The 115,343-nt window shown below is 41.5% G+C and carries 94 protein-coding genes, 2 tRNA genes and 1 pseudogene (2 of these 97 only partly in view); 29 read left to right on the top strand and 68 right to left on the bottom strand.

Annotated features, from left to right (window positions below):
- From K1F36_RS04180 to K1F36_RS04095, 18 genes are all read right to left on the bottom strand, one after another.
- A protein-coding gene (locus K1F36_RS04180) for a murein hydrolase activator EnvC family protein (protein ID WP_220112671.1) crosses the window boundary here: on the bottom strand, positions 1 to 1,064 show its 5' portion. The gene continues 163 nt to the left of window position 1, outside the view; 1,064 of the gene's 1,227 nt are visible here — the first part of the coding sequence; its start codon is at positions 1,062 to 1,064; its stop codon lies beyond the left edge, outside the window.
- Between the two features lies 1 nt (position 1,065).
- On the bottom strand, positions 1,066 to 1,845 hold the full coding sequence (gene lolB1 / locus K1F36_RS04175) for a lipoprotein insertase outer membrane protein LolB1 (RefSeq protein ID WP_220112670.1): 780 nt from the start codon (positions 1,843 to 1,845) through the stop codon (positions 1,066 to 1,068).
- Positions 1,845 to 2,762, bottom strand: a complete 918-nt coding sequence (locus K1F36_RS04170) for a tetratricopeptide repeat protein (protein WP_220112669.1) — start codon at positions 2,760 to 2,762, stop codon at positions 1,845 to 1,847. Before K1F36_RS04170 ends, lolB1 begins: the two co-directional genes overlap by 1 nt.
- 42 nt (positions 2,763 to 2,804) lie before the next feature.
- Complete coding sequence (locus K1F36_RS04165; protein ID WP_220112668.1) at positions 2,805 to 3,821, bottom strand: sugar phosphate nucleotidyltransferase; 1,017 nt, start codon at positions 3,819 to 3,821, stop codon at positions 2,805 to 2,807.
- An 82-nt stretch (positions 3,822 to 3,903) separates the two neighbouring features.
- Positions 3,904 to 4,338 (bottom strand): dUTP diphosphatase, encoded by a 435-nt coding sequence (gene dut / locus K1F36_RS04160; RefSeq protein ID WP_220112667.1) that lies wholly within the window; start codon positions 4,336 to 4,338, stop codon positions 3,904 to 3,906.
- A complete protein-coding gene (locus K1F36_RS04155) occupies positions 4,328 to 5,791 on the bottom strand; it encodes a lipopolysaccharide biosynthesis protein (protein WP_220112666.1) in 1,464 nt (487 codons plus the stop codon). The genes dut and K1F36_RS04155 overlap by 11 nt, the downstream gene beginning before the upstream one ends.
- A 190-nt stretch (positions 5,792 to 5,981) precedes the next feature.
- Positions 5,982 to 6,842: an ATP synthase F1 subunit gamma gene (atpG, locus tag K1F36_RS04150; protein WP_220112665.1), complete on the bottom strand. Its 861-nt coding sequence runs from the start codon at positions 6,840 to 6,842 to the stop codon at positions 5,982 to 5,984.
- Between the two features lie 99 nt (positions 6,843 to 6,941).
- The gene (gene atpA, locus K1F36_RS04145) at positions 6,942 to 8,522 is read right to left on the bottom strand and encodes a F0F1 ATP synthase subunit alpha (protein ID WP_220112664.1); all 1,581 of its coding nucleotides are present in this window, start codon (positions 8,520 to 8,522) and stop codon (positions 6,942 to 6,944) included.
- A gap of 2 nt (positions 8,523 to 8,524) precedes the next feature.
- Positions 8,525 to 9,064: an ATP synthase F1 subunit delta gene (gene atpH / locus K1F36_RS04140; protein WP_207031246.1), complete on the bottom strand. Its 540-nt coding sequence runs from the start codon at positions 9,062 to 9,064 to the stop codon at positions 8,525 to 8,527.
- Between the two features lie 5 nt (positions 9,065 to 9,069).
- Positions 9,070 to 9,570, bottom strand: a complete 501-nt coding sequence (locus tag K1F36_RS04135) for a F0F1 ATP synthase subunit B (protein ID WP_207031245.1) — start codon at positions 9,568 to 9,570, stop codon at positions 9,070 to 9,072.
- Between the two features lie 96 nt (positions 9,571 to 9,666).
- A complete protein-coding gene (gene atpE / locus K1F36_RS04130; protein WP_053970734.1) occupies positions 9,667 to 9,858 on the bottom strand; it encodes an ATP synthase F0 subunit C in 192 nt (63 codons plus the stop codon).
- Positions 9,859 to 9,895: 37 nt separating this feature from the next.
- On the bottom strand, positions 9,896 to 11,035 hold the full coding sequence (atpB, locus tag K1F36_RS04125; RefSeq protein ID WP_207031243.1) for a F0F1 ATP synthase subunit A: 1,140 nt from the start codon (positions 11,033 to 11,035) through the stop codon (positions 9,896 to 9,898).
- A 118-nt stretch (positions 11,036 to 11,153) separates the two neighbouring features.
- Positions 11,154 to 11,543, bottom strand: coding sequence for a hypothetical protein (locus K1F36_RS04120; protein WP_220112663.1), 390 nt, complete (start codon positions 11,541 to 11,543; stop codon positions 11,154 to 11,156).
- A complete protein-coding gene (locus K1F36_RS04115) occupies positions 11,540 to 11,770 on the bottom strand; it encodes an AtpZ/AtpI family protein (protein WP_207031240.1) in 231 nt (76 codons plus the stop codon). The genes K1F36_RS04120 and K1F36_RS04115 overlap by 4 nt, the downstream gene beginning before the upstream one ends.
- Entirely contained in the window at positions 11,748 to 12,173 is a 426-nt protein-coding gene (locus K1F36_RS04110; RefSeq protein ID WP_220112662.1) for a bactofilin family protein, read from the bottom strand. The genes K1F36_RS04115 and K1F36_RS04110 overlap by 23 nt, the downstream gene beginning before the upstream one ends.
- Positions 12,174 to 12,194: 21 nt before the next feature.
- Positions 12,195 to 14,726, bottom strand: coding sequence for a type IX secretion system periplasmic lipoprotein PorW/SprE (gene porW / locus K1F36_RS04105; RefSeq protein ID WP_470295094.1), 2,532 nt, complete (start codon positions 14,724 to 14,726; stop codon positions 12,195 to 12,197).
- 99 nt (positions 14,727 to 14,825) lie between these two features.
- The gene (locus K1F36_RS04100; protein ID WP_220112661.1) at positions 14,826 to 15,521 is read right to left on the bottom strand and encodes an ABC transporter ATP-binding protein; all 696 of its coding nucleotides are present in this window, start codon (positions 15,519 to 15,521) and stop codon (positions 14,826 to 14,828) included.
- Between the two features lie 21 nt (positions 15,522 to 15,542).
- Positions 15,543 to 17,012, bottom strand: a complete 1,470-nt coding sequence (locus K1F36_RS04095; protein ID WP_220112660.1) for a DUF5687 family protein — start codon at positions 17,010 to 17,012, stop codon at positions 15,543 to 15,545.
- Positions 17,013 to 17,133: 121 nt separating this feature from the next.
- Between K1F36_RS04095 and K1F36_RS04090 the strand changes: the two are divergent.
- Positions 17,134 to 18,182, top strand: a pseudogene (locus tag K1F36_RS04090) (2Fe-2S iron-sulfur cluster-binding protein).
- A 15-nt stretch (positions 18,183 to 18,197) separates the two neighbouring features.
- Here K1F36_RS04090 and K1F36_RS04085 read toward each other — a convergent pair.
- The gene (locus K1F36_RS04085; protein ID WP_220112659.1) at positions 18,198 to 18,971 is read right to left on the bottom strand and encodes a patatin-like phospholipase family protein; all 774 of its coding nucleotides are present in this window, start codon (positions 18,969 to 18,971) and stop codon (positions 18,198 to 18,200) included.
- Between the two features lie 156 nt (positions 18,972 to 19,127).
- Here K1F36_RS04085 and K1F36_RS04080 point away from each other — a divergent pair, with 156 nt between their 5' ends.
- The 3 genes from K1F36_RS04080 (at position 19,128) to arsS (ending at position 21,389) form a co-directional block, all read left to right on the top strand.
- Positions 19,128 to 19,685 (top strand): fasciclin domain-containing protein, encoded by a 558-nt coding sequence (locus K1F36_RS04080; RefSeq protein ID WP_207031231.1) that lies wholly within the window; start codon positions 19,128 to 19,130, stop codon positions 19,683 to 19,685.
- Between the two features lie 192 nt (positions 19,686 to 19,877).
- Positions 19,878 to 20,213, top strand: coding sequence for an arsenosugar biosynthesis-associated peroxidase-like protein (locus K1F36_RS04075; RefSeq protein WP_220112658.1), 336 nt, complete (start codon positions 19,878 to 19,880; stop codon positions 20,211 to 20,213).
- An 87-nt stretch (positions 20,214 to 20,300) separates the two neighbouring features.
- Positions 20,301 to 21,389 (top strand): arsenosugar biosynthesis radical SAM (seleno)protein ArsS, encoded by a 1,089-nt coding sequence (arsS, locus tag K1F36_RS04070; protein ID WP_220112657.1) that lies wholly within the window; start codon positions 20,301 to 20,303, stop codon positions 21,387 to 21,389.
- Here arsS and K1F36_RS04065 read toward each other — a convergent pair.
- The 4 genes from K1F36_RS04065 to K1F36_RS04050 all read right to left on the bottom strand — a co-directional run bounded on the left by K1F36_RS04065 (position 21,386) and on the right by K1F36_RS04050 (position 25,033).
- A complete protein-coding gene (locus K1F36_RS04065; protein ID WP_220112656.1) occupies positions 21,386 to 22,324 on the bottom strand; it encodes a hypothetical protein in 939 nt (312 codons plus the stop codon). The two genes, arsS and K1F36_RS04065, sit on opposite strands and share 4 nt — an antisense overlap.
- A 101-nt stretch (positions 22,325 to 22,425) precedes the next feature.
- Positions 22,426 to 23,475 carry a glycosyltransferase family 9 protein gene (locus tag K1F36_RS04060; protein WP_313790060.1) on the bottom strand — a complete coding sequence of 350 codons (1,050 nt, stop codon included), beginning with the start codon at positions 23,473 to 23,475 and terminating at the stop codon, positions 22,426 to 22,428.
- A complete protein-coding gene (locus K1F36_RS04055) occupies positions 23,459 to 24,064 on the bottom strand; it encodes a DUF4254 domain-containing protein (protein WP_220112655.1) in 606 nt (201 codons plus the stop codon). Before K1F36_RS04055 ends, K1F36_RS04060 begins: the two co-directional genes overlap by 17 nt.
- Before the next feature lie 39 nt (positions 24,065 to 24,103).
- On the bottom strand, positions 24,104 to 25,033 hold the full coding sequence (locus K1F36_RS04050) for a DUF6427 family protein (protein ID WP_220112654.1): 930 nt from the start codon (positions 25,031 to 25,033) through the stop codon (positions 24,104 to 24,106).
- A 39-nt stretch (positions 25,034 to 25,072) separates the two neighbouring features.
- On the opposite strand from K1F36_RS04050, the gene K1F36_RS04045 reads away from it, so the two are divergent.
- Complete coding sequence (locus K1F36_RS04045) at positions 25,073 to 25,294, top strand: DUF6341 family protein (RefSeq protein WP_108245594.1); 222 nt, start codon at positions 25,073 to 25,075, stop codon at positions 25,292 to 25,294.
- Here the strand turns inward: K1F36_RS04045 and purD are convergent.
- The 23 genes from purD to K1F36_RS03930 all read right to left on the bottom strand — a co-directional run bounded on the left by purD (position 25,283) and on the right by K1F36_RS03930 (position 53,585).
- Entirely contained in the window at positions 25,283 to 26,560 is a 1,278-nt protein-coding gene (gene purD, locus K1F36_RS04040) for a phosphoribosylamine--glycine ligase (RefSeq protein WP_220112653.1), read from the bottom strand. The genes K1F36_RS04045 and purD overlap by 12 nt on opposite strands.
- A 216-nt stretch (positions 26,561 to 26,776) precedes the next feature.
- Positions 26,777 to 27,748 (bottom strand): UDP-glucuronic acid decarboxylase family protein, encoded by a 972-nt coding sequence (locus tag K1F36_RS04035; protein ID WP_220112652.1) that lies wholly within the window; start codon positions 27,746 to 27,748, stop codon positions 26,777 to 26,779.
- A 6-nt stretch (positions 27,749 to 27,754) separates the two neighbouring features.
- A complete protein-coding gene (locus K1F36_RS04030) occupies positions 27,755 to 29,107 on the bottom strand; it encodes an undecaprenyl-phosphate glucose phosphotransferase (protein WP_220112651.1) in 1,353 nt (450 codons plus the stop codon).
- A gap of 46 nt (positions 29,108 to 29,153) precedes the next feature.
- Positions 29,154 to 30,464 carry an MOP flippase family protein gene (locus K1F36_RS04025; RefSeq protein ID WP_220112650.1) on the bottom strand — a complete coding sequence of 437 codons (1,311 nt, stop codon included), beginning with the start codon at positions 30,462 to 30,464 and terminating at the stop codon, positions 29,154 to 29,156.
- Between the two features lie 55 nt (positions 30,465 to 30,519).
- Entirely contained in the window at positions 30,520 to 31,647 is a 1,128-nt protein-coding gene (rffA, locus tag K1F36_RS04020) for a dTDP-4-amino-4,6-dideoxygalactose transaminase (protein ID WP_220112649.1), read from the bottom strand.
- Complete coding sequence (locus tag K1F36_RS04015) at positions 31,634 to 32,278, bottom strand: acetyltransferase (protein WP_220112648.1); 645 nt, start codon at positions 32,276 to 32,278, stop codon at positions 31,634 to 31,636. Before K1F36_RS04015 ends, rffA begins: the two co-directional genes overlap by 14 nt.
- 32 nt (positions 32,279 to 32,310) lie before the next feature.
- Complete coding sequence (locus K1F36_RS04010) at positions 32,311 to 33,426, bottom strand: ATP-grasp domain-containing protein (RefSeq protein WP_258538930.1); 1,116 nt, start codon at positions 33,424 to 33,426, stop codon at positions 32,311 to 32,313.
- Positions 33,426 to 35,312: a DCC1-like thiol-disulfide oxidoreductase family protein gene (locus tag K1F36_RS04005; protein ID WP_220112647.1), complete on the bottom strand. Its 1,887-nt coding sequence runs from the start codon at positions 35,310 to 35,312 to the stop codon at positions 33,426 to 33,428. The genes K1F36_RS04010 and K1F36_RS04005 overlap by 1 nt, the downstream gene beginning before the upstream one ends.
- Positions 35,313 to 35,370: 58 nt before the next feature.
- Complete coding sequence (locus K1F36_RS04000) at positions 35,371 to 36,465, bottom strand: DUF1972 domain-containing protein (protein ID WP_220112646.1); 1,095 nt, start codon at positions 36,463 to 36,465, stop codon at positions 35,371 to 35,373.
- A complete protein-coding gene (locus K1F36_RS03995; protein ID WP_220112645.1) occupies positions 36,440 to 37,726 on the bottom strand; it encodes an O-antigen ligase family protein in 1,287 nt (428 codons plus the stop codon). The genes K1F36_RS04000 and K1F36_RS03995 overlap by 26 nt, the downstream gene beginning before the upstream one ends.
- Positions 37,719 to 38,888 carry a glycosyltransferase gene (locus tag K1F36_RS03990; RefSeq protein WP_220112644.1) on the bottom strand — a complete coding sequence of 390 codons (1,170 nt, stop codon included), beginning with the start codon at positions 38,886 to 38,888 and terminating at the stop codon, positions 37,719 to 37,721. Before K1F36_RS03990 ends, K1F36_RS03995 begins: the two co-directional genes overlap by 8 nt.
- A gap of 10 nt (positions 38,889 to 38,898) precedes the next feature.
- Positions 38,899 to 40,581 carry an alginate O-acetyltransferase AlgX-related protein gene (locus K1F36_RS03985; RefSeq protein WP_220112643.1) on the bottom strand — a complete coding sequence of 561 codons (1,683 nt, stop codon included), beginning with the start codon at positions 40,579 to 40,581 and terminating at the stop codon, positions 38,899 to 38,901.
- 2 nt (positions 40,582 to 40,583) lie between these two features.
- Positions 40,584 to 41,687, bottom strand: coding sequence for an MBOAT family O-acyltransferase (locus tag K1F36_RS03980; RefSeq protein WP_258538929.1), 1,104 nt, complete (start codon positions 41,685 to 41,687; stop codon positions 40,584 to 40,586).
- 345 nt (positions 41,688 to 42,032) lie between these two features.
- Positions 42,033 to 43,094 (bottom strand): hypothetical protein, encoded by a 1,062-nt coding sequence (locus tag K1F36_RS03975; RefSeq protein ID WP_220112641.1) that lies wholly within the window; start codon positions 43,092 to 43,094, stop codon positions 42,033 to 42,035.
- 173 nt (positions 43,095 to 43,267) lie between these two features.
- Complete coding sequence (locus K1F36_RS03970; protein WP_220112640.1) at positions 43,268 to 44,437, bottom strand: TDP-N-acetylfucosamine:lipid II N-acetylfucosaminyltransferase family protein; 1,170 nt, start codon at positions 44,435 to 44,437, stop codon at positions 43,268 to 43,270.
- Between the two features lie 713 nt (positions 44,438 to 45,150).
- On the bottom strand, positions 45,151 to 45,699 hold the full coding sequence (rfbC, locus tag K1F36_RS03965) for a dTDP-4-dehydrorhamnose 3,5-epimerase (protein WP_220112639.1): 549 nt from the start codon (positions 45,697 to 45,699) through the stop codon (positions 45,151 to 45,153).
- Entirely contained in the window at positions 45,699 to 46,568 is an 870-nt protein-coding gene (rfbA, locus tag K1F36_RS03960; RefSeq protein ID WP_220112638.1) for a glucose-1-phosphate thymidylyltransferase RfbA, read from the bottom strand. The genes rfbC and rfbA overlap by 1 nt, the downstream gene beginning before the upstream one ends.
- Before the next feature lie 13 nt (positions 46,569 to 46,581).
- Positions 46,582 to 47,640 (bottom strand): dTDP-glucose 4,6-dehydratase, encoded by a 1,059-nt coding sequence (rfbB, locus tag K1F36_RS03955; protein WP_220112637.1) that lies wholly within the window; start codon positions 47,638 to 47,640, stop codon positions 46,582 to 46,584.
- Positions 47,641 to 47,686: 46 nt separating this feature from the next.
- Entirely contained in the window at positions 47,687 to 48,466 is a 780-nt protein-coding gene (gene rfbD / locus K1F36_RS03950; RefSeq protein WP_220112636.1) for a dTDP-4-dehydrorhamnose reductase, read from the bottom strand.
- A 12-nt stretch (positions 48,467 to 48,478) separates the two neighbouring features.
- Positions 48,479 to 49,474, bottom strand: coding sequence for a hypothetical protein (locus K1F36_RS03945; RefSeq protein WP_220112635.1), 996 nt, complete (start codon positions 49,472 to 49,474; stop codon positions 48,479 to 48,481).
- A 2-nt stretch (positions 49,475 to 49,476) separates the two neighbouring features.
- Positions 49,477 to 51,165: a DUF6909 family protein gene (locus tag K1F36_RS03940; RefSeq protein WP_220112634.1), complete on the bottom strand. Its 1,689-nt coding sequence runs from the start codon at positions 51,163 to 51,165 to the stop codon at positions 49,477 to 49,479.
- A 50-nt stretch (positions 51,166 to 51,215) separates the two neighbouring features.
- Positions 51,216 to 52,715, bottom strand: coding sequence for a GH3 family acyl-acid amido synthetase (locus K1F36_RS03935; RefSeq protein WP_220112633.1), 1,500 nt, complete (start codon positions 52,713 to 52,715; stop codon positions 51,216 to 51,218).
- Positions 52,716 to 53,585, bottom strand: coding sequence for a M23 family metallopeptidase (locus tag K1F36_RS03930; RefSeq protein WP_207031188.1), 870 nt, complete (start codon positions 53,583 to 53,585; stop codon positions 52,716 to 52,718).
- A 166-nt stretch (positions 53,586 to 53,751) separates the two neighbouring features.
- Between K1F36_RS03930 and tatA the strand changes: the two genes are divergently transcribed.
- The 3 genes from tatA (at position 53,752) to K1F36_RS03915 (ending at position 56,634) form a co-directional block, all read left to right on the top strand.
- Positions 53,752 to 53,949: a twin-arginine translocase TatA/TatE family subunit gene (tatA, locus tag K1F36_RS03925; RefSeq protein WP_166249756.1), complete on the top strand. Its 198-nt coding sequence runs from the start codon at positions 53,752 to 53,754 to the stop codon at positions 53,947 to 53,949.
- A 195-nt stretch (positions 53,950 to 54,144) separates the two neighbouring features.
- The gene (locus K1F36_RS03920) at positions 54,145 to 56,223 is read left to right on the top strand and encodes an OmpA family protein (protein WP_220112632.1); all 2,079 of its coding nucleotides are present in this window, start codon (positions 54,145 to 54,147) and stop codon (positions 56,221 to 56,223) included.
- A gap of 240 nt (positions 56,224 to 56,463) precedes the next feature.
- A complete protein-coding gene (locus K1F36_RS03915) occupies positions 56,464 to 56,634 on the top strand; it encodes a DUF6747 family protein (protein WP_176619067.1) in 171 nt (56 codons plus the stop codon).
- Positions 56,635 to 56,709: 75 nt separating this feature from the next.
- On the opposite strand, the gene K1F36_RS03910 is transcribed toward K1F36_RS03915, so the two are convergent.
- From K1F36_RS03910 to K1F36_RS03900, 3 genes are all read right to left on the bottom strand, one after another.
- Positions 56,710 to 57,714 (bottom strand): DUF4837 family protein, encoded by a 1,005-nt coding sequence (locus K1F36_RS03910; RefSeq protein ID WP_207031184.1) that lies wholly within the window; start codon positions 57,712 to 57,714, stop codon positions 56,710 to 56,712.
- Positions 57,715 to 57,726: 12 nt separating this feature from the next.
- Positions 57,727 to 59,328 carry a lytic transglycosylase domain-containing protein gene (locus tag K1F36_RS03905; protein WP_220112631.1) on the bottom strand — a complete coding sequence of 534 codons (1,602 nt, stop codon included), beginning with the start codon at positions 59,326 to 59,328 and terminating at the stop codon, positions 57,727 to 57,729.
- A gap of 118 nt (positions 59,329 to 59,446) precedes the next feature.
- Entirely contained in the window at positions 59,447 to 60,637 is a 1,191-nt protein-coding gene (locus K1F36_RS03900; RefSeq protein WP_220112630.1) for a phosphoglycerate kinase, read from the bottom strand.
- A 182-nt stretch (positions 60,638 to 60,819) separates the two neighbouring features.
- Between K1F36_RS03900 and K1F36_RS03895 the strand changes: the two genes are divergently transcribed.
- From K1F36_RS03895 to K1F36_RS03865, 7 genes are read left to right on the top strand one after another with little or no spacing between them, the layout of a single operon-like run.
- On the top strand, positions 60,820 to 61,971 hold the full coding sequence (locus K1F36_RS03895) for a DNA polymerase III subunit (protein ID WP_220112629.1): 1,152 nt from the start codon (positions 60,820 to 60,822) through the stop codon (positions 61,969 to 61,971).
- 12 nt (positions 61,972 to 61,983) lie between these two features.
- On the top strand, positions 61,984 to 62,379 hold the full coding sequence (locus tag K1F36_RS03890) for a DoxX family protein (RefSeq protein WP_220112628.1): 396 nt from the start codon (positions 61,984 to 61,986) through the stop codon (positions 62,377 to 62,379).
- A gap of 12 nt (positions 62,380 to 62,391) precedes the next feature.
- A complete protein-coding gene (locus K1F36_RS03885; RefSeq protein ID WP_258538928.1) occupies positions 62,392 to 62,847 on the top strand; it encodes a hypothetical protein in 456 nt (151 codons plus the stop codon).
- Between the two features lie 2 nt (positions 62,848 to 62,849).
- A complete protein-coding gene (locus K1F36_RS03880) occupies positions 62,850 to 63,032 on the top strand; it encodes a hypothetical protein (RefSeq protein WP_220112627.1) in 183 nt (60 codons plus the stop codon).
- Positions 63,029 to 63,604 (top strand): DUF7010 family protein, encoded by a 576-nt coding sequence (locus tag K1F36_RS03875; RefSeq protein WP_220112626.1) that lies wholly within the window; start codon positions 63,029 to 63,031, stop codon positions 63,602 to 63,604. The genes K1F36_RS03880 and K1F36_RS03875 overlap by 4 nt, the downstream gene beginning before the upstream one ends.
- Before the next feature lie 12 nt (positions 63,605 to 63,616).
- A complete protein-coding gene (locus tag K1F36_RS03870) occupies positions 63,617 to 64,183 on the top strand; it encodes a Crp/Fnr family transcriptional regulator (protein WP_220112625.1) in 567 nt (188 codons plus the stop codon).
- 51 nt (positions 64,184 to 64,234) lie between these two features.
- Positions 64,235 to 64,684, top strand: coding sequence for a DoxX family protein (locus tag K1F36_RS03865; RefSeq protein WP_220112624.1), 450 nt, complete (start codon positions 64,235 to 64,237; stop codon positions 64,682 to 64,684).
- A gap of 58 nt (positions 64,685 to 64,742) precedes the next feature.
- On the opposite strand, the gene K1F36_RS03860 is transcribed toward K1F36_RS03865, so the two are convergent.
- The 6 genes from K1F36_RS03860 to K1F36_RS03835 all read right to left on the bottom strand — a co-directional run bounded on the left by K1F36_RS03860 (position 64,743) and on the right by K1F36_RS03835 (position 72,635).
- Entirely contained in the window at positions 64,743 to 65,249 is a 507-nt protein-coding gene (locus tag K1F36_RS03860; protein WP_220112623.1) for an OmpH/Skp family outer membrane protein, read from the bottom strand.
- A gap of 240 nt (positions 65,250 to 65,489) precedes the next feature.
- Complete coding sequence (locus K1F36_RS03855) at positions 65,490 to 66,320, bottom strand: class I SAM-dependent methyltransferase (protein WP_220112622.1); 831 nt, start codon at positions 66,318 to 66,320, stop codon at positions 65,490 to 65,492.
- Entirely contained in the window at positions 66,298 to 66,843 is a 546-nt protein-coding gene (locus K1F36_RS03850; protein ID WP_220112621.1) for a hypothetical protein, read from the bottom strand. Before K1F36_RS03850 ends, K1F36_RS03855 begins: the two co-directional genes overlap by 23 nt.
- A 98-nt stretch (positions 66,844 to 66,941) precedes the next feature.
- Complete coding sequence (gene mnmG / locus K1F36_RS03845) at positions 66,942 to 68,810, bottom strand: tRNA uridine-5-carboxymethylaminomethyl(34) synthesis enzyme MnmG (RefSeq protein WP_220112620.1); 1,869 nt, start codon at positions 68,808 to 68,810, stop codon at positions 66,942 to 66,944.
- Positions 68,811 to 68,812: 2 nt separating this feature from the next.
- The gene (ybeY, locus tag K1F36_RS03840; protein ID WP_220112619.1) at positions 68,813 to 69,232 is read right to left on the bottom strand and encodes an rRNA maturation RNase YbeY; all 420 of its coding nucleotides are present in this window, start codon (positions 69,230 to 69,232) and stop codon (positions 68,813 to 68,815) included.
- Positions 69,225 to 72,635, bottom strand: coding sequence for a hypothetical protein (locus K1F36_RS03835; protein ID WP_220112618.1), 3,411 nt, complete (start codon positions 72,633 to 72,635; stop codon positions 69,225 to 69,227). Before K1F36_RS03835 ends, ybeY begins: the two co-directional genes overlap by 8 nt.
- Positions 72,636 to 72,799: 164 nt before the next feature.
- Here K1F36_RS03835 and gltX point away from each other — a divergent pair, with 164 nt between their 5' ends.
- The gene (gene gltX, locus K1F36_RS03830; RefSeq protein ID WP_220112617.1) at positions 72,800 to 74,296 is read left to right on the top strand and encodes a glutamate--tRNA ligase; all 1,497 of its coding nucleotides are present in this window, start codon (positions 72,800 to 72,802) and stop codon (positions 74,294 to 74,296) included.
- Between the two features lie 93 nt (positions 74,297 to 74,389).
- Positions 74,390 to 75,325 carry an SPFH domain-containing protein gene (locus K1F36_RS03825; protein WP_220112616.1) on the top strand — a complete coding sequence of 312 codons (936 nt, stop codon included), beginning with the start codon at positions 74,390 to 74,392 and terminating at the stop codon, positions 75,323 to 75,325.
- Positions 75,326 to 75,393: 68 nt separating this feature from the next.
- Here the strand turns inward: K1F36_RS03825 and K1F36_RS03820 are convergent, their stop codons facing one another.
- The 4 genes from K1F36_RS03820 to K1F36_RS03805 all read right to left on the bottom strand — a co-directional run bounded on the left by K1F36_RS03820 (position 75,394) and on the right by K1F36_RS03805 (position 78,271).
- Positions 75,394 to 75,609, bottom strand: coding sequence for a DUF6327 family protein (locus K1F36_RS03820; RefSeq protein ID WP_207031166.1), 216 nt, complete (start codon positions 75,607 to 75,609; stop codon positions 75,394 to 75,396).
- On the bottom strand, positions 75,606 to 75,956 hold the full coding sequence (locus K1F36_RS03815; protein WP_220112615.1) for an LPXTG cell wall anchor domain-containing protein: 351 nt from the start codon (positions 75,954 to 75,956) through the stop codon (positions 75,606 to 75,608). Before K1F36_RS03815 ends, K1F36_RS03820 begins: the two co-directional genes overlap by 4 nt.
- A 3-nt stretch (positions 75,957 to 75,959) precedes the next feature.
- Positions 75,960 to 76,289, bottom strand: a complete 330-nt coding sequence (locus tag K1F36_RS03810; protein ID WP_220112614.1) for a YtxH domain-containing protein — start codon at positions 76,287 to 76,289, stop codon at positions 75,960 to 75,962.
- Between the two features lie 296 nt (positions 76,290 to 76,585).
- On the bottom strand, positions 76,586 to 78,271 hold the full coding sequence (locus K1F36_RS03805) for a glutamine--tRNA ligase/YqeY domain fusion protein (protein WP_220112613.1): 1,686 nt from the start codon (positions 78,269 to 78,271) through the stop codon (positions 76,586 to 76,588).
- A gap of 267 nt (positions 78,272 to 78,538) precedes the next feature.
- Here K1F36_RS03805 and K1F36_RS03800 point away from each other — a divergent pair, with 267 nt between their 5' ends.
- From K1F36_RS03800 to K1F36_RS03770, 7 genes are all read left to right on the top strand, one after another.
- The gene (locus K1F36_RS03800) at positions 78,539 to 80,797 is read left to right on the top strand and encodes a T9SS type B sorting domain-containing protein (protein WP_220112612.1); all 2,259 of its coding nucleotides are present in this window, start codon (positions 78,539 to 78,541) and stop codon (positions 80,795 to 80,797) included.
- Between the two features lie 6 nt (positions 80,798 to 80,803).
- Entirely contained in the window at positions 80,804 to 82,876 is a 2,073-nt protein-coding gene (locus K1F36_RS03795) for a PorP/SprF family type IX secretion system membrane protein (protein WP_220112611.1), read from the top strand.
- 15 nt (positions 82,877 to 82,891) lie between these two features.
- Positions 82,892 to 97,171, top strand: a complete 14,280-nt coding sequence (locus K1F36_RS03790; RefSeq protein WP_258538926.1) for a T9SS type B sorting domain-containing protein — start codon at positions 82,892 to 82,894, stop codon at positions 97,169 to 97,171.
- A gap of 22 nt (positions 97,172 to 97,193) precedes the next feature.
- Positions 97,194 to 98,153 carry a PorP/SprF family type IX secretion system membrane protein gene (locus tag K1F36_RS03785; RefSeq protein WP_220112610.1) on the top strand — a complete coding sequence of 320 codons (960 nt, stop codon included), beginning with the start codon at positions 97,194 to 97,196 and terminating at the stop codon, positions 98,151 to 98,153.
- 47 nt (positions 98,154 to 98,200) lie between these two features.
- Positions 98,201 to 98,557 (top strand): dihydroneopterin aldolase, encoded by a 357-nt coding sequence (gene folB, locus K1F36_RS03780; RefSeq protein WP_220112609.1) that lies wholly within the window; start codon positions 98,201 to 98,203, stop codon positions 98,555 to 98,557.
- Positions 98,558 to 98,621: 64 nt separating this feature from the next.
- Positions 98,622 to 98,693: transfer RNA gene (locus K1F36_RS03775), tRNA-Cys, on the top strand.
- A 76-nt stretch (positions 98,694 to 98,769) separates the two neighbouring features.
- Positions 98,770 to 98,840 (top strand) — tRNA-Cys (locus K1F36_RS03770).
- A gap of 35 nt (positions 98,841 to 98,875) precedes the next feature.
- On the opposite strand, the gene K1F36_RS03765 is transcribed toward K1F36_RS03770, so the two are convergent.
- The 3 genes from K1F36_RS03765 to rnr are packed head-to-tail and all read right to left on the bottom strand — an operon-like array spanning position 98,876 to position 102,457.
- The gene (locus tag K1F36_RS03765; RefSeq protein ID WP_220112608.1) at positions 98,876 to 99,538 is read right to left on the bottom strand and encodes a LysE family translocator; all 663 of its coding nucleotides are present in this window, start codon (positions 99,536 to 99,538) and stop codon (positions 98,876 to 98,878) included.
- Between the two features lie 2 nt (positions 99,539 to 99,540).
- Positions 99,541 to 100,221: a head GIN domain-containing protein gene (locus K1F36_RS03760; RefSeq protein WP_176619089.1), complete on the bottom strand. Its 681-nt coding sequence runs from the start codon at positions 100,219 to 100,221 to the stop codon at positions 99,541 to 99,543.
- Positions 100,222 to 100,273: 52 nt separating this feature from the next.
- On the bottom strand, positions 100,274 to 102,457 hold the full coding sequence (gene rnr / locus K1F36_RS03755; protein WP_220112607.1) for a ribonuclease R: 2,184 nt from the start codon (positions 102,455 to 102,457) through the stop codon (positions 100,274 to 100,276).
- Positions 102,458 to 103,051: 594 nt separating this feature from the next.
- Here rnr and rpiB point away from each other — a divergent pair.
- From rpiB to K1F36_RS03740, 3 genes are read left to right on the top strand one after another with little or no spacing between them, the layout of a single operon-like run.
- On the top strand, positions 103,052 to 103,483 hold the full coding sequence (rpiB, locus tag K1F36_RS03750; RefSeq protein WP_207031153.1) for a ribose 5-phosphate isomerase B: 432 nt from the start codon (positions 103,052 to 103,054) through the stop codon (positions 103,481 to 103,483).
- 5 nt (positions 103,484 to 103,488) lie between these two features.
- Positions 103,489 to 104,418, top strand: coding sequence for a cation diffusion facilitator family transporter (locus tag K1F36_RS03745; protein ID WP_220112606.1), 930 nt, complete (start codon positions 103,489 to 103,491; stop codon positions 104,416 to 104,418).
- Entirely contained in the window at positions 104,418 to 104,858 is a 441-nt protein-coding gene (locus K1F36_RS03740) for a GNAT family N-acetyltransferase (protein ID WP_220112605.1), read from the top strand. The genes K1F36_RS03745 and K1F36_RS03740 overlap by 1 nt, the downstream gene beginning before the upstream one ends.
- 143 nt (positions 104,859 to 105,001) lie before the next feature.
- On the opposite strand, the gene dcm is transcribed toward K1F36_RS03740, so the two are convergent.
- From dcm to K1F36_RS03710, 6 genes are all read right to left on the bottom strand, one after another.
- Positions 105,002 to 106,249 (bottom strand): DNA (cytosine-5-)-methyltransferase, encoded by a 1,248-nt coding sequence (gene dcm / locus K1F36_RS03735; RefSeq protein WP_220112604.1) that lies wholly within the window; start codon positions 106,247 to 106,249, stop codon positions 105,002 to 105,004.
- 267 nt (positions 106,250 to 106,516) lie between these two features.
- A complete protein-coding gene (locus K1F36_RS03730) occupies positions 106,517 to 108,142 on the bottom strand; it encodes a S41 family peptidase (RefSeq protein ID WP_220112603.1) in 1,626 nt (541 codons plus the stop codon).
- Positions 108,126 to 108,569: a ribonuclease P protein component gene (gene rnpA / locus K1F36_RS03725; RefSeq protein WP_220112602.1), complete on the bottom strand. Its 444-nt coding sequence runs from the start codon at positions 108,567 to 108,569 to the stop codon at positions 108,126 to 108,128. The genes K1F36_RS03730 and rnpA overlap by 17 nt, the downstream gene beginning before the upstream one ends.
- Before the next feature lie 112 nt (positions 108,570 to 108,681).
- Positions 108,682 to 110,532: a M1 family metallopeptidase gene (locus K1F36_RS03720; protein WP_220112601.1), complete on the bottom strand. Its 1,851-nt coding sequence runs from the start codon at positions 110,530 to 110,532 to the stop codon at positions 108,682 to 108,684.
- Positions 110,533 to 110,535: 3 nt separating this feature from the next.
- Complete coding sequence (locus K1F36_RS03715; protein ID WP_220112600.1) at positions 110,536 to 112,185, bottom strand: S8 family peptidase; 1,650 nt, start codon at positions 112,183 to 112,185, stop codon at positions 110,536 to 110,538.
- Between the two features lie 26 nt (positions 112,186 to 112,211).
- Positions 112,212 to 113,078: an MBL fold metallo-hydrolase gene (locus K1F36_RS03710; protein WP_220112599.1), complete on the bottom strand. Its 867-nt coding sequence runs from the start codon at positions 113,076 to 113,078 to the stop codon at positions 112,212 to 112,214.
- A gap of 209 nt (positions 113,079 to 113,287) precedes the next feature.
- Here K1F36_RS03710 and K1F36_RS03705 point away from each other — a divergent pair, with 209 nt between their 5' ends.
- Together K1F36_RS03705 and K1F36_RS03700 are read left to right on the top strand one after the other, a co-directional pair.
- Positions 113,288 to 115,141 (top strand): cation:proton antiporter, encoded by a 1,854-nt coding sequence (locus K1F36_RS03705; protein ID WP_220112598.1) that lies wholly within the window; start codon positions 113,288 to 113,290, stop codon positions 115,139 to 115,141.
- Positions 115,142 to 115,262: 121 nt separating this feature from the next.
- Positions 115,263 to 115,343: the 5' end (the start) of an SLC13 family permease gene (locus K1F36_RS03700; protein ID WP_220112597.1), read on the top strand. It continues 1,698 nt past the right edge of the window; 81 of the gene's 1,779 nt are visible here — the first part of the coding sequence; its start codon is at positions 115,263 to 115,265; the stop codon falls past the right edge of the window.

Here is a 115,343-nt window from a genome sequence, read left to right as displayed (position 1 = left end):
TAGTATGTACTGATGTAGTTTCCATGTTTTATTTGTACCCCCTTGTTCCCGCCAGGGACGGATAAAATTGCGATGACTTCACCCTCGAAAATGGCCCTTGCTATACTGCCTTTATCGGTGGTAATGGTAACTCCGTTGTTTCTGTGCTTGATTCCCGGATACAATTTATCGGCATACACACCATACCCTTGGCTTTTTATGCCTTTTTCCACCGGCCAAATGAGCCTTCCCTTGTTGGATGAAAAGTTATCCGCCAATAGTTTCGCTTCTGGTGTGAGTGCGAAGGTGGCACTGCTTGCAGAGTTTCCGGAGCCTTTATTGGAACTTGCGATTGCGCTTTTGATCATTCTTTCAATCTCACGATCAATTTTACGGGCCTCCTTTTGCTTTTCTGCTATGGCAGATGTGTATTTGGCTTCGTTTTGTTTTATACTTGTTAAAAGGCTTCTTTGTGACTCAATTTCCTTGGACAGTTCCGCCTTCGCTTTCTGATTCTCCGCAATAAGTTGGTCCTTTTCCTTTCGTTGGCGTACCAAATCCTGATTCAATTGTGTAAGCTCCTGCGTTTTTTCAACTATTCCTTCACCCTGCTTCTTACGATGCTTTGCATATTGTTGCATGTATTGGAGTCTCTTGAACGCTTGATAAAAGTTTTCTGAGGACAATAGGAACATCAAGCGGTTGTTCTGCGATTTGTTCTGATACGTTTTTTGAATAAGCTCTGCATAATCCTCTTTCAAAATCTTTAAATCTTCACGGAGCTTACTGATATTTCTAATGTTGACATTGATTTGCCTATTGAGCAAATTAGACTGTTGGTTGGTGACGCGGATCAATTCTTGACGGACGTTTATTTTGTTGTCCAATGCTTCCATCTGATCCAAAACAGTTCCCTTTTCCTTACGCTCGGCAAAGAGCAATCTGTTGATTTCCTTAATTTCTTCCTGAAGACGCTCCCGCTTGGACTCCAAAGCCTTTTGCTCACTGGTTTGCGCAAATGATTTTGCTGAGATAAAAAATATAACTATCAAACAGTAAACACAATATGAAAATTTACCTTTCATATTACTTTAATGTAATTTTATCGTATCCATTGGGCACTTTATATGGAAATGTCATGGATTTATTCAATTCCAAGTTACGAAAACTCAAATCTATCGTTGTAACCTCTCCTTTTTCCTCCGCAACTATTTTAATATCCTCGGGAAATATCTTTCCAGAAATATCCTGATAGGTATAATTTGCCATTAACTGTCTTGAGCTTGCTGGTTGGGATATTTGTTGAGTAGCTATTTTGAAGTTCTTGGGCTCTAATTGAAACAGTATCTTAAAGAATTGCTGCGCCTCTTTTGGTTTTAATTGATAGTTCCCGTTGTACACTTCCGAGTTGAACTTCTCCTTTCGTAAATCGATAACGGCATTCCCAAGAAGTAGGTTCTGTACTTTTTCGAAATTCAATTCGGTTCCAAGCATTTCGCTCAAATAGCTAAAGTCCCCATCAAAATATTCGTTCTGCAATTTATTGTAAAAGGACACTTTGTTCGGGGTAATGTGCGCCTTGACCACACCCAGTGGAGCGCTCATCCATATCACCTTGTCCTTTTCCATACGTAAACTCACATTCACTCCCTGGGAATCATCACCATTGGTATAATCAATCTTGACCCGTCCCCTAAGTGTTTTGAACTTGGGATCATTGGCATAATGGCCATTGATGATATTCTTCGCCGATAACTTTGGATTGATCTCTCCTCCTGTTATGGACTTGGTACTTTTACAAGCCCCAAGGGTAAGAAGAATCGCCATTATCATGCCGATTTTAGATATGTTCTTATATAGGTTCATTATAATCCTGAATTGATTTTGTTCAAATATTCGTTTGCTTTTTGGGTGTTTCCGATTTTGGAATATGCATCCGCAAGCTGTCTGTAGATTCTGTTCTTTAAACTATCATCCTCCAACAGGTAGTCAAGTCCGCTTTCCAAAACCTCTACTCCCTTGTTCGGATTGCCCGTGTTGTTCAGGCCCGTTCCGTAGGCGTAATAAAAATAGGGTTGCAGCGGATAGGCATCCAACGCCTCTTGGGAATCGCTCAACAGCTTTTTAAACTCGGATGCTGCAATCAATTGCTCCATTCCGGCCTTTAGCTTTGCTAACGGATCGTTCAAGTCCGTTCCGCTTTCAACGACCGGTGCTATTTCAGGTTTTCTATCTTGCTGAAGCGAGTCGTTTATTTTGCGATTTAGTTCCGATTTCAATTGCGAATTCTCTATATCGTCCAGTACCTTGGAAGCTTCCCCGTACTTTTTCATTTTAAAGAGGGAGACGGCCATGTTCTGCTGAAGCTTTTTGTTCCCGTATGGTATTTTTTGTTTTATGGTCTCAATGGGGCTTCCCTGTTTCTCCAAAATGGTCATCAAATTGTCCAAATACCAATAGTCGGTGGGTTCCGATAACAGGGCCTCTATTGCATATTCTTGGGCCTGCACATATTTTTTGTCCAGCATATATGCTTTGGCCAGTTCATAGTCTACTACACTGTTGTTAGGCTCCAGTTGCTTGCATTTTAGGAACAAGTCCACTGCCCTATCGTAGTTCTGGATACCTTTTTGTTTTAATGCTTCAAAGAAGTTTTCTTGAAACTCATCGGTATATTCTTCGAGGTAGACATCGGCACTTTCCTGTTCTTCTTGGGCATAGGTATCGTAATGCACCAAAAATGATGCTCCCATTACCATCCAAACAAGAAGTGCCTTTTTCATAACATCCTAAGTCCCCATCAAACTAAAAAATCTATTCTAAAGTTATTCCAAAACGGAATAATCTCCAATACTAATGGTCTCAAAATTACCATTGTACACTACATGGTTGCCGATCATGGCATTGTCCAGATTGGCATTGGTGATTTTACTGTTGCTCTGGATCAAACTATTCTTGATTGTGGAATTCTCCAGAACGGTATTTGCACCAACGGACACATATGGCCCAACGGTCGTATTTTTAAGGACTACATTTTCACCGATGAAACAGGGCTCTATGATGTTTGCATTCTCTTGGACAACGCTATCAGCAATCATTTTTTCGCCTTCTTTCTCCAAAAAGTCGAGCATGCGCTGGTTGGTCTCTACGGTCACATTCTTGTTCCCACAGTCCATCCATTCGTCCACTTTACCTGGAACAAATTTCATGCCCTTCTCCATCATGCGTTTGATACCGTCGTTGATTTGATATTCGCCTCCATGGGTAATATCGTGATCTAGAACGTGCTGTAGTTCATTTTTTAGTACTCCAACATTCTTAAAGTAATAAATGCCGATTACTGCAAGGTCCGATATATACTCCTGTGGCTTCTCTACCAACTCAATTATTTCGTTGCCCTCGTTCAACTGGACCACGCCATAGGTCTCCGGATGTTCTACCTGCTTTACCCAGATAACACTATCGGCGGATTTGTCCAGATCAAAATCGGCACGGATCAAGGTATCGGCATACGCGATCACCGCAGGGCCGCTCAAGGACTCTTTGGCGCTCATAATGGCGTGCCCTGTTCCCAGTGGTTTATCTTGTCTGTAAATGGATCCTTTGGCCCCTAGTTCATCTGCCAGTTCCATAAGGCTCTCCACTACATCATCACCAAAAAAGGCCGGGTCGCCCAGAATGAAGGCGACTTCCTCGATGGGTTCCCCCAACACTTTGGCAATATCGGCCACCAGTCGGTGTACGATAGGCTTTCCAGCAACGGGAATCAACGGTTTTGGAACTGTTAAGGTGTGTGGTCTTAAACGGGATCCTCTTCCCGCCATGGGTACGATTATTTTCATATAAATGCCCGCGGAGGCGGGTATCTTTTAAAGTTATACTCTATTTAAAAGGTCTCGACTGCGCTCGACCTGACATTCGTTTTTATTTGGTGCCAGTACTCCCAAAGCCGCCTTCGCCCCGATCGGTATCCGAAAGGGTCCCTACTTCTTCCCACTCGGCGCGTTCGTGCTTGGCGATGACCATTTGGGCGATGCGCTCGCCATTTTCCACGGTAAAATCCTCTTTGGATAGATTGACCAAAATGACCCCTACGTTTCCACGATAATCGGCATCGATGGTCCCGGGCGCGTTGAGTACCGTGATTCCCTTTTTTGCCGCCAATCCGCTTCGCGGTCGCACTTGAGCTTCGTAGCCAACAGGAAGCTCTATGAACAACCCCGTGGGAACAATGGCCCTTTCCAAGGGCTTTAATGTTATGGGTGATTCCAAATCCGCCCTTAAATCCATCCCCGCCGAGGCAAGGGTCTCGTAATGTGGCAGCTTATGGCCCGATTTATTGATAATTTTAATCTTCACGTTTTATAAATATGCTTCTCAGTTTATCTCCTTCCATTTTATATACTAACCCCAAAAATAACAAAAGTAGTATGCTGCCGGCTATTAAATTTCTATTAAAAACATAGAACGAAAGTATTGAGAATACAAGAGAAACCGAAAGATAGAATACGATTTTACGCATGTTGTAGGGTATGGGGTAGTACTTTCTTCCAAAATAATAGGACAAGGCCATCATGCTGCCATAGGCAGCTAATGTAGCCCAGGCCGAAGCCATATAGCCTGCTTTGGGAATAAAAACAAAGTTTATGGCCAGTGTAAGCGCCGCTCCTACGGACGAGATATAGGCCCCGAACCTGGTCCTATCCGTCACCTTGTACCAAACGGACAGGTTATGGTAGATTCCCAAGCAAAAACTTGCCAGAAGTATAATAGGAACCACATCCATGGCATCCCAAAATGCTGCATCCCTTACCAATAGTCTCTTCAAGGGGTCTATGAAGACCATCACCCCTAAAAATATAAGGCTTCCCATGATTACAAAGTAATTGGTGATTTGGGCATACGCCTTTTTTGGATTTTCGGTGTTGGCATGACTGAAAAAGAACGGTTCTACACCCAAACGGAAAGCAGTTCCGAACAGCGTCATGAATACCGCCAATTTGTAACAGGCCGAATATTTTCCGATTTCTGCCTTGGCTATATCCTGGGGCAATAATCGGTCCAACAGAATACGATCGAAGACTTCGTTCACGGTAAATGCCATACCTGCCATCATTATGGGCAGGGAATATTTGAGCATTTCCTTCCACAACTGTTTATCGAATCTATATTTGCTATCAAAATAGATGCCGCTCACCCACAAAAAGGCTACCCCACTGGAAATGACATTGGCGATAAAGACATATTCAATTTGAAAATCGGGTCTGTATATTTTAGACCATAATGATGGTCCATTTTCTGCCATTTCTGGTAAGAGAATCAGGAAAAAAATGTTGAGAAACAAGTTGATGGCAACGCTTACGACCTTTACTATGGAATACCTCAAGGGCCTTTCATTCGCTCGGAGCCAAGCGAATGGCACTATGGCCAACGCATCCAACACCAAAATTAGGATAATATAGATGATCAGGGACTCTTGAACATCGATTACCGACGCAAAGGTTTCCTTGAACATCAACGCGACCGCAAAAAAGATGGAAGAGGATACCAATAAGGAAATCAACGAGGTGGAAATCACAAGCTCTTTGTTCTGATGCTTGTTGAAAAATCGGAAAAATGCTGTTTCCATACCGTAGGCCAGCACTACGTTAAAAATAGCAAACCATGAAAATATGACGGAAATCTCGCCATAGGTTTCCGGGTCCATTACCGATGTATATAAGGGCACCAACAAAAAAGATAGCACCCGTGGCAACACTGTTGCCATACCGTAGATGAACGTTTGTTTAAAAAGCCTCTTAAGTGGATTCAATAGCTGTTGCTTCTTTAAAGACCTTGATTAGGTGGCTACAAGTTACGTAAAAGCCGTTACTAGCTAAACCTTATTATCCTAAGAAAAACAAAAAGGCCACCGAATCGGTGGCCTTTCATTATGTAAAATATTGTACTTCTAATTGTTCAACGCCTCTGCTATTGGACATTTAGCCTCACTTTGGTTCGGCTTAATTGTTCAACGCCTCCGCTCCACCAACAATTTCGAGGATTTCGTTGGTAATCGCTGCTTGACGTGCCTTGTTGTAGGTCAATTTTAGTTCGTCCCTAAGTTCGGCAGCATTATCGGTCGCTTTGTGCATCGCCGTCATACGGGCACCATGCTCACTGGCAAAAGAATCCCTGATGGCCTTGAACAATTGCGTCTTCAAGGATTTAGGTATCAGTTCTTTTACGATTTCCACTTTGGATGGCTCAAAAATGTAATCCGCTGCAATGGCTTGATCACCTTCTGCACCAACAATGGGCAAGAACTGTTCTGTCATCACTATTTGTGTAGCGGCATTCTTGAACTTGTTGTACACCAATTCAATTTTGTCATAATCACCTTTGGTGAACAAACGCATCAAAAGCTCGGCAATCTCGGCAACATTCTCAAAGGTCAGATCATCATATACCTTGCTTTGGTCGCCCAAAATGGTATGCCTTTTTCTAAGGATGTCATGACCTTTTTTACCAATGGTGTAGAAGTCAACATGTTTTCCTGGGTAGGTGTTGGACACCAAATTGTTGCTCTGCTTGATGATGTTGGAGTTGAATCCACCACAAAGTCCCCTGTTGGAAGTAATGGCAACCACCAAAACTTTTTTCACTGGCCTTTTGTCGGCGTACTCACTTCCTCCGTCCCCTTCCAAACTGGCACTAAGCCCTTGCAAGAGCTCGGTAAGTTTATCGGAATACGGACGCATCGCCGTGATAGCATCCTGAGCCTTCTTCAACTTGGCAGCAGACACCATTTTCATGGCACTTGTAATCTGCATCGTTGATGAGATGGATGATATCCTGTTACGTATTTCCTTTAGATTCGCCATATTCTATTTTGTCATTCCGCACTTATGCGGAATCTTTTTTGTTATGGATTCCTGCAGTACCCTTCGACTTCGCTCAGGGTTCTTCAGAAATGACAATTGTTATGCCTTGTACTTGCTTGAAAGGTCTTTACAAACAGCAGTCAATGTATCGGTTACCTCGTCGGTCAATTTACCGGCTTTAAGGGTGTCCAACACATCTCTGTGCTTGGCGTTCAAGAACTCCAAGTAATCTTTTTCAAATTCTTTTACCTTGTCAACCGGTACATTCCTTAACAGGTTCTTTGAACCTGCAAAGATAATAGCTACTTGATCTTCAACGGTAAATGGGTCGTTCTGACCTTGTTTCAAGATCTCCACGTTTCTACGTCCTTTTTCGATAACGTTCAGTGTAGCGGCATCCAAATCGGAACCGAACTTGGCAAAGGCTTCCAATTCACGGAACTGCGCCTGGTCAAGCTTTAAGGTACCTGCCACTTTCTTCATGGATTTGATCTGTGCATTACCTCCCACACGTGATACGGAGATACCCACGTTGATCGCAGGACGAACCCCTTGGTTGAACAAGTCCTGCTCCAAGAATATCTGACCATCGGTAATGGAGATTACATTGGTAGGGATATATGCGGAAACGTCACCTGCCTGCGTCTCGATAATTGGAAGTGCTGTCAACGATCCACCTCCTTTTACGATAGGCTTCAAGGATTCCGGAAGATCGTTCATGGTCTTCGCAATTTCGTCATCCGCAATCACTTTTGCAGCGCGCTCCAATAACCTGGAGTGCAAGAAGAAAACGTCACCAGGGTATGCTTCACGTCCTGGGGGCCTTCTCAAAAGAAGGGATACCTCACGATATGCTACTGCCTGCTTTGACAAGTCATCATAGATGATCAATGCCGGACGCCCTGTATCCCTAAAGTACTCGCCGATTGCCGCGCCGGCAAAGGGAGCATATACCTGCATTGGAGCAGGGTCGGAAGCGTTAGCGGCGACTATAGTGGTATAGGCCAAAGCACCTTTCTCTTCCAAAGTCTTGGCAATGGCGGCAACCGTTGATGCTTTCTGACCTATGGCAACATAGATACAATACACCGGTTCACCCGCATCATAAAATTCTTTTTGGTTCAGGATGGTATCGATACAAACGGTTGTTTTACCTGTTTGCTTATCCCCGATCACCAACTCCCTTTGTCCACGTCCAACGGGAATCATGGCGTCGATTGCCTTGATACCTGTTTGCAACGGCTCGTTCACGGGCTGTCTAAAAATTACACCTGGAGCTTTACGTTCCAAAGGCATTTCGTAAGTCTCGCCAGCAATCGGGCCTTTACCATCGATGGGTTTTCCCAAGGTATCGATTACACGGCCAACAATTCCTTCACCAACGTTAATGGATGCAATACGCTCTGTTCTTTTTACCGTAGTGCCTTCCGTAATCTCTTTGGTCGGCCCGAGCAGTACCACACCTACGTTGTCCTCTTCGAGGTTCAAGACGATTCCCTGCATTCCACCATCAAACTCCACCAACTCGCCGTATTGTACATTGGCAAGTCCATATACACGGGCAATTCCATCACCAACCTGTAATACGGTGCCTACTTCATCCAAAGAAGCGGATGCCTCGAAACCTGATAACTGTTTTTTCAAAATTGCTGATACCTCAGCGGCTTTTACTCCTGCCATTTTTATAGACTATTTGTAAATTCTCTTTTTAATCCGTTCAATTTGTTTGCGATGCTGGCATCGTATTGGGTGTCGCCCACCCTAAGTACAAATCCCCCGATGATGCTCTCATCGATTTTGCTCTCAAGTGTTACCTTGTTTCCTGTTGCCTTGTTGACCGTATCCAAGATTTTCTTCTCCAAATCGGATGTCAATGGAACGGCGGTGGTTACATAAGCTACCTCTTCGCCCTTCAATTTTTCATGAAGGATGATGTATTTATAGGCCACTTCTTGTAACATGGCAATTCGTTTGTTACTTATTAAGGTTTGAAGAAGCCCCTTTGTAATTTCGTTGGCTCCTTTGAAGATCTCCAACAAACTGTTCTTCTTCACTTCCGACTTTATGATCGGGCTCTCCAACAAATGTTGAAGCTCCACGTTCTCGGAAATGGTCGCAGCTATCTCCCGCATGTCTTTTTCAACGGCATCGGCCGCTTTGCTTTCGACTGCGAAATCCAAGGTTGCTTTTGCGTAGCGTATGGCTGCCCTGTTTTGGTTCATGTTCCTTAGTTCAGTTTAATATCGCCCAACATGTCCTCGACCAACTTTTGTTGCTTACCTTTTTCGGACAGTTCTTCCTTGATTACTTTTTCGGCAATTTCCAAAGATAAGCTCGCTACCTGCGCTTTGATATCGGCTACGGCTGCTTTCTTTTCGCTCTCTATGGTTGCCTGGGCCTGCTTGATCATCTTATTCCCCTCTACCTGAGCCTGCTCTTTGGCCTCGGAGATAATGCTTGCTTTTATATCCCTTGCCTCTTTAAGCAATGCATCCCTTTCGGCTCTCGCTTCTTGCAACAGTCTTTCGCTGTCGGCTGTTACGTTCTGCATTTCTTTCTTTGCAGCTTCTGCAGCTTCAAGTGCGCCTTTAATGCCTTCTTCACGTTTTTCAACTGCTCCAAGGATGGGTTTCCATGCATACTTTCTAAGCAAGAACAAAAGAGCGACAAAAAGCAACAATTGCCAGAAAAACAACCCGAAGGAAAACTGTTCGATTAACTTTTCCATTTATCTTAAAATATGAATTCTTTAAACTCTATCACTTTAAAATCAATGAAGGGCCATAGCCAACCGCTATGGCCTTCATCAATGTTTTAACGGTTATTAAGCTGCAAAAAGAGCTGCGAAACCGATACCTTCAATAAGGGCTGCCGCAATCAACATTGCTGTTTGGATCTTACCAGAAGCTTCTGGTTGACGTGCAATGGCTTCCATTGCCTGTCCACCGATTCTACCGATACCCAATCCTGCTCCGATTACGATCAAACCAGCACCTACGATGTTTGGAATTGTCATGATATATGAATTTAAATATTAAACGTTCTACTATTAATTAATGATGGTCTTCTTCCACCGCCATACCAAAATATAGGGCGGACAACATAGTAAAAATATATGCCTGCAATGCCGCCACCAACAGTTCCAACAAAGAAAGTGCGAATGCCAACAAGAAGGACAATGGGCTTCCTATCCAGTTCTTAAATATGAACATCAGCCCGATAATACTCATTAATACCACGTGACCTGCGGTGATGTTGGCATACAAACGGATCATCAATGAAAATGGCTTGATGAACGTCCCCAACAATTCGATGGGCGCCAATATAATCTTCATGGGAACCGGTACGCCGGGCATCCAAAAGATGTGCTTCCAGTAGTTCTTGTTCCCCGTAAAAGTTGTGATAAGGTAAGTGATCATCGCCAAGGCAAAAGTAACGGCAATATTGTTGGTTACGTTTACCCCAAGTGGGGTAAGCCCCAATAGGTTGATGACCCACACAAAGAAGAATACGGTAAGCAAATAACTCATGTATTTTTTGTACTTGTGCTCCCCAATATTTGGAATGGCAATCTCATCACGAACAAAAAGTACCAAAGGCTCCAAAAACCTTCCGACACCTCTTGGCATGGTGCTCTTCTGATATCTTTTCGCCATGGAACGGAAAACCAAGAACATCAAAAGCGCAACGGCCATGATAAAAACAACATTTTTGGTAATGGAGAAATCCAGTGGCTTTTCGTTGGTCGGATGGGCATCATCCACTACCAAATCCTCGCCAAAAGCATCCTCGGTATGGGTTTCGTCTCCGTGATGACCACCAAAATTAATGGTTCCCTCGGCATCGGTCTTGTATATTTTGTTGTGATAAAGTGCGTAGTGATTTCCATCCACTTCAGCTACGGCCTCCCCATGCTCAAACTGTGAAGAAGAAAAAACCTTGAGTCCATTGTCCCAAAGAATCACAGGAAGCGGGAATCCGATGTATTTGTGCTCTCCTTCATCCGTAGTGTAGGAATACAGATTGAAGTCATACGAATCCAACAAGTGATGATCGATATATTCCTTGATTTGGGTCTTTAAATCATGCGCACCGGTTTCAACTTCTTCTCCCTCATGATTTTGGGCCGATACAAATCCCGCAATTAAAAAAATTACGGCAACTAGTTTTTTACTGAAAAAAGAATATCGCATATGATCCAACTATGGGTCCTCAAAAATTGGTGCAAAAATACATTGCTCCTTCAAAAGAAAAAAGCTTTTTCGGGTATTATTTTTTTCTTTGTTTTTTTTGAAGAAAATCCACCCTTTGTTACACAGTATTAAGCAGTTTCACCAAAAAGTAGGTTTCCAGAACGAGCGCAAATCCATAGGGTACAAAGAACACAAGGAACTCCAAACGCTCCAGAGTGCCGTCCAAAATATAGGAGGGGTATAGAAAAATGAAAAAAAGTGCAAACTTTAGAAGACTCCCCCCTAAAAAAAAGAAGCCGAGCAAGTCCCTGTATTTGTTCCTGAAAATGTAAATGGCGAAAAAAACGATCAAAGCCATTATCAGGTTGAGCACATAGCTCTTTATAATATGTAGTGAGTGCGGGTCATGGCCCTTGCCCTCCAAAATCCATGACTGTGCAAAGAACAAGGCTATTAATCCCACTAACAAAAGGAAAACAAATCGAATAGGGTAAGTCCTTAACTTCAATCGTTGATTTTTTTGACCTGTTGAATTACCAAATATATGGAAATACCAACCGCAAGTACCGTGCAGATGGGCAAGAATACCCTTTCCGTCCGAAAATGACCATCCAGCCATTTACCGCCCCATACGCCCAAATAAATGACAACGCCCATTTGAATGGCGGAACCAGACAAACGGGCGGCTGTATTGATTGTCTTTTTATACTTTTTAGGAGGCTTTTGCTGGCTCATTCTTTGTGGTTGACTGCATTTTGGTTGCGGATGCAGATGCAGCACCCTTGCCCATGGTACAGGCGGCATTAAAGGTTGCCCCGGGTTCCACGGCCAATTTTGCTACGCTTACGGTACCTTCGATATATGCAGAAGATTTTAGGGAAAGAAGGTCCTTTACATGGAGCTCACCATTGAATTTGCCTTCGATATCAGCATTCACGCACTCTACCTTTCCGTTGATATAGCCATCCTTTCCGATAACGACCTTACCGGACGTGGTCACATTGCCCTCCAGTTTGCCATCTATTCTAAAGTCGGCTTCCGAAGTAATATCGCCTTTTATTTTAGTGTTCTTTTCAATTCTGTTGGGCTGCCCGCCAAATTCATTCATAGGTCGTGGTTTTTTGTTGTCAGAAAACATAGTGTTCTAGGGTTTTGGGGATTAAAATTGTGCTTTGTACGATTCCAAATTCTTATGGACCTGTATGATTTTATAATTGTCGGATAAAACTACAAAATTCTCATCTTTAATGAGGTAGTCCTTATTGTTTTTTATAAGCTCAGCAAAGCCCAGGGCGAAATCTTGGGATGGAAACCCATGTACCACCACAAACTCATCTTCCAAATTATAGATGTCCTTGGATATAATGTTCTTGTAATTTAGTTCGTCCACCACCTCGACCAAACGGTTTTTGAGCTTGGTCGCATTTTCATCATTCTTGATCTTGAACGGAAAAACCACTTTCCAGTTTCCTGCTCCTGTGGAACCTGTTTCTGGGGAAAACTCCTTGGTCTCCAATTTGGGAAGTTGCTCCTCTACCATCTGTTCGGCCTTTTTGCCCTCGGGATTGTTGGGATAGGTGAGTGCTACATAGTTCAAAGCTTCCTTAAAGGGTTCAAAACCTTGCAAACGGCCAATGGCGTTCGCTTTTAGCATCTCGAACTTGGGCACAATGGGATCTCCCGTAAATTGGTTGATATATTCTTCCGATTGGGTAATAACTTCCAAAAATTGCTGCTGTTCATACTTTTTGAACAAGGCCGCATACCTCGCATCAGGACTATCCGTATTTCCGTCAAGTACAGCCTGTGGGTTCAACAAAATTTCTGCGTAACGTGTATCCGGGTGATCGGTGATGATGTTCTGTTTCATGTCCACGGCCAATGGGCTTCCGGATTCCTCATAAATCTTGTACAGATTATATTTTGATGGCAAAATCAAGCGCTCTTCGGGATTGGAGGACAGTACGCGCTCCAATTTGGCAGCGGCCAGCATATTGTCCTTGAACTTCTCTTTATAAATCAGACCCAATTGATAATTGGCGAAGTTGCGTTCACCCTTCAAACTATCGATAACGGCCACATCGGTGGGCACTTGTTCCAAATAATAGTCGACTGAATATTTTTGGTCCTCGGTCAACACTTCTTCGTTGGCAGCAATCTCCTCTCCCGTTGCTTCGGAAACCAAGGTTTTGGATTTGTTGCTCCAGCGCCAATCGTCCTCTAAATTCCTTGTGCCCCAACGGGTCTTAAAATCGTTTCTGCCGTGGCCCAGACTGGTAATGTTATAGAAATAGAACTTTCCCTGATTCTCTTTACCGCCCTTACTGTTGGCAAACGTAGCAAAACCGGCATTGGTACGTTCCAGTTGTTTCACCGCCTCCGCTTCTTCAATGCGTTTCATCTCGGCAATATAATCCTCAAAATAAGCGGTTCGTTCTGCAACGGGCATTTGGTACAATGTAATCACACTATCGGCGTGCTGAACGATATCCTCATATTTGATTACATCCTCTAGGTTGTCCAGTTTTTTACTGATGCTGCGATGCTTTCTTGTGTTTTCGTTCAGGTTGGTCAAAGTACTATCGTAGTAGGAACCGGCCAATCGATATTCGTCCTTATCAAAATAATAGTCTGCCAAACTTTGATAGTTCAAGGCGAACAACTTGCGTTCTCCTTGGGTCGCCTGAATCGATTTGTTATAATAAACCAAGGCCAAACTATCCTCTTCGTAGGCCAAATGATAATCGGCCACTTGACGGTAGATCTTGTCCAGAAATGGTCGGTTCTCCCTATTCTCTTCTAAATCGGTGAGATATTCCAGCATTTCTTCCCGGTTCCCCTCCGTAAGTTCGGTGTTCTGAATTTTCTTTAGGTGCGCATTGATCATATACACCCGTGGCGATTTACGATTGAGCTCAATGACCTTGTTGTAGGCGTAGTTGGCACTATCCTGATGCCCCAATTGGTCGTACAACTGCCCAATGATGAACAGGTATCTTCCTTTTTCGGGATTCTTTTTGGTGTACGCCTGGGATATTTTTAATTTTTGAATGGCGGTATCGGGCGCGTTCAAGTTGATATAGCACTGGGCGAGAACCGCATTGGCATCGGCATATTCCTGGTCCTTCAGCTTTTCGTATTTGAAAAGCCGCTTCAAGTTTTTAATGGCCACTTCGGGGTTGTCCAACCGCATGTTGGTTTTTTCCCTCCAAATGGTGGCTTCGTTCAATTTGTCGCTCTTGCTGTACTTTCTAAGGATGTAGTTGAAAGATTCCAGCGCGGGAATATAGCGTTGGTCAAAATATCTGGACTTCCCCAACAAAAAGAATGCTTCATCGATCTGTGGATTGCGCTCCTCGTCCTTGATGTCCATGCTGTGCTTTTGGATGGCCTTGGTGGCCTTTTCCTCTGCAATAAGAAAGTTGGGATTGTTGTCCTCGGAGTCCAGTTTTATCTCATCGGTCACCTTGAGTCGCTCCACGGGAAGGATTTCCCAATAGTCGTCCCGATAATTGGCATTGATTTCTTCCAGCCCTTTTTGAAAGGCCAGGTTACCGTTGTACAAGGTATTGAACTCGGTATTGATGGCGTGCCAATTTCGGTTGATGAACTTGTCCTTTTGGGTGGAACAGGCATTGAATGCAAGTCCTCCCAAAACCATGGCGCCTAAAAATGTATGATGAAGCTTCAAAATTATCGATAATCTTGTGTAACCTTAAACTCAAAAATGAGCGGATTATTATAAGGCTTATCGATAAAATGCAAGAATTTTAATGTCAATTTTCAAACATTAACCTGCAAAGAAGGCTTCGAGTTCCTTCATGGTTTCCGCAGAGGTATGGATATCCTTCACAATTTCGCCCTTGTTGAGCACCACGATCCGTTCGCAGACTTCGGTTACGTGGATCAAATCGTGACTGGATACCAGTACCGTCACGCCTTCTTTGGCGGCCAAATCCTTAATGATTCCCTTTAATCGGATTTGGGTGGTCGGGTCCAAATTGGCAAAAGGCTCGTCCAAGATCACCACTTCGGGGTTGCCGATAAAGCTGGCCACAATGCCCACTTTCTTCTGGTTTCCTTTGGAAAGGTCCCGCAAATACTTTTTCTGGCCCAAGATCTCATCGTGAAAGAAATCCTCAAAATTGGACAACAGGGCATCCACATCGGCCTTGTTCCTGCCGCGCAGCTCCCCGATAAAGTAGAAGTACTCTTCGGGAGTGAGGTACCCGATCAAGAAGGTCTCATCGATAAAGGCAGAGGTAAAGGGCTTCCAATCCTCGCTCTGGTCCACTTGCACATCTTTATTGATGATATGGCCGGATGAGGGCTGGATCAAATCGAGCAACAAACTGAAAAGCGTTGTTTTCCCCGCTCCATTGTTCCCGACCAGGCCAAAGCTCTGTCCTTTGGGAATCTCCAAGTGGTCAATGTTCAAAACGGTGTTCTCGCCGTAGGTCTTGGTCAAATTATGAACTGTGATCATGTTTTTTATATTAATGGTGTGTTATTTCTGTTTGTATGCCAGTAAAGTTTTGTACTTCTCTTTTTTATAAATGCCCTCGATCATGGTGAACACTTTGTTCTTGAAAACGAATCCGAGCAGTCCAAAAACGGCCACAAAAATGTATCCGGCCATCGGGTTGATCAAAAAGTGGCCAATGGCGTAAATACCAATGGGCAATACCAATTTTGGTAAAGTGAGCAGAAGCGTTTTTGCGTTAAAAGCCTGCTTGTCTCCAAATGCCTTTTTGTTAGATGTAAGATCTATCGGCGTTTTGACGTAAGCTCCGCCCCAAAGCACCAGATAGCTGTTGATTCCAATGTTGTAAATGGCCCCTACCAAAACGGCAGCATAGGCTTCCCATCCAAAATAGATATAGAAAGTGGCCAAAATGGTGGATATAATGGTCGCAATGATCACCAAATACCATTTTGAGGAGAGGTATTCGCGGTATTTAATGTTTTGGCTCATCATCAAGGGGTAATAACTACTGTCCCAACTGGGCACATACTGCCCAAAACTGAACAGGAAGCCGCCGGTAACGAATATCCCTGCAAAAATCTTCCAGAAAGGACCATCGTAAACTTCCAAAGCTCCGGTAAAAAACAGGAGGCCGTAAAATATGAAGAAGGCGCCTGCAATTACGGCAGAACGTGATCTTTTGTTTCGTTTTATCAGTTTGATGTCGTTCTTCAGGAAGGTTCCCAAATTCCCAAAGCGGTCCAACCATTCCAGGTTCTCGGTCTTGGCCTCGGTCTGTTTCTTGGCCAAACCGCCATCCAGATACATATGTTTTTTAAAATAGGCAAAGGCCCCATAGTACAATCCTACCAAAATCAACCAAGGGATAATCGCCGTCCAAGGGATGTCGTAGAAAAAATCGAAAATTGGACCGGTATAGATGGTAATATCAAACCATTGGTAATACTGTGATGCCCCCGCAACAATGAACAATGCCGCAATGACATAAAAAACCACATTCTGGTTGTTCACCATTACATTGATAAAGTTGTTGCAGTAAATTATGGCCATTAATGCCAGATGCCAACCTACGACTTGCAAAGGTGGATATCCCTCCACAAGTAAAACTATACTAAACGGAATAAAGAAGAAGGCATGTGCAAGGTTAAAGAAGGATATTACCGTTTTTCCCAATGAAAAATTGACCACTTTGCTCTTGTTAATGGGCAAATAGAGCAATGGTTTAATGTTGGTGACGGGCATTTTTTGCAGCATGTACCTAAACACTAGGTCAAAGGCCAAATAATAGATCATAAACTGATTGACAACACGAAGCGGATCCCCGATTTCCATTTCCTTGATCAGGAAAAAGGCACCGACACCCATTCCCAGGAAAACCACAACAAAGTATAGGGCCCCCAAGGCCATCAATATCTTAAACCAGATCTCGGTCTTAAAAGTGGCTGACCTAAAAAAAGACTTCCATTGGAGTCCAATAAAATGTTTGAGCATGGTTGGCGTTTTTTTTTGTTGGTGTCTAATTTATCGGATTTGTTACAGAAGAGACATGCTTTTTATAAAAATAGGCGTGCAAAACGTCTGTAATGCTTAATTTTGCAGCAAAATTCGATACATGAGTCATTTTCATGCCCTAAAAATAGCTGCGGTGGACCGATTGACGCCAAATGCCGTGGCCCTTACCTTTGACATACCGGGAAACTTAAAAGAGGATTACAGCTTTAAAGCTGGTCAATACATTACCTTAAAATTCACTTTGGATGGAAAGGAACTTCGCAGGGCCTATTCCATTTCATCACCCCCTTCGTCCGGCAAATTGACCGTGGGCATCAAAAAAATGGATGGAGGGACTTTTTCCGTCTATGCCAACGAACAATTAAAGGCAGGCGACTCTATAGAGGTGATGTTTCCTGAGGGACGATTTATTTTTGATGAGACCTCGCCAAAAAAATAGCGGCCTTTGCGGCCGGTAGTGGCATTACTCCTATTATGAGCATTGCCCAAACAGTTTTGGAGAGCAACCCAGAAAGCAATTTTGTCTTGGTCTTCGGAAATCAATCTCCCGAAGAGACCATGTATTTTAAGACCATACAATCCATTAAGGAACGTTATGGAGACCGCTTTTTTGTACAGTATGTGTACAGCAGGTCCACCGAGGAAGATGCCCTTTTTGGACGGATAGAGCGTTCGACCGTGAATTTTGTGCTCAAAAACAAGTTCAAGGGAACCGAGTTTGATGGTTTTTACCTTTGTGGCCCAGAAGAAATGATCGAGCAGGTAACGGATACCTTACAAGACAATGGTGTTCCCAAGAAAAAAATCCACTTTGAACTGTTTACCACCGATGATGATGGCGATGACGAGCTTGCCGAAGAACTGGAAGGCAAAACAAGAGTGGAAGTTCTTTTGGACGATGAGACCTTTACCTTTGTAATGGACAAAAAGGAACGGGTGTTGGATGCGGTCCTAAAAGAAGATATAGATGCTCCGTACTCTTGCCAAGGCGGTGTTTGCAGTAGCTGCATTGCCCGACTTACCGAAGGGAAGGTGGAAATGGTAAGGAACCAGATCCTGACCGACAGCGAAATTGAAGAAGGGTTTATCCTCACCTGTCAATCGCATCCTACCACCCCAAGTATAAAGGTGGATTATGACGATGTATAGATTGAAATGACCGAACTAGGTCTTGGTCAACAATTTTTCCAAGGCCCTGCTTCCATGTTCGTACCCTATATTGAAAGCGTTTTCGATACCTTTTTTATCAAGAACGCCTATGGACTCCAATTCGCTAGGCTCGATAAAGAGATCACATTCCATCATCTTCTCATGATTCGATGCATGGATCATTAAACTGGTGACCCTTGCTGTCAACTGAAAGGAATTTCTCAAATCCTTTTTTTCCAAGGGAACGGTTATGGACACGTTGCTCCCAATGGTATAGTCCGCAATATGATGTACATATTCCTTTGGAAAATTGTTCATGATTCCCCCATCGGCATACAGTACATCATCAATGGTTACGGGGCTAAAAACGGGCGGTAAGGCGGCTGATGCCAATAAAGGTTTGATGAGTTCCCCCTCATAAAACACCTTCTCGCTACCTTTCAATAAATCTGTTGCGACCACAAAAAGAGGGCGTTTTAAACTTTTGAAGTTGTTCTCGGGAAAAAAATGCTTAAAAATGCTAAAATACCGCTCCGTGTCGATAAACCCGGGTTTGTTGATGGCAAAAAAGCTATACTGGAACAATGGGGTCTCTTTAAAGAACTTGAGCATATCCTCCACCGAATTGTCGTTGGCATATAGGGCACCGACCAATGCACCGATACTTGTGCCTGCGACCACCTTGGCCTCAATCTGATGTTCGCGCATGGCCTTTATAAGTCCTATATGTGCCATGCCACGGACACCTCCCCCGGAAAGTACCAAGCCTATGGATTTATCTTCAAGCATTTCTTAAAAGTAATACCGTGTAAAGGTAACATAATGATAGTTTTCCAAGGTTACTACAACATTGTATTTCGATTAAAAGACCTCGCTACAATCAAAAAACCAAACCCATTTAGTCAAAACTCCGTAAGTGATTATATAAACTAAAAATTTAATCTCATGAAATCTATTAAAACATTAACGTTACTAATTGCTTGTGCTGGATTTATGACCATCACTACAGGTTTTTCACAAACTAAAATGGTAGGGGGAGCCCCCATGTATCCAAGCAAGGATATTGTTTCCAATGCCGTAAACTCCAAAGACCATACTACTTTGGTCGCTGCCGTAAAAGCTGCTGGATTGGTAGAAACTCTGCAAGGTGAAGGCCCATTTACCGTATTTGCCCCGACCAACAGTGCATTCGAAAAATTGCCCGATGGAACGGTAGCTACATTGCTCAAGCCAGAAAACAAGGCAAAATTGCAGGGTGTACTTACCTATCATGTAGTGGCTGGAAAGTACAACGCCAAAGACTTGAAAAAATGGATTAAGAAAGGTGACGGCATGGCCGAGCTTACCACAGTGAACGGAGATACCTTGACCGCCATGATGGACAAAGGTATGATCATGATCAAGGACGGTGCCGGAAACGTGTCCACTGTAACGATCGCCGACGTGAACCAATCCAATGGGGTTATCCATGTGGTGGATACTGTTGTGTTACCTTCAAAATAAACATTTCCTTCATAATTTGAATTAGTAGAAGAGCGACAATTGTCGCTCTTTTCTTTTTAGATATCTGATAATCAGATTTCCTGTATCACGAGATATTTATTTTTCAGGATCTGTAATCTTGCACAAATACTTTCGACCTAAATGAATAGTGATAATTGTTGTATGTTTAGGTAAAACATTAAATAGAAGAACATGGCCAATTCATATTACGACCCGGCGGACCTTAGAAAATTTGGCAACATCACAGAATGGAGCGAGGAACTGGGCAAAAAGTTTTTTGACTACTACGGAAAGGTTTTTGAGGATGGTGCCCTCAGTGCCCGCGAAAAATCCTTGATTGCCCTGGCCGTGGCTCATGTGGTAAAGTGCCCATACTGTATAGATGCCTATACCAAAGATGGTCTGCAACGTGGCATTACCAAGGAAGAGATGATGGAGGCCGTACACGCCGGTGCAGCTATAGAAAGTGGTGCAACATTGGTACATGGTGTTCAAATGATGAACAAGTACGATAAACTTTCCATGTAACATTGGAACGCTTCGCTTGAAGGAGTTGGACTGAAAAATATTTCAAGTGGAACATCAAGGTTTCCTCTAGGATTATAAAAAGTAGAAATGACGCAAAGCATACTCACGGACATAAAAAAAGCAGCTAAAAAATCGTTGAAAGCGCAGGAAGACGAGCTTGCCAATACCCAAAAACAATTGGAAATATTGAGCGGCGACCTTTTTGCCGGGGGAGAACTTCCGTTTTTTAAGGATAAAATTGCAGAAACAGGTCAATTCCCGTTAAAGCCCAAAAAGTTGGAGGTGCTCCAGATCAACGTGGGATATATGTGCAATCAAGTCTGTGCGCACTGCCATGTGGATGCCGGACCGGACCGTAAGGAAATCATGACGCGGGAAACCATGGAGCAATGTCTGGAGGTCATCCGCAACACCGGGGCACATACTTTGGACCTTACCGGTGGAGCTCCGGAGATGAACCCTGATTTTAGGTGGTTTGTGGAGGAAGCGTCCAAAGCGGGCATCCAGGATTTTATCGTACGCTCCAATTTGACCATCATTTTGGCCAATAAAAAGTACCACGACCTTCCTGAGTTCTTTAAAAAACACAACGTCCATGTGGTATCGTCCATGCCGCACTATACCCGGGGCAAAACCGACAAGCAGCGGGGCGATGGTGTTTTTGACAAATCCATCAAAGCTTTGCAGATGCTCAACCAAGTAGGTTACGGCATGCCAAACAGCGATCTGCGCTTGGATTTGGTCTACAATCCTTCAGGGGCCTTTTTACCTACGGACCAAAGCGCGATGGAACGAGATTTCAAAAAGGCCTTAAAAGAAGATTTTGATATCGATTTCCACAATCTTTTTGCCATCACCAATCTGCCCATTTCACGATTTTTGGACTACCTCATCGCATCCGATAATTACGAGGATTATATGTATTCCTTGGTTGAGGCCTATAATCCGGCCGCAGTTGAAAACGTAATGTGCACCAATACCATCTCGGTGAGTTGGGACGGTTGGTTGTACGACTGCGATTTCAATCAAATGCTGGACCTAAAAGTGGCAAGCAAGGTAAAGCACATCAAGGATTATAATGATGATGTACTGAGCAATCGGGAGATTATCATTTCACAACATTGCTACGGTTGTACCGCAGGGGCCGGTAGTAGTTGCCAGGGAACAGTGGCCTAATCCACTACGGAAGGGAACACGCCCCTTGTGCCCATATCCACAACGTTTTCGCCCAACAAGGGCTCATATTTACGGTTGCCGTTACCATCTTCCCATTCAAAACTTTGGTTGATGGATATGACCACTTCAATATTAATGTCTTCGGATGCATTTGCGGGAATCACCAAAGCCGTTGGAAATTGTCCTGTCACAACACATGAGCCCTCCGGAACCGGAGAGGTATCATCAATTGGGTTGGGCACCGTGGTTTGCGGCGCATTGCCTTGCGTTAATTGCGTTAGGACAAACCCGTTAATATTCCCTTGGGTTTCCAGGCCAAAATACCCTTGGGCCTTATTCCCATTGACATCTACTGTAAGTTTGTCCAAGGTATAATTACCGATATAAGTGTTGTAACCCAAAAAAGACCCAACAGTGGCATCCACATCAATATTATCGTCAACGCCATCCGGCCAGTCGGGAATTTCTGTTTCGGCTCCCTCAAGGTTGTATACGATTTTGTATTTCTGGTACCCAATAGAAGCCCTAAAATATTCATACGTGCCGGCAGCTACGTAACTCAATGGAATGCTAAAGGTGTTGATTTCTTCATTCAAAAACACTTCGCTGTCAAAATCAATGGCTGTGGCTCCCCCGCTTCCCGTAGTGGCGGTCGAAGTGATGGTGGCACCCTCATCATAGGGAGTGAACTTGTCCGGATACAGACCCATAAAATGCAACCCCAGAACATCAAAATCAGGGTTTTGTGCTGCATTTCCTTCGGGAACCGATACAGGATTGCCCAAATTGTCCAATCGCTCGGCTTCGTCATCCATTATAAATGTAATGTTCAACCGCGGTACTTCTTCCGTCGGAATCCCAGTTGATTCATCAACGGAACAGGAAAGTATAGAAATTCCCATAAGCGCGGAAAATAACAAGTTTGTTCTTTTCATAGTTTGTTTTTTATGTGACTTGTGTTAACGTCCATGAAAGGACATGGAAAGTTAAGATAATTGTTTGTATGAAAAAGATACGACTATCGCTTATTGGTTGCTCAATTGTCCAAGATGCCCGTCAATCTATCCAATACTTGCTCTGGTTTGATGGTTTCCATGGCGTTCTCATACCCTTGGGGCAGCTTGTTGCCATAAACCGAGGTCGGAATCAAAGGGTAGATGCCACGGTCGGCCATGAGCGCATTTTCCAGGGGCTGCCCAAATGGATAGAACCCGGCAAACGGATGGGTAACCCCCCAGAGAGTAACTACGGGAATGCCGTAGTTGGCCGCCATGTGGGCATTGCCACTATCCATGGACAACATTACATCCAAGTTGGAAATGAGTTCCAACTCTTCGGATAATTTGAGCTTGCCTGCCATACAAAACACATTTTCACTGGTTTGGGCCATACCTTCCAAGACTTCAATTTCTTTGATCCCTCCGCCAAAAAGCAAAATTTTATACTTATCGGTATCATCCAGTTTTTTGATGATTTCCTTGGTAGATTCCAATGGATACATTTTGCCTTCATGAGCTGCAAAGGGGGCAATCCCTACCCATTTTTTCACATCCTGTCCTACCAATCCCAACACTTTTTTGGAAAGTTGAATACGCTCTAATGGCTTGGCATTTGATAAATCAACCGGGAATCCCAATTGTCCAAAAACATCAGCATAGCGCTGGTGGGTTGTCCTTAGCTGCTCAAAAACTTTGTTTTTAGATCGCGTTAGTGCTTTTTTTTCCTTCCTTCCTTTATCAATTTGGGCAAACGGAACCCGTTCCAGAGAAAAATACTTTTTAAGTATCCTGCTTCGCAACACATTGTGTAGGTCGGCAACGGCATCAAACTGTAAGGGCTTTAATTCTTTATAGAGGCGCCAAAGCCCCATCAAACCTTTGTGTCTATTTTTAACATCGGCCTCTTTGACCTGCACATGCTCCAAGCCATCAAATATGGGCATGAAGTTCTTTTTGGTGAGGATGGTCAACCGAATTTCAGGGTATTTATCAATGATCGCGCGGAGCACGGGAACGGTCATTGCCACATCGCCCATGGCTGACAAACGAATGACCAGAATATGGGTATGTTTACCCTTTTTGACCACGCAACACCGGGTTTAGTTCGTCGTCGTTGTACATCTTCATCTGTTTGTAGACTTTCATGTACTTGTCTCCAGCTTCTATATCGGCCAACAACTGGTCAATGGCGGTGGAAAGGTCTTTCCTCTGTTCCAAAAGCACCGCTAGTTTCTCACTGCATTTTTTAATGTGTTCTGGTGATGCATCGGTACGGTTCACCTCTTCTTGCATGTGATATATTTTCAAAGCCAAGATCGACAATCTATCTATAGCCCATGCGGGACTTTCGGTATTAATGGTAGCACCCTCTTTTACTTGTACTGATTGGTATTTATTCAAAAAGTAACCATCAATATACTCTACCAAATCCGTACGGTCCTGATTACTTGCGTCTATTTTTCGTTTAAGGTCCAAGGCGGCCACAGGGTCTATATTGGGATCCCTGATAATATCCTCGTAATGCCATTGCACGGTATCTATCCAGTTTTTTCTATAAAGCAGATGCTCTACTTTATCCTTTGGATATGGGTTGGTAAACTCTTGGTACACATCGTCCTTGATATGGTAAGTATCTATACTTTCCTGAAATATCTTGAAGGCAAAATCGCTGAACATAGCTTAAAATTTGTTCAAAGATATTGCTTTATGCCATATTTAGTTGAGATGAACGGCAAAAAGCGAACAGGCCAATACCACAAAGCCTACCATTAAAGCTTCCTGAAGCCTTCTTTTTTTCATGGCTTCAAAATAATTGGTAAAAAATACGGCGGCAGGAAAAAAGGTAAGCAAAACGGGCGATGCATCGGCAGGAGTAAAGAGAATAATACCGGTGCCCAAAACAAAGATTAAAAACACGATCCGAAGCAACAGTAATTTACCCCCGCTCACGTTTCTCAGCCTGATGAACACGGCAATGGAAACGAGTATGGTCAAAATCAGATAGATCAATGTCTTTATGTTCAATACCTGAAAGAACGATTTGCTGGTAAAAAGGCCCAAGGAAAATTGATAATGGTCCTCAAAAAAGTTCAATGACCCTTTGAGTTTCAAAACGGTGAACGTAAGTATAAAAATTGTACCTACCCCCAACAATGGAACCAACCAATTTTTGAACGTTTTACGGTCGTAGACCCCGATCACAAAAAAAACGAGGAGCATAAAGGCAAGGGCCCAATCGTAGAACAAACTTGCAATGGCAATCAATAGGGAGGCATCAAAAATTTTGTGTTTGACATTTTTTGTGGACTTGATGGATAATATCCGCCAAAAGGCCAAGAGCAAAAAGAAATTGGCAAACAATACGTTTTGAATCACCAATTCATCGGAAAACGTAACAATCAGAAGTACAAAAAAGAGCATCGCATAGGAGTTGGACTCCGTTGCCTTTTCCGTTCTTACAATTTGATTGGTGATGAAAACCGAGATCAACAAAACCGCAAACAGCATCATTTCCAGGGGGATAACCTGATTGAGTTTTTGGTCGCCCAGTTGAAAAAAAACATTGGTAAAATAGAATAGGAACAGGAAACTGGCGAGAACTATATTGTTTATGGGTTTAGTTTTTCCGAAAAAGCTTGAAATCATCCTATCTTTTGCTACTTTTGTAAAGTAAATATAGCCAAGATGAGCAAGTTTTTTTACGGTATAGAGGACTTATTTGTAAACTACCTTTTCGCACCATTGGATTTTTTCCGCTTTATGCACAGCTGGTGGGGTTCCAACTCCATTAACTGGATTTTTATGATCATCGGTTTTGTGGCGATGGTGTATTGGATGGGCCAGTTGAAGATTTTCAACGAGAACGGTGAAGAGGACAAGAGCATAAGCTCCCACTCATACATCTAGATCGAATCCTAAATCTTTTCGGTAATACATTCCATCAAAATGAAGTTTTTCCATATTTTGATAGGATGTTTTTAGTGCTTCCTTAAAGTCTTTTCCAAAGGAAGTAACCGCTATTACGCGCCCTCCGTTGGTCACTACTTTTCCTTCTGATAGTTTTGTTCCTGCATGGAAAACTAGGGAATCCTGAATGTTCTCCGCCCCTGTGATTTCTTTTCCTTTTTCGTAGGCTTCGGGATACCCTCCGGAAACAGCCATCACCGTTGTTGCCGTTCTTTGGTCAATTTGAAGGTCAATTTGATCAAGCGTGCCGTTGGCCATTGCAACCAAGACATCAACAAGGTCATTTTTAAGCCTAGGAATCACAACTTCGGTCTCGGGATCTCCCATACGAACGTTGTACTCGATTACTTTGGGCTCATCGCCGACTTTGATCAATCCAATAAAGATAAAGCCCACATAAGGCAAATCATCCTTTTTAAGGCCGTCTACGGTCGGTTTTACGATTTTGCGCTCTATCTTGTCCATTAAGACCGAATCGGCAAAAGGAACCGGGGAAATGGCCCCCATGCCGCCTGTGTTGAGTCCGGTGTCTCCCTCACCTATCCTTTTGTAATCTTTTGCGGTGGGAAGGATTTTGTAATTGGTTCCGTCCGTCAAAACAAAACAGCTCAGTTCGATACCGTCCAAGAACTCTTCGATGACCACCGTGGCACTTGCGTTCCCGAATTTGGAATCGACCAGCATGGATTTAAGCTCATCCTTGGCCTCTTGCAAATCTTGAAGGATTAAAACCCCTTTTCCAGCTGCAAGTCCATCTGCTTTTAGTACGTAAGGTGGTTTTAGGGTTTCCAAAAAGGCATACCCCTTTTCCAATGTCTCACTGGTAAAACTTTCGTAAGTTGCCGTTGGAATATTGTGCCGCATCATAAATTCCTTAGCAAATTCCTTGCTGCCTTCCAATTCTGCCGCAGCTTTTTCCGGCCCGATAACAGGAACGGAGTTCAGTTCATCATCATTCAAGAAAAAATCATGTACCCCGTTGACCAGAGGGTCTTCCGGTCCTACCACTACCAATTCGATGCTTTCTTTGAGCACCAATTGTTTGATGGCTTCAAAATCGTTCACCCCCACCTCAACATTTGTGGCAATTTGAGCAGTTCCCGCATTACCGGGTGCTACAAATAATTTGGATGTTTTAGGACTTTGAGAGATTTTAAGGGAGATGGCGTGTTCGCGACCGCCAGAGCCCAGTACCAAGATATTCATGATTTGATGTTTTGGCAAAAATAACTCAATTCAAATTTAATTTAAGGGTTATTTGCAAATGATCTGGGCTTACTTTTCGACACGAATTGCACAAATTCCCACTAAGCCGTTACGGAGCGTAGTTGTCATTTCGAGCGAATGCGAGAAATCTAAAATAAGTCAGATTTCTCAATCGTCACTTCGCTCCTCTTTTCGAAATGACATTTGACGAATGATTTATGGTAAAAACTCTCTGTGGGCCTCCCATAACTTTTCATCCGAAAGTGATTTGAAATACTCGAACACTTTTTTGAGTCCTTCGGAACGATGCACCTTGGGCTCCCAATCCAAGATTTCCTTGGCCCGGGAAATATCGGGCTGACGTTGCATCGGGTCGTCTTGCGGCAATGGTTTGAACACGATTTTTTGGTCGGTTCCCGTTAGTTTGATAATCTCTTCGGCAAACTCCAAAATAGTGGTTTCATCCGGGTTCCCGATGTTGATGGGTTCCACATAATCGCTCATCAACAAGCGATAAATACCCTCGATTTGGTCATCGATATAGGTAAAGGAACGGGATTGCGAGCCATCTCCAAAAACGGTCAAATCCTCTCCACGAAGGGCCTGGCCCATAAAAGCGGGAACAACACGGCCATCGTTGAGCCGCATACGAGATCCATATGTGTTAAAAATCCGTACGATACGCGTGTCCAGACCATGGTGCCGGTGATAGGCCATGGTTATGGATTCCATAAAGCGTTTGGCCTCATCATATACTCCTCGCGGCCCAATGGGACTCACATTTCCATAATATTCCTCATTCTGGGGATGTACCAACGGGTCACCATACACCTCGGATGTGGAGGCGACTAAAATGCGTGCTCCGTGATCTCTGGCCAATCCCAAAAGATTGAGTGTTCCCAAGGAACCAACTTTGAGAGTTTCGATGGGAATCTTTAAATAGTCGATTGGACTTGCAGGAGATGCAAAATGAAGGATATAATCCATCTTGCCCGGAACATGGACAAACTTGGTAACATCGTGATGGAAAAACTCAAACCGCTTTAGGTGGAACAGGTGCTCTATGTTCTTGATATCCCCTGTAATTAGGTTATCCATGCCAATAACATGGTGGCCTTCGGCAATGAATCGGTCACAAAGGTGTGATCCTAAAAACCCGGCTGCTCCTGTGATGAGTGTTTTTTTCATAAGCAACTAATAAGCCTTCGCCTCTCCTTTAAATGCATTGAGTACGGTTTGTACTATGATTTTTATATCAAGAAACAAAGACCAGTTTTCGATATAGAAAATATCGAACTTAATCCGATTTTGTATATCGGTTTCAGTTTCTATTTCTCCTCTATAGCCCCTCACTTGAGCCAAACCGGTAATTCCCGGTTTTACAAAGTGGCGGACCATATACTTGTCCACACTTGTTGCATATTCGTTGGTATGCTTAACCATATGTGGGCGTGGACCCACTACGGACATTGTTCCGAACAAGACATTATAAAATTGAGGCAGCTCATCTATACTGGTCTTTCTTATAAACTTCCCGATTTTGGTGATACGCATGTCATTCTTGGTTGCTTGGATGTTATCTGCATTGACATTTGGCGCCATTGACCGGAACTTATAGCAATAGAACTCCCTATTGTCAATACCATTCCGTGTCTGTCTGAAAAAGACAGGTCCTTTTGATTCCAAAGTAATCAATATTGCTAGAATAGGTGTGAGCCACGACAGCAATCCCAGAATTATTATAAGAGAAAAAAGAATGTCGAAACTTCTTTTGATGAAAGCATTGATCGGGTTTTCCAAGGGTATATCACGAAGTGATAGAACAGGAATATAATCGTAGTACTCAAACTTTAATTTTTTGGCGAAAATATTCTTGTTGTCCGGAATAAACTTTAATGTTTTTAAGTTATTATCTGCAAAACTGATGAACATGGCTATCTCCTCGTTTTTAAGTTCCGAAACGGAGCAATAGATTTCATCAATATTATTGTCTTGGACATATTCAAAGCAATGTTCAATATCAAAACCTACTGATTTAGTGGAAAACTGCTTTTGAAAATTATACCCAAACTCCCTTCTTTCCTGAAAAACTTTTCTCAGTTGATCTGTTTTTTTATTTTTTCCAATGATTACCACATTCCTTAAATTTCCTTTTACTTTCTCTCTATACTCCATAAGCAAGAGGTAGCTCAAAAGCTTTATGATTGAAATTGAGGCAAAAACTAAAACAAAGTATTCTCCCAAAGCCAGTCTGCTTATGACGGGCTGTTTAAAGAAACCGATAAACGCGTACAATATCAAAAAGAAAAAAACGAATTGTACAAATATCAACCTGAAAATGTAGGTCACCTTTGCAAATCTATAAATCGTATAAAAATTGTTTTTTGTAGATATAACTATCCATGCTAACGTTATGTATAAATGGATTAGTATTGGTGTTTGAAAATTTATTGGGAGAATATATAGAAACAGATTCAATACCACCAAATCAATAGTGTAGGAAATGGGGGTTATTAGGTTTGAATATCTGTGCTGTTTGAAAAACATGCGTTAACCAATCTTATTAGGTTTCACAATTATTAAACTTGATCAATTACTTCCGAATGTATGTTTTAAATATTTTAACAAAATCAAGTCTAGGTATAAGGCTTAAAATATATTCTTTAAAAGACGCTTTAGTAAGTCTATAAACCAAGAAGCGCCAACTAGGTACTAAAAGAAGTATCATAGCAAAAATCATCGAAGTTGGCACTATCTCAATTGAAAATTGGGAGCCAATTAAAATACATACGGGCATTACCAATAATGAAATCAAATTCCAATAAAATTCCAAGTCAGTTCGCCCAGTAGCTATTACTAAACTTCCTATTGGATTTCCAATAGCCCTGAAAATCATATAAACAGAAAGCAGTCGAACCAACAAAACCACATCACCATAACCCGTACCATACAACACCTCCACAATAAATGGAGCAAAAATTATTATCCCCAAATATACTGGAATATTTACTGTCATTACATAATTCAAGAATTTAAGATAATTCTTTCTAAGGTCAGACAAACTGTGCTGCATCTGGGCCAAAACAGGGCTAGCCACCTTTGTGAAAATTGGGTTTAGTATTTGTGTTGGTCTATAAACTAATTGTTTTGCCAAACTATATCCACCAAGTATTTCCTGGCCAAAAACCTTTCCGATAATTAGTATATCCAGATCCCGATTAAAATAGTTTATTACCTGACCTCCAACTTGATAAATTCCGATTTTTAAAAAAGGCTTGGTTTCTCGGTATTTAAAATGAGATAGAAGGCCATACTTTCTATAACCATGAATAAAATAAAGTAAATTCTGGGTAAAATATTGAAGTAGTGCAGAATAAACCAAAGATAATATACCATAATTATTCATGGCTAAAACTACTGCAAGCAAAACAGAAATTATGGCTGCGATAATCTCATAAATACTAATTCTTCTAAAATGCAAAACCTTAGCCTCCATGGTTTTAAAAATTCGTCCTATGGCAGATGCAATTATGTTCAACCCCAAGAGGGGAATCAAAATGGATAGCCTAGGTTCCTCGTAAAAATCTGCAATAAAAGGACTCACAAAAAATAATAGAGCATATAAGAGCAAACTAAATCCGATATTAAACCAATAAAGGCTTGCATACTCTTTTTTTGCAATGTTCTGTTTGTGTAAGATGGCGGAAGTGAGGCCCATATCTGTAAAAAGGTCGGTGAAACCAAGAACAAACATAATAAGGGCCATTAAGCCAAAATCTGACTTTTCCAAAAAACGAGTCAGTATGGATATTTTCAACAATGCTGTCAAGGCTACAACAATAGTTCCAACTGTTGTCCATTTGATTCCAGAAACAATCTCTAACCTTTTGTTGTTTTTATCCACTTAAGTCTATTGATTACTTTTACGCTCCTTAATCTATCCAAGTATTAACACTTCCCTACTGACCAAAAAATTTATTGATTACTTTACAAATATTTTTAACACTCTCTTCTTCAAGTTCATAAAAAAGAGGAAGCCTAACAAGGCAATTAGAATAATGGTCAGACCAAGGAAGGTGTTCTGGTAGATGCTTCTTGAGGTAATATTTACTGGTATGTAGAGAAAGATAATGAAACACTGCATGTATTCCATTATTTCTTAGGTGTTGGATAAAATCATCTCTCTGATCCAAATTTTTGGTTATAATATAAAACATGTGCGCATTATTAGTTGCATAGTCTGGGATTTGAGGAGTCTGTAATAGTTTTTTTTCATCAAGCTCTTTTAGGCCCTGATTATACAAATTCCAAAGCTTGATGCGTTTCTCCTGTATCGGCTGTAAATGCTCTAACTGCGCATACAAAAATGCCGATATCAATTCTGAAGGCAAAAATGATGACCCAGTATCCACCCATCCATACTTATCTACTTCACCCTTAAAAAAGGCAGATCTATTTGTTCCCTTTTCCCATATAATTTCAGCCCTTTCCTCAAAAGTGGAATCATTAATAGATAAAAGCCCCCCTTCTCCGGAGATGATATTTTTTGTTTCATGAAAAGAGAAAGTGCCTAAATGACCTATGCCTCCCAGCGGTTTACCCCTGTAATATGAGTCAATAGCTTGAGCCGCATCTTCAACCACATAAATTCCATGTTTGTTTGCGATACTCATTATTTTGTCCATATCACAAGCAACTCCCGCATAATGAACAACAACAATAGCCTTTGTTTTTGGTGTTACTAAGTTTTCAACCAAACTCTCATCAATCCCTGGATGGTCTTTTCTACTATCAGCGAAAACGATTTTCGCACCTTGTCTTACAAAGGCCAAGGCTGAAGAAACAAACGTATACGATGGCACTATAATCTCATCTCCTTCCGAAATGTTCAGCAGAATAGCAGCCATTTCTAGGGCATCGGTACATGATGTGGTCAGCAACGTTTTCTTGAAGTCAAATTTTTCTTCAAAAAACATTTGTGCTTTCTGGGTATACTTCCCGTTTCCGGAAAGCTTTCCCGAATGTACCGAGTCGTAAATATAATGTGTTTCTTTTCCCGTTAAATAGGGCTTATTAAATGGAATCATTTGCTCTTATATATCTTACAGGGTTTCCAACATACAAGCCACTTTCAACGATATCTTTTATAACTACGGCCCCGGCCCCTATTTGTGTGTTTTTAATAATTTCAACATTGTCAATTATTGTACAATTAATACCCAATATGGTACATTCCCCAACCTTAACAAAGCCGGCTATGGCCACCCTCGGAGACAAAAAACAGTGTTGCTGTATCACTGTGTCGTGTGCTATAGAAGTTCCAATATTTAACAGTACATTATCTTTAACATCTACATTGGCATCAATAATGCACATGGGATAAACGACAATACCCTCACCCAATCTGGCAGTGGAATCTACATGGGAGGTTGAATGAACTACACTGCCAAAAGGTATGATGCCCTTAAATCTTTCAAAAAAACTTTTTCGGGCGGCTATATGCTTATATCCGATTGCAATAATAAGTTCATCAAAACTATCCTTTTCATACTCGCTTTTAACCTGGTTTGATTTTCCTAGAACTGGATATCCGTTTACAACTTTTTCCTCCGTAAAATCATCAAAAAAAACTATCTCTTTGTAATGGTTGTCATTAATTGCAAAGTTAGCTATTTGTTGCCCTAATTCACCTGATCCTATAATCGCCAATATTTTCACAAAACTTTCGAATTATTTTTTACCTTCAATTTCTATATAAGAACCCGTTCTTTAGCTTTATAGATTAAATAGCCTGAACGATCATTGCTATTTTTTATCCTTAAAAGCTCTTTCCCCATTATACTTTTTTCTACATCAAACATATTCTTCCTCTCAAAAAAAGGTAAAAGTCTTTCCGTTTCTTTACTTAAAAAATATACCCCAGAACAATTATTGTTCGATGATCTAATACTATTGATATCAAATCTATCCAAAGCCACATTAATAACTCCTTCCAAGAAATCATATCCTGTGGACAATTCAACAAGATGTGAGCCTATAAAATCTCCTCCCATCCTTGCTCCTACTTCAATGATATAAACGCTTCCATTTTTGGTAATCTTAAATTCTGTATGCCCAGCTCCATTCTCCACACCAACCGATGTTAGCGCCTTTTTTGTTTCATCCTCAAGGGTTCTCTTTACCTCCTCGTTACACATAGTGGGTTGATGATGAGAAAGCTCTACAAAATTTGGCGCTCCAGTTGTAATCTTATCTGTTATGGCCAATACATAATGGTTTCCTTTCCATGAAATACTTTCAACGCTAACCTCAATTCCATCTATAAACTCTTCAACTATGCAAGCCCCTGTTAATGATTCCTTACATGCTTCATTTATAGCCTCTGATAATTCATATTTATCGTTAACTTTAGTAACTCCTCTACTTCCAGACCTATCTACTGGTTTAACAATTACTGGAAAATTAGGAGTCAATTTTTCCACTTGTCCTGATTTAATATTCCAAAATTTAGGGGAATTAACATTAAAATCAACAAACTTCAACCTCATCTTTAACTTGTTGGTAGAGCATATGGCTGATTCGTATGAATTCACACATAAACCTAGTTTTTCCCCAACATAAGATACAGTAGGAATTGCAATATCTGTAGCAATAGTAGTAATTCCTTTAATTTTTATCGCTGAACAAATTTCAAGTATCCTTTCCTTATCCAAAACTGAAATTGGGTAAAAAAAATCTGCCACACCTTCACACATCGCTCCCTCTTTCCAAGCAAAACAATGCGTCTCAATTCCCATTTGCCTTGCTTTTTCCACCAATGGCAATTGTAGATAGCTAGCGCCAATAATTGCAATTTTTTCTCGCATTATAGACTTTCTATATTCTTAATATGTGAGGTAAACTGGTTGTTCTCCCAATCAATAAAACCACCATATATCCAGGGCTTATTCATTTGACTCTTTAGGTGATTCTCTTTCCACACCGAGGAACTCTCTATCTTCTTGACCCTTATCTCAAATTTTGCGTCTTTAAGAGAAACTCCATTTTTATGGGCCCAAAAAGCCGTAAAATCTCTAACGCCTTTTTCCAATTTAGCTTGATCAACATTACGGCCATTAACGCGGAACGTCCATTTCACCCAATTAAAAGAGTATAAGTACGTTGAGGGCATTCCTTTTTCATTAATTATGGGTAAAAATTTTTCCGACCCATCTTTTTGTACATAGGTAACCGCAATTATATGATTGTAGCCATCAAAATGGATTTTATCGGTAAAAACCACATGATGCGTTATACCCAAAAATGTCTTACTTACTTTTTCAACAAATGAAATTGTTTTTTCCATGGCCAGGTCCACTTGTGTGTCATTAAGCCCCACTAACTCCTTTATATGCTCTGAAACATAACTTTTATAAATAAGCAAACTTTGCACTATTAAAGCAAAGACAATATAAAAATGTATGAGTTTAAATTTTAAGTCCCTTAAAGTTATGTTATGTAAAAGCTTAAACTTGGAATCATCTACTATTTGGGGCGGAGTATAGCCACAGTTGTCATCGGTACAACGCTCTGTGTTACGATTCTCGGCAACATAGCCATACACGGTTTTGGCCAAGTGATAAATGCCTGGAAGCCTTAAAAATATTGATAAGGGAATCAAGCACCAAATATGTCCCATTATCTGCACGTAGGTATCTATTCCGGTATATACTTTACCCTTCCGGTCAACACTATGAATATCACCCAGAAGTACTTCTTGTCCTATATGTTGTAGACTGTTGTTTTCTTGAGCATCATATTGTACCGTCAAAAACTTAATTTTTCTGTTTTGGTTTAAATGCTCCACTGTGATTTTAGTACGAACACAAAGTGGGCATTCAGTATCATAATATACTTTTAAGGCAGGTGATTTGACTTTGACTCTAAAGATTTTTTCCCAAAAAGAAATGGGTACTATTAATATGTAAATTGCACAAGCTGTAAGAGCAAACCACGGGATTGGAAAAGAAATCAATATCCCTACATGAAGCCCTAAGCCAATAATGATAAGTGGTAGCCTCCACCTTTTTCTAAAAAATAAAAACAATAACACAGTTTCAAAAGCAATAGTAAGATATCCTAAAAACTTAACCGCAATCTCATTGTTTAACAGCCATGAAGTGTTGTTATGAGTAATCATTGGCAATGAAGAAGGTTCCCAAACACCTAACCCATTATACCACATTGGAGAACCCAATTTCCAAAAAACGGAATCAACATATACCAACGCCAAACCAGATAGTACAGGAATAAAATAATATATCTGGGAAATTTTTTGAGGTGGATTGTATTGGAACGTGGTATTGGAATACTTTAATTTTATTAATAGCCTGTCCAAAGAAAAACATTGACTGACAGGAAGAAACATGAACAAAAAATTTATGCCCATATATGCATAAAACACATGATATTCATAAGTGTTGATCGAACCGATCAGAACCAGTCCCATAATATAATTTAAAATAGAGAAAAAACGGGTGAACAAGCCGAACAGCAAAAAGCAAACGGATAAAAACCAAATGCCAATTGGTATTGCAAAGTTAATCTCGGCAGGCTCAACAAAAGGTATGCCGTCAAATATCAAGTGCCTAAAATAATAGATTTGGACAATTTCACACATCAAAATAATTGTGTACACCATTCTAAATACAGCCAACCCAATACCATTGACTTCCATGTCATAAAACCTTCTAGTAAATTCAATAAACTTCATCAGTAAGATATAATTGGTTGGTGACTAAACAAGAAACGCTTGGCATTTAACCCTCCTGTCATCTAGAGAAACACTCCATGAAATAATCCAAATATTTTTTGTTGATTTTTTCCCAGCTATAAAAGTCTTTGATTTTCCTCTCATTAGCACGAATCAAATGTTCATGGTCTTTCTTTACTAAGGTATCCAATATCTTGGAAACCCTTTCCTTGTCGCTAAAGTAAAATGCATTTTCTCCTAAAACAGACTTGTTAAAAATATTGTCATGGGCCACAATGAATGAATTGGATGCCATGGCCTCCAATAATGATGGATTGGTACCACCTACCGAATGACCATGAAAATATAGATTGGAAAAATATCTAAGATTGTTTAAATGTAATTGATTATATATTCCTCCTAGAAATACGATTCGTTTTTCATCAGCATATTTTTGCTTTAAATATTCCCCAAACCTTGTTTCGTACTTCCCGATTACTAAAAACGGTAAATCCGATTCGGACATTACAACTCCGTCCAATATTTTTTCAATGTTGTTCTCTGGTTCCAACCTGGCTATCAACATATTATATAGGTAAGGTTTCGCCTCGTTATATTGCTCAATATCATTTTCATTGGGTTGATTAAAAATATTGGCTCCGTATGCAATAAATTGGGATTCTGCGTTATAGGTCTCCATCAAATATTTTTTTATTCCGATAGAATCTGAAATCAGAAAATCACTGTTATTTACCGCCCATTTCTCGGCTTTTTTTAGAAAATACCTGATATTTTTGGAGTACTTCGATCTTTTCCATTCCAACCCGTCCATATTTGTTATTATCAGGGTGTTCTTCGGCATGAGCCAATGCCATATGGAGCTGCTCGTGTATCCAAGCTGAAGCAAAATATCAAAATCCCTTTTACGGGAATCAATAATACAGTTTAAATCATAGATAAACTGACCGGCAGTCCCAATTTTCTCTTCGGCATCATAACAATGTATAATCTTTGCGCCGTTGAATACTTTTTTTTTATATGGATGTGTGTGTGAGTTATAAACATACACTTCGTGCCCTAGACTTGCCAAGTAAACAGAGAAGTGTTCGGCAAATTGTTCAAAACCTCCATGATAGTTTGGTACTCCTCTAGTTCCGAGTATGGCTATTTTCATAATTCATAATAAAAAAAGTATTCATAAAAATAAAAACAACGATGCCCTTGTTTCTGGAAAGCACACATTCAAAGACAAATATTGACAAAATAAGTATCAAAAAAAACAAATGAAACCCAGATTTATTTTTGATGGAACAATAAACGCTATATCCGAGGTAAATTAAAAATAATAAAAGGCCAAGAATTCCATAGCTAACCAAATATTGTAGGTATTGATTATGAAGGTTATATCCTTCGAACCAATTAGGGGCAAGTCCATACTGCATGTAGTAAAGATCAATATGTTTCTGAACATCGCCTATGCCGTAGCCAAAAAGTAGTCTTCCATCATCAATAACATGAAATAACCCAATTTTGAACATTAGATACCTAATTTCCAAGTCACTTACCTGTTCTTTTTCATCATTAGAAAAGACCTTGGCCAATCCTATATCATTGGTAGGCTCGAACGGCTCAAGGTCAAAGGTCAATCCCTGGGAAAATCTATCTGAGGTCAATGAGTTCATGAATATTGGCCCACACAGCAAAATAATTCCAAGTATCAACATTGGAAATATTCTTTTTCTTAAGGCCCCTTGGACCAGCTTAATAAAATATATGGTCATGAATATGATGAGGACCGCTTTTGATGCACAAAGCAGTAGCCCAATTAACGCAATGCCTATTGTCAAGGTAAGAAACACCAATTCGCTTAGGTTAACTTTGCCTTGACCTTTGAAATGAAATGTTAGAAAATATATTGTCACCCCCAGATTGATTGCAATATAAACAGGGTGGAGGTCAAAGAAAGAGCCCAGTTCGTGAAAAAATAAAACATCCGTATCGGCACCCGCAAAAATTCGCATTACACCAACAACCAATAATACTAAAAATGATAGAATACTGCTAAAAGAAAACACACTTAGAACAATATTCTTTTCTTTTTCATTTAGTGGGCGAGTATATCCAACAACAAATGGCAAAAGGATAAGAAACAGGTTTTTTTCCACTTGTTTAAAACCCGCATTAACATCGTCGCTCAACAATGTGCTCGAAATGATATACCCAAAAAAAAGAACGGGAAGTATAAATGCGCTTGATGATAAAAAACTTAAATCAGCCTTTTCTTTCTTAGACAAAAACTCATAAAAGAGAATAAGCAACCCGATAATAACAGCTATATTTCCAATATTGATAGGAAATGGTATGCCTCCAGCTGTTAAACATAAAACAAGGAGATTCCAATTGATTTTAAAGCTCCAATTCTTTGGCTTATCCATGCTGTTCTAATATGCTAAGAATTTTAGTTGTCTTTGCTTGCCACGAATGCTCTTCAATCCTTAAATATTTCTTGTTGTTCTCCATTGAGCTGATGGCCTCTGAGAATTCATTTTTGTCATGTGCAACATATATATATTCTCCAAGATCTTCCAAGCCATTCCCATTTGTACCAACTACTTTTTTTTGGAGAAGAAGGTATTCATACGCTTTCATGGAATCCCCTCCATGCTGTCCCTCATTTATGTTGTATGGAACAATACATATATCAAAACTCTTTACATAGTTAGGATAAACATCATATTTTTTGTCTCCCAAAAAATGTACGTTTTTTCTTTTGACTATCTTTCCAAAGATATTCTTATCAAGAATTTGTCCAACAAAAACAAATGAGATGTCAGGATTTTCTTTGGTTAAAAAATTTATCAAATCATAATCCATCAAATATGATATCTTACCTCCAAAACCAACAATAGGTCTTTTAATGTTCTTAATATCATCGGGAACCTCATGATTACCGGATGCAAAACTGGACTTAACGCCGTTTTTTACCAAATCTATACTCTCTACGTTAAACCTTTTTTTATAAAATCCTATGTTTTCATTGGAGTTTGTAATCCAATTTGGGATTTGCTCTGCCATTACTTTATAGCCTTCTTCAAGTAAATGCGCAAAGTCTTGGTACAATGGGAACTTTAAAAAATTATCCCAGGCATCAAATAACTTGTTATTAGTTTTAATATCAGCTGCCAATTTAAATGCAAAAATGTTCTGAGAAATGAGACATGGGGTTTTCATGCCAAGCCTATCACAACACTCCATTACAAAATCGGCATACTCCCTGTCAGAATATTTTTGAATAAACCAAAGGTGTTTTTTGGACAATTGTCCAATAATATCCTTTGAATGATAATCTGCCACAAAGATATTATCTCCAACTTGAGTCAAGGTAAATTTTCCTTTTCTGAAGACTTGTTTTCCGTTCAGCGCCCTTTTATGTTTTTTGTATAAAAGCTCTAACCATGTCAATGGTCTATTAACGACAAGTATTTTGTTGACATCTTCATTTTTGGCCAATGCTTGAATAAAATGCACATCCCGGGTTCTAAAACCTTCGTGTTCACTTTTTCTCCAGTCATGAAATGGTATGACGACTATATCCATAATTATTTTTTTACATGGAAAGAATGTACCTCTCAACTCTACACGATATCACAACATCTGGTTTTACACTATCAATGATGTCCTGGTCATAGATTCCGTTAACATAAACCACCTCGCTGTAATTTAATGATATAAATTGAACTAAGGCAGAAGTAAAGGAGTCTCTAAAAATCAACACTTTTTCCTTTTTTGGGGCATTTTGGTTTTGGGTTACAATTGTACCCCTTGGCAACCCATTACTGTTTTTAATTGTATATGATCTGGATTTATCCTCTAACTTATAAATAGGCAGATTCTCTTCAAAGCCAAAAATTGATTTAACACCCAATTGACCGGTTAAGTCTCCTTCTTTCATCTCTAAACTGACAATGTTGAAATTAGATATGTCTAAAGCCGAAAGTCCAAGAATATCATAGGTGCTTTCGCAAAATGATTTATACGCCACATAAGCCCCGTTTGAATTCCAATGTGTGTCGAGTTTTCTATAAAGGGTTTGGGTTGCTTTTGCGTTTAACAATGCGTCCCTTACATCGAAGAATGGGAAATCCATTTTTTTAAGAAAGCTGACAACTTGATCCGCTTGGGAAGTCTCCCCCTCAATTTGAAGCTTCATGGATGTAGGCAAGAGCTCTGGGTATATAGTATGTTTGTTTGGCCAAAAACCACAAACATATTGAATACCATCCTTAGCCAATTTTTCTTTCCTAGACTCAAATTTTTCATAAACCCTATCAAGCTCCTCAACAGATAACAAAGAGCTATTGGTATAGCTTTCAAATATTTCATCATTTAAGTCATTGAAAAAGAGAAAGCCATCATTTCCGAATTGTACCTTTTCCGGTTTTGGAGAGGAATTAAAAATGTTGACCTTTATTTTTCCTGATAAATCTATTAAAACGCTTCTTAGCCCAAAATTGTCATTATAATAGTTTTCAAACTCCATTGGAAATTTTTCAAAAGAAACTAACTCAGGCATTTGGGCTAACTCCCTTTTCTCCAAGTTCCCGTTTTCACCACTTTCAAAAAAAGTGTTATATACAAATGGAGCAATAATTATACCAATAAACAAGGAAATATATATTTGGCTTATTGAGATTTTAAAGTTTTGATTAATCAAATAAATATAGAAAGCTATCGAAAATATAAATGATATAAAAAGTATGAACTTATAGCTGAATTGTTTTGTGTGGTTTCTTAAACTCTCTATTTGCTGTGCTAAAAAAGGTTTGGAAACCAAAAAAGGGTCATACCTTCCATTGACTATTTTTGGAATAAATTTATCCTTGTTAAATGTTGCATATGCATTCAAATCAAAGTTTTCAAAAAAATCCTTTTCAAATTTTAATATCCCGACTTCGGATCTTATTGTAATAGAATTTATAACAATCGGTTTTTGGTTCTTATTGGCACCTATATCAATTCTAATACGTTTGATTGGCTTGTCCAATGGCAATGAAAATCGCAGGTTTTGATAAGATTTATTACCTTTTATTCTTTGGTGGACACTCTGCATGTCGCTCCATTTTTTTATCCCTTCCTGTAAATAATAAACATAGAATATGTCATTTTCAAGAACTTTTGTTTCTATATCTACAATAATTTCAGAAGGTTGGATTTCTTGTCTGTTGAGCAAAGAAAATGTACAATAATAAACTATCAGTGCTCCAAAGATTGATAATACCTGTTTTTCCATCTCTAAAATCTAAAATAAATAAATGGATTATATGTGGTTTGGGCCAATTCAAGTATTGTAAAAACAAACAACATTGTATATGCAGCGTATTTAAGAGTTGTCTTAAAAGGGATTGAAACTATTAAAGAATTGAGTTTTGAACCAATATACTGTTTGATTGGCATACAAAATAATATTCCAGTTAACAACATAAAATATGTAAACCTGTCCAAATACATTAAAGGGTAATAATTGGATCCTTCTGAAAAGGAAAACATTTTTTTTATGAAAAGCAATGCAATTTCCATGTCCTCTATCCTGAAGAATACCCATCCTACCACTACGACTAAAAGCAGATACATCCTCCTTAAAAACCATAGTTTATCAGGAAAGGATATAAGGCCTACACGTTCTAATATGATAAAAAATCCATGATAAAGCCCCCAAACCACAAAATTCCAACTTGCTCCATGCCATAAACCAGTGATAAAAAAGACAATGATTAGGTTCGTATAGGTTCTAAATTGCCCTTTTCTATTGCCTCCTAAGGGAATGTAAAGATAATCCCTGAACCAAGTAGAAAGAGAAATATGCCATCTTCTCCAGAATTCCTGAATTGATTGGGAAATATAGGGATAGTTAAAGTTTTCTTTAAACCTAAACCCAAGCATCCTGCCAAGCCCAATGGCCATATCTGAATATCCTGAAAAATCAAAATAAATCTGAAGTGTGTAGCACAAAATGGCGAGCCATGCCAAGGAAGAGGGCAATTCGTCGGGGTGAATGCTAAATGCTTTATCCGCAATTAAACCAGCGGTATTAGCAATAAGCACTTTTTTTGCAAGACCACCAATAAACCTAGATATCCCGGATACAAAAAGATCTTTAGTGACAACACGATTCTTAATTTCCTTAAAAACATCTATATACCTAACTATTGGGCCTGCAATTAGCTGAGGGAACAGGGAAATGTATAGTCCCAAATGAATGAGATTTTTTTGACTATCAACTTCTTTTCTATACACATCCATTAAGTATGATATGTTCTGAAAAGTAAAAAAAGAAACTCCAATTGGCAATGCTACATTGCTCACGTCCAAATCAATATCAATGCCGATACTGGCCAAATTTTGTAATAAGAAATGGATATACTTATAATACAGTAAGATTACTAGATTTATCGCCACCCCAAAAGTCAACGTGATTTTTGAAAAATTACTATTGGAATTGCGCTGCGAAACAGTAATCAAAATACCAAAAATATAGTTGATACAGATAGAGGCCATCATCAGCAACACCAATATATTTTCACCCCAGGCATAGAAGAAAAGACTACATATGAGAATGAAGGGATTTCTAAGAGTTTTCTTCAATAAAAAATGAACCCCAAGAACAATTGGCAGAAATAAGAATAAAAATACTGTAGAGCTAAAAACCATGTTTTATAATGCTTACTATTTTCTATGTCGCCTTCATGTGCTCAAATTTCTTGTAGTATTCAACCTTTTGTTAAAAACACTGAATATTGAAAAAAGAATTGTAATATCTGATAAAATGGTAGTGTAAACAGCATAAATCAAAAAAATTCCCAGAAATATAATAAAAGGTATGCCTTTGTCTATTTCCAAAAAGAACACAAGGCGGAGTATGTATAGGAACACAGCGACCAGACCAATTATTCCAAGGTCAAAATATGTCCAAATTAATTGTGTAAAATGTCTTGTTTGCTTGAATTCTCCTGTACGTATATCAAAATAAGAATAAGGTCCCTCACCTATCCATTTAGTTTTCAGTTTTTTTGCTGCCACTATTATTATTTGAAATCGCTTGGCCGTACCATCTTCATAAAATTTCTCCGCACTCTCAAGTGAAAACTGTCTTTCAACCGTACCTCCAAGTTTTCTTTGTACAAATTGTTTCTCCTTTAAGTAATACCCACTAGAAAATAAGAGCCCTATCAATAGTGCAGTCACAACCTTGAACTTTAAACTCCCTTTATATTTTTTATAAAGTGGACCCAATATGGACCCACAAATCAATATTACAAATAATACCTTGGAAATATTTGATTGAGTCAGAAACAGGGTCAGCCCTAAATAGATAATGGCGGCTTTCGGAAATCTCACTGCCTTTTTGTAGCTCTTATCAGCAAAAAGTAAAACTGAAACTATTATAAGAATAAAAATCCCCAAAGAATGGTCTGACTTCACAAAGAAGGTGCCAAACATAAAATCATACCATGCTATCCTTTGTCCACTATTGTTGAATTGTATGAAAAAATCATAAAAATAAACCTGAAAAACCAATACAGGCAACTGAATTAATGAAATATAAAAGAACAAATTGAAAATTTTGTTCTTAGTCAAGTAATTTTCCTTATAATTTATGTAACTGAATAAATAGATTGCCAAGGGCAACAATGGAAAAATGAGATATGTCAAGGTCACAATTATACCACTCCCTCTAAACAATGCCGTTAAAACTATAACCGCACCATAAATAAATGCTCCTAAAACAACCTTGTTGAATACCACTTTTTGTTTATAAATTGCGTAAACCGCATATATGGCATAAATAAACAGGACAAGAAAAAAAGTTAGAAAAGTATTTGAAAACCCAAATAGAAATTGAATTCCCCCTCCCAACACAAATATTAATGCGGAGATTATGTAAAAACATGAAACATAAAAGGACCTGAAAGACACCATTAGTCCAAATTGTTTTTTAAAATCATAAGGTTTATAAGATTCTTTAGTTGGTCCTTAACTTTTGTATCACTAAACAATTCCTCTAAAACCTTCCTGTTTTTTTCTGCCAATTTCTGTGGTAATGGATTGTTTTTATATCGCACATAATCGCGGTCAAAATCATAAACAGCCACCTGGTGCCTTACCAAATATTTGTATCCGGGGCTATCCCCATACATATAAATCCTTGCCCCCATAAACAACATGGCAATAATATTTCCCATGGCCTGTTGCCTATAGTGATAAAAAATACCTGTGGCACATGTCCTCAGGATTTTCAGATATTCCCCTTTCTCCATAAAATCTAATAGCGGCCTAAAATTCTTTCCGAAAAGGCTTTTCCCCTTCTCTAATACTGTGCTTTTGTATTTTCTGTTTTCACCGTAGCTCAATGGAACAAAAACACTCATAGAGTCCTGCTGCAGATTTTTTAGTTTTATCATTACATCCAAATGGTTGGACTCAGGAGTATTCGAATTGCCTATCAATATGTTCGAAGCGACACTTGTTATAGAAATATCCTTATTTCCCCCAAGATACTGATCAATACTTGTAAAAGTACACTTTATAAAATCCATGTCATTAGGGTAATACTTGCTAAAGTAGGAATAATCCTCGGCCAAATAGGTGGTGAAGTAATCAACTTTATCGAGACTTTTAAATATAAGCGTATACCTATCTTCTTTTCTCAACAAGAAAAAAAAGATTTTTCTATAAAGATCATTGGCTAGTATCATTCTTTTTGTTTCCAAAAAAAAACTTGTGCTCCTTAAAAAAGAATCTGTTAATGGAGCATATGTAAGAGGTTTGATTTTGGGAAGGCCATAGATATCAAAACCCCAGGCCACCCAAGCAACCTTGACATTATGTTTAATGTTCAGAAGGGTCTTGGCGAATTCTAAATGGTATGCATGTAGGATAATGCCATTTGGTTTTATTTTATTTAAGACCTCATTGATATCCTGTTCCTCAAAATCATAAACAAAAATATTTTGATTTTCTGTTTTAATATGTTTAAGCGGTTTTTGGGTTTTAGAAAATACCAAAAACTTATTCTTTTTTGAAACACTTTCAAAATTAGCGATTACCTGATCCGTTATTTTTTCATCCAAAAGAAAGTGCAATATCATAGGGGCAAATCTAGTAAACGGAAAAACAATAGAGTATCCTCCTTAAAATTTTAATTTTAAATACTGTTCCAAAAAAGCTGTTGAAACAAAGAAGGGGTCATATTTGTTGTCCATTACTCTTCGCTCATAAATGTCACCCCTGCCCTGTACTATAATATATACATTGGGTTTGAAAAAACGGTTGAAACTCAAATGATCCATTTCTAGGACATTCTCCCCCCATATTAACTGGCATGATTTGATCTCAATAGGGGATTCCATTTTGTTTTCACCAACATCAATCCTCAACTTATTGGGAAATGTTTTTTTTGGGAGTTCAAAAACAATAGTCTGATACTCATTAAAGCCTTTGACATTAACCTTCAGGATATTTTTGTCGGTAAACTTTGTTTGGTTTTGTTCTGAATAGAATAGTTGAAACTTGTCATCATTCATTACCCTTACTTCTAAAACAATTTTAAAAACATAATCTACCTGTTTATGCTTGGGATTGCATGAGAAAAAAAAGGAACTAAACACCATCAACGTTCTTAAGGTTATGTTCCGATAATTCTGAAAGGAATTTGTAGGCACTAAAACAGTTTTAAATCAATCATATCTTAACACTACGCAATATTACAAATAATTAAGGGATTGATTTTTAACTTGTAAAAGCTGATACTCAAAATTTAAAAAATGATGCGCTGGATTCCTGGAGAAACACCCTTGAGTTTTTAGCCTATCGATGTTTCTTTTAACCTCGACAGTTTTAAGTCCTTGGAGGATAGTTTGATTTGATCTTCTGATATTTTCCAATCAATATTCAGGGCTGGATCATTGAAAACTATTCCATCTTCTGAGTCACTATTATAATAATTGTCACATTTATAAAAGAAGTGAGCCGTTTCACTCAAAACAACAAACCCATGGGCAAATCCTCTAGGGATAAATAATTGCTTCTTGTTGTCTCCTGTAAGCTCTAAAGAAACATGTTCGCCATAAGTCGTGGAATTCTTCCTTAAATCAACTGCTACATCTATAACGCTCCCTTGTAAAACACGAACCAATTTTGCTTGAGCATGTTCTCCCTTTTGAAAATGTAGCCCTCTTAACACCCCTCTTGTTGAGTAGGATTGATTATCCTGCACAAAATCGACCTTCTGCCCTATTGCCTCACAAAAGTCCTTATGGTTATAACTCTCGAAAAAATGCCCTCGTTCGTCTTCAAAAACTCTTGGTTCAAGAATAAAACAACCCCTCAGTTTGGTTTCGGTTACCTTCATCAACTCTCTTTGTTCAAAATTCCCAACAGGTTTTTCCCATAGCCACTTTTCATTAGTGGTTCTGCCAATGCCTTAAATTGATTTTTATCAATAAACCCCATTTCGTATGCGGCAACTTCTATGGCCCCTATCTTTAAACCTTGGCGTTCTTCTATGACCTCAACAAATTGAGAGGCCTGCATCAACGACTGAAAGGTTCCGGTATCCAACCAAGCGGTTCCCCTATCCAAAATACTAACACTCAACTTGCCTCGATTCAAATATTCCTTATTTACATCGGTGATCTCTAATTCACCGCGAGGGCTTGGCTTTATATTCTTCGCAATGGAAACCACTTCGTTGTCATAAAAATAGATGCCTGGAACTGCATAATTGGATTTAGGGATTGATGGCTTTTCTTCGATACTTATTGCTTTGCCTTCACCATCGAACTCTACCACTCCATAGCGCTCTGGGTCGTGCACTCTATAGGCATAAATAATACCGCCATTCGGGTCGTTATTGGCCTGCAATAGTTTGGACAACCCTGTGCCATAGAATATATTATCGCCCAAAATCAGGGCCACCTTGTCGTTACCAATAAAATCTGCTCCAATAATGAATGCTTCCGCCAAACCGTTTGGGGCTTCTTGAACCTCATAGGTAAATGAACATCCATATTTTTTTCCATCACCCAAAAGCTCTTTAAAAAGAGGCAGGTCCTTTGGGGTAGAGATTATAAGTATTTCTCTTATGCCTGAGTTCATCAAAGTGGACAATGGGTAATAAATCATTGGCTTATCGTAAATGGGCATAAGTTGTTTACTTACCGATAATGTTAATGGATGCAATCTTGTGCCCGATCCTCCTGCCAATATAATTCCCTTCATCTTGCTTTAAGCTTTATTGATATTGTTTTTTGTAGTATTCCTTGTAATCTCCAGAAGTAACATGATTGAGCCACTCCTCATTGTCAAAGTACCAGTCAACCGTCCTTTTCAGTCCTTCTTCAAAAGTAACCGAAGGTTTCCAGCCAAGTTCTTGGTTGATCTTGGTAGCATCTATGGCATACCTTAAATCGTGCCCTGGGCGATCTTTCACAAAGGTTATCAATTTTTCCGAAGCACCCTCTTGACGATCAAGTTTTCTATCCATTATACCACATAACAGCTTAACCAAGTCAATATTTTTCCATTCATTGAATCCTCCAATATTGTACGTTTCCCCCTTGAGCCCTTTATGATAAACCAAGTCTATGGCACTTGCATGGTCTTTCACATAAAGCCAATCCCTTGTATAATTTCCGTCGCCATACACGGGCAACGGCTTATTATTAATGATGTTGTTTATAAAAAGAGGGATCAGCTTTTCTGGAAAATGGTTTGGACCATAGTTGTTGGAGCAATTGGATATTACAAAAGGCAAGGAAAACGTTTCCCCATAAGCTCTTACAAAATGATCAGAGCTTGCCTTTGAGGCGGAATAAGGTGAATTAGGACTATACGGAGTGGTTTCGGTAAAAAACCCTGTGTCTCCCAAAGCGCCATAAACCTCATCTGTGCTTACATGATAAAAACGGAAGTCTGGGTTCTTTTTTGCTTGGCCCAATGCCTCGTTAAGCAAGTTGACCGTGCCAAGGACATTTGTTTTTACAAAGGACAAGGGGTCAGAAATAGATCGGTCCACGTGGGACTCTGCAGCCAAATGAATTATGCCGTCAAAAACAATCTCCTTAAAAAGAGTGGCAAGAAATGCTTGATCCGTAATATCTCCTTTGAGAAAGCTATAATTTTCCCTATCCTGAATATCCTTTAGGTTTTCTAGATTACCCGCATAGGTTAAAGCGTCTAAATTATAGATGTGGTACTTTTCATATTTGTTTACAAAATGCCTTACCACATGGGACCCAATAAAACCAGCACCTCCGGTAATCAAAATATTATAGTTGGTATATTTACTCATTGTTTTATGATTATTTCTCTAACGGTCTTGATTTATTTTGAGGTGTTCAAATTAGAACGCTGTTTTTTGGTCTAGCTGCGAAAGTACGATAATTCCTATCCAATACAAGTTCTGCCTTCTCTGTCAACCTATTATCCTCAAGTATCTTTTTTGCAAAATCAAACCATGTCATAGGTCTACCGTCAGTTACATGGTACAATCCAAAAGGTTTGTCCCCAGCAATAACAATTTCATCTAAAATGAACCTTGCCAGAGTAATCGTGTCGGTCGGACAACCGATCTGTTGATCAGTAATTCTCAACTCTGTTCCTTCACTTGCCTTTCTCAGAATAGTAAGATAAAAGTTGTGTCCATACTTTTTGCTGTACAACCAAGATGTGCGAATTATATAATGGTTGGGTTGAATCTGTTGAATAAATTTTTCTCCGGCCAACTTGGACTTTCCATATACATTGATGGGATTGGTTTTATCCTCCACTGTATAGCCCCCTTCCTTCTTGCCGTCAAAAACATAATCTGTGGAAATATGAATCAGGGAGGTTTGCTGTTTTTTGCAAACTTCTGCGAGGTTTTTGACCCCTTCTGCGTTGACCTGATTCGCTAAATCCGGGAACTTTTCTGCTTCTTCGACATTCGTATATGCCGCACAATTGATACAGAAATCATATTGCTCCTTCTCAAATGTATCCAGTAATTGATCTACGCGAGTAATATCAAGTTCTTTTGATGTTTTGAAGTAAAAAGAAAGATTCTCCAATCCAAGCGCTAACTCTTTCAGTGTTTTTCCTAATTGACCATTGGAACCTGTAACAAGAATTTTAATCATTAATACTGCCTTTTACTCCTCAATTTCTGAAGCTTTCCTATTGAGGTACTTTAGGAAAGACAACAAAAAGAATACCCCAAGGAACAATAAGGGTAGAACTATTATCTTCTTTCCAAAGAACGCCTTACTGACTTGATGGGGGTTTCCAAAATTGATAACACTAATGGGACCGTTAAGTTGTTTTAGCTCCATTTTCTTTTCCTCTATGTCTTCTATCAGCTCTGTTTTTAAGGTGATAAGCCCTGTAACATTCAATCTTTCCTCATTCTGCAAAACCAATTTACCGGTTTCAAGTGGAGAGCCCTGTTTGTTCAGGTTCTTGGAGTAACTCTGGATAATCGTATCTATCTGGGAAATCAACACCTCGCTTTTTTCAATCCTCTTCCTTGAATTTTCCTTTTGTACGGACAAAAGCTCAGTGAAATAACCATTGGAATTAATATAGTCCAAAAGCTTACGGGCTATTTCCTCCCCGTTGGGGTTCTTATAGGTAAATGTTATCCTATGGTTGAGCTCCGTTTTCTTTAGCAATTCCTCTCTGATCACATCAGCGATCAAATCCGTGTTCTGAAATTTTTGGAGCACTTCCAAATACTCCAATTGCCTTTCATTATTCTCTGCCTCCTCCTTTTTTACAGCAGCAATCGAAATTTCAAAACCCTTCAGGTCCGCCTCAGTGATATCGAGCCTATTCAAAAAAGTTGGGTTCTTGTCCTTGATATTGGACTCTATTTCAGAGATAACATCATATAAATAATCCTTGCTCTCCAAGTTTGGCCTTACGATAACATCTACCTGGACCTTCTCCGTCGTTATGAACTTTAACCCGAACCCTATGGCCACGCCCAAAACAACCAAACCTATGAGTATCAAAGCACTCTTTTTTAGATATAGAAAAAGGCGTAAAAAAAGTACACCTAACTTATTGAATCCATTTCGAAGCATCTGGAACAATTGCCCCAAATCTATCTCGTCTGAATTATTCTGATTAACTGGTTGGTCTGCCATACCTATGAATTGAATATTTGTTTTAAAATTCTGTCCGTTATCAAATATGTGGGCTTGACCCCGGTTGTCCCAAGTCCGCCCGAAGCCAACGTGCTCCCGGTCTCCAAAGGATTGTCAGATGCGTAGTAAGCATATCTTACCTTGACATCTTTTTTTATGCTTTTTCGTATCTGCGATGCCGATTGTATCGCTTTTTGATAGTGCACTCCCTCCATTTCCAACCCTATAACGTTCCAAGTGGATTCGTTGAAAAACTGGAGAATGTCCCTATTTTGAAGCGATGTTCCCAATACGGTCACCATGGTCCCTTCCATTACCTTTAATCCATGTCCTTCAAAATCGGAACCCTTGAGTTCGTTGTTAAAGGGATAATTATCCGCCGTGCCCTCGAAAATATGGGCGGAAGGAATCATCAAATCTCCTTTGCCCCCTTCCAAGATACCCGCCTTTCCCATAATGGAGACCGAATCGACGTTAAGAAAAACCTTTTCCTTCCCATCTTCCATCGGTTTCAACAATTCGTCTATGGTCTCGTAGGCCTGCTCGCCGAAGGCATAATCCATCACAAATATAACGGGTTTATCCTCTTGGGCGATATCATCCGGCAGTTGATAGCAGCAGCTTTTATCCCCAAATTTAGCGGTATCAAAAATCTGGACATCTATGTTGGCCCCGGACTCGTCCTTTAAAGTTATCATCCTATTTTTCTGGGCCAAATCCCTAACTTTCTTATTGAGCGATTTGTTCTTGTCGGAACCCAAAGCCTCATAAACATCCAAAGATTCATTGTCCGGAAATTCTTCTACCAATGCTTTTTTGGCAAATAGAGAGTTCATAACACTGTGCATATTGGCACTGATAATATGAAGTGGTCTGTCCATCAAGTTGTGTTCCTTGAGGGTCGCCTTGATCTTATCGGCCCACTTTTCCCCATGGATATGATGACCCAACCGCTCTCTTAGCAGCGGACTGAATGTGATTGTCCTCTTGTTGCCCGTGGTCTCCTCTTCAATGGCCAGTTTGCCCAGCCAATAAATTACGTTTAAAAAGCGGTCCGGGTCCTCCGGGGTCTTTAACTTGTTTTCAAGGTCCACCACCTCATCAAAGGTCCTGCCCAAGATATTGGCACAGTGTATCAGGGCCACTTCTCTTTCTTCATTGTTTTTTTCTTCGGACAGTACAAACTCGGTAAGCTTATCCCAGTCCCTTATGGTGGATGTCCCATCGTCCACCAAGACCCTTTTGGAGATTTTGCCGGACTCCACGAACAAGAAGGTCAGGTGGGTCAAAATATCGTAAATGTCGCTACGCCCTCGTGTGATCTCGATGTTCATCTGCTCATCATCGATGCGGTAGCAATTTCTTCTTCGCTTTGGAGGCACAATGGGTCTTAAATGTGATTTGCCGAATCCTTCGTCGGAAGTGAGGTTAATGAATCGGCATTCTTCTATCCCTTCAGGCAAGCGTTCCAATACATAGATCAACCCGTTCAATTCGGCCTTGTCCTCAGCAATGGTCCCATAAATTTCCGGACGGAGCAATAAAAGCGCGGTTCTGAGAGCATTACCAGAAACCCCCGAAGGCTTGTAAAATCCCCTGTTCAGCAAATGGCGCATGGTAATGTACAAGCGTTCGATCGCATTGGTGGACTCCTGCGCCCTAGTGGTCTGTTTTACTTCTGTTGCCATCATATCTTCTGGCAAAAATAAATGAATTCCTATGAAAGTTAAGCTGTTCTAAGTCAACTAATTTTAAAAGGATGAAGTCCATCGGCCACTTTTCGGTCGTTGGCAAGGCGTTGGACCTTGTTCTGCCCTCCCAGTTTACCTATGGATTTCATATAATCCTGGAAACCATTTGGTTTGATGCTGCTTATCTTTAGCGGTTGGAGAATATGGCCATCGATGAGGTCAAAATAGTAGCTGTTCTGTTGTTTCATGCTCTCCTCTATGATGGCCATAAACTTTTTCATGTCAGATGGCTCCCTTTGAAATTCGATGAACCATTCATGATAGGGCAGTTCCCCTTCCTCGGGATTGGTCTGCGGGGCTACGGTAAATTCGTTTACCAGTGCATCCGTCCCTTCAACGGCTAGGCGTAATGCTTCTTCAACCTCTTTAGCGATTACGTGTTCCCCAAAAGCAGAAATAAAATGCTTGATGCGCCCCGAAACCATTATCTTATATGGGTTCTTGGAAATAAACCGAACGGTATCCCCAAGATTATAGCCCCAAAGTCCGGCATCTGTAGAAATTACCATGGCATAATCGACCCCTATTTCCACATCTGCAATGGTCAATCGTTTTGGGTTCTCATCAAAAAATTCATCGGCCTTGACAAACTCATAAAAAATACCCGCGTCCAACAACAACAACATCCCCTTTTCCTTTTGGGAATTTTGATATGCAAAAAATCCTTCACTGGCTGGGAACAGTTCAATGCTGTCCACCTTTCTTCCTATAAGGTTTTCAAATTTGGCCCTATATGGCTCGTAATTCACTCCTCCATATATGAACAATCGAAACTCTTTGAAAAGTTCCCCGACTTTTTTCCCTGTCTTGGAGTTCAATTTTTCAAAGTACATCTGCACCCATGACGGAATACCTGCAATTACGGACATATTCTCTTTTTCGGTCTCCTCGACAATTTTGTCCACCTTGGTCTCCCAATCCTCGATGCAATTGGTTTCCCAGCTTGGCAATCGGTTTTTTTGAAGGTAGTTGGGCACATAATGGGCCGAAATCCCTGAAAGCCTTCCCAGCTTGATTCCATTTTTTTCTTCCAGTTCAGGACTTCCTTGTAAAAATATCATCCGGCCATCCACAAAATCGGCGTTCCCCGTTTCGTGTATGTAATTGAGAATGGCATTTCTGGAAGCTTCCACCTGGTTTTTGATGGAAGGTTTGGTGATCGGAATATATTTGGCGCCCGAAGTGGTTCCCGAGGTTTTTGCAAAATAAATGGGCTTTCCGGGCCACAGCACATCTTCTTTTCCATCAATTATTTGTTGTACATATCCCTTTAGTTCCTCATAATCACGTATGGGAACGCGCTCAACAAAATCTTGGTGGGATGTAATGGTTGCGAACTGATGGTCCTTGCCAAAAAGGGTGCCCTTGCCCTGGGCGATCAAGTGGTTGAATACCTTTTGTTGGGTCTTTACAGGTCGATTCACCCATTTTTCGGTTTTCTTGGCTATCCGATTCGCAAATATTTTCGCGGCAAATGCTTTTAAGGACATTTAGTTGAAGTCAATATAATTTTGGGGGTCCACCGGTTTGCCCTTTCTCCAAAGTTCAAAATGAAGATGTGGCCCCGTAGTAAGTTCTCCCGTATTTCCGATTGATGCGATTACCTCGCCTGCCCGTACCAAATCCCCTTGTGCCTTGCTCAGGGAACCATTGTGCTTATACACCGAAGTTATCCCTTCTTGATGTTCTATGATCATTACATAACCCGTTTCTGTGGTCCATTCCGCAAAAAGCACTGTACCATCCGCAATGGACTTGACCGGGGTTTCCCGTGGTGCTACCAAATCCACGGCGTAATGTTTCGTTTTTTGGTCAAACCCTTGGGATATGGTGCCGTTCACAGGTGAAAAGAATAATGTCCCCAAGTTTTCGATATCCCTTTCAAAAAGATTGTACTTATCTTCCAGCTCAACCTCTTCCCTCAACAATAGATCCTGTCGTATTGGCGTAAGGTCTACGGAAGCAGGGTCCAATTTGTACTGCTCAAACAGAGAGTCCCTATTCACTTGGTTGTTTTCAATGTCACCCCGCAAGACCTTCCTTACATTATCCAAATACCGATTGGTATAATTGAGTACGGTAACCAAAGAATCTGTTTTATAGGTAAGGTCGGTTGCCTGTCGTTTTAATCTGGTAGAGGAGTAGCCCGGAATATATTCGCGCAATGGGGTAAAAGCAATGATCAAGGTCGTAACTCCGATCAGCACAATAATGAACATGGTACCGGTAACAAAAACGTTAAGCCTGTTCAGCTTAAAAGATATCTTTTCCTCAAAAGTGCTTTCATTGAGAATGACCAAGCGATACTTGTGCAATAGCTTGCGTTTGATCTCCTTTCTTTTCTTTTTGTCCTTTGCCATGATGAACAAAGATAGTCTTAGATTTTAATATGCATGTTAAGCTTTTTAAAAAGCTTGGGCCGGTAAGTTCTTAAAAATCATTCTCAAATGCCAATTTTCGTTAATCGAACACGCTCTTTCACTTCTTTTTAGTACTTTTACATTTCTAATTAAAGGTTTTGATATTATGATTGCTCAAACTATATTTCTTGGTATGCTAGGTCCTTGGCAGATTGTTTTGATCGTGGCCGTGGTAGTTTTGCTTTTTGGAGGCAGAAAGATTCCAGAGCTGATGAAAGGACTTGGTAGCGGTATCAAAGAGTTCAAGGACGCGACCAAAGAAGACGATAAATTGGAAGGAGAAACAAAAGAGTCAAAATCCTAAACTTGACCTTTTTGACGGTTTGAGGTGTGCCGAATTACAAAAAAATTCGAGCAGCAACAACACTTTTTTACCATTCAGCGCCACAATTTCGCTCTTTCACAACAAAAAATTATCACCCCAATTATCTTATCCTACTTTAGCGGCTACAACTAAACCGTTAGGCCTCTAAATGCTTAACCTCCAAACAAACACATCATGTTTGTTTGTGCAGATGGAGTGGTAATGAAAAAACTGATCTTGCTTATTTTTCTTTTGTGCGCACTTGGGACCTTTTCCCAAGAGCTTGCCTTTTCCGAGTATGGGGGAACCTTTTCCACATCCGAAAAGGAGAACCTTACAAAAGAACCAGAAACCACAGACTTTGTAAAGCACCTCGATGGTCTTAACGACAAAAAGCTGGACAGGTATCTTCGCAAGCGAGGGACTACGGACAAGCTCATCGACAAAGGAAATGCGTACTTTGACCTAATGTGGTATGCAGAGGCCGCCCGCATTTTTGATTTGGTCCTGGAAAAAACCGCAGCCAAACACACCCAGCACTTGCTCTCGAGAGCTGGAGACTCCCATTACTATACAGGGAACTTGGAAAAAGCGTACCAATGGTACCATGAGCTGCACCAATTGTACAAAGAGGAAATGGAGGAGGATGCACTGTTCAAGTACAAGGAAACATTAAAAGGTACGGGCAAATATCAAAGAGCCGCCACCCTGACCAAAATTTTAAGACAGAAAAGAAACGAGCCCCTAAATGAACTCGATAAGGTTGATCCCAGCTCTTGGGAAGCAACCTATACTATTTCTATCAAAAATTTAAAAATCAACTCTCCCTACTCCGATTTTTCCCCCATGTTTCACAATGGCTCGGATATCGTCTATGCTTCGGCCAAGGACACTTTGTTTTTAACGACACGTCGGTATCGCTGGACCAATCAACCTTTTTTGGACCTTTACCTTGCGCAACAAAAAGGTGAAGACGGTGAACTTTCCGCACCCAAAAAGTTTTCTAGAAAGATCAACACCAAATATCACGAAGCCTCAATGGCTTTCTCGCCTGACCAAAAAACAATCTATTTTACAAGGAACAACTATGGAAAGCGTCTGAAACGGGGCGAAAACGGAATCAACCACTTAAAGATTTACCGTTCCGAGCTTAAAGATGGCGAATGGACCAAGGCAGAGGAGCTTCCCTTCAATAGTGAAAACTATTCCACAGGCCATCCTGCGGTAAGCCCGGATGGGAAAAAAATGTATTTCGTTTCGGATAGGCCCGGGGGCTTTGGCGAAACAGATATATATGTGGTGGATATTGATGCAAATGGGGCGTTCTCCGAGCCAAAAAACCTTGGAAAGACCATCAACACAGAAGCGAAGGAAATGTTTCCTTATGCGGTCGAAAACGCGCTCTATTTTTCTTCCAACAGGCCGATGGGCTTCGGAGGGCTGGATGTATATAAATCCGATGGTACAAATGAAACTTTTGGAGTAGGCGTGAACTTGGGCGAACCCATCAACAGTAACAGGGACGATTTCTCGTATATTATCGATGCTTCCGGTGAGCAAGGTTATTTTGCTTCCAATCGTAAAGGGGGCAAAGGGGATGACGATATTTATTCCTTTAAATCCATTCCAAACTTCAACGCCATTGTTGGTTCCGTTGCCAGTGAGTCCTCGGGCATTCCATTGGAAGAAACCAATATAACTTTGTATGATAAAGACGGTATATTCTTGAGCAAGGCCGTTTCGGACACCACAGGTAGATACGTTTTCAAAAACCTAGATCCATCGACGGGTTATACCCTTGTGGCCACAAAAAATGGTTTTATGGACGACTCCATTTCTGTAAAAACCAAAGAGAATGAAAATGTTCCGGTTACCCAATTCTTAAGGAAGGCCGTAAAAGAAAAACCAATAACAGAAGTGTACGAGCCAAGCAATGTTTATTTTGCATTCGACAGTTATGAAATTACACCAAAGTACGCTCAGGAGCTGGACAAACTGGTAACGGTACTCAAGGAAAACAAAACACTTTCCCTAAAAATTGAATCCCATACCGACGCCATTGGTTCGGAAAGCTACAATAAATATTTATCGGACAAGCGCGCCAAATCCACTCGTGACTATATTGTTTCCCAAGGAATCGACGTTTCAAGAATCTTAAGCGCCGTTGGATATGGGGAAGATCGCCTGTTGAACAATTGTTCCAATGGAACACCGTGTGCCGCCGACCAGCATCGCCAGAACAGAAGGTCGGAATTTATCCTTGTAGCCGAATAAATCACACTTCCGGAGGGATTTGCTCCCTGCTTTTTCAAGAATATTGCACTTTATCGATATCCCTGTCCGACCAACAGCGCTTGGTTCGCGTGCACTTTATCGATCAAAGGGATAGGCTGGTAGACCTCTGGTCCTAAGCTGCCTATTTCACCTTGTTTTTAATGCGTTTTGTCCTTTTGTTTTCGGTTCCATCCCAGTATATCGAATCTTTGGCCTGTATTTAATCCTTAAATCAGACATATGAAAAAATTACTACTCGTTAAAGAAATCTATTTGGAGGGGTTTAGAAACCTTGGGCACATCATCATAGAAAAATACTTTAAAGTATTCGCATGGTTTAGCTTTGTTATGTTCTTTATAGTGCTTTATGCATTTGTATATAGGATGGCCACAGGTTTTGCATTTGATTGATAAGTCCATCATATTTAAAAAACCAAAAGGCCCGACAATTGTTCGGGCCTTTTGGTTTTGTATAAGTATATTTTTTTAGTCCGTGGAGGTAGTATCCGATGGCTTAAAGTCCACTGTCTTTAAGATGGCTTCCAGCTCGAACATATAATCCCTTTTTTCTTCGGAAGGGGCGAAAGTGAATCCCTCTATCACCATTTTCCTATTGTTCTCCTCATCATTGATGATATAGGTTAAAAATGGGCCAGCCATAGGATACCCATGAATTTCCCAAACACCTTTTACCTCCGCCGCTTTTTTACCGCCTATTTCCGCAGGGAAAACATAGGGCGCAAAAGCTTTCTCGGTAATCATGTAGGTGTTCTCATAAGGTCCTGGAATAAATTTTTGACCAATGGAATCTCGCATTCTTACAATATCCTCCACAAAAGTGGAGTCGTTGCTGAAATAGTCCCAAGGCATCTCATAAGCAATGATGTTCATGGTTCCCTTTGGGATTTGTATGTCCATCCAAACAAAGTTGTCCTCTCTTCTGCCCACCTTGTAGAGCGATGGCACGTTCATGTGTATCCCAAATTCCTCTTCCAAAGCTTTGTCCTTGCTCAGAGAGCGCTCGAATCTTCGTTGTGCCTCGGCAATCTCGTTGGCCCTGAATTCCTTTATGGCCCTGTCCGCCAAAGAATCAAGGTTTTTGATCATCACCTCCTCTGTTGGGCCTGTAACCACTGCAACTTTTTGAGGTTTGGCGTAGGCATCGTCCTTTATATGGGCCAAAGACGTAGAATCTTGTTCAACATACAACAATGATCTAGAGTGTGTGGTAGTTCCCTTAAAAACCTTTGGTGGTACTTGGGTTATGGTAAATTTCGGCTCTATTTGGGGAAGTCCCACAATTTGTGCGGCAAACTCGTCCCTTATCTTTTCCCCCACCGGCCCTCTCCAAAGCTCAGTGTCCATAACCACCATCAAGGTATTGATGCCCCCTGTTGAGGGTGGTAAAAATTTTTCTTTTGGTCCTGAATTCTTACAGGCTCCCAATGCCAACATACTAGCGGCAAACAATAGTGTTCCTAGTTTTTTCATCTTGTGTTAAATTTACGAAGAACAATCACACAATTTAAGTTTTGTGCCCGGTTTTAGGTTATTACCGCTAATACCGTTCCATTCTCGTAAATTTTCTATGGAAACCCCGGGGTATTTTTTTGAGATTGTCCAAAGGGAGTCGCCAGATTGTACCGTATGGATCTTGGAACCTCCTGCAACGGTTGTTCCAGATTTGGAGCTGCCCGATTTTGAGGTCTTCTGTGCGATATATGGCTTTCTGGGATATATTGTCAAGCGTTGTCCAACACGAAGATTGTTACTTCGAAGTCCGTTCCAGCTTTTTATCTGGCTTACACCGACCCCATATTGTTCGGCGATCTTGCCCAAATAATCACCGCTTTTCACCCGATAACGTATCTGGTCCTCCGCGGTCACCATGTTCGGTAAAGGCTTTTCCAAAGAATCCAGCTCCTTTTTTGCATAAGCATAGATTTCTTCCTCATTGGAAACAAACTTGCCTATTTTGGCAATGGGCAAACGTAGGGCATAATTTTTTCCTTCTACTTTCGGTATGATGTTGAGCTTGTACGCCGGATTGAGCATTTCCAGCTCTTCGGTTCCTATATCGACCAATTTTGAAATCTGGTCGAAAGTAATCAGGTTCTTAACATGAACGGTATCTGTCTCAAAATAGGGCCTATCCGCTTTTTTGTATTGTAGGCCATGTTCTTCGGCATATTCAAAAATGTACATGGTGGCCAAAAAGGCTGGAAGATACCCTGCTGTTTCACGTGGAAGAAATGGACGGATGTTCCAATAATTCTCATATCCTCCGGAACGTCGAATCGCCTTGTTTACGTTTCCAGGACCAGAGTTGTATGCTGCCAAGGCCAAGTCCCAGTCACCAAAGATATCGTAGAGTCTTGAAAGGTATTTGCTGGCGGCCTTTGTGGCCATAATGGGGTCGTGCCTTTCGTCCACATAACTGCTTACGTCCAGTCCGTACATTTTGCCCGTGCTGTACATGAACTGCCACAGCCCTTTTGCGCCAACCCTAGAGCGAGCCTTTGGGTTGAGAGCGGATTCCACAATGGCCAAATATTTTATTTCCAAAGGAATATTTTGGTTGTCCAGTTCCTGTTCAAACAGGGGAAAATAAAACTGGCTTGCCGTTATCATCCGCTGCATCAAGTCCCTTCTCCTTGTCAAAAAGGATTTGATCACACTCTCCAAAGAAGAATTGTAGGTAATATTGAACGGGGTTTTCTCGTTCATACGGGACAACCTTGCTTTTAGCGTGTCGGTCGGCAAATCTATTTCAAAGGCCTCCTCCAATTCAGAATCATTCTGAACCTCCAACAACATATCACTGAACAAATCGGCATTGCTGTGGAGTTCTTTCAGCCAGAGACTGTCATACCGCCAAGCTTCCTCAAGGTCGCGTAGCTTGAATTTTCCGTCCTCATGCGTTTCCAGGGCCATAAGCTGACCGTCAATTTTGATGTTGGAAACCGTGATGGTCCCATTTTCCTCTTCTCGGAGCAAAACGGAATCCTTTGACTTGTTCTGTGCAATTTCGGATTGTTGTGCACGCACAAAGGGGCTTGCTGATAGGAGAACAGCAAAAACAGCTACACTTAAACTCTGCTTCATTTTGGACAAAATTTGATTTCGGGGCAAACGAAAATGGCTTTTTTTTCTGAAAGAATAAAGCCTCGAGACAAAATTCTCTTACTTTTAACGTTTGCCCTGATATCTCACAACGTGAGACTTAGCCCAATATTGCAGCAATGCCCGGCAATGTTTTTCCTTCCAGGCTTTCGAGCATGGCCCCGCCACCAGTGGATACGTAGCTCACCTTCTCCTCGAACCCGAATTGTTTGACGGCAGCAACGGAATCTCCTCCTCCTACCAGGGAGAACGCTCCGTTTTGGGTGGCCTCATCAATATAATTACCTACGGCAATGGTGCCTTTGGCAAAGTTTTCCATTTCAAAAACACCTACGGGACCGTTCCAAAGAATCGTCTTGGAAGCCAAAATGACCTGTTTGAATATCTCCAAGGTTTTTGGGCCGGCATCCAATCCTTGCCATCCGTCGGGAATTTCGTTTACGTCCACAAATTGGGTGTTGGCATCGTTACTGAAATCATCGGCGGCCAAAACATCCACAGGCAAGTATACTTTCACATTTTTGGCCTCTGCTTGTTTTAGGATATCCAAGGCAAGTTCCATTTTATCATCCTCACAAATGGAGTCGCCTACTTTCCCGCCTTTAGCTTTTACAAAAGTATAGGTCATTCCTCCTCCAATGATAAGGTTGTCCACTTTGTCCAGTATGTTTTCGATGATGGTGATCTTTGAAGAAACCTTGGCCCCGCCCAAAATTGCGGTCACTGGTTTTTCCCCTGTTTCCATCACTTTATCAATGGCTTTGATTTCCTTGGCCAATAAATAGCCAAAGCATTTGTTTTCCGGGAAAAACTTGGCCACAATTGTGGTTGATGCATGGGCACGGTGCGCCGTTCCGAACGCATCGTTTACATAAACATCGCCATGCTTGGACAATTCCTCTGCAAAGGACTCATCACCGGCCTCCTCTTCAGGATGAAAACGAAGGTTCTCCAACAAAAGCACCTCTCCGCTCTTTAAGGCAGCAACTGCTTCATCTGCTTTTGCGCCAACACAGTCCTCGGCGAACTTCACTTGTACACCAACTACATTCGAGACGGTCTCGACAATGTGTGAAAGTGACATATCCGGATTGGCTTCTCCCTTTGGTCTGCCCATATGGCTCATCAAAATTGCGGACCCGCCATCTTCCAAAACTTTTAGAATGGTAGGTTTTGCGGCATCAATACGACTGGTATCGGTTACCTTGAAATCACCGTCCAATGGTACGTTGAAATCTACTCTGATCAATGCTTTTTTTCCTTCGAAATTGAAATCGTCTATCGTCTTCATGTAATGTGTTCTTTTTTGAGAGTTTCAAATGTAAAGATTTCCTGCATTTTCCTCGGTTTGACGGGCCTTTTATTTCAAAGTTTATCTCTTTTTAACCTTTTCGGTTTGATATGTTAAACCCGCAATGAATCAGTCTAACCTGTCCTGCAAAACTTCAACACTTAAAAATGTATCTTTGGGTCATGCTTTTTAAAAACGTTTTAGGGCTGGAACACATCAAAAACCATTTGGTGACGACCGCTGAGACAGGCAGGGTTGCCCATGCGCAGCTATTTGTTGGTCCCGAGGGTTCCGGGGTGCTCTGTATGGCTTTGGCCTATGCACAATATTTGCTGTGCGGCAATACGGGTGGTGAAAATGATGGGGAGAACACGGTTTGCAATACCAAATGCAACTCTTTGACACACCCTGACCTACATTTTGCTTTTCCGGTTTCCAATTCGGATAAGGTAAAATCGCATGCAGTAAGCGACCACTATTTGGTGGAATGGCGACAATTTGTGAAGGAACAGCCCTATGGCAACTTGTTTGACTGGTACCGGCACATCGGCATCGAAAAAAAGCAGGGCCAGATCGGGGTGGATGAAGCCCAAGATATGGTAAAGAAGCTTTCATTGAAATCCTATGAAGGCGGATATAAGATTCTCATTGTTTGGATGGCGGAAAAAATGAACACCTCCGCGGCCAATAAACTTTTAAAATTGATCGAGGAACCACCGGACAAAACGGTATTGCTTCTTTTGGCAGAGGAAGAGGAACAGATCATCAATACGATCCGTTCCCGTTGCCAAATTCTAAATTTCCCTCCTTTGGCGGAGCAGGCTATTACCGATGAACTTTTGCTCAGGGGCGTATCACAGACAGAGGCACTCACCATAGCCCTTGAGGCAAACGGAAATTTCAATAAAGCCTTAGATCTCTTGAACAAGGATTCGGAAGATCTCGTTTTTGAGCGTTGGTTCGTACAGTGGGTGCGCAGTGCTTTTAAGGCCAAGGGAAACAAGGGTGCCATCCAAGAATTGATCTTGTGGAGCGATGAGGTATCCAAAACGGGGCGCGAGGTTCAAAAAAAGTTCCTGAACTATTGCCTTACCATGATGCGGCAGGCCCTTTTGCTCAACTACAAGGCCAACGAACTTGTACATGCCAAAGTTCACATGGAGGGTTTTGACCTGAAAAAATTTGCTCCCTTTGTACATGAAAACAATATTTTGGATATTGTAAAGGAGTTGGAGCAAGCCATTTTTCACGTGGAACGCAACGGAAATTCCAAGTTGATCTTCACGGATTTGTCCATAAAACTTACACGGCTCTTGCATGCCAAGGCCGATTAAATAAAACTGACCATGAATGAATTATTTTCAAATGCCACGGAAATTCTACTGCTGGCATTCCTTACCATTACTTTTTTACAGAGCGGAATCGACAAACTCCTGGATTGGAAAGGCAATCTTGGTTGGCTGACCGGGCATTTTTCCAAGTCTATTTTCAAGGGCTCGGTTCCTTTGCTTTTAGGTATTGTTTTGATACTGGAAATGTTGTCCGGCATACTCTGCGGAGTCGGTATTTTTCAAATAGCTGTTGATGGCGAGAGCAATTATGGTTTTTATGGAGCCGTTATTTCTGCGGTGACTTTGTTGATGCTTTTGCTGGGACAGCGTGTGGCCAAGGATTATGTAGGGGCGCAAACCATCGTGGTATATTTGATCCCGACCATTTTTTTGGTATATCTGATGCAATAAAACCTTCCCAGCATGATCCTAGAACCTATCCAGCGTCCAGAACTATCCGACAAAACCAAACTTGCCTATGGGCAATTCGAACGATTGATCGTTGAAATCAAAAAAAAGAAACTGCCGGAAGAAATCGAGTTGGTCATCAACAAGCACATAACACAATTGAATTCGATTACCGATTCTGGTAAAACATTGCGCAACGCTATCCGAAAAGAACAATCAAAAATTGTAGGAATGTTGGCTCAGAAACTCAAAATCGTACCCATAAACTATTTTAGAAAAACATGGTTTGTTCTGGGCATGACGGTTTTTGGCCTGCCCATTGGTGCTGCCTTGGGGCTTAGTTTGGGAAATATGGCGTTTTTGGGTATTGGACTGCCCGTAGGCATGTCCATGGGGCTGGCCATGGGGGCCCGAATGGACAATAGGGCCAAGGAAGAGGGCCGACAGCTCGATATAGAACTTAAAATGTAATCATGTTCGGGAAAAAAGCGATTGCTCCTTTAGTGGTCATAGTGATTAGTCTAGTACTTTTTGTCATTAATCTGATAGAATTGAAAAACGGAAATGGTGAAATTTGGGGCATGGTTTCCAATATTTTACTAATTATCGCCATGGCTTTAGTAATGATCGGCAACAAGAAAAAATCCAAAAAATGAACGAACAAGAACAAAATACAGCGGGAACTTCCGTTGATTCCATTTCGGCTGCACAGGCCGATTTGCGCAAAAGCTATGCAGATGGTTCTTTGGGAGTTTTAGTTTCCGGAACGGTTTGGATGGCTGCCGCTTTGGTGGCCTTGTCCGTTACGTCTCAAATCGCTGTTTGGACCTTGTTTTTTGGCGGTATGCTCATTCATCCTTTAGGGTTGTTGCTGGCCAAGCTTATAGGTGTTCCTACAAGTCATTCCCCAAACAATGCCTTGGGCAAACTAGCTTTGGAGGGAACAATTTTTATGTTGATGTGCATTCCCCTGGCGTTGCTCCTATCGTTACAGAACCACGCTTGGTTTTTTCAGGGCATGTTGTTGATCATTGGTGGAAGGTATTTAACGTTCACTACGCTTTATGGCATCAAAACGTATTGGGTCTTGGGCGGTATGTTGGGTGCAGCTTCATTTGTGCTGTTTATTCTGAAGGCTTCCCCTGCCGTTTCTGCCCTATCAGGCTCAATTATAGAAATTGGTTTTGGTTCCTTTATGATTTTCTCGTATAAAAAAAGTAAACCTTAACGTACTGACGATTTGGAAAAAATCAGACAATATTTCGAATCGGAATTCGGTATTTCAAGAGCCGATTGGGAAATTTTTTCATCAAAATTGAACCGACATGAATTCCCTAAAAAAAGTAAGTTGGTTGAAGCGGGCAAGGTGGAAAATCATCTGTCCTTTATTGAAAAAGGGATTGTTCGCCTTTACATTCCCAAAGAAGATGGGAACCTCACTTTTGGTTTTGTTTTCAATGGGGCTTTTGTTAGCGCATACGACTCTTTCCTCACCCAAAAACCATCTGAATATACGGTGGAAACGATTACCGATACAACACTTTGGCGTCTTGGCCATAAGGAACTTCAGGAGGTTTATGCATCTTCCAGCATAGGGAACTTGATCGGAAGAAAGGCCAGCGAGGAGCTTTTCTTGAAAAAATCAAAGCGAGAGCTTTCCCTTCTGCGGGATAGTGCCGAACAGCGCTATCTCAACCTTTTTGAAGAACGCCCCGAGCTACTTCGTGAAATTCCCTTAAAATATATTGCTTCATACATTGGTGTTACCCCACAGGCCCTGAGCCGTATCCGCAGGCGTATTTCTTAACCTAGGTTCATTGACTTGCCAGTGGTAATGTTGGATTTTTGCCTAAAAAAGATGAAACCTCTCATTGTGCTTGTTGGCACCTATGTAGTGTCAACATTACTTTTAAAAGTCTTTAAAAGGAATTGGGAACTTCAATTAGCCGGCAGGATTGCCATGTCCTGCATGTTGGTGTTCACCGCTATTGGACATTTTGCTTTTATGCAGGGAATGGAGGCCATGGTTCCTTCCTTTATCCCTTTTAAAAAGGCAGTTGTGCTTATCACCGGAATTATGGAAGTTCTCTTCGCTATTGGCTTTTTGCTGCCTCAATATCAAAAACAAACGGCTTGTTTGTTGATTGCATTTTTTATTTTGATTCTTCCAGCCAACATCAAAGCGGCCCTTGAAGAAATCGACTACCAAACAGGGGAAATGAATGGACCGGGAATACACTACCTATGGTTCCGTGTCCCGTTGCAGTTCTTTTTTATGCTATGGGTTTACTTTGCTTCAATTAGGTAAAACAAAAAACCCACTCTAAAGAGTGGGCTCCATCAATGTATTGAATGTACCGAGTGTATTAATTCTCGTACTTATCGTTCAAAATCTTCAGGATGGCATCCGTAACATCTTTTGCTTCGTCACCATAGATCACAGAACCACCTTCGCCTCCACCAAGAATATAGGTGTAGCCATTATCTTTTCCGTAAGCTCTGATTTCTTTTTTCACCTTCTTAACCAAAGAGTCCATTTGTTCTTGGCTGGTCAGTTGCAACTGTTGCTCTTCTTGCTGTAATTGCTGGCCGATGCGCTGTCCCCGTTGTTGCAATTCTGAATATTGCTCTTGTGCGTTTTGCTGGGACAGGCTTTGTGCCTTGCCTTGGAATTCCTGCAATTCCATTTGGAACGCTTGTGAGATACTGTCACGTTTTCTGCCCATGGTTTCCGCCTTTTTTTGGAACTTGGCCTCCACATCAACTTTTTCTTGATACTCGTCCATGATTTTTACGCTGTCCACATATCCAATTTTGTTTTGCTGACACGACATTGCTGTAATGGCAATTGCAAGCACTACTAATTTTTTCATCTTTTACTTTTTATAGATGCGCAAAAATAGAAAAGCTTTTGGAAAAGCGCTTATTAAGTTTTTGTGATGTAAAGAACAGGCTTCACCGAACCATAAATGTTTTCTATGGAAATACACAACGGTATTTGTTGCACTTATTTTGTCGGCGCTCAGAAACAAGCCGATTTGGGCGGTTCTCTTTGGTTTGATATGATTGTGCATCCAAAGGCGGATTCGTTCGACAGCGTCTCTCAAAATCGTTTATTTCTTCTTTTTTAGAATGTAGATCAACGAAGAATGCTCTTTGGTAAAGATGGCTTTGAGATTGGACCACAATCCCACAAAAAATGCGCTAACTAGGTACAGTTTGTTTCCTCGATACTTTTCTGAAAGCATTGATACATAAAAAGCATCGAACCACATCGGTTGACTTTTTACCACTTCCATTTGATGTGGGGCAAAAAGTTTGGAAATGGATGTTTTTGAAAAATGCCAAAGGTGTCTTGGAACGTCAAAAGCCGCCCAATGGGATGAATAGTGTTTGGCATCATAGGATTTAAAGTTGGGGACGGCAATCACCAAGACACCCTCCTCTTCCAATAGTTGGACCAAGGTTTCTATCTGCTCTTTCAAATTGGGCAAATGCTCGAGAACATGCCAAAGGGTGATGGCCTGGAATTTTTGTCCGGCTACATCCTCTACATTTGAAGATAGTCGGATTCCTTTCTGCTCCGCAAGTTTTCTTGCTTTGTGATTTGGCTCCACACCCGTTACTTGAAAATCTGAATTTTGGGCCGCAATCAAAAAATCACCGGTTCCCGCACCCAAATCGAGAAGATTTTTTGTCCCATCTAATTGATTTTCAATGATTTGAATCTTATTTTTAAGATTTTTAGCTTTTACTGATTGATAAAGCCGGTCCGTGAAGGAAGATTTGGAGTCTGTATGGGAAATATAGTCTTCGCTTTCGTAGTAAGAAGCCAAATTCTCGGGTTGCGGTTGGGTCACTAGCATATCCAATTCTTCGTCCCAATGCAATTCAAACTGTTCTCCGGAAACAGAAAAGTCTTTAGTTTTTAAAAACAACTTCATTATAGTTATCGGTTGTCAAATATTCGTTTTTCAATTCCCGAAGATAGGACAAAACCATTTCTCTTGAAATTGAATCTTCAGATAAACAATCCTCTTCTGTGTCACTAAAAACTTCCAGGGCAATGTACCAGTTTCCAACACGTGTGGCATAAGCATCTTCAAGAATCGGGTCCATATCGGCCGATTTGCTTAACGCCACATCCAAAGCCAGCGGAATTAGGTTTATGGTCTTCGTCGGAATTTCAACCTCGTAAAACGAAAAGTAAAAAGTATTGCCACTGACCAAAAAGGGAACCTGCACATCTACATAATAATCGTCGAGTTGAAACTTTGTATTGATGTAATCGTAAAATTCGTTCGCGTCTTTCGGGTCTTCAAAAACAAAGACACTTTTCTTTGGAAGTCCCTTTTTAAATCGTTTGCCTTCGATCAATTTATAGTCCTTTATGTTTGGAGCAATCCGTAACGGAATACAGGAACTCAAAAGGACCAAAACAAAAATGGTTGGTAAAAATCGTTTCATCTGGCCTAGTGTTATGCCAAAAATGAAATCAAAAACTGAGCCATTTGTATATAAGCGAAAAACAAAAAATTGTGTTCCACGTGGAACAAGTCTTTGGATTATCTCCCCAAATACACCAAAAGAACACTTATGTCTGCTGGAGAAACTCCGCTAATTCGGGATGCTTGGGATATGGTAACCGGCCGAATAGATTCCAATTTTTCCCTAGCTTCGTAGGACAGTGATTTTAGTTTTGAATAATCAAAGTTGTCCGGAATTCGGACATTCTCCAAACGCTGTAGCTTATCCGCATTTGTCTTTTCCTTTTCAATATAACCGGAATATTTAACTTGAATCTCCGCCTGCTCCAAGACCTCTGTATCCAATTTATTTTCCTTTACAAATTCTGAAACAGAATCCAATTGAAGCATGTGGTCCATGGTAACTTTTGGCCTAGAAAACACCTTGAACAATTTATCGGATTGTTTTACCAAAGACGAATCCAACGACTCCAAAATTGGATTTATTTCATCGGTAGTAAAGCTGGTTTTTTTAAAGAAATCGACAAAATTATCGGATTTGCTCATCTTCTCCTCCATTCGTTTAAGGCGCTCTTCTTTTGCAAGACCTATTTCATATCCCTTTGGCGTCAATCTTAAATCGGCATTATCCTGTCGCAATAAAGTGCGGTATTCTGCTCTGGAGGTAAACATTCGATAAGGTTCTTCTGTCCCTTTTGTGATCAAATCATCGACCAAAACTCCTATATAGGCTTCATCTCTTTTTAGGATAAATGGTTCCTTTTCATTGATTTTCAAGTGTGCATTTATACCGGCCATCAAACCTTGCGAAGCTGCTTCTTCGTATCCCGTGGTACCATTAATTTGCCCAGCGAAATACAGGTTGTTTATCAACTTGGTTTCGAGCGTATGCTTCAATTGTGTGGGTGGAAAATAATCATACTCGATTGCATAGCCCGGCCTAAAGAATTTTACATGCTCAAATCCTTTTACAGATTTCAAGGCCTTGTATTGCACGTCCTCTGGCAAGGAAGTGGAAAATCCGTTTACATATACCTCCACCGTATTCCAGCCTTCTGGTTCTACGAATATTTGATGGGAATCCTTGTCGGAAAATCGATTGATCTTATCCTCGATGGATGGGCAATATCGTGGCCCTAAACTTTGAATTCTACCATTGAACATAGGCGAACGATCAAACCCTTCTCGCAATAAATCGTGCACCAATTTACTGGTGTGGGTCATATGACAATCACGTTGTGTTTGGAGAATAGATGTATTCAAATAGGAGAACTTTTCTGGTTTGTCATCACCTGGTTGAGGAATCATTTTGGAATAATCCAATGACCTCCCATCCACCCTTGGAGGGGTTCCCGTTTTCATCCGTCCGCTATCAAAACCAAGCTCAACCAATTGTTCGGTTATTCCTGTTGCAGCTTTTTCCCCTGCTCTACCTCCCCCCAATTGTTTCTCGCCAATATGGATCAATCCATTCAAAAAAGTGCCATTGGTAAGCACTACCGCCTTGGCACGGATTTCTAATCCTAAACTGGTTCTTACCCCTACAACCTTATCTCCTTCAATCAACAGACCGTTGACCATCTCCTGATAAAAATCTGCCTTTGGGGTATTCTCCAAAGCCATTCGCCATTCCTCTGCAAACCGCATACGGTCATTCTGTGCTCGTGGGCTCCACATTGCTGGCCCCTTGGATTTGTTCAACATCTTGAACTGTATGGCAGACTTGTCCGTAACCATTCCACTATATCCTCCAAGTGCATCTATCTCACGAACAATTTGCCCTTTGGCTATTCCACCCATGGCAGGGTTGCAGGACATTTGTCCAATAGTCTGAAGGTTCATTGTGACCAACAAAGTACTGGAGCCCATGTTGGCCGCCGCGGCAGTTGCCTCGGCTCCGGCATGTCCCCCTCCTACTACAATAACATCATACTCGTTTTCAAACATATCTATGGTTCCACGTGGAACATTTTAATCTTTTCGTCTTCTTTTTCGCGCATCAACTTGGACTCCTCTTTTCTCTTGTCTCCATATCCTGCTAGGTGCAAAACACCATGGCTCATCACCCGGCGAAGTTCGTTTAACACATCTTCTTCAAACTCCTTGGCATTCTCTTTGACTCGATCGGTTGAAATAAAAATATCACCCGAAATGGCGCTCCCATCTGTATAGTCAAAAGTAATAATGTCCGTGAAGGTGTCGTGCTTTAAATACTCCTGATTCAGCTCCAACAAGTATTCATCCGTGCAAAAAATATAATCCACTTGACCGACAGAAAATCCTTCCGACTGTATAACCCTATTTATCCAATCGGCATACTCGGATATGTCGTCAATTATTAAATCACTTTTAAAATGAAACTCAATCATTATTGAAGTAACCCTTTACCTTTTTTTCAAAATTTTGCCGCAAAGGTAAGGCTTGTCTATTTAATATTTCAATGCTATTCCTGTAATCTTGAAGTAGGTCTGGCTTGGTAGTAACCGGATTTACATATTGTTTTACGTTGGTATCGCTTTCACGCTCTTTCTTTTCGCCTTGCTCCATGGAAGCGTTCTCCAGTTTCATCAATTGATGTTGAATATTGTTTGCCTTGCTGCGGGTTCGGTCTGTGATGCCATTTTCCAACAAATCGTTTTCGAAATCCTCCATTTGCTGAATCAACTTTTTAGCAAGGTTCTTGTCGGACTGTTGCATGATATCCTCCAACTGCTTTTCCAAATTTTCCCTTAGGAACTGTTGTTCCTTATAGATCTCATACACCTCATTGAGATTCATTTCTTCAAGTCCATTTCCCGTTGATTGGCCTTCCTTTCCTTGACCGGAACCTTGCCCACTTTCGCCTTTGTCACCTTCCTGTCCGTTCTTGCCATTGCCCTGTTGCCCTTCTTGTTGACCGCCTTCATTTTCTCCGCTTTGTTGGCCTTGACCCTCGGACGGTTTACCTTGCTGACCTGAGCCATTCATTTTTTCCTGAATTTCTTGCTGGCCTTTTATAATGTCTGGCAACTGAAAGTCTTGACCCTCTCCCCCACTTCCTTGACCAGGGCTCATATTCTGTTGCATATTATCCAAAATATTCGCCAGAAAATCAGCAAGTGCATTGGTGGCATTGATTACATACTGCTGATATGAAGCCCCCTGGTAAATTTGATTCTCGGCAATACTTTCCAGTGATTTATCAATGTTGTAATAGACTTCTGTAATCTGCTCGTTTACGAATTCGGACAACTCGGCCCTGCGCAAAGAAAGTGAGAAAAGACTATCATCAACATGTTCAAATAATCTCCTTAAGTTTTGTTGGTCCTTTACTGTTCTAGAAAACTGTGAGATATCAACATCCGCACTTTGAATATTATCAAAAAGATTCTCTTGTTTAAAAGAAAATGTGACCAAATTATCCAAAATTTGTCGGAGCATTTCAGCATCCTCCGCATCACTTTCTCCCCCTCCCATGGAACCAGATTTCATGGACTGACTCATCTCACGCATTTTCTGGGCAGCAGATTTCTGCTTTTTGGCTGCATTGTTCTCCGCTTTTCTCTTATCGTCGGACTGGGAGGATTGTTCCATTCCTTGGTGCTTATTGATTTCTTCCAGGGCATCCTTTTGGTCCTCTTTTACTGCATCGGTCTTGTTCTTATCCGTATCTAATTCCAAAGGTTTGTGAAGTTGTTCGTTGTCCTTCTCCAATTCACGTATTTGCTTTTCCAGATCATTGAAATCCTCATTAAGTTTTTGCTGCTCTTTATCACTAAAATCTTGACCTAGTTTTAACGCTGAAAGTGTTTCCTGTTTCTTGGCCAACTCATCCAGTTCTTTGGAAATTTGGGAAGCTTTCTCCGTGACATAATAGCGTTTTGTCAACTCTAAGATCTGCTCTAGGTTACGGGTATTCTTTCCTTGGTTCTTACCCAACTCTTCCAAACGTCTTTGCAGATCATCCTTATCGATTTTCTCAGCAATTTTTTCAAGCTCTTCGAGTAGGGCGGCATTCTTCTTTGCTTCGGCCTCCTGACGTTCCAAACGTTCTTGAAGCATCTTCTTCATTTCAGTGTCCTCAGCATTCTTATCAATACTTTTGTTCAAATCTTGACTGAACTTCTGCATCAATTCTTCTTGTCTTTTCTGTTGTTGCAAGAAATTTTTAATCTGGCTTTTATCCTCAAAACTCAAAGACTTTTCTTCTTTCTGAAGATTGTTCAGCTCCGATAATTTTTCCTCTTGCTCTTTAAAAGATTTCAAAGACTCGCCCATTTTGTTCAAAGTGGTGTTCTGAAACTCTAATTCTTTGTTATTCAATTCGTTATCGTTATAAAGGGTAGCATCAAAGACAGCGCTTTTAGTCACTTTTCCTCCTCTAATCCCATCATTATCAACGATTTCAAAGAACAATTTGTACCGTTTACCGGGCTCAAGGGATAAACCAGATGGAAATGTATAGTAGAATTGATACACATTGGTATTTGGGCGTGCCAGAGATAACCGTTGAATCTTGTTGGCATCATCCGAAGGATAACAAACCAATCGAATCTCACTTAAGCCGTGGTCATCAGCAGCTTGACCCGTATAGTATGATTCGTTCGGGTTCAAAGAATCAAGAACTTGATCTACCTGGACATTCGCCTTGGCATCCTTGACCACATTCAATCGATAAGCCAACTTTTCAAAATCCTGAACCCTTTTGTTGGAGGTCGTCAACTCATACTCCAAATCATAATACAATCGTTTTGTGTTGGAAAAAAAATTATCCTCCCTTGTGAAAGAAAGTATAGTATCCGCCGAAATCATTTTAATGTCGTCAACATAGTCTCCTTGAATCTTCCAAGTAACTTTGGTCCCTTCAGGAACTTCAGCATTACCCGTTCCGGTAATTGTTTCGGACATAAGGTTAAGATACTTCGGGTACTCCAATTCCAGTGTAAAGTCCATTAAAGTGGGCGTCCTAAAACTGCTTACATTATAGCTTCTGGAATTCCAACCGTTGGCCGACAAATAAAAACTCGCTTCAGGAACAGGTGGTTGAAAAGTATATTCATAATACGCCCCGCTATTCTGCATTAAAAGTGCTTCTCCGTTCACGACAATTTCCACATTGTCCGGACGCAAATCCCCAACTGTCTTCACTTGTATCGTCAACGCCTCGTTGTCCATTACTTCCAATGTGGAGTTCATAACCTGAAAAGTAAATGGCGCTGGTCTTTCATAGGCCATATCGTAGTGCATAACCCTTTGATGGGAATTAAAAAAAGAAACGATGTCACCAGCTATCCAGATAAAAGCAAAAATAAGTACGGGAAATACGATGTATTTGGCATAGGAATAACTTTCCTTAAAATTAACGGCCTCTGCAAATGGCACCGGCCCCAAACTGGATGCTCGCTGTTCGATACTGGCCAATAGCAAATCCGACTTTTGGGGGTTTTCGGACAACTCTAATAAATTCAATAGTTTGTCATCCACATCCGGAAAGTGCTTTCCTATCAATTTGGACGCAGTTTTATTGTCCATCCCCTTTCTCATTCTGAACAGGTACATCAATGGTACAACTACATATCGAAATAACAGATAGGCTTCAACGATTATAAAAAGAACGAACAACGTCAATCTCCAAGAATTACCCAGCCACAAGAGGTATTCAAAAAAAGTTATGGCAATCCAAAACATCGTGCCCAAAGTCAAAAACAAGAAAATTCCCTTTATCAATTGCTTGGTATAAAACCTTTTGATAAAGCTCTCCAGCTTGGCCAATATGTTCTGATATGCACCCAAAATGATGTATTTGTATTACCAAATTACCCGATCCGTTGGAAAAGAGCAGAAAAAATTTGTTAAACCTCCATTTACCAAACCTTTGGAAATATTGAAACACAATGCTACAACCCTTTTCAATTCATCGGCATCAATGTATCTTTGCACCCTAATACAGCCCTATTATGAGTCAAAAAGTACGAGTTCGATTTGCGCCAAGCCCAACAGGTCCCCTACATATCGGTGGTCTTCGCACCGCTTTGTTCAATTATTTGTTCGCTAAAAAAAATGGTGGTGACTTTGTACTCCGTATTGAGGATACCGACCAAAACCGATTTGTTGAAGGGGCGGAAGATTATATCATAGAGGCATTGAACTGGTGCGGTATTCCTTTTGATGAAGGACCTGGAAAAGAAGGGGACTTTGGGCCGTATAGACAGAGCGAGCGCAAACAATTGTACAAGTCATACGCCTTGGAGCTTGTGCAAAAGGGTAAGGCATATTATGCTTTTGACACAGCTGAAGTTTTGGACCAACATAGGAAAGACCATGAGGCCAAAGGGAAAACATTTATCTATAATTGGCATAATCGTTTAAAACTGACCAACTCTCTTTCACTGACCAATGAAGAGGTCAAGGCCAAGATTGCTGCAGGTGAGGATTACGTAATCAGGTTTAAGTCTCCTGAGAATGAAGAATTACTTCTTAAAGATATTGTCCGCGGAGAAATAAAAATAGATTCAAACATACTTGATGACAAGGTGCTCTTCAAAAGTGATGGCATGCCCACCTATCATTTGGCAAACATTGTTGATGACCACTTAATGCAAATTACCCATGTTATCCGGGGAGAAGAATGGTTACCGTCCTTAGCGTTGCACACCCTATTGTATGATGCTTTTGGTTGGGATGCTCCGGAATTTGCCCATCTGCCCTTGATCATGAAACCTGTGGGCAAAGGAAAATTGAGCAAGCGTGATGGTGAAAAAGGGGGATTTCCCGTTTTTCCGCTCACGTGGAACCAATCCGAAGGATATCGTGAAGCCGGTTTCTTCCCCGAAGCCGTGGTCAACTTTTTGGCTTTGTTGGGATGGAATCCTGGAACAGAGCAAGAGCTATTCACTCTAAAAGAATTGATAGGCTCCTTTACTTTGGAACGGGTAAACAAATCAGGTGCACGTTTCGATCCAGAAAAAAACAATTGGTACAATCAGCAATGGTTACAATTAAAATCAAACGAGCAACTTGCCGAAATATATGCTGTAGAACTACAGAAAAAAGGGGTTTCCGCTGAGTCAGGTTATATAGTGCAAGTAGTTTCCTCCATTAAAGAGCGCGCCAATTTTGTAAAGGACTTTTGGGAGCTTTCCGATTATTTCTTCCAGTCCCCTACCTCCTATAACGAAAAAGCTGTAAAAAAACAGTGGAAAGAAGATACTCCAGAAATCATGCAGCAAGTTGCGGAGGTTTTGGAAGACATCGAAGAGTTTGAATCATCCAAAATTGAAGAAACCGTTAAGGCCTGGATTACAGAAAAAGAACTTTCCTTCGGAAAAGTGATGGCCCCTCTCCGTTTGGTCATTGTTGGTGATATGAAAGGTCCACATCTTTTCGACATAATGGCCTTGATCGGTAAAACAGAAAGTATTGGCCGTATAAAAGCTGCCATAGACCGACTTTAGAATTCAAAAGAAATGTAACATTATTTAACAATTGGCTACTAATACTTTAGTCAAGTTTTGTAATTTCCATTTCTAACATAAATTCTAAACACTATGGGCAACTATTTAATAATACCTATTGCGTTTGTTGCGCTTATCATCCTGTTCAAATTTTTCTTTATTGTAAAACAACAAACGGCCGTTGCCGTGGAACGCTTCGGTAAGTTCCACAGTATCCGCAGCTCAGGGCTCCAGATGAAAATTCCCATCGTAGACCGTATCGCGGGCCGATTGAGCCTTAAAATCCAACAATTGGACGTTATCGTTGAAACTAAAACCTTGGACGACGTATTTGTGAAACTAAAAGTTTCCGTTCAATATGTAGTGATTCGAGATAAAGTATACGAAGCTTTTTACCAATTGGAATATCCACACGATCAGATTACATCCTACGTGTTTGATGTAGTGCGTGCCGAGGTCCCTAAAATGAAATTGGATGATGTTTTCGTGAAAAAGGATGATATCGCCATTGCGGTAAAATCAGAATTGCAAGATGCCATGTTGGACTATGGTTTTGATATCATAAAAACCTTGGTGACGGATATCGACCCGGATGCACAGGTAAAATCTGCAATGAACCGGATCAATGCTTCGGAACGTGAAAAAATAGCCGCCCAATTTGAAGGTGATGCACAGCGCATTTTAATTGTAGAAAAAGCGAAGGCCGAAGCGGAAAGCAAAAGACTTCAGGGACAAGGTATCGCTGACCAACGTAGGGAAATTGCCAGGGGTCTGGAAGAATCCGTAGAAGTGCTTAACAAGGTGGGGATCAATTCACAGGAAGCATCAGCGCTGATAGTGGTAACCCAACATTATGATACCTTACAAGCAATCGGTGAGGAAACCGACACCAACCTGATTCTATTGCCCAACTCACCACAGGCGGGCAGCGATATGCTGAACAATATGGTAGCTTCCTTTACGGCAAGCAATCAAATTGGTGAGGCCATGAAACGTAAACAGAGCCAAAAAGATGCTGGAGATGCATAGAAAGCTCTAAAATCATAAAAAAGGCCGCTCTACTAAGCGGCCTTTCTGTTTTTATGATAGATTTATAATCAACTGAATTTGTTCATCAGTTTTTTTGCTACAATGGTAAGTGCCAATTTTTGCAGTAATGGCGCCATGCCGGTCAGTATATTGGTCGGATACAATTCCTCTTTGGTTTTTTGTACGGCCAACTTCACCTGTTCCTCATCTATCTGTCTTTGTAATTTTAAGATTTTAAGGTCCCTATCAATGTCTTCGAACGATGTGTATTGTGCCTTGATCATAATTCTTCAAAATAAAATTTAGAAAACTTTTTTAGCAGTGGGCTTTCAAACTTCTTCCTTAACAAGAACAGAAGCAAACCGATCAGTACATAAAAACCTCCAACCATTAAGAAACCTTGCGAAGTGCTTTCCAGCAGTGTTCCCAGCCAAAATGCAGCACTCAATGAAAGAAACAGTAGGGCCAAAGAGCCCACACAACCAATTATAAGCACTTTGGTCGCCATGGTAACTCCTCTCATCATGGACTTAAAGCTTTGAAGCCTGTAAAAATCCAAACTATTTTTTACATAGGACCTCACTCCTTCTTCTACATTGTCTATCTGTTCTTTAATTTCTTCGAAGGCCATATATTACTTCTGTAGTTGGGCGTTCTTCTTTCTTAGATCTTCCAATTTTTTCTCAAGGGCCACCAAAATGTCATCTGCTTTATAGCTCATGCTGGAAAGAGTGTCCTCCAACTTTTCTTCAAACTCTACTTTTTTTGCATCAGCGGTTTTGCTAAACTCTTGCTTGGCGTGGGTAAGGCTTTGCGAGATATCGTCCTTTGCCTTTACAGCGCTTTTCTTGATTTTCTTTCTGGTTCTTTTTCCCTTATCTGGTGCGTAAAGGATTCCGACGCCTGCTCCAACAAGTGCTCCTGTTAATAGTGCGGTTAAAATATTTCCTGTGTTATTTGACATAATATTGATTCTTTAAATTAAACTTGATTTTTAAATCGGGGGCCAGTATGATGCCCGAATCAATTTACTCAAAATTATATCACAATACACACAACGATCGATTCAATCGAACGAATGATTGACGCTTTAGCTATTTTTTGATGAAATAGGGCAAATAAAGACCTCTAAGCTGCTTTTTCGGCTTCCAAAAGAGAAATGTAAGGACTTAAAATATCTGCAGATAAAACCCGCCCAACGAAGTCATTTTCCATAACAAACTTCAATGGCGGGTTTAGGTTCCATAAGAAAATATTATGCTACTCCTTTTGCTCCAATTTGGCCCAGGTATCCCTTAAGGTAACTGTTCGGTTGAACACCAAATGTTCCGGTGTTGAATCTTTGTCAACATTAAAATAACCCATGCGCTGAAATTGGACCTGCTCCCCGATTTTGGCATCCCGCAAACTTGGTTCCAAATAACCTGTTACTTTTTCCAATGAATCAGGGTTAACAAAATCCATAAAATCCTTTTCCTTATGGCTATCCGGTGTCGCATCTGTGAACAAACGGTCGTACAATCTTACTTCAGCCGTTATGGCATGTGGTATGGAAACCCAATGAAGGGTTCCTTTTACCTTTCGCAGACTCTCCTCTGTACCGGAACCACTCTTACTTTTGGGGTCATAAGTACATTGTACTTCCACAATGTGCCCGTTATCATCCTTGCTACAACTTTCCGCTTTAATGATGTATCCATTTTTTAAACGGACTTCCCCTCCAAGTTTTAGCCTGAAGAATTTTCGGTTGGCCTCTTCCCTAAAATCTTCTTGTTCAATATAAATTTCTCGGGAAAAAGGGACTTTCCTACTTCCAGCTGATTCGTCCTCCGGATTGTTCTCGGCATCCAACCATTCTTCCTTGCCCTCCTCGTAATTGGTGATGACAACCTTTAAAGGGTTTAAAACAGCCATAACCCGGGGCGCTATCTTATTCAAGTGCTCCCTGACATAAAAATCCAACAGGGAAACATCAACAACATTATCACGCTTGGCAATTCCAATGGTATCGGCAAAATTCCTGATGGATTCCGGGGTAAATCCTCTTCGTCTAAGTCCAGAAATTGTGGGCATCCGAGGATCGTCCCAACCCTCAACAACACCTTTCTCCACCAATTGAAGCAATTTACGCTTGCTCACCACAGTGTGGCTCAAGTTTCTTCTGGCAAATTCACGCTGTTTAGGACGTAATTTATCAGAAGATACCACTTGGTCCAAAAACCAGTCATAAAGTTCTCTGTGTGGTAAAAATTCCAGTGTACACAAGGAATGCGAGACTTGTTCTATATAATCGCTTTCGCCATGTGTCCAATCGTACATAGGATAAATACACCAATCGGTATTTGTTCGGTGGTGCGGTTTATGAAGAATCCTGTACATCACTGGATCACGCATCAACATATTGGAAGATGCCATGTTTATTTTGGCCCGAAGTACATGCGCGCCATCTTTGAATTCACCGTTCTTCATCCCTTCAAAAAGTTCTAAATTCTCCTCAACGGAACGATTTCTATACGGACTTTCTTTGCCTGGTTCTGTTGGAGTTCCCTTTTGATTGGCTATATCTTCGGAAGATTGACTATCTACATACGCCTTGCCGTTCTTTATCAAAATAACGGCCCAATCGTAGAGCTGTTGAAAGTAATCGGATGCATAGCATTCTGTGTCCCATTCAAACCCCAACCAACTGACATCCTTCTTGATAGCCTCCACATACTCCTTCTCCTCTTTGGCAGGATTTGTATCATCAAACCGAAGGTTTACAGGGGCATTGTACCGCAAGCCCAAGCCAAAATTCAAACAGATGGAGCTTGCGTGCCCAATGTGTAAATAACCATTCGGTTCTGGAGGAAAACGGAATCTCAACTCCTCTTTTTTGTAATCATTTTTTAAGTCGTCCTCAACAATATGTTCTATAAAATTGAGCGATCTAGCTTCTTCTGACATACCCATAATTTGATGCGCAAATGTAGTAAAATCCCTAGTTGATAGCTATTTTTCATGCTCTTGTGTATACAAAGTAGGCGATTTCACAACAGTTTTGGTATCACCTACAACAATATCTTTCCTTTCGACGAAATTAGGGACATATTTGTTATTGGAATACTGTATGATGAAAAGGCGCCTGAACACCGTCTTTTTGAATGAATTACAATTAAGGGGCACAAACTAACAGGGCTATTAAGCCCATAACCCTCTTAAAAACTAACGGTGATGAAAAAAAGTAATTCAACGTATAGCATTCTGGTCTTGGCCTTTGCCTTTATGCTGCTTGGCACTTTTGGGATACAAGCCCAAGTGTTGTACAAGCCAGAGCCTGCTGTGAACCCCAACCTTGGGGGGAATGTTGCATGGGATGCCATCTGTGCTTCCAGTGAATTTAACCAATACTATGTCGGCTTTAACTGGGACCCGCCCTTGGTGGCCAGCAACAATAAGTTTATACTGGAGCTTTCGGATGCCAATGGCTACTTTTCCAACCCTACTGAACTTGCCAGTGTCAGTGACAAGAACCAGGTTTTCGACTTTGTCTTTCAGTTTGCTCTTCCTTCGAATATAAGGGGAGATAATTATAAAATGAGGGTTCGAAGTACTTCTCCTGCCAAAACAAGTCCCGCTTCGGATGCCTTCACCATGTATTATATCGATTATAAAGCTCCTTTGCTCATCAGTGAAAATGGAAGCGGAAATATTCCTTCAGAAGGTAAAATACAAATTTGCGGAGGAGGCTCAGTAACTCTTAAGCCCCATAATATCCCTAATGCAGGAACATATATCTACAATTGGTACCGCAGTGGTACGCCACTTGCCGAAAAAACAGAAAGCATCACCGTTTCTGATCCCGGCATGTACTATGTAGAATTGGACTATGGGGATTGCTCAGGTTCTGCAAACACCATGTCCAATTATATTGAAATATCAACTGGAATCAGTGCCGGACTTGCCATTAATGGTGCAAGCAGTATATCCCTTTGCCCTGGAGAAACCCAATTGTTGCAGGCTAACATCAGCGGCCAGGGATTCACCTATAAATGGTATAAAGACGGAGCGGTTGTCAGTGGGCCAACTGTTGACGCCAGCAGTTTTACCGTAGATGCGGGAACCAGTGGTTTTGAGGGATCTTATAAAGTTGAAATATCCGGTTCAGGTGTTTGTACCGAGTTGTCGGCTCCGATTACCGTATCCAACTCAAGCTCATTCGAAATTACCTTGGACAACGAAGAGAATATTGTACTCCTTCCTGCACAGACCAAAACATTATCAGTAAGTACTACAGCATCCAATGCAACATATCAATGGTATAAAAACGGCGTTGCCATCACCGATGCCACCAGCAATACTTTAAATGTTGATACCATTGGAGAATATTACGTAACGGTAATCGACAGTGGGGGATCATGTGCCCCAGCACCAATGGCCTCGGCCACAACAAAAGTAGTATCTCCACAATCCTTTGAGTTTGTGGTGGACTATATTGGAACTTATGGCTCTTGCGAAAGTGTTGATGCCACCTTGAGCCTTACCACTATTAATGTTGTTAGCAGCAACGGTTCCAAAACGGATGTAACCACGGATCTTCAAAGCTCTTTTGACTATCAATGGAAACTCAACGGTAGTAATATTGCTGCGGAGACGGCCAAAACTATTACCGTTTCAAACCAAGAAGAAAATGGGGCGTATACCTTGATTGGGACTCTTGATGCCTACCAGGCCTCTTCCAATACACTGCAGGTAAAATTGGCTTCCAACAAAGCACTTCAAATCACAGCAAACAGCACTGTATTCTGTGAAGGTGGAGAACCCATCGTTTTGGAGAGTACAACGGATTTGACCAACGAATCATTTGAATGGAAAAAAGACGGAACCGTAATCAATACCTCATCACAAAACTTAACCGTTAGCGGACCAGGTGTTTATCAACTTGTCATCACATCCAATGATTGTCCATTAGTATCAAATCAAATAACCATTACCGCATTTGATGAATCATTGTTAGTATTGGACAAATCAAAAGACCTCATCATTATTGAGGGTGAAACAGAAACGCTGACAGCAAGCGGAGCAGATTCATATGAATGGTACGATGCCGGTAACAACCTAATTTCTTCCAACAGTTATTATGACTTTACCGAAGAAGGTGAGTACCTGTTGATCGCAACATTTGGAACCTGTACCGTAAGCAAGGTCGTTACAATTACCTACAGGGATATGTTTGCCATACCGAACGTTATAACCGCCAATGGAGACGGTATCAACGATCTATGGGTATTGCCCAACACCTATTCCCGTGACCCGAATGTTCTCGTCACCATATTCAATGAGCGGGGGGAACAAGTATTTAGCCAAGCCGGCTATGAAAATAATTGGCCACAATCCACCACTTCTTTCAACAAACAGAACATGATCTTCTATTACAAGGTCACACGTCGTGGCAAAAGCCTAAAACAAGGAACCATCACTGTTATTAAATAAGCAGCAATGCAGACCAAAAAACCTCTACTATTACTTGCCCTATTTCTACTTGTCTTCTCCGGAATGAGAGGACAGGAAGAAGGCGCATATGTACCTTATAACGTACCCTCCCAAAACCTTTTAAAGTTTAATAGGTTCTTGCTGAACCCAACTTTTTCCACAGTAAGGGAGGATAAGTCCTACATCAACCTTTTCCATAGAAACCAATCGGTATCTTTTGATGATAACAATCAGGTGTATTTCTTGAGTTATAGCGGTAGAGTAAGTGATAGAAGCGGTGTTGGTTTAAGCCTATTTACCAATCGTGAAGGGTTGTTCAACAATTTTGGAGTGCATGCCAACTATGCATATGGTGTGCGTCTGAGCCCTAAAAGCACCTTTACCTTTGGGGCAAACGTGAGTTACTACCAAAGTGCCTTCAATCAAGATAGGGCCAATTCCGTGGATTTTGACCCCTTGTTGGGTACTTTGGAAAGCAGTTCTTTGGTGAGCTTTCAACCAGGTTTCAACTTTTCCATTGGAAAGTTCGACATTGGTGGTTTTGCCGAAAACCTGTTTGATTACAACTTAAAAACAAGTGAATCGGTCACCGATTTCAACGAGAAAACCTACTCCGGACACCTACAATATACCCATCAGTTTGAAAATAGTCCGGGCATCATGGAACAAGCTAGGTTAATGCCTTTGGCACGAGTTCGCAAGGTAGGAGAAGAAACCTTGACCCTTGGAGGTAACCTTATTCTTGACCTACCTAAATTGGGATGGGTACAAGCAGGTTACGATGATTTTTATGGTGCTTCCGCTGGACTTGGTTTTAACCTTACCAAAAATATCTCACTGGGATATACTGTAGAAAAAGGTCTTTCCAACGAGTTTGAAAACTTTGGCGTTACCCACGAAATCTCTTTGGCCTATTCGTTCACACCTAACCTAACCGAAGATCGTGTGATGTTGGAAAAAGAGGGTGAAGAATTAGTTTCCAATGATGAGAATGTTCCACAAGACAGTTTGAACATCACTGATAAAGACCTTGAAATAGCACGTTTACAAGATAAACTTGCTGAAAACGACGCTATTTTGGATGAGTTGCTGATGCGTCAGGATTCCATTGAGTCCACTCGTAAAAAGGATTTGGAAAGACGTTTTGAAACTGTTATGAAAATGGTTCAGCGAGAAACCCGTGGCCAGAACCCAGCGTTGGAAGAAAAAGCCAAAGCGGTATATTTCGCCAGTATGGACAGTGCGGATATCGTGACCCGAAGAAAACAACCTGTTGCCAATCACGGCCTAACCAATAACACATCCACAAAAAAGGTTATAAAAATCAATGAGGCCAAGGACAATACCAAAGCCACATATGCCTCGAATACCGCTTCTGAAAAGGACAATACCTATAGACCTACAAAGAGCAAAAAAACAACCGGGTTCAAGTCCCACGCCGTTCCAAATGTAGAAAGCGGACATTACCTCATCGCCAACGTATTCAGGGACACCGATAACCTAAATGCGTTCATTGAAAAACTTAGGGCCCAAGGTATAGATGCCGACTATTTCCAGAACCCAAAGAACGGACTTAACTACGTTTACATTGGTGACTTCGGAAGCAAATCCGATGCCTTGGAAGCTTATCATAATAAAATGGACGGTACTTACCAAGGAGATGCCTGGGTGATGAACGTAAATGGTAACGATTCACAAATTGCCGGATACTCCGGTCAAATGGATAATAGCAGCTCCAAGTACGGAAGTGGACAATTGTCCAAAAATGTAACAGGTGTTTCCAATGGGAAAAACCACGTGGTCATCAGAACACAGTCCGGGGATGGATTACCAGAAGGATATTACATAATCGCCAATGTTTTTGATAATTCATCAAGTGCAAAGCAATTCGTTAAAGAATTGAATGCTAAAGGATTGCATGCAAGCTATTTTGTCAGCCCAGCTGACAAGAACAGGTACGTGTATTTAAAAAGACACGAGACCTGGAACAACGCCCTAACGTCTTACTACTCCAAACTTAACGCTTCGTATGACGACGATATGTGGATCATGCGAATCAAACCAAACACTACCATTTAATATTACCACCAGCTTATGAAAAAATCACTACTCAGGTGGGGCACAATAACCTGTATGTTGCTGTTTGCTTATACAGGATTTTCACAAATAAAGAACAATTTAGATGTTCGCTATGAAAACCAGCTTAAGGGAGACCTTACGTTTATAGCGAACAACATTGTGAACAGGGACAACAGTGGCGGTGACCCTGAAGACCCATACAATGTTACTGGGTCGAGCTCATCCTACAACGATGATCTCAACATGCAGTACATTGATATTGACGGAGACCCTTCTACCTTCAGCTCCAGTAGTGCAACATTGGCGGTTCCGGACCCCAGCTGTTCCAGAATTAGATATGCCGGTTTGTATTGGTCTGCTGTTTATCTGGACTCCAATAGAAGTAGCGATTTCAACCAAGTTAAATTTCGGGTACCGGGGGGGGCATATCTAGATCTTACCGCAGATGAAATTTTATTTGATGGTGATGGTGATTCCGACTTTGGAAACTATGCCCCTTATGCCTGTTATAAAGATGTAACCGATATTGTTACTGCGCTCGGAAATCCCGATGGTGAATACTTTGTCGGAAATGTTCGTGCAAGTTCGGGAGACGCAGTACAAGGAGGTGTTTCTGGGGGGTGGACCATGGTGGTAGTTTATGAAAACCCTACCTACCCAGGTAAATATATTACCACTTTTGATGGTTATGCAGGTATCAAGGCCGGAGAAACCGTTGATATTCCCATAGATGGATTTACCACATTGCCGGCTCCATTCCCGGTAAGGGCAAAATTAGGGGTAGCTACCTTAGAAGGTGATAATAGGATTACAGGCGATCAACTATCCATTAAAGCGGATAGCAATGGTGGCTTTACTACTTTATCGAACAGTGCAAATCCTTCAACAAACTTTTTTAACAGTAATATTACCAATGAAGGTACAATAGTTACCTCTAGAAACCCCAATAGTATCAACACTTTGGGGTGGGATGTAGACCTTTTCACCATTCCAAACCCGAGCAATTCCGTAATCCCCAACGATGAAACAGGAGCTACACTAAGGGCTTCGTCCACAGGAGATAAATACGACATCTTTTTCACCTCATTGGATGTGGAAATTATTGAACCCAAAATAAATCTGGGTAAAACGGTAGAGGATATTGCAGGAAACGACATTACGGGACAAGGAGTGCACCTGGGCCAATATTTGGATTACGTGCTTACTTTTGAAAATGTAGGCAACGACGATGCCGTGGGATATACCATTAGGGACGTATTGCCAATCAATGTTACCCTCGATGAGTCCAGCATAAGCATGCCCACCGATGTAACCTACACCTACGACCCAGCTACCCGGACCATAATATTCTCCATACCCGATCGCTATGTTGAAGAATATGATCCAGCAGCAATAATCCGCATGCGGGTACAAGTGGCCGAAAATTGCTTTGATTTTATAGATGCCTGTACCGATATCATCGAAAACCTTGCCTATTCCACATATTCGGGAGCAATCAATCAAGCACCAATAACGGACGACCCCAGTGTATACGACTTTGATGGCTGTGGCTTTCCATATCCCGGAGCTACCAACTTTTTATTGGACGACCTCGAAGCTTGCGATTTTACGCGCACCGTACAACTCTGTGGGGACAACGTGCTCTTGGATGCAGGAGATAATTTTGACAATTATATCTGGTACCGCGACGAAAATGGAAACGGTCAAATAGACGTTGGTATCGATACCGTTATTACGGACAGCGATTCCGACAGTGACCCAAGTACCATGTTGGTGAATACCACTGGAACTTATATCGTTGACAAACAGGTTGCTGACCCTTGTAAGGACTTTCAGGAAATTATAACTGTGGAACTGTTCGGTTCCGTTCAATCCAACCCTATTACCGCATTGATCAACGACACTTCCAACACTATCGATGGTTCCATTGATATTTGCCCCAATGATGGTAGCGAACTTCCTGAAATATTCCTTTGTGGATTAAACGATAGCGAACTCCTCCAAATAAACATCCCAGATGCCACCAGCATTGTTTGGGAACAATTGGACGAGGCCAGTTGTAGTGCATCGGTTGATGGTTGTGCGAATACCAACACTGGTTGTACTTGGAACACCGTTGACACAGGAAACGACTTTTTGGCCCAAAATACAGGGCAGTATCGATTGGTAATCAACTACCAAAATGGATGTTTTAGCAGATTCTACTTCAATATCTACAAGAACCCGCTCAATCCACAATATATCTCCGAAGATATCATCTGTACAAATCCAGGCAGTATAGAGGTGATCAATATGCCTGACACCTACGAGTTTCAATTGGTAGACCAAACCACTGGAAACGTTCTGGTCCCTTATGGTCCCGATAAAACTTTCGAGATCACCAATAATGGAGCCTATATGGTAGAAATGAGACAGCAAGGGGTAACCGACGGTTGTGTCTTCGTTTTGGACAACATAGGTATTTTGGACCGTGACTTCCAAGTAGACGTTGTCTCACAAGATGTTTACAATTGTACGGGACTTGGAGAAATTGCCATTTCGGTTTTAAATGTTGAAGCACAATATTATTACGAAATCTCCTCCGGAGGAACCTCTGTGGATAGCTTTGGCCCGACCAACGACAACAACCACACCTTTGAAAACCTGAACGATGGAACATACGATGTGACCGTTACCACAGATGATGGATGTTCTTACACCGAACAGATCATCATACAAGATTTATTGGATTTAGACCTTGAGGCAAGGGTTTCCCAGCACATTACCTGTAGAGAGGGTAATATACAAATGTCCTCCACGGGAGGTAAAACACCCCATCTTTATGCTATTTGGTCTTTTGTGGACAGAAATGGGATAACGCAGATATCATATCCATCCGTTGCGGATATTCCTCCTTCCGAATTCCAGCCCGAACAGATTTTTGACGTTGTCGGTGCCGCAGGTGCAGGTACCTATACCTACGTGGTAATAGACAGGTTCAATTGCCATGCTTTTTCCAATCCAGTGGAAATCGAGTTCAGACCTGCCGCCGAGTACAATGCAACATCCGTAATGGACGTGCTGTGCTATGGGGAATCCACAGGTACCATTACTTTCAATTTGGTAGATGATAATGGATATCAACTAACATACTACCTATTTGATGCAACCGGTTTTGATGAGGACAATTATGACTTTGCCAATGCCTTGGCCACCAATACATCGGGTAATTTCCCAGGTCTTGGTAGTGGTGACTACGTAGTGGTCATCAACCAAAGAAAGGGTAGTGCATCTTGTGATTATTACGAGTACCACTCCATATCCGCACCAACCAACGCTTTGGATGCAGAGGTTGAAATTGTACAGAATTATACCTGTTCACAGCCTGGAGAAGTTAGAATATTCAACGTTCAAGGAGGCAGTGCACCATATGAATATAGTATTGACGGTGTTAACTTTGATGCCGATTCAGCCACCTTGTTGGAAGAATCCTTTACCAACTTAACGGATGGCACCTATACTTTGACAGTAAGGGATGCCAACGGTTGTACATTTGATGACTCATTGACGATTGCTCCTTTGGACCCACCAACGGATATCGATTTTGCTGCAACCGATCCGTTGTGTCCGAGCTTTGTTTCGGATGTGTCCCTAACAGTTACGGGGGGCAGTCCAAACTTGGTCTATGAAATAATTTCGCCCGCTGGCAGTGCGGTCAACAACGGTAACAACAGTACATTTGCAGGTTTGGCCCCAGGAACCTATATGTTCAGGGTAACCGACAACGATGGATGTAGTTACGATGAAAGTTTCACCATTGACCCGGTAACTGAAATTTCCGTGACCGGACAATTAGTCAGCAATATCAGCTGTTTGGGTGAAGAAGATGGTGAAATCCAGTATACCATCAACAATTTCAATACAGATTTTGATTATACCGTAACAGGTCCCTATAACTTCTCTGGTACAGCGCAGACCAATGGTTCCATTCAATTGACCAACTTGGCTGCCGGAACTTACACCATCACAGTTACGGATAACCTTACCAACTGTACAGATACAGCAAGTGTAACAATCAACGCGCCGCCTTCAGCAGTAACAGCACCATTTACAGTAAGCCAACCAACCTGTTTGGCAGATGGTTCCGTAAATATTACCGCCAGTGGTGGATGGGGCAGTTTTACCTACGAAATCGCTGCTGGACCTGAAACTTTTGGTCCGCAATCAAGTGGCTTCTTTGCCGGACTTGACCAAGGAGGAACCTATACCTATATGGTAACCGATGCAAACGGATGTATATTCACCGATGATTTTGTAATCAATGAAGCCATAGCTCCCGAATTGGCCATTGTTCCAAACGACATTTGTTATGATGATGCCACGGGATTAACACTTACCGCAAATATAATTTCCGGTGGTGATGGAAATTATGAATATAGCTTAAACGGAGGTCCATATGTTACCAACAATTTGTTTACAGGATTGGGCCCAGGAACCTATACCATTACGGTTAGGGATGGAAACGATTGTATCGATACAGAATCCATTACCATTGACCCTGAACTTAGTGTGGTTGCTTCAGCACCAAATATTACCGCTTGTGAAACCGATACCGATGTAACCATTTCTGCTGCCGGTGGAGACGGAAACTATGTGTATGCCGTGGTTGCCAACGGAGTAACCCCTGGCGTAAGCGACTTTTCAACTACCAACCCAGTAACCGTAACCAGTACGGGCGACTATGATGTCTATGTAAGGGATAATGGTGGAGCATCCGGATATTGCGAGGCTACCTACGATATTGTCATTCTTCAAGATGACCCATTGGCCATTACCGTTTCCAATACGGACATTCTATGTAGTGGTGAATCTCAAGCAGAAATAACAATTTCCGCGACAGGTGGTGAAGCACCATATACTTACAGTATAAATAATGGAGCAACCTACCAAACATCGAACACTTTTTATAACCAACCTGCTGGCAGTTACAACATTCGTGTTAGGGACGCCAACAATTGTGAGGAATCCGAAATCCATACCATTACCGAACCGTTGACGCTTTCTGCCTCTGCAGCAGTCACAGCTTTGGCCGAATGTAATCCAGGAATTGGTGCAGAAGTGCGAATTACCAACGCCATCGGTGGTACAGCTCCCTATGAATATAGTTTTGATGGAGGATCAACTTATGGAGCAAGTTCCATTGGCTACTTGATGCCAGGAACCCACACCCTTTACATTAGGGATGCAAACCTTTGTACCTTCCCTATGACGGTTACCATAGAACCCGAACCAACTCCCCCGAATGCTACGGCAACAGTAGATTACGAATGTGATGGTGAAGGAACAATAACTGTGACCCCAAATAGCGCTGATTTTGACTACACCTATGAAATTAACGGTACTCCAAATACACCTAACGACTCCAATGTATTTAGCGATGTACCTGTTGGGAACCATACCATTACCGTAAACTATACCAGTAATTCGGCTCCTACACCAAGTATACTACTTTCAGAAAATTTTGGAACAGGGCCAAATACAAGTATTTCTGAAATCGACCCGGTCTATTGTTACGAGCCACAAAACGGCAGTGCAAGCCTCTGTGGTTTTGGTACAGACACCCATATACAAGATGGTGAATACTCTGTAACACAAGTTATTGCCAATCCATACGGAAGTTGGCAAAGTCCAAACGACCATACCGCTATAGCTAATGGAAGGTTCTTGGCCATCAATGTTGGCGGAGTGGCCGGAGTTGGCGGTATTGTTTATCAAAAAACCGATGTCGAGGTCATTCCAAACCGTGATATCACCGTATCGCTTTGGGCCTTTAACCTTTTGAGAACAGGAACAAGCGGTGGTGATCCATCCATTGAAATACAATTGGTAGATGGTTCCGGCACCGTTATCCAAAGTACTACAACGGGAAACATTCCTAAAAACAATGGAGCTTCCGACTGGCACGATTATAATGTAACCCTAAACCCTGGAGCAAACTCCAATCTGGATATTGTAATCCGTACCAACTCTTCCGTAACAGACGGAAACGACATCGCAATCGATGATATTGAGGCCTACCAAATTCCAGAAGTATGTGGTGGATCCCTCACATTGGATGTTACCGTTGAGGATGGCAATGCTTTTAACGGCGCCATAACAGCATTTACAGATCTTACCTGTAATGGTGCAGCTGACGGTACGATCACGTTTGAAGTTGAAAATTTTGATCCAACAACTGGGTTTACCTATCAGGTGGACGGAGGTGCAATTTCTGGCACCCAGCTTTCAAGTCCAATTACCATAACCGGCCTTGATGCAGGACCACATACCATCGAAATTATAGACTTAAGGGATTCTGCATGTTCCGTAGTTCTTAACCAGACATTGGCTCAGCCTGATGTTTTGGATGTTACCGCAACCATTGTCAACGAACTAACATGTACAAATGGAGGGGCTTCCATTTCCGCTACTGCAACGGACGGAACACCTACCTATGAGTATCAATTGGAAAACACCAGTGGCACCGTATTAGCGGCCTACCAACCCAATGGTACGTTCTCTGGTTTAGCGGCCGGAGACTATGTGGTAAGGGCAAGAGATGCCAATATGTGCGAGGATACCGTAACCATCACAGTTGATCCAGCTGAAATCATTGCGTTTGATTTGACACCAACGTTATGTTATAGTGGAAACAATGATGGAAGCATTCAGGTAGATGTAACAAGTGGGAATGGAAACTATCAATTTAGAATAAACAATGGTGCTTGGATGACCCCAACTCCGACCACTGATATAACGTATACCTTCATAAACTTGGGTGCCGGAACCTATACCATTGAGGTCCGTGATGACTATGGTTGTTCCGCCACTGATACAGCAACGATCAATCCAGCTTTGACCGCATCGGCATTTCTAAACAATGATTTGACTTGTTTGGACGATGCCAGCATTCTTATTAATGCAGGGGGCGGTTCGGGGATCTATACCTACGAATGGTCCAACGATGCCGGAGCAACATACAATTCAACTGGATTTACAGGAAACGAATTTAATACTAATATAGATGGAACTTACATGTTCCGTGTTACCGATAGCGCCGGTTGTACAGTTACCACAAACAGTATTATTATTACCCCGGCAACTCAACCCGTGATCAGCAGCATTACACCAACGCATATTTTGTGTAATGGGGAAAATACAGGAGCATTGGATATCGTAATCGATACTTCCGTGAGTGTTCCTCCATACACTATCAATGTGGTTGAAACCAATGGCCCCACCAATTACGGCAGCCAAACAACAGGATTGCCTGCCGGTGACTACGAAGTTACGGTGACAGATTCAAAAGGTTGTGTTTCCGACCCGTTTACTGTTGTAATATCGGAGCCAGACCCTATTACCTATACTACAACGGATGTACCTATTACTTGTGATTCCAGTTCTGGTGTAACAAACCCAGGTTCGATAACGGTATCAGGGGTTTCAGGTGGAACGGCTGAATATACCTATATACTAACCGCCAACAACGGTATTGCTCCTCAAACCTATACAACTACACCTGGATCCAGAGACCATACCTTTACCGTATTGGAATTTGGAATCTATCAAATAGATGTTGTTGATGCCAACGGATGTGCTTCTTATACAACAGAAATTATTGCATCCCCACCCAATGATCTTGATATTGACGTGAGTACAACTACCGCAGATTGTGTATCTGGAGGTACTGCAATAGTTACCGTAGGATCTGCTGTTGGAAGTGGAAATTATGAGTTTGCCATCTTGGAAAATTATACCGCTCCTTACGTAGATGATCAAGCGAACGATTATATTCCTCCTGATACACCAGGTGGGGACACAGCAACTTTTACGGGCCTTACTCCAGGTATCACCTATACCTTTGTGGTATTTGACCTCACTACCAACTGTTATTATTTTGAAGAAGCTGCAGCTCCGATCAATACACCTTCTTTAATGACATCTAATCTGGATGCCATAAACAATGTGAGTTGTACCGGTTCCTCAGATGGAAACATCTCCTTTACTTTCACCGGGTTTGATGCTTTGGCAACCTCGGTAAACTATGAAATTTTTAATAGGCAATCCAATGTATCAACGGGCTATAGCGGAACAGCACCCGTTAACACTCCAACAACGGTGACCATTAACAATTTTGGTGTACTTCCTCCAGGGGAATACTATCTGTTGTTATCAGAAGTTGGAGGACCAAATAATGGCTGTTCCGTAGACGGTGGAGAATTTACGATTCGTGAATCTGCCAATGCGCTGGATTTAGATGTGACAAGTCCACAAAACGACAACTGTAACCCAAATGCCGGAGTTATTGCCGCCACAGGAAGATATGGTACCGCTCCGTATACATACCAATATTTGTTGGATACCGACCCGGCACCAACTGCTACAAGTGCTGGATGGACCAGCAGCTCCTCTGCCAATGTAGAGGCCGGGGATTATATGGTATATGTAATGGATGCCTACGGATGTATCCAAAGCGAGACAATAACCGTACTTGAAGATCCAAGCCCGGAAATATCGCTAGTAGTAGTAGATGAATGTGTCGAGGAAGGACAGTTCCAAGTGACCATAACCTTGGACAATGCCGCAGTAGCAATGTCACCGTTCCAAATAAGCGTGAACGGTTCGGCATACCAGGCGTTCACTTTTGATGGCAGCGACCAATATACCATTTCAGGCCTAAGTTCCGGCACAAATCAATCAGTATCGGTTAGAGATCTAAATGGTTGCTCGGATTCCGAAACATTTGATATATACCCTCCATTGGAATTCAATGTAATACAAACTGTTGCATTGGATTGTGAACCAGGTATTTTGGCCTACGGAGAATTACAGATAGAAGTGCTTTCAGGGTCTGGAAACTATGAGTTTGAGATCAATGGTCCAGATCCATATGATGAGCCCAGAGGTGCTTTGACCTTAGATGCTTCCAACCAATTTACTTGGACAGAAGCAGGGGCCGCCGGCAGTTACGAAGTGTTGGTCTATGATATTGGGACAACCGCGCCCTATTGTTCAAAATCCATTACAGTTGATGTTCCCGATGCGCCTATACCATCTTTTACCTCAACGTATACCGATGTAACCTGTAATGGTGCCGATGATGGTACAATTTCGGTAACTGCCATAGATAATGGAATTGGTCCATACTCCTTTGAAATCATTTCAGCCACCGATGGATCAATATCCGTACCGATCGCACCTACATCAAATACAAACTTTACAGCAAACTTTACTGGTCTTGCTGGTTCCGTAACTGGTATAACATATACTATTGAAGTTACGGCAGCCAACAACTGTACCCATATTGAAACGGTTATCATTAGTGAACCAGAGGAAATAATAGTACCTGCACCGACCGTTGATCAATTTGCCTGTACTGCTGGCAACAACATGAACAATGCCATTATCACTGTTGATGGTTCTTCCATCACAGGGGGAAGCGGTACTTACGTTCGTTACGAATTCATCAATGATGCAGGCTCCTTAGTGGTTCAATCCGGTAATAACCCTGTTTATATTGAAACTGATGTGAACGGAGGAAGCTATACCATCAATGTGTATGACGACAATGGTTGTGTGGGAACTACCACCGCTACTATCGACCCATTTGATGAAATCACCAATGCAACGGCTGCTATAACCGATCCTATAAGCTGTAATCCAGGGGCCGATGGTGAAATCACCATTACCGTAAGCTCTACGGCGGGAGATCCAAGTCGTTTCGAGTACAGTATTGATAATGGAGCTAATTGGCAAGCATCCAACGTATTCGGTGGTTTGAGCGCAGGAACACATAATTTTGTTGTCAGACATCTTGATACTGGTTGTACCGTCACTACTTCGGAAACCATTGCAGACCCCAATACCTTTACCATTGATGTAAATGTGGTGAGCGATGTAATTTGTTATGGAACGGCTAGTGGTCAAGTAACCTTTGAACTTTTGGATGCCACGTATTCCGGTGGGTTCAATTGGACCATTTACAATACCAACGGAACACCGACAGATCTGTCCGATGATACCGTAGTTGCCAATGGAAACTCCGCTACAACGGGGCCTACTGCAGCAATAAACATTGCAGCAGGCAGCTATATTGTGGAAATTACACAAGATGCCTTCCCGGAATGTACCAATATTGAAGCCTTTACCATTGCAGGACCATCTTCGGCCATTACAGGAAATACTGAAATAACACCGATAACCTGTGATCCAGGAAATGACGGAATTATTGAAGTTGTCGACGTTCAAGGTGGATGGGGCGGATATACCTACTATGTAGATACAACTCCGAACCCAGATCCGAACAACCCGGCAAACTACGTGGCCAATGCAAGATTTGATGGTCTTTCCGCTGGAACTTACGAAGTTTGGGTAATGGACCAAGAAGGGTGTTCAGTGCAACTTACAGATGTTGACCTTACCGTTCCCGACCCTATTGTGGCCGATTTAAGAATCAATCAAGCCAATTGTACCAACCTTCAAGGAGAAATTGAAGTTGTGGGCATACCAGCAACCAATCCTGTTAGTGGTGGCCAAGGAAGCAATTATACCTATCAATTGATCCGAAATGGAGCCAACGTAGGTTCACCACAGACCAATACCGTATTCTCTGGATTGGGCGCCGGTACCTACGAAGTTTATATTGAAGACCAATGGGGATGTTTTACCACCGTAGGACCTGTGGTATTGACCAACGCTATGACTGCCACGGCAGCCGTTGTTAAACCTATGGATTGTACCATCAATCCGGGAGGAGAAATAACCGTAACGGTGACCGGTGGTTCTTCTAACCTACAATACAGTACGGTGAGCCCGGTTACATCGACCGTTATCACTAATACTGATGGTGTTTTCACCAACCTTACGGAACCAGGGACCTATGTATTTACCATAACAGACTTGGATACTACCGAGCCTTGTACCTATGTTGTTTCCCAAGTATTGGATGACAAGGTAGATCCAGAACTATTGGATGCTACAGTACAAAATGTTAGCTGTTTCGGTGGAAGTGATGGAAGTATTTTAGCTGTACTTAATCCGTCTACCGCAACCAACCCTGTTTACCAATATGAATTGATCGGACTTAGTGCCGGTGCGCCTAGCAGACCATTACAAAATAATCCTTTGTTCGAAAATCTGCCTGCAGGAAACTACGAAGTTCGTGTGGTTTCTTCCAGATCATGTGAGGACGTTAAGGCAGAGAGCATTATTGAACCTGCTGTTCTGGACGCAACAGCTTCGGCAACACCGTTCGTTTGTACCCCGAGCAATTCCGTGGATGAATCAACCATATCCGTTACGGCCACGGGAGGAACCGCTCCATATTTCTACAGTTTTAATGGAAATGGTTTCGGTTCGAACGCTACTTTTGATGTTGTTGACAATGGAACCGTACAAACCATCAACTATGTGGTTAGGGATGCCAATGGTTGTGAATTCCCGGATAGTATTACAGTTCAACCTTTGAACACGTTCACATTGGATGCCTCTCAAGATATAGCTATAACTTGTCTGAATCCAGAAAGCGTAATCCTGACCGTTACGGAATCTACCCCTGGCGATACCTACACATTCGAATTGTTGCCCGTTGGAAATCCTTATGGAAGTGTGGTACCTAGCTCGGTTACAGCAACTACGGCAACTTTTGAGTTGACCCAACCCGGTAGTTATACATTCAGGGCAACCAATGATGTTACCGGTTGTTATGTACAGACAATTTACACTGTAGCTCCTTACGATACCATAGATGTGGTGGCAACGGCGACCGCTGCGGCAATGTGCTTTGATGATGCAGGTGAAATTACGATAGATGTTACCGGATATGCAGGAGCTTATGATTATGAAGTATATAGAACTGATGGAACCCTGATCGTTTCCGGAAATGAAAACACGGCGTCGGGTTCATTTGCGATAACACACCCAGATTTGATAGGTGGCAACTATTATGTTGAAGTCACCGCGACAGGTACTCCTTTTTGTGATGCCACCTCAGGTACCGTGACCATAGTTTCACCAAGCGCTGAGTTGGATTTTGCACCACAACAAGTAGCCAGCGTTACCTGTACCAATGATCTTGGTGAAATTCTTGTAGCACCAGTAGGCGGATATGCCCCATATGATATCGTTTTAACCAATATGAACACAATGCAGGTCTTCACTATCAATGATGTACAAAGCCATGTGTTCACAGGATTGTCAGCAGATGATTATACTATTAGGGTTACCGATGCTGGCGGTTGTTTTGAAGATAGAACGTTGACCTTGCTGCCACCAGCCCCAATAGTTGCGGATATCAACGTATCCTCCACTTCATTGGATTGCTATGGAGATGACACCGCATCAGTTTGGGCAGATCCAGTGACCGGAGGCAGCGGTTCCTATGATTATCAATTGAATTATTATGATGAAGCGGGAACGACCATTGTATTCACCACAGGTCCCCAAAGAAGCAACATGTTCAACAATTTAGGTGCCGGAACCTACAGTATTACGGTTACCGATAATTGGAGCTGTAGTGATACCACAGATACCGTTACCATTTCGGAACCAACAGAGGTAAGAGCTTCTCTGATCAAACTTGAGGACCTGACGTGTTTGACCAATGGAAGCATGCGTTTATCCGCTACGGGTGGAACAGCTCCTTACCAGTATTTTGATGAAAATACGTCAACTTGGGAAGATTTTGGTAATCCTACGTATCATGATTTCTTGAACATGGGAGCCGGTCAGTATCAATTTGAAGTAAGGGATGCCAATCAATGTACTGCCATGATTTCCAATCAGGTCAGTCTTCGAGAGCCACCTGAATTAATATTGGAAATAGATGATAGGGCAGCTTTCATCAATTGTGCCGGAGAAGCCACTGCAACTATTATTGCCAGAGCCACTGGTGGTCTGGGCAACTATAGCTACGAATTGTTCAGCGATCCCGGTTTCAGCAATTTGGTAGATGGACCCAATACCACAGGAAGGTTCGATGACCTTATGGCCGGTGAATATTATGTTAGGGTAACCAGCGAAGATTGTATTGAAGAATCTCCAATAATCCCTATCCTGGACCCAGCTCCTTTGCAAGTGGAAAGACAAGAATTTACCGATATTACCTGTGCCGGAATGGAAGATGGTACCATTTCCGTTGAGGTATCCGGTGGAACAGGTGAAATTTTATACGCCATTTCACCTAGCCTTAATAGATTCGATACCGTAAACACCTTTACCGATTTGGCTCCGGGCATTTACGATGTTATTGCCCAGGATGTAAACGGATGTTTCATTACGTTCCAGTTCGAACTTGAGCAACCAGAGCCCATTGTTGCGGAAGCCATCAATATTACCGATGAGGTATGTTTTGAAAGTGGCGATGGTTCGTTCGAAATTCAAATTTCTGGAGGAACAGCTCCATACGAAACAAGTTTGAACAGTAGTGCCGATGCAAATTTTGTACAAGATCAGACCTTGTTCCAAAACTTGACCGCGGGTGCACATGTGGTGTTCATCAGGGATGCGCAAGGTTGTGAGACCAATGTAATCGTCGAAATAGATCCAGGTGTTGTTCTGGCCGCCACGGTAACCCCTATGTACGAGTGTACCGGAAACTTACCCAACAACTATTTGAACATTGTTTTGGAAGATGAATCCATTGCCGGCGACCTAATGTATGCCTTGGATTCCACAGACCCGGCAGATATGCAATTGTCGGCCGACTTTACCAATATGACGCCAGGCGACCATTACCTCACCATAGCACATGCCAATGGATGTATGGCCACCTATGACTTTACCATAGCTACTTTTGAACCATTGGTACTGACATTGGAGAACACAACCATCAATCAAATTACGGCAATTGCCGATGGTGGTGTGGAGGATTATACCTTCTACTTCAATGATGTGGATAATGGAACGGACAACACTTTCTTTATTAATAGTACAGGAACGTATACGGTAACAGTGATCGATCAAAACGGTTGTGAGGCCACTGCAGAGATCTTTATGGAGTTCATAGATATCGAATTCCCGAACTTTTTCACCCCAGATGGCGACGGTCGCAACGACTTTTGGATACCTGACAACATTGAAGGGTTCCCTGACGTACTAATCAAGATTTATGACCGTTATGGTAGAGTAGTGGAAGAGATGACCCGCAACGTTAAGGGTTGGGATGGAAATTACGAAGGTAAACCATTGCCTACCGGAGATTACTGGTATGTTGTACGACTTGAGGGAGCACAGGATAACAGAGAGTTTGTAGGTCACTTTACATTATACAGAGAATAAACACTTAACCTGCTATAGCCCCATGCAAAAAAGAATATACGTAGCCATCTTATTGTTTTCCTTGGCAATAAATGCCAAGGGACAAGAGTTGACCGTACCCCAATTATCCCAATACATTGCAGATAATCCATTTTTAATGTCCCCTACCTATGCGGGTATCGGTGATCATATAAAAGTCCGTCTAAACGGTCTTACACAATGGGTAGGAATAGAAGATGCTCCAGATACACAGACCTTGGCCGCAGACGCCAGAATAGGGAATAGATCGGGAGTTGGTATGATGCTCTATAATGATAGCAATGGATATACCAGACAAAGAGGTGCCAGGGTTTCTTTTGCACACCATTTGACACTGGATAGGTACGACGATATCTTTCTCTCTTTTGGTATCTCTTACAACTTTAACCAGTTTAGGATAGATGTGGAGCAATTCAGGGAGAACAACGGGCAATTACCAGCTGACGATAAGGCCACCACCAACCACAATTTTGATCTTGGGGTACTTTATCGTTATGACAAGTTCTTCTTTAGTGCAAATGCAGGGAATGTCCTGAACAAGGATCTGTCCAATTTCAATACCGATATTATTACCATAGAGCCCAATAAACTCAGAAACTACTACGTATATTCCGGGTACAGCATTTCCAAGAGCAAGAACAGTAAACTGGAAATTGAACCCTCTGTTTTCTTTCAGTGGTTCGAAAGCGATGGCCGTTCCGTTACCGATTTGAACGCCAAGTTCCGTTTCCGTGATTTTGAAGATTACTATTACGTGGGTCTCACCTATCGTTTTTTGAACGATCAATTAGGAAAACCATTGTACATAGCACCTATAGCCGGTCTTAAAAAAAGCAATTTCTATTTTGGCTATTCCTATCAGGTAATCACCAATGAAATTTTGGGATATAGCACAGGTACGCATGTAGTTACCGTTGGAATGGATCTTTTCCAAGGAATAAGTAACTGTAGATGTATGTATTGATTTAATGTGTTTTCACGTATTTTTGCCCTTTCTTATAATTCACAGTTTTGGGTAAAATCAGGTTAAAAAATATTAGGATACACTCCAATCATGGATGTTTAAAGGAAGAAATGCTCATTGGGAGCGATTACAGGGTAGATCTTGAGATTTCCGCAGATCTTTCCCGACCTGCAATCTCCGATCAGTTGAGTGAAACTGTGGATTACGTTCATCTGAACAATATTGTAAAAGAAGAAATGAAGGTACGTTCCAATTTATTGGAACATGTGGCCAAGCGTATTATTGATCGTATTTTTAAAGAAATACAAGAAGTAACCGAAGTGGAAGTAGAAGTTTCCAAAATTAATCCACCGATTGGGGGCGATGTGGAAAGTGTTTCGGTGAAACTCGGAATTACTCGATAAACCGCTGATAATTAAGCATTGAATAAAATTATGTTTTTATATTTTTGCTTTTATCATTCTAAACGGCATTGTGGTCGAATTGGATAGACAAAGTCCCGCAAGGATTTTTATGGTGGTTCGAGTCCACCCGATGCCTCAAAATCATTGAATGAATATTTAGATTATTTTCAATCCAGATATTCATAAAATATTTTTAGCTTTGCAATCCCTTTGGCATCGTGGCCGAGTGGCTAGGCAGAGCTCTGCAAAAGCTTGTACAGCGGTTCGAATCCGCTCGATGCCTCAAAAACCCAGTACTAAGTGCTGGGTTTTTTTGTTTTATAAATCCTCTATTCTTTCAATACGTTCCTGTAGATCAAACCTGTCGCTCGGTAAAAAACCCTTGCTTATCAATACGATACCACAAATGATCAATACAATTCCCAATCCCTTTTTAATCAAAACGATACGTTCTTGGGTCAAGTACTTTTTTAACTGTTTGGCCAAAATAATCTTAATCAGGTCGGTTGCAAAATAGACTACCAACACGGTACCGAAAAATACCATCATTCTATTGGGATTGTTCTCCAAACTGGGTCCGACAACGATAATAAGCCCCAACCAAAATGCCAATACGCCGATATTTATAAAATTCAAAAGAAATCCCTTTGCCAACAGTCCAAAATAAGTACCCTTAGATGCCCTGACATTGGTCTTTTTCTTGGCCTTCTTTACAAAAAGAAAAATTCCGTAGACCAATAAGATCATCCCCCCAAAAACAAACAATCCAGGTTCGTTGCTCAAATTCTCCAATAACTGAAAACTGCTGAAATAGGCAATGAGCAAAAAAACAATATCGGCCAAAATTACCCCTATATCCAAACTTACTCCCGCCCTGAAACCTTTTGTGGCACTCGTTTCCAACAAAACAAAGAAAACAGGTCCGATCATAAAGCTCAATAGAAATCCCAAAGGGATCGCAGCTTGGATATCATCAATCATTTTTAATTCACTCTTTTTATTTTTCCACCAAAAAGGGTCTGCTCGTCCATTTTCTTCGGATCACCATATACCAGTACTTCGCCACCGGCCTTTACATTGGCCTTTACGTAGTCCGATGCATAAATTTCGGCATTGCCACCTGCATTGACGTTAATGGTGGTAAACTTTGTTTTAAAGTTTCTTCCGCTGTATTCACCACCGGTATTGATGATCACATCTTGGTTATTGGAAAAGCCCCCAGCAAAAATTTTACCGCCGGAAACCGCTTTTATCAACAGCTGGTCTACCTCACAATTGATTTCCAGCTCCCCGCCCTCCTGTGCCTTAAGTTCCAAGACTTTTTGCACATAGGTATCATCGGAAGAAATTCTTGCATCCTCGTTTACATCTATAACCACTAATTCTTCAGAGTGATAAAGATCTACATAGGTTCTATATCCACTGAATATTTTAACGATTTCCATTCGGATTTTCAAAATACCTTCATTATTGACAATGGCCACATTGGTGGTATTTGCACCAGTAATCACCGCTTTGTTTTCATTTGATCGTATCAAGTTGATGGAAATACCATCAAAACCCTTTACTTCGGTAAACTTTTGTAGGTTTTGGGTTATGGTAGCATCCTGGGCCTCAATATATTGAAGGGATAGGAACAAAATAACAATCGTAATAATTCTCATGTTATAAAAATTTGGTTCTCAATAGGATAACAAACTTTATTCCAAAATAGTATTATTTCTTTTTACCGATCAACGAAAAGTCGAGATGCCTTTTTACCAAATCAGTGTTTTTCACCATTACGTAAACCTCGTCTCCCAACTGATACATCCGTTTGGTTCGCTCTCCCACTATGGCATACTGGCGTTCATCAAAAATATAGTAATCATCTTTAATATCGCGGATACGTACCATGCCCTCACATTTGTTCTCAACAATCTCTACATATATGCCCCACTCGGTAACGCCGGAAATCACACCAAGGAATTCCTGGTCCTTGTGGTCCTCCATAAACTTGATCTGCATGTACTTGATGGAATCCCGCTCCGCATTGGCCGCCAATAGTTCCATATCGGAGGAATGCTTGCACTTTTCTTCGTATACGGTGGCTTTTGGTGCTTTTTCCTTATCCAGATAATGTTGTAGCAAGCGGTGGACCATTACATCCGGATAACGCCGTATGGGTGAAGTAAAATGGGTATAGTAGTCAAATCCCAGTCCGTAGTGCCCAATATTTTCCGTGGTATAAATGGCCTTGCTCATACTACGGATGGCCAAGGTATCCACCAAGTTTTGTTCTTTCTTGCCCTTTACGTCCTCCAACAACTTGTTTAGGGACTGGTTAATGGTCTTACTGTCCTTTAGGTTTATACTGTGTCCGAATCTGGAAATAACACCGTTGAGGGCCATTAATTTGTCCTCGTCCGGCTTGTCGTGCACCCGGTACACAAACGTTTTTTTCTGTTTTCCTATAAACTCGGCAACCTTTCTATTGGCCAGGAGCATAAATTCCTCGATCAATTTGTTGGCGTCCTTTGCTTCTTTAAAGAAAACACCGACAGGCTCATTGTCTTCGGACAAATGGAACTTGACCTCTATCTTATCAAAAGAAATGGCTCCGGCGTCCATTCGGGCCTGCCTCATGATCTTTGCCAACCGATCAAAAGTGAGAACGGCATCCACAACATCATCAGATACCGAATAAGCGTTTTCGCGAATGGATATCTCTTTTGGAATCTTGTTTTGCTCGGTTTCAATAATGTGCTGAGCCTCTTCGTAGGCAAAACGTTCGTTCGAATTAATGGCGGTCCTGCCAAACCATTGATTGACCAATTTGGCATTGTCGTCCATTTCGAAAACCGCAGAGAAGGTATACTTCTCCTCGTTGGGTCGAAGGGAACAGGCCATGTTGGACAGTACCTCCGGTAACATGGGAACCACACGGTCCACCAAATATACCGATGTGGCCCTATCGTAGGCTTCGTCCTCCAAAATGGTATCCGGCTGAACATAGTGTGATACATCGGCTATATGGATTCCTATTTCATAATTGCCATTCTCCAATTTCTGGAAGGAAAGGGCATCGTCAAAATCCTTGGCATCCTTTGGATCTATGGTAAAGGTAAGCACATCGCGCATATCCCTTCGCTTGGCAATTTCCGATTCCTTTATACTGGTATCCAATGTTTTGGCAAACTGTTCTACCTCATAAGGAAACTCATGCGGTAAACCGTATTCGGCCAAAATGGAATGTATCTCGGTGTTGTGTTCCCCGGGGCGTCCCAGTACTTCCACAATTTCCCCGTATGGAGAATCGGTATCATCCGGCCAATCACCCATATTGACCAATACCTTGTCGCCATCGTTCGCCTTTTTCAATTTTTCCGGTGGGACAAAAATATCGGTATACATCCTGGAATCGGTAGGACGAACAAAAGCAAAACTTTTCTGCTTGTCCACAATACCTACATAAGAGGTCTTCTTGCGCTCGAGTACCTTGGAAATTTCACCTTCCATTTTTTTGCTCTTACGTCTTGGTTTGATAAAAACCTCGACCGTATCCCCATGAAAGGCCCTGTTCAAATTATTGTTCTGTACAAAGATGTCGTCTTCCAGTTCATCCACAATGATATAGGCGTTGCCACTTGTGGTCAAATCCACCCTACCCGTGTAATACGTATGAAGTGATCGCTTCTTTTGATACTTGCCCCGTTCGGGCTCCAAAATACGTTCACTCGCCTTTAACTGTCCCAAACGTTTGATCAAAAGGTTTCGGTCCTGTGTATCGTCTATTCCGAGTTTTGATGCTATTTGCTTATAATTGAAGCTTTTAGATGGTTCCTTTTCCAGTACGGTGAAAATGCCCTTCGTAATTTCATTCTTTCGCTGACTACCAGCTCTCTTCTTTTTCTTTGACATTAACGTCCTTATTTTTTTGAAAAATACGAATTATAATCCTTGACCAACAAGGAAAGGAAGAGTAATCTCAAACAAAGTCAACTTTATCAACAATAATCAATATTATATTTTTTCTTCTTTTTAAAATTTAATTAAAATGATGGTTATGATGGATCGTTGAAATGTGGAATAAAATTCTTTCAAAAAAGTTGCTTTGAACGATCAAAATAGTTTGTTCACAATTTGTAAGACCACAAGAAATTTAAAAATCAAACGATTAGATTTTTTGTACACAGTTTTTAATAACCGTTATCAACATCAATTTATTGAAAAGTTAATGTGTTTTTAATGTTAATTACCGTAAAAAAGTTCTTGATATTGGTTGATTAATTTTTAATCGAATATCAACGCAACATTAAATAATTATTCCTACTGATCGATTTTCTTGAATTACAAAATTTCGTTACCAGAAGTTTTGTGTAAATAATTAACAAAATGGTGTTATTGTTAATTGGTTGTTTTTTAACCCAATGCAAAAATCCCATCATTTTTATAAACAACGGAACATGAAAAGATGTTGTACCTTTGCTATGTACCCATTTTAATACTATAACCATGAAAATTGCCATAGGAAACGACCACGCGGGAACCGATTACAAACTTGCCATTATCGGTCTGTTGAAATCTAAGGGAATAGAAGTTGTCAACTACGGAACCGATGGAACCGATAGTGTTGACTATCCGGATTTTACCCATCCCGTAGCAAAGGATGTGGAAGAAGGGAAGGTAGATTTCGGCATTGTTATATGCGGTAGCGGCAACGGGGCCACGATGACCATAAATAAACACCAAGGTGTTAGGGGCGCCCTGTGCTGGAACAAAGAGATTACCCAATTGGCCAGGGAGCACAATGATGCCAACATTTTAAGTTTACCGGCACGATTTATAGCACTTCCCCAAGCCTTGGATATGGTGGAAACGTTTTTGAAAACAGAGTTTCAAGGGGGCAGGCACGAACGTAGAATCGAAAAAATTCCTTGTAGTTAAGTTCTATGGGCCACCATCATCACCACGGACATTCACATTCACATTCGCACGCACATCCCGATCTAAAGGGAAGAAATCTCCTTATCTCTATTTTTCTCAACATTGGGATTACATTGGCACAGATTATAGGAGGTCTCCTTTCAGGAAGTTTGGCGCTGTTGTCCGACGCGCTCCATAATTTTAGTGATGTACTTAGCTTGATTATAAGTTATGTTGCAAGGCGGTTGGGAAAGAAAAAGGCATCCAATCTAAAGACCTTTGGATACAAGCGTGCGGAAATTTTGGCTGCGTTTATCAATGCAGCGACCTTGGTGGTCGTGGCCATAATTTTAATGAAGGAAGCTGTTGAACGGTTGATGGAACCACAGGAAATAGAATCCAACTTGGTAATTTGGCTCGCTTTGATAGCCATTGCGGGCAATGGTTTTAGCGTATTGCTCCTAAAAAAAGATTCGGAGGACAATATGAACATGAAATCCGCTTATTTGCACCTACTTACCGATATGATGGCATCGGTGGCCGTATTGATAGGAGGTATTTTGATGAAATATTTCCAAATTTATTGGGTAGATGCCATCCTTACCATGATCATAGGTGTCTATTTGATCTATATGGGATATGACCTATTGAAGGATTCCACCAAGGTATTAATGCTTTTCACCCCAAAATCAGTGGTAATCCAGGACATTGTGGAATCCATCTGTACCATAGAACCGGTGAAAAATGTGCACCATGTGCATATATGGCAGCTCAATGAAGATGAAGTGCACATGGAGGCCCATATCGACTTTAAAAATGATATCCGCCTTTCCGAGTTTGATGAGATCCTTGAAAAAATTGAGGAACATGTCTACCATGAACATGGCATAAACCATGTCAACATACAGCCCGAGTTTGATAAGTGTGATTCCAAAAGCGTAATAGTCCAAGATTAATGCAAGTATCCGTTAAAACTTTTGATGAGCTTTCTACCAAAGAACTTTACCAAATTCTACGACTGCGTAGCGAGGTTTTTGTAGTGGAACAAGATTGTGTATACCAAGATGTGGACAACAAGGACCAAAAAGCGCTCCATGTCATGGGAATTAAAGATAACGGGGTTGTTGCCTATACCCGGATTTTTAAACCAGGTGATTATTTTGACAACGTAAGTATTGGCAGGGTAGTGGTAAGCCAAGAACAACGAAAATATGGATTGGGCAAACAGATTATGCAAGCCTCATTGGCAGCTATAAACCAAAGGTTTCCCGATAAATCCATAGAAATATCCGCACAATCCTATCTCTTAAAATTTTATACGGAATTAGGTTTTAATGCCACTGGGGAAGAATATTTGGAAGATGGCATTCCACACAAAAGAATGCTAAAGGGTTAATAATTGTCCCCTCAAGGGGACCATAGGGGTGTTATTCTTCAAAAGATTAATAAGTACATAGAAAGAATGACAACATCAATTGATTAAACGCCACGCCAATCTGCTCCAAAAAATCCAATTTTAGAATAAGATTCACAGGTTTTTCAGCTTTGAAGTTGCTTTTCAAGTTCGTTTATTTTCCGGAACAGGGAAACACCTAATTTTTCCACAATGCCCACAACCAGAGCGTTGCCCATAAAAAAAGCACGCTTGGCATCCGAAATGCCCTCCAATTTGGTATGATCATCTGGAAACATGTTCAACCGTTCCAATTCAACAGGTAAGAGTCTTCGCAGTCCCTTGGAAGTTTGGACCACGTGCTTAAACCGGGACGGGGACTTGCCGCCTTCACCGGTTATAATAGTTCTGGAAGGTTGATCAAGGGCATCGGGGAAAACCATGCTGCCCTCGCTATAATTGTATTCAAAACCAGCGCTGGTCTTGCGTATTTCTTTTTTTGCGCCCTTTAAATATTCCCATTTGGGCAAATCGGCGCCATCAAGGTAATATTCGGAAGGAACAGGACCTTTTTTCAAAATATCGGAGAGTACGGTCCTTTTTCCATCATAGGATGGCGTAGTTTTTAGAGTAGATACTTTTCCGTTTATACAAACTCCTGTGTTCAGGAATGGCGAGAGGCCTTGTTCCTTATTGAAATTATTGGACAACACTACCAAATCCTCTTCCAGATCAAATTCAACCAGATTTTTTGCCGATCGGTCAACAGGAAAAGCGTCACAAAAAGTGCTTTCCTTTAAAATCCACTTGGAGGGATTGTTTTTCTGAAGCTTTTTGTAAATTTCCGTATCCTTAAAATATGCCAGAAAAAAAACGCGCCTTCGGCGCTGGGGCATTCCATACTCTGCTGCATTTATCACGCGCCATTCCACAGCATAGCCCAAATCTGATAAACTACGGAGCATAACAGAAAAATCCCTTCCTCTTTGGCTAGAGGGCGATTTTAAAAGCCGGTCCACATTTTCCAAAAAAAGATATTTCGGCTTATTTTTTTTCTCGGACAAAATTCGGTGAATGGACCACCAAAGCACCCCTTTTTTACCAATAAGACCCTTGGAATTCTTGAGGGAAGTTGCAACAGAGTAGTCTTGACACGGAAATCCACCAACAAGAACATCATGGTCGGGAATTTCTTTGGTTTTGACGGTTTCAATATTGGAATTGGAATGGCTTTCCGCCCCAAAACGTGCTTCATAGACCAAAGAAGCGTGCTGCATTTTTGTGGAAGGCTCCCATTGGTTGCTCCACACCACTTTGTAGTGTTCCGTGTTTTCCAATCCTAGGCGAAAGCCGCCAACACCCGCAAAAAGTTCACAGACCTTAAGTTGTTGCATGCCCAAAAATAGAATTAATTCCCTTTTTTGTGAGGGATTGCCGTACAAATTTGTGGAAATGGGCCTTGACCCCGAATTTCGAACGTTCCCACACCAAAATTATGGGTAAAGGAAGGCATTAAAAGACAACCCCTTTAAGGCCTATGCAAATTGAAAACCCCGGGGCAACGCCTCAAGAGTTGTTTTCACGGAGATCATGGGACAATGGAGCTGTTTTTTGGGAACGATATTTTGGCCTTGATAAGGATATTTGGTAAAAGGCACTTTTTACTTTAAAATATTGGAATATTTAGTGTTGTCTGCCAATAGTTCTTTTGCGGTTAGAATTGCATCATCGTGTTTTAGATAATACCTGTAAAGACCTTCCCTGTAAAAATACCTGGTAATGATTTCATCCTCCAAATTCTTTTGGATTTCATCTTTATAGGTATCCAATGCATTTATCTTTCCCCTATTTATCGCTAGGAGAAGGTCCTTGTACTTTTCCTGTACATCGGCACCCAATAAGGTGTCGTCTCCATTGATGGTTTCTTCCAAGACTTGTTCGGTTTTTGTCTGGTAAGAGAAGTTCTGTTCTGCGGCATAGGCCTTGAAAGCACTATAATCCGAGCTTGAAAAGCTAAAGTTGTCCACAGAATCAAAACTGTGATCGTAAAAATATTCTGTGGCAAAATCAAAAACGATATTGTTGGATTCCAAAGCGTCGATCAACGAATTTGTTTTTAAGGATTCGATGGTGATATCGGGCATTACGCCCCCGCCATCCCAGACCTTTCTTCCGTTTCTGGTGGTGAATTCATTGAACGTTGTATTGCGAACGGCATTTCCTTGCTCATCCCTGTTCCAATAATCCAAGGATTGTATACATCTGCCCGAAGGGGTGTAATATCTGGAAATGGTTACCTTTAATTGCGTACCATAAGTTAGTTTGAGCGGGCGTTGTACCAACCCTTTGCCAAAACTCCTTGCACCTATAATTACCGCCCGATCCAAATCTTGTAGTCCGCCCGAAACAATCTCACTCGCCGAAGCACTTTTTCCGTTGACGAGTACCACCAACGGGATTTCTTCATCTTCCGGCTTGTTCCGGGTCCTGTATTCCTGATTGAATTTTTTGACCTTGGATTTTGTCGTAACGATAAGTTCTCCTTTCGGAACAAATAGATTTGTAACGTTGATGGCCTCGGACAATAGCCCGCCCGGATTTCCCCTAAGATCAAGGATCAACCTCTCGGCACCACGTCCCTTAAGGTCCTGTAAAGCAGATTGTGTTTGCTTGGATGCTTTTTGGTTAAAACGGGATAAAACAATATATCCGGTTTTATCATCGATCATATCATAAAACGGAACGGCATCTACCTCCACGCCACCTCTGGTGATGGTGGTGGTTTTGGTTTCTCCCTGTCGCAAAAAAGTAACCTCAACAGTAGAGTTGTTGGCCCCTTTGAGCAGCTCTCCGGCGTTATCGTCGAAATCAGCGACCACAGTCTCCCCAATTTTAATAATCTCGTCCCCGGCCCTTAATCCAGCTTTGTCGGCTGCATACCCTTGATACGGTTCTACGACCAACAATTTATTTTCATATGAGCGGACAAGGGCACCTATACCTGAGTATTCCCCAGCGTTGTTGATTTTAAAGGATTCTACATCCTGCTCATTCAAAAACTGCGTATAGGGATCTAGCTCTCCCAACATGTTTTTTATGGCGGAATCCATCAATTCTGCGGGATTGGTCTCGTCCACATAGTTCATGTTGAGCTCCTTGAAGAGGGTGGTAAAAATTTCTATCTGTTTGGCGATTTCAAAAAAGTCGCTTTTAAAGCTACTGGCCCCTACCAAGACCACAACCGCCAAAACGGGAATCAAAACCTGCTTTCTAATCAATCTTTTCATGGGATTCTTTATTTACAAAGGCATCCAACAGCTTTTTCATGGCTATTTCTACTTCATCAAAACTTGGAGCCTTCTTGCCAAGGTATAAAAATATGAACGCAAAATTCCTTTCAATGTTGTTAAAAATGAGGGGCTTGTTGAGCCTGTAGGCCTCTCTCATTAATCGTTTGATGCGGTTGCGGTCTACCGCCGTTTTAAATTTTCTTTTTGGGGCGACAACAGCGACCTTTACTCTGGAGCCATCACTAAAATTTGAAGGGAGGTAGATCAGCTTAACCGGAAATACATGAAGGGACTTGCCTTCTGTAAAAAGCGCTTCGAACAATTTTTTATTGGTCAGTTTCTCTTTTTTTGGAAAGGAAAAGTCCCCTTGAGGGGACCTTAGGGGTGTATTAGTATCGTTTGAATCTGTATTTTCTTCAGACATTATGATGGAGACTAGTTCTTTGGAAAGGTCAAATTACTTAAATAAATCTGAGATTAAATGAAAAAGGGCGGCACAAACGGCCACCCTTGTTGTTCTGTTAAAGGAAAGCTGCTTATTCCTCTGCTTGGTATACGTTGTTCTCACCATCCACATCGGCCATCAATTGAGAAGGGTCGATCATAATGGCCTGCACGTTTTCCAAGGGCATGTCCAAGGTAAATTCGTACGTTGGGTAGGCCCATGGCCAGTCTTCCAAAACGGTACGGTCCAAATTTGGATATGGGTTTTCTTTTTCGCCGTACATCATACGCAATGGAACGTAGTATGTTTTTTGTGTCCCATCCTTGCCAACGACCAGGATATCCAAAGGCATGGGCATTTCTCCTATGCGCTCCATGGTAACTTTGGTGTTCTCCCCATCTGCATCAACACTTTTGATACCGTAATCAATGGTGTTGGTAGTCTGCGTCCAATCGGTCAAATACCAGTTGAGTTCCATACCGGATACCTTTTCTGCCGTTCTTTTGATGTCGTTCGGAACAGGGTGCTTGAACTTGAAGTCTTCAAAATATTTTTGGATGGTCTCCATCAACTTGTCCTGTCCGATCACATAGCCCAATTGGGAAAGGAAAATAGAACCTTTGCTATAGGCTGAAACCCCATAGGCAAAATTCGTCGTATATCTGTCCGCATGGGTGGACTGGGGCATTTCAAGACCTGAGTTTACCAGAGCGTAATATCCACGGTAAGAACCCTCAAAAGGGTTTTGTTTGTTTTGTTCCATGATCTGGTTCATACACAAGCTGCTAATAAACGAAGTAAAACCTTCGTCCATCCACTCATGTTCGGATTCGTTGGTTGCAAGCACGTGCTGGAACCAAGAGTGTGCCATTTCGTGCACCATTACCCCGACCAAGCTTCCGAATTCACGTTCGCCGGTAATCAAGGTGCTCATGGCATATTCCATTCCGCCATCACCTCCCTGCACCACGGAGTATTGTTCATAAGGGTATTTCCCAACATTATTGCTAAAGAACTTCATGGCTTCCGCCGTTTTTGGCTGAAGGTTTTTCCAATTTTCATTGAACTCTGGGTTATCCTTGTAGAAGAAATGAAGGGTAGGACCATCTTCCATTTGATAAATGTCGTGGATATACTCAGGATCGGCCGCCCACATAAAATCGTGAACCTTCGGGGCCTTAAAATGCCAAGTCAAGGTTTTGCCCTTGGTTTTTACTTTTGTGCCCGGTGCTTCATATCCGTGTCCAATTTCATCTGGATTTTGAAGATATCCAGAGCCTCCAACGGTATAATCTTTGTCCAAGGTAATCTTTACATCAAAATCTCCCCAAACCCCATGAAATTCACGGGCTATGTATGGATTTGGATGCCATCCTTCAAAATCATATTCTGAAAGTTTTGGATACCACTGGCTCATGGAAAGCGCAACGCCCTCGCTACTATTTCTTCCAGAGCGTCTAATTTGAAGGGGAACTTGCCCCTTGAAGGTCATTTCTAAAGTGGTTTTTCCTCCGGAAGGAATAGGCTTGGCCAAATCGACCACAAGAATGGTGCCTTCTTCTGTAAAGGAAACAGGTTGGCCGTCTTGGGTAAGCAATTCAGCATGAAGGTAGCCCATTTCACTTTCTGAAAGGGATGCAATCCTGCTTTTTCCATCGACCATCATCCGTTTATCGGGATCTTTAATGTTTTGTAGCCTAATGTCCATTTCACTACCGGGCTGAAAGGCATTGTAGTATAAATGATAAAAAACGCGGCTCAATTCATCCGGGGAATTGTTGGTATAGACCAATTTTTGGGTGCCGGTGTACTGATAGGTCTTTACATCCATTTGTACATCCATGGTATAATCCACGTGCTGTTGCCAGTCACTTGATTGCGCACTTAAAAAAAGGGTAGCCCCAAAAAAGGACGAAAAAAAGAGGGATCGTAAATGCTTCATATTTTATTTAGAATTGCTTTCTAAGGTCATTTTACCGTTTGAGATGTTGTCCGCTAAAATTAAGGCATTATAGGCATTAACCATCTTACCGGACTTGGAAATTTTGTCGAAAGTGGTCGCTTTGGTCTCATCCCCTGCAACGATAACGGATGTCTTGGCCCTAAGTCCGGACTGCATGATGATACTTTTGACCTGGGAAGCGGAAAGGTCTGGATAATAAGAAAGAATCAATGCAGCAACGCCTGCAACTGCTGGGGCCGCCATGGATGTTCCGCCCTGGAATTCGTATTCGCTATTGGGCATCGTGGAATATATGGCGTCGCCCGGGGCGAATACATCTACACGTTGTTTTCCATAATTGGAGAAAGACGCGACCATTTCAGAACCGTAACTGCTGGAAAGGGCCCCAACGGTAATCACGTTGTCCACAAATTCGCTATCCCTGTCCATATCGTCATTTGGATAATTCCTGTTTTCCGGAACCTCTAGGTCCTCGCCATCGTTTCCTGCGGCATGCACGATCAACACATCCTTGGATGCGGCATACTTTATGGCGTCATAGACCCACTCGGCTTTAGGGGAAAAGGATTTCCCGAAGCTACAGTTGATTATGGACGCTCCATTGTCAACCGCATATCTAATGCCCAAGGCAATGTCCTTGTCATATTCATCTCCGTTGGGAACGGCCCTAATACTCATAATTTCAACGTTGTTGGCCACTCCGTTCATACCCATGCCGTTGTTTCTTTTTGCGGCAATAATTCCGGCAACGTGGGTACCATGGCTCTCGGTTTCCACCATGTTCTTTGGGTTTCCGTTTCCGTACGGCACATCGGTAATATCGTAAGGGTCGTCGCCCACAGGCTCCCTGCCGTTGAAGTCTTTGTTGAGGTTGTAATTTGCTTGATCTGTAAAATAGGTTATGCCTTCTTTGAGCTCTTCCAATACTTCTGGAATACTGTCGCCATAGGTGAACATTTGGGTCAATACCGCAACACTTTGCTCCATTTGTGCCGTTTTTGGCTCAATGGAAAGCAAATCCTTTTTAGTGTAGGCTTCCTTGCCAAGCTCGCTTTTTACCAGCTCATCGGCACCTTTTACCACCTGGAATATTTGTTCGTACTGTTGTTTGTTCTGAACAGCTTCGGGATATTCTTTATCGAGCAAAAGTCTTGCTTCCGCCCTTTCGGACGCATCTCCGATATTTAAACGCAGCATTCGAACATATTCCAATTGCTCATTATAGGATTTTCCTAAAAAGTTATATCCGTGGATATCGTCCACATAACCATTGCCATCATCATCCTTGCCATTGTCGGGTATTTCGCCAGAATTGGTCCAAAGGACGCCCTTCAGGTCTTCGTGCTCCAGATCCATGCCCGAATCCAAAACGGCCACGACAACGGTTTTTCCTTTTTTGTTCTTAATGATTTCATCGTAGGCCTTATCCACGCTCATTCCCGGTATCGTGTCCTTGATGAGGTCCAAATGTCCCCAGTTTTTCTTCTGCGTTTCGGTAAGTTCAGCGACTTTCAAGGGTACAGAGTCAATGTTCTCAACCGGGGTCGAGACCAATCCGGTGGACCCACAACCCATTAAAAATAGAGCGGCGGACAGCGATAGGAATGATAGTTTGTTATATGTGCGATTCATAAAAATTAATTGTAAAAAATGTGAGGTTATTGTATACTGAATATTTCATTGTAGGAAAAGAGGCCATCGAGGCGGGCTCCCTTTTCGGACTGCTTCAATGAGCAGATTTGATTATGTGCATCGTGCTCGAACAAGAGGAGCCAATCGTTTTCTGCAGCTTTTTTTAAAAAGGATTCTTTTTCTTTTAAGGTCAACAAGGGCCGTGTGTCATATCCCATCACATAGGGCAGGGGAATATGCCCAACGGTAGGAACCAGGTCGGCCACAAAGACCAAGGTCTTGCCTTTATAATTTAAATGCGGTAGCATTTGTTTATCGGTATGGCCGTCCACGAAATGGATACCGAACCCGAGTTCAGAATTTTCTATGAAAGAGGATTCCTTTCGGTCCACAAAATGCAACTGGCCACTTTCTTGCATGGGCAAAAGGTTTTCTTTTAAAAAGGAAGCTTTTTCCCTTGCATTGGGTCGGGTGGCCCATTCCCAATGGTCTTTATTTGTCCAGAACCTGGCATTTTTGAAGGCGGGCTCATAACCTGTGCGGTCCTTGTTCCATTGAATGCCGCCCCCGCAGTGGTCAAAGTGTAGATGGGTCAAAAAAACGTCCGTTACATCGTCCCGATGGAAGCCGGCATTTTTTAATGACCTGTCCAATGAATGATCGCCCCAGAGGTGATAGTAGCTAAAGAATTTTTCTGATTGTTTGTTGCCCAGGCCGTTATCGATCAAAATAAGCCTCTCACCATCCTCAATCAAAAGGCATCGGGCCGCAAGGTCGATCATATTGTTGGAATCTGCAGGGTTGGTCCTGTTCCAAATAGATTTGGGAACCACACCGAACATGGCCCCTCCGTCCAACTTAAAATTACCTGTTTCTATGGGATAAATTGTCATTCCGAAAGTAAAATGGGGTGCAAAATAAGAAAAGCACCATCCAAATGGCGAAAAAATAAGGATATATTGGCCCTATTTTAACAAAAAAGGGAAGAGTTTCATTAAAACGGCCATAGTTTGGGCGGATATGCGCTTTTCTATCCCTTGACAGGGATATTGAAGAATGATTATCTAAAAGAAAAACAGTAAATTTCCACAAAACTTAAACGATGCTCGAACTTGCTGGAATCATAATTCTTGGCATTATTGCACAATGGGTCGCTTGGCGCTTCAAGCTTCCTGCGATCTTACCCCTTATATTGATAGGGTTGCTGGTAGGCCCCATAGCGACTTTATACACGGAGGACGGATCAAAACTGATAGAACCTATTTGGAATGGCGAGAAAGGCTTGTTCCCGGGCGAAGGGTTGTACTATTTTGTGTCCTTGGCGATAAGTGTCATACTTTTTGAAGGAGGGTTGACCCTTAAAAGGGCGGAGATATCCAATGTGGGACCTGTCATCACCAAATTGATCACCATCGGTACAGTGGTCACTTTTTTTGGAGCAGGGGTCACAGCACACTATGTTTTTGGACTTTCTTGGCAAATTTCCTTTTTGTTCTCCGGTTTGATCATTGTGACCGGGCCTACCGTGATCACACCTATTCTTAGGAACATTCCACTAAAAAAGGACGTCTCGGCGGTCCTGAAATGGGAAGGGATATTGATCGACCCCATCGGGGCCTTGGTCGCGGTATTGGTGTTCGAGTTCATTAGTGTTGGAGAGGGACAGGCCTTTACCCAAACGGCACTTATCGAGTTCGGTAAGATCATCCTGTTCGGGACGACTTTTGGGTTCACCTTTGCACATGCATTGGCATTTGCCATCAAAAGAAATTTTATCCCGCATTACCTGCTCAATGTGGTTTCGCTCTCCACGGTACTCCTGGTATATGTGGAATCGGACCTGTTCGCCCACGAATCCGGCCTGTTGGCCGTAGTGGTGATGGGTATGGTCATGGGCAACATGAACCTGCCGAACATCAAGGAACTTCTTTATTTTAAGGAATCCCTGAGCGTGTTGTTGATTTCCATCCTTTTTATCCTATTGGCGGCCAATATCAATATTAGCGATCTAGAACTTATTTACAACTGGAACACCGTTGCCCTTTTTGCGGTAATTGTATTCCTTATACGGCCTATCGGGGTCTTTCTGAGCGCCCAGGGGTCCAATTTAAAATTCAACGAAAAGCTTTTTATAGGATGGGTGGGTCCGCGCGGTATCGTAGCGGCGGGTATTGCTTCGCTTTTTGGATCTAAACTGGTATCAAGGGGAGAACCGGGCGCGGAATACATTACCCCGTTGGTCTTTATGATCGTTCTGGGAACCGTATTGTTAAATGCGACTACGGCCCGTTTTTTTGCCAAGCTCGTTGGCGTGTTCCTGAAGAAGTCCGAGGGTATTTTAATTATTGGCGCCTCCAAACTGTCCAGGCTCATCGGAAACTATTTGAGGAAGAACAATAGGCACGTCGTATTGATAGACAACAACCAAAACAATGTGGAAAAAGCGAAAAAATTGGGACTTGAGGCCATTACCGCCAATATTTTCTCCGATACGCTAACCGATAATATCGAGCTTAACGATATGGGATATCTAATGGCGTTGACCGGGAACTCGGATATCAACAAATTCGCGATCAACAAGTTTCAACGACAATTTGGGGAGAACGGAGCTTTCAGGCTTGTAAATACCGAAGAGGTGAACGACCCTGACAATAACCCAAAAGAAGGACTTTTTTCGCATACCGATGACTTTATCCAATTGATGGATACGGTACGGAAGCACCCTATCATACACGAGATTGATCTGGAGGACAAGGAACACTATGATGATTTGATAGATATTACCGTGGAAGAAAGAGACATTGTACCCTTGTTCACAAAATCCCCGGACGGCAGTATTGAGATCATACCCGCCAACAGTAAAGACTTTACCCCAAAAGGCGAGGGCTTTAAACTGGTTTATTTGGGGAGGGAAATTCAAGTTAAAAAAGAGGAAAAGAATCCCGAAAAAGAATAAAATTGTTTTCTGAAGAAGAATCGAAAATGGTTTAGAGACGATTCTATTCACGTACCATAGTAGAGCCGGCACAGAAAAACAGGTGGCCAAACAAAGAATAGAACTCTAAATTGCGCGCAATATGGGCAGTGATTTGATTATTACCATTGTGATCATCTGTATAGGAATCGTCCTGTTCATAAAGGATTATTTTTCCATAGAT

This window comes from Flagellimonas abyssi, from assembly GCF_019457905.1.
Taxonomy (GTDB): domain Bacteria; phylum Bacteroidota; class Bacteroidia; order Flavobacteriales; family Flavobacteriaceae; genus Flagellimonas; species Flagellimonas abyssi.
This window is presented reverse-complemented; position numbering and strand designations above follow the sequence as displayed.

Bases quoted from the DNA above. Each gene is read 5' to 3' on its own strand.
- lolB1 (WP_220112670.1), bottom strand. From the start codon at position 1,845: ATGAACCTATATAAGAACATATCTAAAATCGGCATGATAATGGCGATT.
- K1F36_RS04170 (WP_220112669.1), bottom strand. From the start codon at position 2,762: ATGAAAAAGGCACTTCTTGTTTGGATGGTAATGGGAGCATCATTTTTG.
- K1F36_RS04165 (WP_220112668.1), bottom strand. From the start codon at position 3,821: ATGAAAATAATCGTACCCATGGCGGGAAGAGGATCCCGTTTAAGACCA.
- atpG (WP_220112665.1), bottom strand. From the start codon at position 6,842: ATGGCGAATCTAAAGGAAATACGTAACAGGATATCATCCATCTCATCA.
- atpA (WP_220112664.1), bottom strand. From the start codon at position 8,522: ATGGCAGGAGTAAAAGCCGCTGAGGTATCAGCAATTTTGAAAAAACAG.
- atpH (WP_207031246.1), bottom strand. From the start codon at position 9,064: ATGAACCAAAACAGGGCAGCCATACGCTACGCAAAAGCAACCTTGGAT.
- K1F36_RS04135 (WP_207031245.1), bottom strand. From the start codon at position 9,570: ATGGAAAAGTTAATCGAACAGTTTTCCTTCGGGTTGTTTTTCTGGCAA.
- atpE (WP_053970734.1), bottom strand. From the start codon at position 9,858: ATGACAATTCCAAACATCGTAGGTGCTGGTTTGATCGTAATCGGAGCA.
- atpB (WP_207031243.1), bottom strand. From the start codon at position 11,035: ATGCGATATTCTTTTTTCAGTAAAAAACTAGTTGCCGTAATTTTTTTA.
- K1F36_RS04115 (WP_207031240.1), bottom strand. From the start codon at position 11,770: ATGAGCCAGCAAAAGCCTCCTAAAAAGTATAAAAAGACAATCAATACA.
- K1F36_RS04110 (WP_220112662.1), bottom strand. From the start codon at position 12,173: ATGTTTTCTGACAACAAAAAACCACGACCTATGAATGAATTTGGCGGG.
- K1F36_RS04100 (WP_220112661.1), bottom strand. From the start codon at position 15,521: ATGATCACAGTTCATAATTTGACCAAGACCTACGGCGAGAACACCGTT.
- K1F36_RS04095 (WP_220112660.1), bottom strand. From the start codon at position 17,012: ATGCTCAAACATTTTATTGGACTCCAATGGAAGTCTTTTTTTAGGTCA.
- K1F36_RS04085 (WP_220112659.1), bottom strand. From the start codon at position 18,971: ATGCTTGAAGATAAATCCATAGGCTTGGTACTTTCCGGGGGAGGTGTC.
- K1F36_RS04080 (WP_207031231.1), top strand. From the start codon at position 19,128: ATGAAATCTATTAAAACATTAACGTTACTAATTGCTTGTGCTGGATTT.
- K1F36_RS04075 (WP_220112658.1), top strand. From the start codon at position 19,878: ATGGCCAATTCATATTACGACCCGGCGGACCTTAGAAAATTTGGCAAC.
- arsS (WP_220112657.1), top strand. From the start codon at position 20,301: ATGACGCAAAGCATACTCACGGACATAAAAAAAGCAGCTAAAAAATCG.
- K1F36_RS04065 (WP_220112656.1), bottom strand. From the start codon at position 22,324: ATGAAAAGAACAAACTTGTTATTTTCCGCGCTTATGGGAATTTCTATA.
- K1F36_RS04055 (WP_220112655.1), bottom strand. From the start codon at position 24,064: ATGTTCAGCGATTTTGCCTTCAAGATATTTCAGGAAAGTATAGATACT.
- K1F36_RS04050 (WP_220112654.1), bottom strand. From the start codon at position 25,033: ATGATTTCAAGCTTTTTCGGAAAAACTAAACCCATAAACAATATAGTT.
- K1F36_RS04045 (WP_108245594.1), top strand. From the start codon at position 25,073: ATGAGCAAGTTTTTTTACGGTATAGAGGACTTATTTGTAAACTACCTT.
- purD (WP_220112653.1), bottom strand. From the start codon at position 26,560: ATGAATATCTTGGTACTGGGCTCTGGCGGTCGCGAACACGCCATCTCC.
- K1F36_RS04035 (WP_220112652.1), bottom strand. From the start codon at position 27,748: ATGAAAAAAACACTCATCACAGGAGCAGCCGGGTTTTTAGGATCACAC.
- K1F36_RS04030 (WP_220112651.1), bottom strand. From the start codon at position 29,107: ATGTTTTTCAAACAGCACAGATATTCAAACCTAATAACCCCCATTTCC.
- rffA (WP_220112649.1), bottom strand. From the start codon at position 31,647: ATGATTCCATTTAATAAGCCCTATTTAACGGGAAAAGAAACACATTAT.
- K1F36_RS04010 (WP_258538930.1), bottom strand. From the start codon at position 33,426: ATGCGAGAAAAAATTGCAATTATTGGCGCTAGCTATCTACAATTGCCA.
- K1F36_RS04005 (WP_220112647.1), bottom strand. From the start codon at position 35,312: ATGAAGTTTATTGAATTTACTAGAAGGTTTTATGACATGGAAGTCAAT.
- K1F36_RS04000 (WP_220112646.1), bottom strand. From the start codon at position 36,465: ATGAAAATAGCCATACTCGGAACTAGAGGAGTACCAAACTATCATGGA.
- K1F36_RS03995 (WP_220112645.1), bottom strand. From the start codon at position 37,726: ATGGATAAGCCAAAGAATTGGAGCTTTAAAATCAATTGGAATCTCCTT.
- K1F36_RS03990 (WP_220112644.1), bottom strand. From the start codon at position 38,888: ATGGATATAGTCGTCATACCATTTCATGACTGGAGAAAAAGTGAACAC.
- K1F36_RS03985 (WP_220112643.1), bottom strand. From the start codon at position 40,581: ATGGAAAAACAGGTATTATCAATCTTTGGAGCACTGATAGTTTATTAT.
- K1F36_RS03970 (WP_220112640.1), bottom strand. From the start codon at position 44,437: ATGATATTGCACTTTCTTTTGGATGAAAAAATAACGGATCAGGTAATC.
- rfbC (WP_220112639.1), bottom strand. From the start codon at position 45,699: ATGAAGGTAACCGAAACCAAACTGAGGGGTTGTTTTATTCTTGAACCA.
- rfbA (WP_220112638.1), bottom strand. From the start codon at position 46,568: ATGAAGGGAATTATATTGGCAGGAGGATCGGGCACAAGATTGCATCCA.
- rfbB (WP_220112637.1), bottom strand. From the start codon at position 47,640: ATGAGTAAATATACCAACTATAATATTTTGATTACCGGAGGTGCTGGT.
- rfbD (WP_220112636.1), bottom strand. From the start codon at position 48,466: ATGATTAAAATTCTTGTTACAGGTTCCAATGGTCAATTAGGAAAAACA.
- K1F36_RS03945 (WP_220112635.1), bottom strand. From the start codon at position 49,474: ATGGCAGACCAACCAGTTAATCAGAATAATTCAGACGAGATAGATTTG.
- K1F36_RS03940 (WP_220112634.1), bottom strand. From the start codon at position 51,165: ATGATGGCAACAGAAGTAAAACAGACCACTAGGGCGCAGGAGTCCACC.
- K1F36_RS03935 (WP_220112633.1), bottom strand. From the start codon at position 52,715: ATGTCCTTAAAAGCATTTGCCGCGAAAATATTTGCGAATCGGATAGCC.
- K1F36_RS03930 (WP_207031188.1), bottom strand. From the start codon at position 53,585: ATGGCAAAGGACAAAAAGAAAAGAAAGGAGATCAAACGCAAGCTATTG.
- tatA (WP_166249756.1), top strand. From the start codon at position 53,752: ATGATTGCTCAAACTATATTTCTTGGTATGCTAGGTCCTTGGCAGATT.
- K1F36_RS03920 (WP_220112632.1), top strand. From the start codon at position 54,145: ATGTTTGTTTGTGCAGATGGAGTGGTAATGAAAAAACTGATCTTGCTT.
- K1F36_RS03915 (WP_176619067.1), top strand. From the start codon at position 56,464: ATGAAAAAATTACTACTCGTTAAAGAAATCTATTTGGAGGGGTTTAGA.
- K1F36_RS03910 (WP_207031184.1), bottom strand. From the start codon at position 57,714: ATGAAAAAACTAGGAACACTATTGTTTGCCGCTAGTATGTTGGCATTG.
- K1F36_RS03905 (WP_220112631.1), bottom strand. From the start codon at position 59,328: ATGAAGCAGAGTTTAAGTGTAGCTGTTTTTGCTGTTCTCCTATCAGCA.
- K1F36_RS03900 (WP_220112630.1), bottom strand. From the start codon at position 60,637: ATGAAGACGATAGACGATTTCAATTTCGAAGGAAAAAAAGCATTGATC.
- K1F36_RS03895 (WP_220112629.1), top strand. From the start codon at position 60,820: ATGCTTTTTAAAAACGTTTTAGGGCTGGAACACATCAAAAACCATTTG.
- K1F36_RS03890 (WP_220112628.1), top strand. From the start codon at position 61,984: ATGAATGAATTATTTTCAAATGCCACGGAAATTCTACTGCTGGCATTC.
- K1F36_RS03885 (WP_258538928.1), top strand. From the start codon at position 62,392: ATGATCCTAGAACCTATCCAGCGTCCAGAACTATCCGACAAAACCAAA.
- K1F36_RS03880 (WP_220112627.1), top strand. From the start codon at position 62,850: ATGTTCGGGAAAAAAGCGATTGCTCCTTTAGTGGTCATAGTGATTAGT.
- K1F36_RS03875 (WP_220112626.1), top strand. From the start codon at position 63,029: ATGAACGAACAAGAACAAAATACAGCGGGAACTTCCGTTGATTCCATT.
- K1F36_RS03865 (WP_220112624.1), top strand. From the start codon at position 64,235: ATGAAACCTCTCATTGTGCTTGTTGGCACCTATGTAGTGTCAACATTA.
- K1F36_RS03860 (WP_220112623.1), bottom strand. From the start codon at position 65,249: ATGAAAAAATTAGTAGTGCTTGCAATTGCCATTACAGCAATGTCGTGT.
- K1F36_RS03855 (WP_220112622.1), bottom strand. From the start codon at position 66,320: ATGAAGTTGTTTTTAAAAACTAAAGACTTTTCTGTTTCCGGAGAACAG.
- K1F36_RS03850 (WP_220112621.1), bottom strand. From the start codon at position 66,843: ATGAAACGATTTTTACCAACCATTTTTGTTTTGGTCCTTTTGAGTTCC.
- mnmG (WP_220112620.1), bottom strand. From the start codon at position 68,810: ATGTTTGAAAACGAGTATGATGTTATTGTAGTAGGAGGGGGACATGCC.
- ybeY (WP_220112619.1), bottom strand. From the start codon at position 69,232: ATGATTGAGTTTCATTTTAAAAGTGATTTAATAATTGACGACATATCC.
- gltX (WP_220112617.1), top strand. From the start codon at position 72,800: ATGAGTCAAAAAGTACGAGTTCGATTTGCGCCAAGCCCAACAGGTCCC.
- K1F36_RS03825 (WP_220112616.1), top strand. From the start codon at position 74,390: ATGGGCAACTATTTAATAATACCTATTGCGTTTGTTGCGCTTATCATC.
- K1F36_RS03820 (WP_207031166.1), bottom strand. From the start codon at position 75,609: ATGATCAAGGCACAATACACATCGTTCGAAGACATTGATAGGGACCTT.
- K1F36_RS03815 (WP_220112615.1), bottom strand. From the start codon at position 75,956: ATGGCCTTCGAAGAAATTAAAGAACAGATAGACAATGTAGAAGAAGGA.
- K1F36_RS03810 (WP_220112614.1), bottom strand. From the start codon at position 76,289: ATGTCAAATAACACAGGAAATATTTTAACCGCACTATTAACAGGAGCA.
- K1F36_RS03805 (WP_220112613.1), bottom strand. From the start codon at position 78,271: ATGTCAGAAGAAGCTAGATCGCTCAATTTTATAGAACATATTGTTGAG.
- K1F36_RS03800 (WP_220112612.1), top strand. From the start codon at position 78,539: ATGAAAAAAAGTAATTCAACGTATAGCATTCTGGTCTTGGCCTTTGCC.
- K1F36_RS03795 (WP_220112611.1), top strand. From the start codon at position 80,804: ATGCAGACCAAAAAACCTCTACTATTACTTGCCCTATTTCTACTTGTC.
- K1F36_RS03790 (WP_258538926.1), top strand. From the start codon at position 82,892: ATGAAAAAATCACTACTCAGGTGGGGCACAATAACCTGTATGTTGCTG.
- K1F36_RS03785 (WP_220112610.1), top strand. From the start codon at position 97,194: ATGCAAAAAAGAATATACGTAGCCATCTTATTGTTTTCCTTGGCAATA.
- K1F36_RS03765 (WP_220112608.1), bottom strand. From the start codon at position 99,538: ATGATTGATGATATCCAAGCTGCGATCCCTTTGGGATTTCTATTGAGC.
- K1F36_RS03760 (WP_176619089.1), bottom strand. From the start codon at position 100,221: ATGAGAATTATTACGATTGTTATTTTGTTCCTATCCCTTCAATATATT.
- rnr (WP_220112607.1), bottom strand. From the start codon at position 102,457: ATGTCAAAGAAAAAGAAGAGAGCTGGTAGTCAGCGAAAGAATGAAATT.
- rpiB (WP_207031153.1), top strand. From the start codon at position 103,052: ATGAAAATTGCCATAGGAAACGACCACGCGGGAACCGATTACAAACTT.
- K1F36_RS03745 (WP_220112606.1), top strand. From the start codon at position 103,489: ATGGGCCACCATCATCACCACGGACATTCACATTCACATTCGCACGCA.
- K1F36_RS03740 (WP_220112605.1), top strand. From the start codon at position 104,418: ATGCAAGTATCCGTTAAAACTTTTGATGAGCTTTCTACCAAAGAACTT.
- dcm (WP_220112604.1), bottom strand. From the start codon at position 106,249: ATGCAACAACTTAAGGTCTGTGAACTTTTTGCGGGTGTTGGCGGCTTT.
- K1F36_RS03730 (WP_220112603.1), bottom strand. From the start codon at position 108,142: ATGAAAAGATTGATTAGAAAGCAGGTTTTGATTCCCGTTTTGGCGGTT.
- rnpA (WP_220112602.1), bottom strand. From the start codon at position 108,569: ATGTCTGAAGAAAATACAGATTCAAACGATACTAATACACCCCTAAGG.
- K1F36_RS03720 (WP_220112601.1), bottom strand. From the start codon at position 110,532: ATGAAGCATTTACGATCCCTCTTTTTTTCGTCCTTTTTTGGGGCTACC.
- K1F36_RS03715 (WP_220112600.1), bottom strand. From the start codon at position 112,185: ATGAATCGCACATATAACAAACTATCATTCCTATCGCTGTCCGCCGCT.
- K1F36_RS03710 (WP_220112599.1), bottom strand. From the start codon at position 113,078: ATGACAATTTATCCCATAGAAACAGGTAATTTTAAGTTGGACGGAGGG.
- K1F36_RS03705 (WP_220112598.1), top strand. From the start codon at position 113,288: ATGCTCGAACTTGCTGGAATCATAATTCTTGGCATTATTGCACAATGG.